Source organism: Acinetobacter baylyi DSM 14961 = CIP 107474 (assembly GCF_000368685.1).
Taxonomy (GTDB): domain Bacteria; phylum Pseudomonadota; class Gammaproteobacteria; order Pseudomonadales; family Moraxellaceae; genus Acinetobacter; species Acinetobacter baylyi.
The window spans coordinates 1,035,250-1,149,757 of sequence record NZ_KB849628.1 but is presented as its reverse complement, the minus strand read 5'-3'; the positions used below and the strand labels follow the sequence as shown (position 1 = coordinate 1,149,757).

Sequence of the window (114,508 nt, the reverse complement as noted above, 5' to 3'; positions counted from 1 at the left end):
CATGACCTGAGCGTCACAGCGACTGATCCAGTAGGGAATGAGAGTGGCAAGAGCGATCCATTCACCCTGACTGTTGATCTGACTGCACCGACTGCACCATCGGGTACATTCAATGGTGGTGGTTCTGAGATTACTGGATCTGCTGAAGCTGGATCTGTTGTCAAAGTCAAAGATGCAAATGGTAATGTATTAGGCTCAGCGACTGCAGATTCAAGTGGCAAATATACAGTTACTCTTGCCGATCCATTAAATGATGCTGAAACAGTGAAAATTACAGCAACAGATAAGGCAGGTAATGAGTCACAAGCCACAGATCTAACAGCACCGAATGTTATCATTGATGCTGAAGACAATATCGTTGAGGCTAAGGTCGACTTTACTTACCCAGTTACAGTAAATCCAAGTGAAACTATCATTAATGAGACATCGCTTATTAATATAGGAACTTCTACTTACCCTGGCTATTTTACTGTAGGCCAAGATCAGATAGCGGATGCTGTTATTTCAGTTTCTACTGGCTCTTTGATTAACCTGTTTGATAACGCTGAAATGAAATTGTATAAGCAGCAAGATGATGGTAGCTGGGAGTTGATTGCAGATAATCAATCCCCTGGCTTGCTAGATTTGCTGGGTATTTTTGGTCAAACGACTAAAGTAACTGCCGAAGGATTAACACCTGGTAATTATCGATTTGATTTTACTGGTGGTTCGTTAATCGGCTTAGGCACCTCGATTAAAGCAGATTTGCAGTTAACAACCCAAAATACAGCTGCAAATCCAGTGGTGGGTGATATCACTTCCAAAGAAGGTAATGTAATTACGGATGCTGATGCAACCAATGGTCAGGACCAAGTAACATCACAGACCAAAGTTACAGCAGTCAATGGACAAACAGTTGCTGCTGATGGCACAACTACGATTGTGGGTGAACATGGTACTTTAACAATTAAAGCTGACGGAAGTTACAAATACACGCCTAATAGCGATGTGACTGTAATTGGTAAAACAGACACCTTTAATTATACGATTACCGATGCATCTACAGGTAAGAGTGATACAGCCAAATTGATTATTCAAATTGGAACCAATAGTGATCTTGATTTAACTTGGAATCCAAATAATCCAGAGGCTGATGCAACAAGTGTCGTTGCAACCAATGATGAAGATACCGTTGGTATTGGCGCAACAAATACGGAAACAACCACAGCAGGTCCATCAATCAATGAATCTTGGCTTATTGGTTTAGGTGGTAGTCAAACTGTCACAAGTCAGACAATTACAATTGCTCAAGGTAACTTAGGAGCTGTTGAAATTGGTTTATCGACAAGTTCACTTCTCGGTTTAGGTGGAGCAGCATCGGTACAATTCCAAAAACTTGTAAACAATACATGGACAACGGTAGATACCATTTCAGCAAGTAGTCTTGCTGATCTTATTGGGCTGTTCCCGAATGGTACTGGTAAGGTCTATGATGATTTAGAAGCAGGACAGTATCGCTATATTTTAAACTATAATCGAGGCTTAGGTGTTGCAGGGAACGTATCTGTTTCTAGCGAAGTGACTTCAACAGATCTAGACAGTTACACCATAACCTCTCGTGAAACTGTCCAAGGAAATGTTTTAACTGATGATACGGGTGCAGGTGTAGATAAAGTTGCATCTCATTATACAGATGTTGCCATTTCTCATGATGGATTGACCTATACGACAGTAACCAGTACTGGAATATCTATTCTGGGTACACATGGTACTTTGGTGATTAAGTCGGATGGCAGTTATACCTATACACCAAACAGTACGCTTACTGATGGTGGTGAAGATCAATTTACGTATAAACTAATCGCGCCAAATGGAGATGAATCGACTGCAACACTAACATTCAATGCTGGCTTTGTTTACAACACCAGTGCAGGAGCAGATATTATTACGAGTAGCGCTGGTAATGATACCTATACCACTCATGGTGGTGCAGATACGGTTATTTTCAAATTGTTGAATTCAACTGATGCTACTGGAGGTAATGGTCATGATACATGGACAGACTTTAGTAAAGCTGATGGAGACAAAATTGATATCACTGCATTGCTTAGTGGTCAAAGTGTTAGTAGTTCAACCATCAATAACTATGTAACTGTTACAACGAAAGGTGCAGATACAGTAATCAGTATTGATCGAGATGGCAGTGCTGGTCATACGTATGACTCAACTGAATTGTTAACTCTGAAAAATGTAAATACAACATTGGATGAGTTGCTACAACATAATCAATTATTGTTCTAATTGAAATAATTCAAGCATTAAAAAAAGAGGGCTGTAAAGCCCTCTTTTTTGATTGTTTTAAGAATATTTATAAGATAGTAATTAATCAAATTTATAGATTACATACATGCCAGCACTTAATCTGACATGTAAATTTTAGAAAATAGAAAATTTATTCACCACGGACTACCAATACAGGCAATTTGGTTTCGCCCAATAATTTTTGTGTCACACTTCCCAGTACCAGTTTTCTAACGCCAGTACGCCCATGTGATCCAATCACAATTAGATCTACACGCTGTTCTTCAGCAACCCGTGTAATTTCTTTATGGACTTCCTGACCTTCTATAATTAAGGTATTTACTTCTAATCCGTAACTTAAAAATTTCTTCTGAGCCTCATCCATTATTGTTTTAATAATGTTACGGGTCTGATTAAGTGCATCATCTTGTGTGGAAGTTGGAGAACTGATGTATTCAATATTAATGAAAGGGTCGATAGTAAGTACATATAAAACAGTGACTTCACTATGATAAGTTATTGCCAGATTTGCGGCTTGCTCAATTGCACTGAGTGACGTAGGTGAACCGTCTATGGGTACTAAAATGTGCTGATATCCCATCTTTAACTTGCTCCATTGTTATTTATTAGAAATTTATTATCGATTCACATTAAAGACTACTTACATAGGTTTTAATGTGAATCTTAAAACTATAGCTTTTCTCAAATGAGAAAAAACGGATAGTCATATTTAAAGTAACATAGAACGTTTAAGAAAATAAGTTTCAATACTGAGATTCAAATTTCTGAGAGGGAAGCTCAATCATCCTATAAAATGTGTATGTGATAATCTGTCTATGGATAATCAAATCATGTCAACAGAGCTTTATTCGCAAATCCTTGAAGTAATTGCGCTAGTTCCTTTTGGAAAGGTGGCAACTTATGGACAAATTGCTCGACTTGCAGGTTTACCTAAGCATGCAAGATTGGTTGGTTACACTTTAAAAAATATAGATCAAGCTAGTGATATTCCTTGGCATCGGATTATTAATGCTCAAGGAAAAGTCAGTACATATCATCTCAATCAAATAGGGGAGAACATCCAACTCAATAAATTGAGGGATGAAGGGATTGTTGTTCTAAATGGAAAAATTAATCTAAAAAAATACCAATGGTTAGTCTCACAAAGTTAAAAATCATGGATGAGTAGCACATTATTGCTTGTCGGGAGATTGAGCTTTAACAATGAGAACTGGCTTCAAACTTTCATTTAAAACTTTTTGGGTGACGCTTCCCAAAACCAGTTTTGTGATTCCTGTCCGTCCATGTGATCCCATCATGATTAAATCGACATTCAGGCTCTCAGCTGCTTGAGTAATGACGGATGCAATTGAAAAACCTTCCAAAAGCTGTACGCTTACATCTAGGTCTTCTGAAAGATATTCTGCTCTTATCTTTTCAAGATGATCGAGAATATAACGACGCGCACGTTCAATCATCTCATTGCTTTCACCTGTTTTGACATAGGACTCAGCAATAATGGGATCAAGTTCTAGCACCCCAATAATCGATAATTTACTCTTGAGATCTTGTGCAAGTTGAATAGCGTGCTGGAGTGAAGCAATGGATGGTTCAGAACCATCAACTGCCACTAGAATATGCTTGTAGTGCATGCAGGAGTCCTTATTTTAATGATCAAGTTTGAACTGAATGACTTATCTTTTAGATCAAGTATAAACAGGATAGAATACTTTTTTTATTTTTGTGTTTAAGTTGGTAAGCCCCCAATTTTAGGAGGCTTACTCGATTGATAATTTTAAATATATTCGACACTTACGATTTCATATTCAACTTCACCTTGAGGTGTTGTGATTTTAGCTTCGTCACCTTCACTTTTACCTAACAAGCCTCTGGCAATAGGTGAATTCACTGAAATTTTATTGATTTTAAAATCAGCCTCATCATCACCAACGATTTTATAGGTTTTACGCTCTTCGGTATCCAAATTTTCAATGGTTACCGTTACACCAAAAACCACACGCCCATTCTGTTCTAACTCTTTGACATCAATGATTTGAACGGCACCTAATTTACCTTCGATATCCTGAATACGGCCTTCACAGAATCCTTGTTGCTCGCGTGCAGCATGATATTCGGCATTTTCTTTTAAATCGCCATGTTCACGCGCCTCAGCAATCGCTTGAATGATACGTGGGCGCTCCACACTTTTAAGTTGCTGTAATTCTTTCTCTAGAGCGAGTTTGCCCTCGGGAGTCATTGGATAACGTTGCATTTTAGTCCCTCTGAATGAAATGGGAAAATTACCTTTTCAAAAAATAAAAAGCCCGCCACCGATAAGGTGACGGGCTTATCGGTAACGAATTAACCTACTGTTTGTAAATCTTGCAAGCGATATACATCCATTGGTAATTGAATAGCAAAGGCTTGGCAAACAGCCTCAGCGCCATTGATTGTCGTCGTATAATACACTTTACCCTGTAGGGCTGCACGACGGATCATTGCTGAATCGTACTGAGCTTGTTTACCTTCTGTGGTATTGACAATAAGGTGTATTTCACCATTTTTCAAGCGGTCAACAATATGTGGACGGCCTTCGGTCACTTTATTGACATGTTCACACGCTAAACCAGCAGCTTTAAGTACTTGATAAGTACCGCCCGTTGCAATAAGTTTAAAGCCAAATGCGGTCAATTTTTTGGCAATATCTGCAATGTGCTTTTTATCTGACTCACGTACAGACAAGAATGCATGCTTCACTTCGCCTTCTGTTGGCAAGCCTGGTAAACGTTCATTTGAGCCAAGAACAGCTTTATAGAATGCTTCGCCAAAGGTTTTACCCACGCCCATGACTTCACCTGTAGATTTCATCTCTGGGCCAAGCATTGGGTCTACGCCTTGGAATTTGGCGAATGGGAATACCGCTTCTTTGACTGCAAAGCGAGTCGGAATAATTTCTTTAGTGAAACCCTGAGATGCAAGCGTTTGACCTGCCATACAGCGGGCTGCAACTTTTGCTAAAGAATCACCAATACATTTCGATACGAATGGAACAGTACGCGACGCACGTGGATTCACTTCAAGCACATAAACGTCATCACCTTTTACAGCAAATTGAACGTTCATTAAGCCTACAACACCAAGCTCTTTGGCCATCGCAATAGTTTGGCGACGCATCTCATTCTGAATTGTGTCAGAAAGAGAGTAAGGTGGGATAGAACATGCAGAGTCACCCGAGTGAATGCCTGCTTGTTCGATATGTTGCATGATCCCGCCAATTACGACGTCTTTACCATCAGAAACACAGTCGACATCAACTTCAGTCGCATCATCCAAGAAATGGTCAAGCAGCACAGGTGCTTCATTTGATGCTTGAACTGCATCACGTAGGTAACGCTTTAGTTCATCATCATTGTAGACGATTTCCATAGCACGCCCACCCAACACATAAGATGGACGAACAACCAATGGATAGCCAACTTTAGACGCTTCTGCCATACCTTCTTCAGCAGATTTGACAATGCTGTTGTTCGGTTGACGAAGCTGTAGGCGCTGAATCATTTGCTGGAAGCGTTCACGGTCTTCTGCACGATCAATTGCATCTGGAGATGTACCAATGATAGGCGTACCTGCTTCTTCTAAAGCGCGAGCCAATTTCAAAGGTGTTTGACCACCGTATTGTACGATTACGCCTTTAGGCTTCTCGGTACGTACGATTTCAAGTACATCTTCAAGCGTAACAGGTTCAAAGTACAAACGGTCAGAAGTGTCGTAGTCTGTTGAAACAGTTTCAGGGTTACAGTTGACCATAATGGTTTCATAGCCGTCTTCACGCATCGCAAGAGCCGCGTGTACACAGCAATAGTCAAACTCTATCCCTTGACCAATACGGTTTGGACCGCCACCAATCACCATGATTTTGTCACGGTTTGATGGATTTGCTTCACACTCTTCATCGTAAGTCGAATACATGTAAGCCGTTGAAGATTCAAATTCGGCTGCACAGGTATCAACGCGTTTGTAAACAGGATAGACACCTAAATTCCAGCGTTGCTTACGGAATTGTTTTTGTGAAATACCCATCAAGTTCGCGATACGTAGGTCAGATAAACCTTTACGTTTGAATGCACGAATATTATCAGCATTCAAGTCGCCAAAGCCCAAGGTTTTCACTTGTTCTTCAGTTTTAATGATGTCTTGAATCTGGATCAGGAACCAACGGTCAATCTTGGTTGCATTGAATACTTCATCCAGAGTAAAACCGTGACGGAAAGCATCTGCGACATACCAGATACGCTCTGGTCCAGGAACATTCAGTTCGTGTTGGATTTTTTCACGGGCACCTTCGGTACCAACTTCAATTTTTTCATCGAAGCCACAAACGCCTACTTCCAAGCCACGAAGCGCTTTTTGTACAGACTCTTGGAAGTTACGACCAATAGCCATCACTTCACCCACAGATTTCATCTGTGTAGTTAGTACAGGTTCAGCTTGTGGGAATTTCTCGAAGTTAAAACGAGGAATCTTGGTCACAACATAGTCAATTGATGGTTCAAATGATGCAGGTGTAGTACCACCTGTGATGTCATTTTTTAACTCATCAAGTGTGTAACCCACCGCCAGTTTCGCAGCGATTTTTGCAATTGGGAAACCTGTGGCTTTAGATGCAAGTGCAGATGAGCGAGATACACGTGGGTTCATCTCGATCACGACCATACGGCCATCTTTAGGATTGATACCAAACTGAACGTTTGAACCACCTGTTTCAACACCAATTTCACGAAGAACCGCAATCGATGCATTACGCATGATCTGGTATTCTTTGTCGGTCAATGTTTGTGCAGGAGCAACTGTAATTGAGTCACCCGTGTGGACACCCATTGGGTCAAAGTTTTCAATCGCACAGACAATGATACAGTTGTCGTTTTTATCACGAACAACTTCCATTTCATATTCTTTCCAACCAATCAATGATTCATCAATCAATAACTGGTGAGTTGGAGAGAGGTCGAAACCGCGTTCACAGATTTCAAGAAACTCTTCACGGTTATATGCGATACCACCACCAGAACCACCCATGGTAAATGATGGGCGAATAATGACAGGAAAACCAAATTTTGATTGAATTTCCAAAGCTTCTTGTATGTTTTCAGCAATCGCAGCTTTAGGGCATTCCAAACCAATTTTACGCATAGCTTGGTCAAAAAGTTTACGATCTTCAGCTTTTTCAATGGCATCTTTACTTGCACCGATGAGCTCTACACCGTACTTTTCTAAAACACCATTTTCATCCAGTGCCAGCGCACAGTTTAATGCTGTTTGTCCACCCATGGTTGGAAGCACAGCATCTGGACGCTCTTTTTCGATAATTTGCGCAACAGTTTGCCAAGTAATTGGCTCAATGTAAGTTGCATCCGCCATTGAAGGATCGGTCATGATGGTCGCTGGATTCGAGTTGACCAAAATAACACGATAGCCTTCTTCACGAAGTGCTTTACATGCTTGTGCACCAGAATAGTCAAACTCACAAGCCTGACCAATCACAATAGGACCTGCACCAATAATTAAGATGCTTTTAATATCCGTACGTTTAGGCATTATACGCTCCTTAATTACTTCTTAGCTGCTTCAATAAGTTCGATGAAATGATCGAACAATGGGGCACAGTCATGCGGACCTGGGCTGGCTTCAGGATGACCCTGGAAGCTAAACGCTGGTTTATCTGTACGGTGAATACCCTGGTTTGTACCATCAAACAATGAACGATGTGTTACTTTCAAGTTTGCAGGTAAGGTACTTTCATCAACAGCAAAGCCGTGGTTTTGAGAAGTAATCATCACTGTACCTTGTTCGAGGTTTTGTACAGGATGGTTTGCACCGTGGTGACCATGATTCATTTTCATGGTTTTGGCACCTGATGCGAGCGCTAAAATCTGATGACCTAAACAAATACCAAATACGGGTAGATTTGTTGTTTCGACGATGGTTTTAACTGCTTCAATGGCATAATCACATGCTGCTGGATCGCCAGGGCCATTAGACAGGAACACGCCATCTGGATTAAGGGCAAGTACTTGCTCAGCAGGAGTCTGGGCAGGTACAACAGTGAGTTTACAGCCACGATCTGCAAGCATACGTAAGATGTTGGTTTTGACACCGTAATCATATGCTACGACATGGTATTTGAGTTCAGGTTGAGTAAAACCTTTCCCCAATTCCCATGAACCTTCAGTCCATTCAAAACCATTTGGATCACAGCATTCTTTTGCAAGATCCAGACCGTTTAGACCACCAAAGGCACGTGCTTTAGCTAGAGCTTCTTCTTCTGTAATATTTTCACCAGCCAAAATACAACCGTTTTGTGCACCTTTATCACGCAAGATACGAGTCAATTTACGGGTATCAATATCTGCAATTGCAACAACATTGTGTTGTATTAAGTATTCAGCCAAAGATTGTTCAGAACGGAAATTACTATGAAGTAAAGGAAGATCACGAATGATAAGACCATTTGCCCATACTTTATGGATGCGACCAGATTCGGTGTCTTCTTCGTTACATCCAGTATTTCCGATGTGAGGATAGGTAAGAGTCACAAGTTGTTGTGCATAACTTGGATCGGTCAGAATTTCTTGATAGCCAGTCATGGCGGTATTAAAAACGACTTCACCAGTCGTTGAACCCGTAGCACCGATAGACGTACCTTTAAAGATCGTTCCATCAGCAAGGGCTAAAATGGCGGGGGTGCTCAAACCAAAGCTCCTGAATTAAAACCACAAAAATTAGGGCTGTAAAAAAGCGAGTAGACATAAAAAAAGGTAGGCTGTCTTCAAAAAACACGCCCCTCCCTTCAGTCTGCTCGCTTATAACTTAACAGCGCATTATACGCATGGATAGGGTTAAAGTCCATGTTTTTATTTGGAAATATTGAATTAAAACAATTTATTGTTTTTACTCAATTTTACTTTTTAGCACTGATTAAATTCAGTGAAATATTTGATTGTCCAACAATATTTGCCGATTGATATTTAGAACAGCTTACTATAATCAGCAGGCAGCCAGCATGCCAAATATCATTACGATTCAGGGGAACTGACATGACAACAAAAAAGCCATTAAAAGAAGCAGTACAAGTCCATCAACAGCAAGTTGAGCAGCTTTATACCGAAACGACAGCTCAGGTACAGGATATTTTATCTGATACACAAGAGAAAATTGAAGCTGAAGCAAAAGAATTAAATCAAACTATTCAGACCCAATTGGTTCAAATTAAGTCTGATATTGTCAAACGTCTTGAAGTCATTAAATCTCAATTTAATCACTCTCAGGGTGATTTATCAGAACTTGTTACGGTGCTTAAAAATGAGCTAGTAAATTTATCTGATGATTTAGGTAAAATTGGAAAAGAAGTTAAACAAGATATCAATCAGGTCACACTAAAGCATAAAGATACACTGTCTGGTGTTTTGAAACGCTCGAAGGAACATGCACTTGAAGCATGGAGCAAGGCTCGCGAACGTATTTAAAAAAAGAAAAAAGCGAGATAAAAAATCTCGCTTTTTTTAAAACTGATGTAGCCAGTCACGCTTATTATGAAAATCTGCCTGAGGGCTACTATGCTGCATCGCGTAATATTGAATTCCCTGACTGGTTTCCAGTACAGCGGATAATCCGATATAAATATCCGACCACTTTAAATTAAACTTTTGTATAAACAAGCTTAAATCAAGCCCAATACTCATACCATAATGTGTACGTTCTAGCTTGATCAGTTCAATATCATATGCGGGAACAGGTGGCATATTTTCAGGGTAACGATATTCTTCAAACTGATACACCTGCCATGCCTGAGAAGGGGAGAGATTTACTTCTCGGTAAAAGTCCTCACCTTTGACTCCAATGAAAACCTCAAAACAGGTGCTGTTCCATAAAAAGTCTTGACGAGGATGCGCAACAACCTTTTTTGGCCATGTGATGAATTGATTCGGATCTCTTAACCAAAATCCGATATTAAGTAGATGGGGCGATTGTTGTTCAATCGCACCCACCACAGAAATCGTATCAAAACGATCAAATGCATTTAGTTCATAGCTCGCCATAGATTCAGTCGACTATTTGTTAGCTATATGCGCATGACGAACAAGATTTGAAAGATTTGGATTTTGCTTGGCTGCTTTTTTATAAAGCAAAACAATTTTACCAATTTTCTGAACAGCTTCTGCACCGGTCACTTGAACTAATTCATCAATGACTTGAGCACGAGTTTCACGATCTTCGCCTGCGATTTTGATTTTGATTAATTCGTGATCAGTGAGAGCGCGATTTGCTTCTTCGATAACACCTTCAGTCAATCCCTGACCACCGATCATGACTACTGGATTGAGCGCATGCCCGATTTGACGTAAACGTTTACGTTCTTGGATAGATAAAGCTGCCATTGAAACTACCTAGGATTAAAAGCGCTTTAGTATAACAAACTACGTGATCAAACGCGCTAGGCTTTGTTGAAATAATCGATTAACACCATAGAAAAAAATCACATAAAAGCATATTGATTAGATACATATCCATACTGCAAGCATATTGATTTTCACGTACAATATAAGATCGGAAGTTTTTTAATATTTAGTAAGTTATGGCGACACGCATCACCAACCAGAAGTTATCTAAAAGTAGTCGTGCGTGGATGAGAGAGCATCTGGATGATCCCTTTGTTAAAAAGGCTCAAAAAGAGGGCTATCGAGCACGTGCTGCGTATAAACTTCTTGAAATTCAAGAAAAATATCGGCTGATCAAACCTGGTATGACCGTAGTAGATTTGGGAGCAGCTCCAGGAAGCTGGTCTCAAATTGCTGGTAAACTTGTCGGTAGTAAGGGATTGGTCATCGCGTCTGATATTTTGGCAATGGATACTCTGCCTGATGTGACATTCCTGCAAGGTGACTTTCGGGAAGAAGAAGTATTCGAAAAATTGTTAAATATTTTAAATGGGCGTACTGTAGACATTGTAATTTCAGATATGGCCCCCAATACATCAGGTAATAGGGCAGTAGATCAGCCACGTCAGATTTATTTATGTGAATTGGCTTTAGATTTTGCTCAAAAAGTACTTGGTCCAGATGGTCAGTTTGTCGTTAAAGTTTTCCAGGGATCAGGTTTTGATGAATTTCGTAAGCAGGTTGTCGATAGTTTTGATGTCCTAAAAACTGTAAAACCTGCTGCCTCTCGTGCACGATCAAAAGAAGTTTTCTTGATCGGTCAGGGCCGTAAAAAAGCCTTGCAATAAAGTTTACTTGCCAATCTGCTAAAAATTGTGCATTTTGTACTTTTTGAAATTGCAAGCACGAGACTTGCTGTGTACTACGGTCAACCCATGTATGTGGGCATGATCAAATTCGATTGATAATGGGAATAAAGCTTTGAGCGATCTCTTCAAGAATGCCGTATTGTGGCTAATAATACTTGGTGTTCTGATCTTGATTTTCAGTAACATCAGTGACCGTAATAAGCCTGCTGCAATGAATTATTCGGAATTTGTTGCGTCGGTAAATGCTGGTCAAATTAAGCAAGTCACTATTGATGGTTTGAATATTAGTGGTGAGAAAACCAATGGCTCTCACTTTGAGACAGTACGTCCACAAGTTGAAGACACTGAGCTTTTACCTAGCCTAAACAAAAATAAAGTTGTGGTTGAAGGTACTGCACCTCAACGTCAAGGCTTGTTGATGCAACTTCTCATTGCTAGTTTCCCTGTGCTTTTAATCATTTTGTTATTCATGTTCTTTATGCGAAACATGGGTGGCGGTGCAGGCGGTAAGAACGGTCCAATGAGTTTTGGTAAATCAAAAGCAAAAATGCTTTCTGAAGACCAGATCAAGGTAACATTTAAAGATGTTGCTGGCTGTGACGAAGCAAAACAAGAAGTTGTAGAGATCGTAGATTTTTTAAAGGATCCTGCTAAATTTAAACGTCTTGGTGCGACTATTCCGCGCGGCGTATTAATGGTAGGACCTCCAGGAACAGGTAAAACGCTATTGGCGAAAGCCATTGCAGGTGAAGCAAAAGTACCATTTTTTAGCATTTCAGGTTCTGATTTTGTCGAAATGTTTGTGGGTGTAGGTGCTTCTCGTGTACGTGATATGTTTGAGCAAGCTAAACGTCATGCGCCATGCATTATCTTTATCGATGAGATTGATGCGGTTGGTCGCCATCGTGGTTCGGGTACTGGTGGTGGACATGATGAGCGTGAGCAGACCTTAAACCAGATGCTGGTTGAAATGGATGGTTTTGAAGGTAATGAAGGTGTAATTGTTATTGCTGCAACCAACCGTGTTGATGTACTTGATAAAGCGTTACTTCGTCCAGGTCGTTTTGACCGTCAAGTGATGGTTGGTTTGCCAGACATTAATGGACGTGAGCAAATTTTAAATGTGCATTTAACCAAGCTTCCGTCTGTGACTGGTGTGGATGTAAAAGTGTTGGCACGTGGTACACCAGGATTTTCTGGTGCGCAACTTGCAAATCTTGTGAATGAAGCTGCATTGTTTGCTGCCCGTCGTAATAAAAATACGGTGGATATGCATGACTTTGAAGATGCTAAAGACAAGATTTATATGGGACCAGAGCGTAAATCAATGATTCTTCGTGAAGAAGAACGTCGTGCTACGGCTTACCATGAATCTGGACATGCGATTGTTGCAGAGGTGCTACCAGGCACAGATCCTGTGCACAAGGTGACGATTATGCCACGTGGTTGGGCATTGGGTGTAACTTGGCAATTGCCTGAACAAGACCAGATTAGTCATTATAAAGACAAAATGCTAAATGAAATTTCCATTTTGTTTGGTGGACGTATTGCTGAAGAAATCTTCATTAATCAGCAATCTACTGGTGCATCCAATGACTTTGAACGTGCAACTAAAATGGCGCGTGCAATGGTCACCAAATATGGCATGTCAGATCGACTAGGTGTAATGGTCTACGAAGATGACAATACTCAAGGTTTCTTTGGTAATGTCGGTAGTCGTACCATTTCTGAGGCAACTCAGCAGCAGGTCGATCAGGAAGTTCGTCGTATTTTGGATGAGCAATATAAAGTTGCCTGGGATATTCTTGAACAGAACAAGGATAAAGCACATGTGATGGTTAAAGCGCTGATGGAGTGGGAAACTATTGATCGTGAGCAAGTACGTGACATTATGGAAGGTCGTGAACCACGTCCACCAAAAGTATATGTAGCGGAAAACCCAGTAATTGATGTTGAACCGCCAAGTAATGGTCCATCTACACCACCACCTCTACCTTCAATGGGTTAAATCTTTTAGTTTGAAAGAGCTGCTTAGGCAGCTCTTTTTTATTTGGATGTTATTTGACTGGGTGTCAAATGAAATCATTTTTTTAAAACGTATATACTCAAGCTATTTATCAATAAATGGAGTAAAAAATGCATTTAAGCCCTTTGCCTCAAAAACAATTGAAATGTGGATCATATTTACTTGATTTATCTGAGCCACAGGTCATGGGGATTTTAAATGTAACACCAGACTCGTTTAGCGATGGTGGACAGCATCATCAAAAAGAGAAAGCATATGCACATGCCATGCAAATGATTGGTGATGGTGCATCTATTATTGATATTGGTGGAGAATCGACACGTCCAGGCGCATCCTCTGTTGAGATTGAGGAAGAAATACGACGTGTAGTACCAGTGGTGGAGATGCTATCTAAAGAGAAAATCATCTTGTCAATTGATACCAGCCAGCCAGAAGTGATTAAAGCTGCCATAGAAGCAGGTGCGCATATTTGGAATGATGTAAGGGCATTAACCCGCCCTCAGGCGATTGAAACAGCAGCACAACTTGATATTCCTGTCATCATCATGCATATGCGTGGCGAACCCACTACCATGAATCAATTAGATCAGTATGGCGATGTTGTTGCAGAGGTGATGCATGAGTTAAGTCAGCGTATTCAAGACGCACTTGATCATGGAATACGAGTTGAAAATATTGTGGTTGATCCTGGTTTTGGTTTTGCAAAGAATGCTGGGCAGAATTTAAAACTTTTAAACGAGTTATGGAAGTTTAATGCAATGGGGTATCCGATACTCTCTGGTTTATCCCGAAAACGTTTTATTGGTGAAGCCTTACAAGGAGCGACCGCCGATCAGCGTGCTATTGGTAGCGTAGCAGGGCATCTGATAAGCCTACAACAAGGTGCTTCAATCGTCAGGGTTCATGATGTCAAGGCTATGGTAGATGCAATACGCGTTTGGCAAGCAGCACTCAATGCCTGAGTTGAAACTGCTGTATTAAAAACAGTCGCCTTTTGATAAAACTTATGATATAAGCAGCACGTTTTTATTAAAAAGATGTGCTGATGTTTAACGATCTTCTTCTCCCGATGTTTGATGATGGCTATTATCCTGAGGTTTTAGTGGCTGAAGTCAAACAGCATATTCTAGATTTTTTTAAAAAAATTCAAAAAAATCATAAGTCTGAATCTGATATTTACCAATTGGCAGCTTTAACTTTAGTCAGAATTAATGAGATGAAGCCTTTGTTTGAAGATTTAGACTCGGGTTTGGATGAAACTGCGACTGATTATATTGCTGAGGCCATGATGATGGTCGTGCAAGAAGCGGGTTATCTCGATATTGATTTAGAAGAACTGGTCGCAAATCGGGAATGGTAATCACCATTCTCCACAAGGCTGATTATTTTACGCCTCATCTAAATAGATAAATTGAATAATCTATGGCGTAAAATCAAAACGAGGTTAAAGCATAAATGTTATTTATCAATATGTGATGATTAAAAACTATTCTAAATAGAATCTAAATAAACTATCAAATATCTCAATAAAAGAGCCAAAAAAGCTAATTTTGATATCGACTGCATTACTGAATAACAGTTATTCACATTAAATGTTTTATATATTTTGATTGTGTACTAGATGCAAATGAATCATGTGTATCAATATGGGTAGTTATTCAGATGGTGATGAAATGCGATAATAGCATTTGAGTTTATAATTTTCTCTAAACTTCAGATATAAAAAAAACCAGCTATTGCTGGATTCTTTATCGTGACCATTTTCATTAATTGAAATGGTGCCCGGGGCCGGACTCGAACCGGCACGCTTTGAGGGCGGGGGATTTTAAATCCCCTGTGTCTACCTATTTCACCACCCGGGCATGTGGGCAATCATAGTTCAAGAGTTTACGATTGGCAAGAATAACTCAAATTATTTGTAGTTTTTTCAAGCAACTACTCTGAGGGTGTCTTAAATTGATCTACTTGGGCAATGAGGCGGCCAATATTTTCGCTTGTTCTTGCGAGATTCTCCTTGCCATTTTTGCAAGCACTATCAATATCTGTAGTTTTATCTAAAATTCCAAAAATTGCTGTCATTCCATGTTCATAAAGTTCATTAATCCCAGATCCGATATATCCAGCGCATGCAATCACAGGTTTACCTAAGGACTGTGCAAGATGAGCTACACCGATTGGTGTTTTACCAAATTTGGTTTGAAAATCTATTCCACCTTCGCCTGTAAATACATAATCAGCTTGCTGAATCGCCTCATGTAAGTGTGTATTTTGAATCACTGTTTCTACACCAGATTGAATTTTGGCTGCAGTAAACGCCATAAGTCCAAATGCCAGTCCACCCGCTGCGCCTGCACCTGCAATCGCTTTAAATTCTCTTTTGAGTTGCTGTTCGACTATATGAGCAAAGTGAGTAATATTAGCTTCAAGTTGCTTAATCATTTCTGCTGTAGCCCCCTTTTGAGGGCCGAAAATATAACTTGCTCCTTGAACACCTAACAGAGGATTGTTTACATCACTGGCAATAATAATTTCAACATCTTTGAGACGTGGATCAAGCTGTGACAGATCCATTGTGCAAATCTGCACTAAATTACCACCACCCAAGGGTACGGTTAATCCATAATGATCAAGAAACCGTACACCCAGTGCCATCGCCATTCCCATACCTGCATCATTGGTCACGCTACCGCCCAATCCGATAATAATTTTTGAAACTTTAAGATCAAGCGCGGCACGAATCATTTCACCCGTTCCAAAAGTAGAGGTATGTAATGGATTACGCTGCGCTGGTGAGAGTAGATGAATGCCATTGGCTTTGGCCATTTCAATGACGGCTGTTTTTCCTTCATCAATTAACCCAAAATAAGTATTAATTATTTGGGTGGGTAAGGGACCCATGACATTGATATTAATTCGTTTGCCTTGAGCAGCATTAATCAATGCATCGACTGTTCCTTCACCGCCGTCAGCCATAGGGCATAGAATAAAATGAGCATCGGGAAATACGTTTTGTAATCCCGCTTGCATCGCCTCGCAAGCTTCAATGGCGCTCATACTTTCTTTAAATGAGTCGGGTGCAAGTACAAAAGTTTTTGGCATTATAGATATACAACTTATTTTTAAATAAATGTGAAGGGGAATCAGTTTTAATCTTCAAGATAGCATCAAACGTCATAAAAATATTTAAGAGAAATTTGAATGAAAAAAAATATAGATTCTTGGACAATAAAAGATCGATTTATATTTGGAGGATTATATGCACTCACAGGGGGTATTTTAGGATGGGCAATCGCATTGTTCGTGGCAAAATATATAAGTTCTGAATGGAAGCCTGAAATAATAATTGTTCTAACAGTCTTGTTTTTATTTGGTTTGGGATTTCTTTTTCCACAATTATCTCGAAAAACATTCTCTGTGATTAGACGGTTATTTCTATTTCTTTCTTAGTGTTCATGGATTGTTTATACTTATTAGATAATTGACTGGTAATTTTTAGACATAAAAAAACCAGCTTTCGCTGGATTCTTTAAGATCACCATTTTCACTGGTTGAAAATGGTGCCCGGGGCCGGACTCGAACCGGCACGCTTTGAGGGCGGGGGATTTTAAATCCCCTGTGTCTACCTATTTCACCACCCGGGCTTTATTTACCAAATTTGGAGGCGGAGGTCGGAATCGAACCGGCGTACACGGAGTTGCAGTCCGCTGCATGACCACTCTGCCACCCCGCCATCATTTGGTGATGCACATATTAGCAAGCTTCAGAAAAAAAACAATAGTGAATTTTGCGAATATGCACAGAAAAACAACATCTAAAATAAAATTGACCCAATTATCATGTATCATTTGCAAAAATTGATTCATATCTACTTTGGAGATGTGCTGTGGCATTGGTTTTAGATGGTCGTGCATTAGCGAAAAAAATTGAAGCTGATTTATTGGTGCGTGTAGAAGCACTTAAAGCAAAGTCAGGTCGTACCCCAATTTTAGCCACAATTTTAGTTGGAGATGATGGTGCATCTGCAACTTATGTGCGTATGAAAGGTAATGCCTGCCGTCGAGTGGGAATGGATTCATTAAAAATCGAACTCTCTCAGGAAACCACGACAGAGCAGTTACTTGCAGAAATCGAGAAGCTCAATGCCAATCCAGATGTTCATGGTATTTTGCTTCAACATCCTGTTCCAGCTCAAATTGATGAGCGTGCGTGCTTTGATGCGATTTCTTTAGCCAAAGATGTCGATGGTGTGACTTGTTTAGGTTATGGTCGTATGGCAATGGGAGAAGCAGCGTACGGTTCTGCGACGCCTGCGGGAATCATGACTATTCTAAAAGAAAACAACATTGAGATTGCTGGTAAGCATGCTGTAGTGGTAGGCCGTTCTGCAATTTTAGGTAAGCCAATGGCCGCCATGTTGCTTGAGGCCAATGCAACTGTAACCATTTGCCATTCACGTACTCAAAATCTAGCCGAATTTGTTAAACAAGCAGATATTATCGTGGGTGCTGTTGGTAAGGCAGAGTTGATTCAAAAAGACTGGATTAAACCAGGTGCTGTGGTGGTCGATGCGGGCTTCCACCCTCGTGATGGCGGTGGGGTTGGTGATATCCAGTTACAGGGGATTGAAGACGTTGCCTCTGCTTATACACCTGTACCAGGTGGTGTCGGACCAATGACCATTACGACATTGATCCGTCAAACGGTTGAGGCTGCAGAAAAAGCGCTGGCTTAATTTTTGATTGAAATGCTCAGAAGACGTAGTAGGGTTTTGTTACTAGGATCTGTGATCTAAGAAGTTGGTTGCTTTTGTTTTGGCAAAAGTAACCAAAATTATTTTATCTCTCAAAAATTTAAAAATTGTGAATGCTTTCGTATGAAAATTTGCAGCAGTTATTGTAAATATAGATGTATTTCGCACAATTGCGCATGCCTGGATTAAGTATGAGATTGATATCATCTGAACAAGACTTTGTATGAAGGTTGAAGCATGAATCACACTTTGCAGTTTCCTAAAGCTCCAGAACATTTGCTGCAGGCATTAAATGAAGTCATTCCTAAATGTAAATTGATGGCGCAGCAATTACCTGAAACAGCTATTTCGCTTTGGTTGATTCCACCTGTTTTTCCTACAGAACGTTTGGATGATGACATTATTCGACGAATATGGAGTGATACGCCTTACTGGATCTTTTGTTGGGCATCTGGGTTGGCCATGGCACAGTGGCTGCTTGCAGAACCTCATCATGTTAAAGATAAAGTGGTGCTTGATTTTGGTGCTGGATCTGGGGTTGTAGCCATCGCAGCCAAAATGGCAGGTGCAAAACGAGTGATCTGTTGTGATATTGATGAAACTAGTCTGAATGCATGTCGTGAAAATGCATTGTTAAATAACGTAGAACTTGAATATCTGAATGACTTATATCTGTCCGAATCAGTCGATATTTTGTTGGCCGCTGATGTTTTGTACGATCAAAGTAATCGCTTCTTTCTAGATGAGTTTTTAAAATTTGCCCCAGAAGTATGGGTGGCAGATAGCCGGGTAAAAAACTTTAGCCATCCAGGATATATTAAAATTGATGAACGCAGCGCGACCACATGGCCTGATTTAGACGAAGCGAAAGAATTTCGTAATGTGAGTTTCTACAAGACATTGTAGCATTACAATGCCTTGCGATTTCATCAATTAAGAACAGGTATAACGAACAACTTTAAGTGTGCTTGGTTTGGTATTTAAAGCATCGCGAGTTGCATAACCCTCACTATTGTTTAGACTGGGTGAATCGGACAAACCAATCGACATACGGGAATTTCTTAATGTGATGCCTCGATCTGAATGGCTATCAAAAGATGGATTTGGAATTTCGTTAATACTTAAAACTGATAAAGTATAAGTCTTACCTGCACCTAAAACATTCTGACAAGCGCGTTGTAATTTTTTCTCATCGATATCCTGATTTACACGCGCGGCAAGTGTATAAGAAATCGTAGCTGAATTTGCGCTTTGATTTTCAACCTGATAACCCGTATTACCATTGTATTGTCTTGGGGTGGTTTGACATGCACTTAGACCAATAGCTGTGATCAATACAAAAACCAAATTATGTTTTTTCATGAAAATATCCTTCTCTTATTGTCTTAGTATCGCATAATTTTGGTAAATCATCGTTGATGATTTATTATTGGTCTGATTTAAAACTGAACAATATAACAATTATGTAATTTTAAATGGATTCTTGAAATAGATCACTTTCATATTTAATTTTATAAAAAAGTTTGCTAGTTTGAGAACATAATAATCATAAAAAAGGGGGATGGTGATGACAACTTCTGCTTCACTCCCACTATACGATATTGTGGTCGTCGGTGGTGGCATTAATGGTATTGGTATTGCCAATGATGCTGCTGGAAGGGGCCTATCGGTTTTTTTGTGTGAAAAAGATGATTTTGCTAGCCACACATCTTCTGCCAGCAGTAAATTAATTCATGGTGGATTGCGATATCTGGAGCATTATGAATTTCGTTTGGTACGAGAGGCTTTAGCAGAGCGTGAAGTTTTGATGGCAAAAGCACCTCACCTTGTGCGCCCCCTGCGTTTTATTTTGCCTTATCAAGCACATTTACGTTCTGAATGGCTGATCCGTTCTGGACTATTCCTTTATGATCATTTAGGTAAACGAAAGAAATTAACGGCTTCTAAAAAGATCACTTTCGATTCGGCAAGTCCGCTAAAATCTGAAATTTCTAAAGGCTTTGAATATGCCGACTGTACGGTAGATGATGCGCGTTTGGTTATTATCAATGCGATTCAAGCGAGAGAAAAAGGTGCAGAACTTGTAACGCATACCGAGTGTTTGTCTGCAGAAATAGTAGATGATGTTTGGTTGATTACCTTACAGCATCGGCAAGTACCTTATCAAATTCGTGCCAAAGTGCTCATTAATGCAACTGGTCCTTGGGTAGAATCTTTTCTCAAGTCTCAACTTAAACAGCATTCACCTTATAAAATTCGGCATATTCAAGGTAGTCATCTTATTGTGGCGAAACTTTATGAGGATAACCATGCCTATATATTGCAAAATGAAGATGGACGAATTGTATTTGTCATTCCCTATCTGAATGACTTTAGTTTGATTGGCACGACAGATCAGGTTTATTTAGATGATTTGAATCTGGTGAATATCACGCAACAGGAAATAAGTTATCTCTTGGATGTAGTGAATCGGCACTTTAAAACAGTTCTGACTCGTGCAGATATTATACAGACTTATTCTGGAGTCAGGCCTTTATGTGATGATGAATCTGATCAGCCGTCTGCTATAACGCGTGATTATACATTGGCGCTCACTATGGTTTCAGAGGTTGCTCCATTACTTTCGGTATTTGGTGGAAAATTAACAACATATCGCAAACTAGCTGGTTCTGCACTTGAACAGTTGAAGTTATTTTTTCCAGATATGACCCCCTCATGGACAGAATACGAGCCTTTACCTGGAGGAGAATACTTTAAGGGGCAAGATAAATTGGTGAATGCGATTCAGCTACGTATAAAGGGGATTGCTTCTGAACTTGCAAAGCGCTGGGCGACGAGTTACGGAACCCGTGTCTGGAAATTATTACAGGGTGTTTATTCGGAAGAAGATTTTGGGATCTACTTTGGACATGGGCTATATCAGCTTGAAGTAGATTATCTCGTCAAAGTAGAATGGGTCGAGTCAGCAGATGATGTGTTATGGCGTCGCACCAAGTTGGGTTTTAGATTTAATCAGAATGAGATTTTGGTGTTACAAGACTATTTGATCAGTCTCGTCGTTGGCGAACAAGGTAAGATTGCATAAATTAGAATAATTTGTACATTCAAACGGCTTGATTTAGAAAGCTTAAGCCGCTTGAATATGAGAGATTTTTAGATTTCTACACCACCCAAGCTTGTACAATTAACCTGTGTAGATGTCCATTTTACCGCGGTGCCAGTCGCTACTGGACGCACAATTCGCCAAGGCCAGAAACCAAAACGTTGGCTGGCGTTATAATTTACAATTGCATCTGCATTTAGCTGTTGCGCTACTTTGCCAAGTTTAGGATAAAGATCTTGAACACTGCCATAGTTGCCTTTTGCAACTTTAACATGCTTGATAACCACGTACTGTTGAGAGGGAATATCGTTAACTAAACATACTCCAAAATGTGGTGTGGTTTTTTCAGTGGATATCGTGCTCTGATCTGCTTCGGTGGCAAATGCTAGATTAGAAAAGATAATGGTTGAAAATATAGAAAGAATAAGCTTTTTCACTGTTTATTTCTCTTGGTTATAAAAGATATTAAAAGTTATATTTTTTGAAAATAAGTATGTTTTTAAAAAGAATCTAAAAAATAAAGAGGCCATACATGGCCTCTTTATTTTATTCAAATTAAATTAGATTTTTTGAACAGCTTGTAAAAGCTGATCTTGACGCTCTTTCAACGCTTTTGGAAGACGCTCACCTAACTTGTTGAAAAGTTCGGTATGGCTTTCAATTTCTGTGATCCATTGATCTTTGCTTTGAGAGGTGATCAGATCAAATTCTTCTTTAGAAAAATCTGTGCCTGTCCAGTTAAGATCTTCGTAAGTTGGGACATAACCAATAGGTGTTTCTACGGCATTGGCACGACCTTCAACACGATCAATCATCCACTCAAGCACACGCATGTTTTGACCAAAACCAGGCCAAACAAAGTTGCCTTCAGCATCACGACGGAACCAGTTTACATTGAAGATTTTTGGTAATTTGTTACCCGCAGCTTCAGCTTTCTCGCCTACTTGTTGACCCAATTGTAACCAGTGGTCAAAGTAATCTGCCATGTTGTAACCCGCGAAAGGTAACATTGCAAATGGGTCACGGCGTACAATACCTTGTTGACCAACAGCTGCGGCAGTAGTTTCAGAACCCATAGTCGCTGCTTTGTAAACGCCATCTACCCAGTCAAATGCTTCAGAAACCAAAGGAACGGTATCTGCACGACGACCACCAAAGATGAAAGCAGAAATTGGAACGCCTGCTGGATTTTCCCAGTCTGCATCGATAGATGGGCATTGACCTGCCGCTACAGTGAAACGTGCATTTGGATGTGCAGCTTTTTCACCCGCAACGTGTGGCTGACCTTTCCAGTTCGTTAAGTTAGCTGGAACTTCTTTAGAAAGACCTTCCCACCATACTTGACCATCTTCAGTCACAGCAACGTTGGTATAAATCACATCTTTGTGAAGCGTTGCCATGCAGTTCGGGTTGGTTTTGGTATTTGTACCAGGCGCAACACCGAAGAAACCAGCTTCTGGATTAATTGCATATAAGCGACCATCTTCGCCAGGTTTAATCCATGCGATATCGTCACCTACAGTTTCGATTTTCCAACCTTCGTAACCTGCTGGTGGAATGAGCATGGCAAAATTGGTTTTACCACAAGCTGATGGGAATGCTGCAGCGATGTAGTGTTTTTCACCTTTTGGATTGGTTACGCCCAGAATCAGCATGTGTTCAGCTAACCAGCCTTGCTCGCGACCCATTGCAGATGCGATACGTAATGCCAAGCATTTTTTACCAAGTAATGCGTTACCGCCGTAACCAGAACCGTAAGACCAGATTTCACGAGTCTCAGGATAATGAACGATATATTTTTCTGGGTTGCATGGCCATGCAACATCTTTTTGACCTTCTGCAAGAGGTGCAGCAACAGTATGTACACATGGTACAAATTCACCATCAGTGCCTAACACATCATAAACCGCTTTGCCCATACGTGCCATTTTACGCATGCTCACAGCCACATATGGAGAGTCAGTCAATTCGATACCAATTTGAGCGATGTGACTGCCCAAAGGACCCATAGAGAATGGAACCACATACATGGTACGACCTTGCATACAGCCATCAAACAAACCGTTTAACTTGGCACGCATGACTTCTGGAGCTTCCCAGTTGTTGGTTGCACCAGCATCTTCTTGTTTTTCAGAACAGATAAATGTACGGTCTTCAACACGTGCAACGTCAGAAGGGTCAGAATTTGCAAGATAAGAACCTGGGTGTTTTTCTTGGTTGAGGGCTTGCATTGTGCCGTTTGCGATCATCAAGTCGATCAGACGTTGATATTCTTCGTCGCTGCCGTCACACCACTCGATTTTTGCAGGTTTGGTCAATTTTGCAATTTCTTCAACCCATGCAATAAGCTTAGGATGACGAACGAATTCAGGTGCGTTCACTTGGGTCATGGTGAGGCCTATTTTAAAAGATGTACAATGTACAAATCCCTTTGTTGGGGTACAACAAAAGAGATAAAGTCAAAAAAGTGGCGCTATTAAAGCATAAATTGGTAAAAAAAATAAGACTAAAGACTATACAGCCTAGAGGGGGCTTGACTTTGTATAAATCTATTCAAATCAGGTTCTTAGATACATATTTCCGTTGTTTATATTTGCATTTTTTAAATAAATAAAGACTATTTATTTAAAAAATGAATTTGTATATCAAATTTTTATATGGCTAAAATTCTTGATGATTATTATTGATAAAATAAATGGTAGTCATTTAAAAATTACATAAAAGACCTTTTAATTGGGTGTTTATTATTCAAAAATAAGACATAACCGATTAATTTAATCAAAAAGCACGACTATGCTCAAACCATTATCTATCATTTATAACGGAAAATCAGGGTTTCATGCAAGCGATAAAGAAGGCGTGTATGAACAAATTATGACGCTGTTTACACGTTATGATTTTGAGATACAAGTTTTTGAATTAAATGAAAAAATTACTTTTGATGAGTTGATGGAGCAAGTGCTTTTAAGGCATCTAAATCTGAACACAAGTGAATATAAAGGTGTTATTGTCGCAGCGGGAGGGGATGGTACACTCAATGCAGTCGCATCCCGATTAGTTGATACACCTATTCCTATGGGAATTTTACCCTTGGGCACATTTAATTATGTAGCACGTGTTCTGAATATTCCTTTGGATTTGTTAGCGGCTGCGGAGGTTATTGCTGATGGGACAATTCGTTCTGTACATGTTGCCACTATAAATGATCGAATCTATTTAAATAATGCCAGTTTGGGTTTGTATCCTTTATTTATTCAAAAACGTGAATACTATAATAAACGTTTCGGGCGTTTTCCTTTGAATGCCTATACTTCAGGATTAGATGTGCTGATTCGTGATCATAAAGAGTTGAAATTATCGATTTCTGTAGATGATCATGTTTATCCAGTAAAAACACCTCTGATTTTTTTTGGTAATAATCAATTACAGTTAAAAGAATTAAATTTACATATTGCTGAATGTGCTGCTCAGGGGCGAGTTGCTGGTGTGGTGGTCGCAAAAAGTGATAAGTTAAGTTTATTTAAAATGTTATTTGAATTGATTAAAGGGAGGCTTGAGAAAGCCAAAGATGTTTATAGTTTTAGTGCGGATCAAGTGGTTGTTGATTGTAAAAGAAAAAAATTGACTGTTGCCATTGATGGAGAAATTGAGGAGTTGCAAACGCCGCTCACTTTTGCAGTCAAAAAAAATGCTTTAAATATTATGGTACCTGCTCATGTTGCTGCATCTATCTGATTTGCATTTTGGTACAGAAAAACCAGAGTGCTTAACTGCGATTGAAGATTTTTGTCGTCAGCATCGTCCTGAAGTGATTGTGGTGAGTGGTGATCTGACACAGCGCGCCCGATTCATTCAGTTTTATAACTGTAAGCAGTTTCTAGAGTCATTAAATGTTCCATATCTGGTGGTACCAGGAAATCATGATATTCCGCTGTATCATCTGTGGAACCGTTTTTTTTCGCCGTTTGTGCGTTATCAGTTTTTCTTTGGTGAGCTTGAACCAACGCTTGAAACAGAGCATTTTTTTATTGTGGGCGTGAATAGTATTCGAAGACGCTATCATACACGGGGCTACATTTCACTAGAGCAAATTCAAAAGACCAATGAAATCTTGAAACAGGCACCATCGCATAAACTGAAACTGGTGGTATTACATCAACCCTTTTATACGCCACCCGATCAACCGCATGGAATCAAGGACTGCCCTGTGCTGGGAAGAATGGCACTCGACAATTGGAGTAAGAGTGGTCTATTCGGGGTATTACATGGGCATCTTCATAAAACAGCCGTATATGATCTGACGCAAATTTATCAGTTAAGGGTAGATGAGTCTGTGTATGATATTCACGCAGGAACAGCAACGTCTTATCGTTTATACAAGAACCTGCCAAATAGTTTTAATGTCATACTGAACGATGGGCGTGTTGAGCATTATTGGTTTGACCCAGCTTCAAAAGCTTTTGTTTTAAAGACAGATTTGTATGAAAAATAGAAAATTATTGATGATTGATTAAAAAAAATACAAAAAAGATCATTTTTTTTCATGGTACCCCTTGAAGCGTTTTTTTCCATCCCCAAAACAGTGTCATCAAATTCATTTTGATGGTTGCTAAAGGAATAATGACGGCAAGCATCATTCATTAAATATAGACTTAGTCTGATGGAGTTATTTATGAGCAACATTCGTCCATTACATGACCGTGTAGTAATTCGTCGTGTTGAAGAAGAAACAAAAACGGCTGGCGGTATCTTATTGCCAGGTTCTGCTGCTGAAAAACCTGCCCAAGGTGAAGTGATTGCAGTAGGTAATGGTCAAATCACTGAGAATGGCGTACGTGCACTTGATGTTAAAGCAGGTGACAAAGTGTTATTTGGTACTTATGCAGGTACAACTGTAAAAGTAAACGGTGAAGAATTCCTCATCATGAAAGAATCTGACATTTTAGCTGTTCTTGAAGGCTAAATTTCACTTAACTCATTGATAAATCAGATCAAGCATTGATAGAAAAATTTGGAGTATAGAATGTCAGCTAAAGACGTAAAATTTGGTGATTCAGCGCGTTCAAAAATGATCGCAGGTGTAAACGTTCTTGCAGATGCAGTGAAAGTAACACTGGGCCCTAAAGGCCGTAACGTGGTCATCGACCGTTCTTTTGGTGCACCGCACATTACAAAAGATGGTGTAACGGTTGCGAAAGAAATCACGCTTAAAGATAAATTTGAGAACATGGGTGCGCAATTGGTACGTGAAGTATCAAGCAAAACCAACGACATCGCGGGTGATGGTACAACAACTGCAACTGTACTTGCTCAAGCGATCTTGAACGAAGGGATCAAATCAGTGACTGCTGGTATGAACCCGATGGATCTTAAACGCGGAATCGACATTGCAGTAAGAGCTGTGGTTGAAAACATTCGCGCAACAGCTAAACCTGCTGACGATTTCAAAGCAATTGAGCAAGTGGGTTCGATTTCTGCAAACTCTGACGAGACTGTAGGTAAATTGATTGCTCAAGCGATGGAAAAAGTGGGCAAAGAAGGCGTGATCACTGTTGAAGAAGGTTCAGGCTTTGAAGACGCACTTGATGTTGTAGAAGGTATGCAGTTTGACCGCGGTTATATCTCGCCATACTTTGCAAACAAGCAAGATACGCTAACTGCTGAGCTTGAAAACCCGTTCATTCTTCTTGTTGATAAAAAAATCAGCAACATTCGTGAACTAATCACGACTTTAGAAGCAGTTGCAAAAACGGGTAAACCACTTTTGATTATTGCTGAAGATGTTGAAGGCGAAGCGCTTGCAACACTTGTTGTCAACAACATGCGCGGTATTATCAAAGTATGTGCGGTAAAAGCACCTGGCTTTGGTGACCGTCGTAAAGCAATGCTACAAGACATCGCGATCTTGACTGGTGCTACTGTAATTTCTGAAGAAGTGGGCATGTCACTTGAGCAAGCATCACTGCAAGATTTGGGTACTGCGCATAAAATCACGGTATCGAAAGAAAACACAGTGATTGTTGATGGTGCTGGTGATGCCAATGCGATTGCAGAACGTGTTCAGCAGATTCGTGCGCAAATTGAAGAATCAACTTCTGAATACGACAAAGAAAAACTTCAAGAACGCGTAGCAAAACTTGCTGGCGGTGTTGCAGTGATCAAAATCGGTGCTGCGACTGAAGTTGAAATGAAAGAGAAGAAAGACCGTGTAGACGATGCGCTTCATGCGACACGTGCTGCGGTTGAAGAGGGTGTAGTTGCAGGTGGTGGTGTTGCACTGGTTCGTGCAGTCAACTCACTTGACGGCTTAACTGGCGCAAATGATGACCAAACTGTTGGTATCAACATTTTACGCCGTGCGATTGAAGCACCACTTCGTCAAATCGTATCGAATGCAGGCGATGAGCCATCTGTTGTCATCAATGCAGTGAAAGCAGGTGAAGGTAACTATGGTTACAACGCTGCAACAGGTGTGTATGGCGATATGCTTGAAATGGGTATCCTTGATCCAGCGAAAGTAACGCGTTCTGCACTTGAGCATGCTGCATCTGTTGCAGGCTTGATGTTGACCACTGAGGCGATGATCACTGATATTCCAGAAGATAAACCAGCTATGCCTGATATGGGCGGCATGGGTGGTATGGGCGGTATGATGTAATACCGACTATATCGTCCCGATTTCATATAGGATCGGGATCGAATATTTAAAAAGACCGTGAGCCTGCTCACGGTCTTTTTTTATAATGATTTTGGCTTTGAAATGAAGAATCCACTAAAAAACAATTTAATGATTAATTTTTTAAAAAAACCAATTTTTAGCCGTGTATTAATTTAATTTTAAGTTTCAATACTTATTCTTAATTCAGGAACAAAGGCTGTAGTTTCTAGTTTTCACCATGTTTATTCCTGGATAAGCATGGTTTTTTTATGCCCAAAATAAAATAATAGTCCACGTCAACGCAATCATAATCAGCGCAACACATTGTGCAGCACTTCCCATGTCTTTTGCATTTTTAGACAGTTCATGTCGATCCAGAGATATCCGATCAATCGCTGCCTCAATTGCAGAGTTAAACAGCTCTACAATGACAGCAATCAGACCCACAGCAAACAAGATTGCATGTTCAGATGGACGAAGTGATAAACTCAAATTGATCGGCAATAAGATCAAGTTTAGAAAAATAATTTGGCGAAAGGCTGCTTCTTGCTTAAATGCGATTTTAAATCCTGAAATAGAATAACCTGTGGCATTGATAATACGTTTTAAGCCTTGTTTACCTTTGTATGGAGAAGATTGGTTCATTACAATTTCGCAGAACAATGAGTGCCTACAAGCTTACAAATATGTCATTAAGAAATGATTAAGATGGTCATGTTGATTAGGTGAGTTTATCCTTGAAGCTTGATACTGAAATATCTGATTTAATACCATATCTTCATGATTTATCCGTATTGTTGGAATTCTCCCCTATTATGTAAATTGTGCTTGTGTTTATAACGTAGGTCATTGATGATCAAATTAATATTATATACATGCAGCCGTATGTGATTTTCTTACCTGCTCTTTGAGCTTGGATATGAATGGACCATGTTATCCAAATTTTTTATTGATCGACCTATTTTTGCAATTGTTTTAGCCATAATTGTTATGGCATTGGGTATTTTCTCGCTTTTGAATTTACCTGTAGAACGCTATCCAGATATTGCACCGCCTCGTATCGTCGTTTCAACCAGTTATAGTGGTGCAGATGCACAGGCAGTTGAAGATAGTGTGACTCAGGTGCTAGAACAACAAATTAAAGGCATTGACCATCTGCTTTACTTTAGTTCAAGCAGTGATGCGAATGGTAGCAGCCAGATCAGTCTATATTTTCAGCAGGGTACCAATCCTGATCAAGCACAGGTTCAGGTTCAAAATGCGATTAATGGTGCATTAAACCGCTTGCCAGATGATGTACAACGACAAGGTGTGATTGTTCGTAAGTCGTTAAGCGACTCATTTCTGGTAGTAGGGCTCGCAGACCGTTCTGGTAAATCTACGAATATTGATATTTCAGACTATCTTTCCAATAACTTTGAATTAAATCTTAGCCGCATAGAAGGGGTAGGTGAGATCAATGTTTTTGGCTCACCTTATGCTATGCGAATCTGGTTAGATCCAGTCAAGCTGCAACATTATCAGCTTATGGTGAGCGATATTCGTTCTGCACTTGAAAATCAGAATACGCAGGTTGCAGCAGGAGCAATTGGCGCTTTGCCTGCACCGAAGGATCAATATTTAAATGCTAAAGTCACTTCAGGTTCGCTTTTAAAAACACCAGAGCAGTTTGAAAATATCATAGTAAAAGCCAATGCAAATGGCAGTTTTGTTTATTTAAAAGATGTCGCGCGTGTGGAGATTGGCGCGCAGAATTATCAGGTGTTTAACCGAATCAATGGTTATCCTGGATCAGGCTTATCCGTATCGTTGGCTGCTGGTGCAAATCTTGTCAAGACTGCAGATTTGGTTTATCAGGAAATTTCCCGTTTAGAGAAAAACCTGCCTGAAGGTTATTTCATTATCTATCCACGTGACGACACACTCTTTGTGAAAGAATCGATTAAACAAGTCATCAGTACCTTACTAGAAGCCATTATATTGGTTGTACTGGTGATGTTTATCTTTTTGCAAAACTGGCGTGCCACGCTGATCCCGACCATCACTGTTCCTGTCGTGATTTTAGGAACCTTTGCAGTTTTGTCTATATTAGGGATGAGTATCAATACTTTAACCTTATTTGCTATGGTATTGGCGATTGGTTTATTAGTCGATGATGCGATTGTCGTGGTCGAAAATGTCGAGCGTCTGATGCATGAACAGCAGCTTGATGCCAGGCAGGCCAGTATTTTATCTATGCAGGAGATCAGTGGTGCACTGGTTGGCATTACGCTGGTGTTAACAGCCGTGTTTATTCCGATGTCATTTTTTAGTGGCGCAACGGGAATTATTTATCGACAGTTTTCGATTACGCTAGTGGCTGCGATGGTGCTGTCGCTTATGGTTGCATTGATTCTAACCCCAGCATTGTGTGCGATTCTGTTAAAGCCACAAAATAAATCCTTTAAATGGGCAGATGGGTTTAATCGTAAATTAGATCAACTGAGAGATTACTATCTCAGACTGACTCATCGAAGTGTTCAATTTAAAACCATTAGCTTGATTATTTTCGTGGTATTGATTGCTGCATTTATCTGGATTTATCGAAGTTTGCCCACCAGCTTTTTACCTCAGGAAGATCAAGGTGCATTAAGTGTACAGTTCACTTTGCCAGAGGGTACGCCTTTATCCAAAACTGAAGACGTGGGTAAACAGATTTCAGACTATTTTATGTCACATGAAAAAACCAATCTAAACGGCATCATGGTCATTCATGGACGTAACAACTCTGGTACTGGACAAAATCTTGGACAGGCTTATGTATCGCTTAAACACTGGGATGAGCGTACAGGTGCTGCAAATAGCGCACAGCAAATTCGTACTAGAGCAATGCAATATTTTGCTCAAAATAATCAGGCCAGAATTTTTGTATTAATGCCGTCGGTGATTCGTGGGCTGGGTAACTCCGACAAAATTTCGTTCTGGTTACAGGATGTCAAAGGATTAGGGCGAGAGAGCCTACTTCAATCTTTTCATGCTTTGCAAAACCAAGAGCAAAAGTTTGATGAACTTAAAAATATTGATAAGCGCAGTAATGATGACCAATCTGTTTTAAATATTCAGATCGATCATAAAATGGCAATGGCACTGGGACTGAACATTGCGCAGATCAATCAAACGCTCTCTACTGCATGGAGTGGTAGTTATATCAACGACTTTATTGATCGTGGTCGAATCAAGCGTGTCTACCTACAAGGTGATATGCAGTATCGCACTAAGCCTGAAGATCTTGCATATTGGTATATCAAAAATGCTCAAGGTCAGATGACGCCGTTTTCACAGTTTAGTCGTGTGGAATGGCAAGGTGCACCGCCGCTATTAGAGCGGTTTATGGGATACCCAGCTTTAGAGATGGAAGCAGATGCGGCCAATGGCTTTAGTACAGGGCAGGCCATGCAAAAACTTAGCAATCTGGTCGATGCTATGCCTGATGCAGGATTGGCATGGAGTGGCATGTCGTTTCAAGAGCGAGAATCAAGTCATCAGGCAATTTGGCTCTATGTCATCTCGATTGCCTTCATTTTTTTATGTTTAGCGGCACTATACGAAAGCTGGTCAATTCCAACTGTCGTGATGGCAGCAATTCCGTTGGGAATTGGAGGAACAATTTTGTTTAGTGAGTGGTTTAATTTTGCAAATGATATTTACTTTCAGATTGCATTATTAACCACCATCGGGCTGTCCTGTAAAAATGCAATTCTGATGGTGGAATATGCAGCAAATCTACAAGAAAATGGTGAAACAGTACTTCATGCTGCACTTAAAGCGGCTGGGTTACGTTTAAGACCCATTTTAATGACCTCAATTGCGTTTGGTGCTGGTGTCGTACCTCTGATGTTTTCATCTGGTGCAGGTGCATTAAGCCGTCAGGCAATCGGTTATAGTGTATTTGGTGGTGTTTTATTTGGCACCATTCTGGTTCTTATCTTTATCCCGTTCATGTATGTGCTGATCCGTTCGGTGTTTAAACATAAACCAAAGCCCATTTAAATCGATTGATTTTATTTTGGGCAGATCGGTGTCGATTTAACTATCTATAAAAAGTCGGCATCTTTTTTAAGTATGGTCTTTACGTATTGTAATCAAAAGAATTTTTGGTAGCGTGATACACTTTCTCCAATATAGTTATACCTGAATTAAATTTATTAAAAGGTATGTAGATTTTTGCTTAAAATTCAGTTTGGAGAGAGATCAATGCCTACACCTCCAATCGATGTTTTATTGATTGAAGCCATGGATGCAGTAGATATCCAGTCTGCTTTGGCGATACTAAAAGAAATGCAGTCGATTGATATTGCCGAAGCTTTAGAACAAATTCCTGTGGCCTATGCAAGTCAGTTATTATTGCATTTGCCCAAACGTGCCAAAGTGTATACGGCCATGAGCTCAGTTCGACAAGCCGAACTCGCACAACATTTAGCACGCTCCGATTTGGCAGATATTATCTCTGAAATGCCAGCAGATAAGCGAGCGGATCTATTTAAATCTTTAGATCCTGCACAGCAATCGGCTCTTCTTCCTGCACTGGCACAAGCTAAACGTGAAGATTTACGACGGCTATCTCATTATGAAGAGGGCACAGCTGGGGCAATCATGACCTCAGAATATGCCACTTTGGGCGCAGAGATGACAATTACTGAGGCAATTGAAACCTTGCGCCGTGAAGCACCAGATGCCGAAACCATTTATGAGTCTTATATTGTAGATACTCAGCGTCGTTTAATGGGTGAGATATCATTGCATGAGTTGATCTTGGCGCCTTTAGATCATAAAGTTGGCGACTTGATGACTCGAGACATCATTTATGCTCAAGTTGATGATGATCAGGATGAGATTGCGAAAAAGATTGCACGTTATGATTTGTTGGCACTTCCAATTATAGATGCCCAAGGTGTGCTAGTCGGGATCGTGACCTATGATGATGCTATGGATGTGGTGAGTGCTGAGGCAAATGAGGATTTTCTAAAAGCTGCGGGTGTGGAGGCATCTACACCAGATATGAATATCAAAAAAATTCCATTGTTGCAGCTTTATAAAAAAAGAGTGTTCTGGCTGGTCATTTTGGTATTTGGAAGTTTACTTTCAGGTCTGGGAATAGCGCATTTTGAATCGATTATTGAGTCAAATATTGTATTGGTATTTTTCTTACCACTTTTGGTGGGGAGTGGGGGAAATGCAGGATCACAATCTGCCACATTGATGGTTCGTGCGCTTGCCACGGGTGATGTGGTTTTAAAAGACTGGTTCCGACTGCTTGGTCGTGAATGTCTGGTGGCCTTGGCATTAGGTATCACGATGGCCATCGCCGTGGCAATACTGGGTTATATTCGTGGTGATGCTATGGTCGCATTGGTCCTTATTTTAAGTATGATCGGAATTGTCATGATCGGAAGCGTAATTGGAATGAGCTTACCTTTTATTCTCAATCGTTTAAAATTGGACCCTGCGAGTGCTTCAGCGCCATTGGTCACTTCAATTTGTGATGCGACAGGCGTGGTGATTTATCTATTTATTGCAGCACAATTATTGGGGCAGATCTAAACCTGATTTTTGGATTTTCCCGTTATTTATTCACTTGAGACGAGTAAAATAATCATGACTCAAGACCAGAAAAAATCACGACAAGAAGTCATTCGACTCGAACGTGATTTGGCCAAGTTTGCCAACATGATGGATAGTTTAGTTCGCATTCCTTTTACACGGCAAGGCGTGGGTGCAGATGCAGCATTAAGCACTATTCCGTTTGCAGGAGATATCGCAGGGTTTGTACTGACGTTTTATGCAATATATCAGGCCAAGCAAATTGGCGTACCACAACATAAACTCAACCCTGTAATTCGGCTTGCTGCAATTGATGCGGTTGTGGGCATTATTCCTGTTGCTGGAACCATTTTTGATATTTTTATACGCCCTAGCCGTAAGGCACTCGACATTGTGCATCAGCATATTCGTGAAGAGTATCAAATTCAGAACGATGACCATGTGGTTCATCCATACTTACATGAAAAGTTGGAGCAAAAACAGCAATATTCCGCATTCTGGCGAAATCCTGTGGTGAGCTGGTTGTGGCTACATTTACCTGATCTCATTGGTCTGATCTTTATGATTTTCTTTATTGCTGCTATTTGGCTCGGGACCAGCTATCTCTGGAACTGGTATCAAGGCCAATAAAAAAAGCCTCCATCTGGAGGCTTTTTTGAAGCGGAAATTATGGACAATTTAATTGCTGTAGCGCAGCAACACGTTGCTCGATACTTGGGTGGGTTTGGAATAAGGCAGCAAGACTAAAACCTTGTTCTTTACCTTCCGCAATTGCAAAGGCTTTCATTTCTTTTGGCATTTGATCTGGCATTTCTGACTCTGCCTGTAAGCGTAATAGGGCAGAAATCATCGCTTGTTTACCTGCTAAACGAGCACCAGCTTCATCGGCACGATATTCACGATGGCGGGAGAACCACATCACAATCGCTGAGGCAAGAATACCAAATACAATATCAAGGACAATCGTAATCGCGAAGTAACCCATGCCAGGTGCTTCACCATCTTGGCGACCAAACACGTTTCGATCAATAAAATCACCGACTACACGGGCAAAGAACATCACAAACGCGTTGACGACACCTTGAATCAGCGCAAGTGTCACCATGTCACCATTGGCAACGTGACCAATTTCATGCGCCAATACAGCACGCAATTCATCTTTATTCATGCGTTCCATTAATCCTGTTGAAACCGAAACGAGGGCATCGTTTTTGTTCCAGCCTGTTGCAAAGGCATTAGATTGATAGGATGGGAAAATTCCAACTTCTGGCATTTGGATGCCAGCACGTTGTGAAAGTTCTGCAACAGTTTGTAATAGCCAAGCTTCAGCCTGGTTACGGGGTGCATTCGGATCAATAATTTCTGTACCGGTGGTTTTTTTAGCCATCCATTTGGACATCAAAAGGGAGATCAGCGAGCCAACCATACCAAACACGAAACAGATAACCAAAAGGTTGCCTAGATTTAAGCCACCCGCGCCATGGTAACTACCGACACCGAACAGTGACAAGATAATGCCAGCCACAACCAGTACCGCGAGGTTGGTTAGCAAAAACAAACCAATCCGCATCATTGAGAAAATCCTCTTATAAATAAAATCTGATCTGATTTATGAAATGTTAAATCATTGCGTTAAATATGGGGGGATTCTTGCCAAAATTCAAGACAAATTAATTGATTTAAGCTTTTTTTAAGTTAAATCATGTAGGGGTTTTTAATCGGTATTAATTTGAAATATGAATTCTGGCAGATGCTGTTGCATTACGTGTGACATAGGTATTTGGTGCATCGGTATAAGTTCCTTCACTTAAACTGATAATTTGCCGTTGTGAGGAATACTTGGTAGTCTCGGGTACATGATTATTCGCTGGAGCATAATTGGCAGATTGAGCAATGACCTGTGGTGTAGCTAGATTTTCACTTACAGTGTTACCACTGGCGTAAAGATTTTGATAGCGACTGGTGACTCGGCGTACATAATCCTGTGTTTCCCGAAAAGGCGGGATACCACCATATTTATCGACATTGCCTTCGCCTGCGTTATAGGCGGCTAAGGCAAGCTGCGTATTACCATTAAAACGTTTGAGTAACCAGCTTAAGTATTGTGCGCCTCCAAAAATATTTTCCTGTGGATCATAGGCATTTGAGACATTAAAACGTCTGGCTGTGGCAGGCATAAGCTGCATGAGGCCTTGTGCACCTACAGGCGAGCGCGCATAAACATTAAAGCCAGATTCGGTATGCATGACTGCCTTAATCAGACCTTCTGAAATGCCATGCCGCTGTGAAGCTTGATGAATAATCTGGTCAAACGCATTACGATTTTTGCTATAGCTTGGCAAAACCGATGCTTCGGAAGCACCCCAGTTATTATAACTGTGGATGTTGCTATCTGGATAATAAGTCGCTTTGACCTTGGTCATTGATGGGTCACTACTTTTACGATTGGTCAGTAAAGTTCCCCCAGATTTATCTTTATAGACAAAAATTTGCCCAGCAAAAACATGGCTCATGGCGGTACAGGACAGTGTTGAAGCCAAAATAAAATGTAAAGAAAGGTGTTTGCGTTTTTTCATTTTATGTTATTCGCTGGTAAGGGGGTGACATCTTGTTCAGCAGTTTAGCAAAAAAACGTTAAAAGGGGAGTTTTATGCCTAAAAAATTTAAAACTTGTTTGACAGAAAAAATCAAGCAGTTTTGTCTGGAACTTAATCAAAAAAAAATTAAAATTATTTTTAAAAAAGCGAGCTTGACATATTTAAGTTGTTGATTTTGATTTATAAAAATAATTGATCAAAAAATGATCAATTTAAACAAAACCCTTAATTTAACGTTAAAACACTTTGTCAAGCCTATAGAAATCCACAAATTTATCCACAGGTTTTGTGGAAAACTGTGGAAAAGTCCAAAATATAAGCACTTTGGATAAAAAATAGACGTTGATGCCCAAGAAATAGCATTAACAAAAAAGTATGATACATAAATATGACAATCATAAGAATTGCATAATCTTTAGGTGCGATTCACGTGTGAATCATATAAAATCGTGCGGTATTTTTATTTATGGGTCAGGTTTATCTATGTACTCGCCAGTTGAGTCCGAACAGGGATTTAATTTTAAGCCAGAGCTTCCTACAAGCTCAGCCTATTATCGCTTATTGAAAAAGCTTCGTCGTCAAGTGGGTCACGCAATTCGTGATTTCAAAATGATTGAAGACGGAGACAAGGTAATGGTCTGCGTCTCTGGTGGTAAGGACAGCTACACCTTGCTCGATATTTTGTTGCAGTTTAAACGCATTGCACCGATCAATTTCGATATTGTTGCGGTTAACCTTGACCAGAAACAACCTGGTTTTCCAGAAGATGTTTTACCACGTTATATGGAAGAGAATAATATTCCTTACTATATCCTGGAAAAAGACACCTATACCATTACCAAGCGTTTAACACCTGAAGGCAAAACCTATTGTGCGGTGTGTTCTCGTTTGCGTCGTGGCTCGCTTTATGGTTTTGCACAAGAGATTGGTGCAACCAAAGTAGCATTGGGTCATCATCGTGATGATATTATTGCCACGTTCTTCCTGAATTTGTTCCATGGTGGTAGTTTAAAGGCAATGCCGCCAAAATTATTATCTTCGGATAAAAAGAATATATTGATTCGTCCTTTGGCATATGTCGAAGAAAAAGACATTATCAAGTATGCAGATTTACGTAAATTCCCAATCATTCCTTGTAACTTATGTGGTTCACAGGAAAATCTGCAACGTGCCATGCTCAATGAGATGCTGCGTGAATGGGATAAACAGTATCCAAAGCGTTTGCATAGCATATTCGGTGCCTTGCAAAATGTTTCGCCGTCTCAACTGGCAGATCGTGATCTATTCGATTTTGAAATACTTGATTCCCAGCGTGAACTTGATTTTAAAGATCCCGAAGAAATGAAAAAACGCCTAGACATCGTAAACTTAAGCTTTGCTGCTGACTAATCAGTCAAAGCGCTAACTTATTTATAAGTTGGCGCTTTTTTTATACGAGTGATATTAAAAAAAAACAAAAAATGAATGACAGGTACAAAAAACGTTAACTTTAATTTTGAAGATCATGCTATAAAAGGGCAAAAGCGTCATCGCTTGAACCATGATGCTGTCTGGACAATCAGCACAAATAATTGAATAAATTGACTTGAGGAATAACCATGCCTGCATTTTTAACTGATGATTGGTTTGAAACTGTTGAAAAATTAAGTGCGGACGCAGGTGATCTTAACTTACCACCAGCACTTGCAAATCTAGCCATTAATCTTGTTGTTGCAAATGCAGACAACACCACAGAAGTTTCTCTCGAGGGTGGAAAAATTCACAAGGGGCTTTCTCCAAATGCAAAAACTACACTCAATATGGATGCCGAAACTTTACGTAAGGTATTTTTAGAGTTTGATATGGCTGCTGCAATGCAAGCCTTCATGACAGGTAAAATTAAAGTGCAAGGCGACATGTCTCAATTGATGGCATTGCAGACTGCAAAACCGAGCCAGGAACAAAAAGATCTATTCAAACGTGTACTCGAGCATACCGCTTAATTCACGATAGATTGACGTAAAGAAAGCTTACGCATGTGCAGTAAGCTTTTTTTATATCTGTATTGCCTGATTGGTTTTAAACATCAACCCAGCGTGGAGAAGTCTTGATATGCTCAAGATAAGCTCGGATACGCGTTACATACTGCACAGCTTGCTTATAACGACCATTACGACTCTGGTAGCGGTTTAAGTGGTCGTAAAGATTGATCCATTGATTTGGATTTTTACCTTCAGACTGAATTCGCTTTTGAATCTGTGCAACAGCACCTGGTCCCATATTATAAGCAACCAAGGCGTACCAGTTCCGATCTGGATAGGGAATATCTTCGTACTGTTTAAGCATTAAATCATAATACTTGGCCCCACCTTGAATACTTTGAGTGGGGTCATTACGATTACTGACACCCATCGCCTGTGCAGTGTTGTTAGTCAGCATCATCAAGCCACGTACGCCTGTAGGTGAAACCGAATCTGGCTTGAGATAAGATTCCTGATAGCCAATTGCAGCAAGCAAATGCCAGTCAAGATTATATTGCTCGGCACTTCGTTTAAAACTTGCCTTGTATACCGGTAAACGTTTACCTAAATCACGCTGGATAATATCCCATGATTCTGGTTTAACCACATTTCGGTTGTAAAACGATGCCAACTGTTGTGTGGCTCCATTCTGCTTACTCTGACAGACAAAGCTACTTGCCGTTTGTGTTAATGGATCATCGGCATATTTAAACACCCAATTTAATGCAGTATTTAAACCATTTTGTTGGAGCGTCGTGTCCGCACCACAACTTGCCGAAAATGAAATTAATTGCTTATTTTCAACACTATGAAAATCGGCAGTTGTCATCGCAAAATTTGCTCGTCCTTCATTAATCCATTTTAATGCAGTTGCATTATCTTTAACCGTTTTAAACTTTAACTTAACGTTTAAAGTTTGCGCATAATTTCTGGCAAGATCATAGCCAAAACCATGAATAAACTCACCATCTTTAAAAACTGTCGTTGGAGATTCAACTGCAACGACAGTCAGGGTATTGCTGTTGACCACCGAGTTATACTGATGGGCTTTGCTCGCATTAATACTGTGAAACGGAAACACAACAGTACTCAATACAAGTGCTTTCAATGGGAGAGAAGTAAAAAAATTGTCTAGGCCAAGCCTCGACCCAGAAGTTGAACTACTGTGCATGTTGTCTCCGCTACAGATAATTTACGCCCAAAAAAATTCCGACTAAGAGCAGTCAAAATTCTTTTCAAGTTGGTAAATCCAAAGAGGATGGGCAGTCATGACGTCATTCATGATGACATGGAACTAAAAAAAACTATGTAGAAAAACTACAAAGTATAAAAAATAACCAAAATAAAAGAAGGGCGAATAATAATTCCCTAAAAACCGAATGTCAAATTTTTAGGTCAAAAAATACACCCTATACTGCTTAACTCAATGATTTAAAAAGAGAAGAAAATTTATACACTTTACATGTGTTAAAAAATAGAATAGCGTGATACAGCTTGTAACTGAATTGTTGTACTTGAGTGTGGATTTATCGTGAATTTTTGCTTAAATACACGTCTAAAAAAGATAAAAATAAAGCTAGATTGTGCAACTTTTGAACCTCATAAAAATGAGTTCAAGGTAGCCATGCTATAAAGTGATTGTGCTAATTAATATTAAATTTTACTGTTTGTTTTTTATTCTAAATATAACGTTACATAGTGTTCACAATATAATGGAAAAAGCCTATTCATTATTTCTAATAAGGCAAAGAATAGCAAAAATCTTGGGAGTAAAAATGAGCAATTTTGAATCTAAAAAGTCAATAAAACGCTGGTGATAAAAATATTAATGAATCAAAAACTAGTTTTATGATTGTAGATAATAAAAGCTTAGTACGAGTTTTATAGCTTTGAATATATTCCATTGAATTGATATACCAGATTTTTCGACCTGTTGGTGTTTGAACGTGTACTTCATCATTCACCGATTTGCTAAACAGGTTTTTGCCATAGGGGGGCAAGGAAATATAATCTTTACCCCATAAATCTCTTCATTACCTACAGTACGAAATTTAATTTTTTCGTCATCATCGTTTTATAGTTCAACCTATACGCCAAAATAAGCTTTTTCATCTTGCTCAGGACTAGACTTAACCTTATGTGCAACTTCGAATAATTTAGTTAAATATCTAATTTTACAGTCAATTTCGCGTAGTTTTTTATTATAGTGATCTTGTAACCCTATCATAAAACATACTATTGATTCAGTATTTCTGTTCAAAATCTATCAGTGAAGAGTTTTTAAATTTGAAAACAATACGTAATTCATATTAAATAGTACATTCATCATGTATAGCTATGCTGGCCTTACTTCAAAACCAGCATGCTATTTAAATTTTATATGATTAAAAACTATACTTCACCATAGTACTTAAACGACTATCTTTACCTTTCTCACCCGTATAAGTCTCTCTTTCACCATAAATATATTCAATACCAAATGTCAAAGGTGTTATTGGCGAATACATAAAATTTATCCATCCTTGTTGTAACGCTTTATTCTGGGCAGTGTCCGCCTTATTCTTTGCTATCTTTGCAAACTCATTACTATCATTGGAAAACATAGCTCCATAAGCAATTGTACTCTGGAGTTTAGGATTAATTTGATAACTAAGACCTATAGAAAATGCATCAAATTCATTCAAATTAATGTCATTTTGATTTTGCTCTGAGTTGTATGCTGAGTTAGTGTATAGAAGGAGGGTGGAATCTCCTTTAACATGTGAATAATCTACATTTATTTCTAAATCATTAGTGATTTTATAATTGGTACCTACGCCAATGCCCCAACTGAATTCAGTCGCATTATCGAGTTCACGTGATCTAACTTCTTGAGCCGTACCTCTAATCGAAGCAGAACCCTTATCATCTAAAAAATGATATTTTAATTTTGTAATAAAGGACGGTAGTCGGTTGTCAGTTTGACCTTGCTCTAATCCAAGAAATAATTTAGTTTGAGCATTTAAGTTATCTGAATAACGAAGCATCGGTGTACGTTTAGTGCCTATACCGAGTGGTGATCCAAAATCAAGCATGGCTGGATTGTTATCGGTATCCAAGAAGGTAGACGTTGTTTGACCTATCAAAAGATTTTTATAATTTAAATAGGCATGACGAATTCTGACCGTATCGTTATTTGATCCTCCTCGAAAGTCAAACTCTAACTTACCAGAAATGGGTTGATCCTCTTGTTCACTCTTAAAATCTAACCCCAGTCTGCTCGTTGTGACGGTACTATAAAAGCGATCTTCATTATTATGAGTTCCATCTAGTTCAACTTTGTTTATTCGGTTGAACATACCATTTCCACCTTTAAATTGATAAGATGCATCACCACGAATAAATCCATAAAGTTTTACACGAGCGCCTGATTTATTAACAAATACTGGTACAGAATTTAATTTCTGTGGTTGTGTAGAACGGGTAGGTAATTCATCTGTTTGGGAAAAAATTCTTTCTATATTTTTCTCTGAATCAATATCCTTCTGTTGCACGATTTTTTTTAACTCTAAAATTTCCGCTCTGAGCGCTTTAACTTCATCATCGATATGTCCTGCATGTACCATTACAGGAGAAAACACCAATACACTTAAAAATACTTTTGTTAAATCATTCATAGATTGTTTGAGTGTGATTTTCATCATTCACTTTTCCTTGATTTTTTAGTCATCCTGACCAATTTTTAGACGAATCAGTACAATCCTATTAATCAATAGAAAAATACTTTTTATATTAAAAAAGCCGCCTCTAGCTGAGAATGAGGATTAAAGGCGGTAAGGTAAGAGATTGAAAATAATCTGAAATTACGTTGATTCTTTTTTCATACAGAAATTTAATACTAAAGTCATGAATACTGCGAAGAACAAAATACTGCACATAATCATGAAACCACTATTGAATGAGTTGGTGGCAGTCTTTAAATAGCCCATTAAGAATGGTCCAACAAACCCACCGAAAGCTCCAATTGAGTTAATTAAAGCAATGCCGCCTGCTGCGGCTTGTCCTGATAAAAACTTTCCAGGTAGTGTATAAAATATGGTTTTTGCAGAAATAGTACCTACAAGTGCAATGGTAATACCAATCAAGGCAGGGACTAAACCTGACAAATTAATAGCGACCAATAATGCTATACCAGCCATTAAAAGTGCGATAACAAGGTTTTTAATTGGTTTACCTGTTTTATCAACATGTTTTGCCCAAAAAAGTAATCCAATTGTAGAAAAGAAGTATGGAATAGCCGCAATCCAACCAATCAAGCTCAATTCAACACCCTGAGCCTTAAGCATTTGAGGCAACCAAATGCCAATCCCATAAGTACCTAAAGTAAAGCTAAAAGTAATTGATCCTAAAATCCAAACTCTTACATCTTTTAATACTTCTTTAAAGTTATGCTTACTTGCACCAGTTTTCATTTCATTTGACAATGATGTCATCAATGCATGACGTTCTTCATCTGTTAGCCATTTTGCTTCTTTAGGACTATTTACTAACACTTTATAAGTAATTACCCCAAGAATACATGCTGGTAAACCTTCAATCAAAAACATCCATTGCCAACCCTCAAGCCCTAAATGACCATGAAAACCTAAAAGCCAAATAGATAATGGACCACCTACCAAAAATGATATTGGTGTAGCAATCGTAAACAATGCAAGAATGTGCGTTCTATACTGTAGTGGGAACCAAATTGTCAAAAAGAAAATTACACCAGGGAAAAAGCCTGCTTCAGCAACACCTAACAGGAAACGCACAATATAAAAAGAATGAGGGCCAACAACAAAAGCCGTAGCCGCCGCTGCGATTCCCCATGTAATCATAATTCGGGCCATCCAAACTCTAGCCCCAAATTTATACATTGCCAAATTACTAGGAATCTCGCATAAGCAATAACCAATAAACATGATTCCAGCCCCTAGACCAAACTGAGCGGCAGTTAATCCAAGGGAGTCAGTCATTTGTAGTGCAGCATAACCCACACTAGTACGATCGAGATAATTGAAAAAATATGCTAAAGCCAACAATGGAATAAAGCGCAAAGTCGCTTTCTTAATAGCACGATCACAAGCCTCTTGATGAGACAAATTACAATTATCTGGGAGTTTATTTAAAGTATTCATATATGCAGTCCTTGCATAATACACAAATTAAATAGCCAATCATTAGCTACATTTAATAATCTCAGTTTCAGTTAAAAGCTGTACTTCAGCAGCGCCATAGCCTAATGATGTAAGCACTTCTACAGTATTCTCACCAACTTGAGGCACATTCTCACGTACACCAAATCGATGACCATTCATTGTAAAAGGTAATAAGGGCACTTTGACTTGCTTACCATTTTCTAGTTTGAGCTCACCCATACCACCTGACTGATTTAGGTGATTATCATGGAATAAGTCTTCTGGACGTTGAATTGGTGAGAACGGTAACCCAGCTTGTTCGCATAGTTCCATCACTTTTGACTTTTCAAGCGCACTTAATGCATCTCGAATAATTGGCAAAATTACATCTCTTGCTTTAACTCTTTGATTATTTAGAGCATAATCTGGGTTATTTTTAAGACTATTCAAATCGAAGGCTTCACAGAAAGCTAACCATTGAGAATCGGTAACAACTCCAATAAATACTTGCTCATTGCCTTGCGTATTAAATACATCATATACAGCCCAAGCTGAAACACGATTTGGCATTGGTGCAACAGGTTTTTCAGTTACAGCTCGCTGCATCATATGCTGCGCTACTAAAAATGCAGAGTTTTCAAATAATCCTGTTTCGACAAATTGTCCTTCGCCTGTCAATTGTCTTTGATATAGGGCTGCAAGAATTGAATAAGCACAGAACATTCCACCCATAACATCATTAACAGAAGCACCAGCCCTTAAAGGTCGACCCACAGGACCCGTCATATAAGCTAGACCTGTCATCATTTGAACAACTTCATCAAGTGCAGTTCGATGTTCATAAGGGCCAGGTAAGAAGCCTTTCATAGAACCATAAATAATGTCAGGCTTAATGGCTTTGACACCTTCATAATCTAAGCCTAGTTTTTTCATTGCACCTGGACGAAAATTCTCAATCACAATATCGGCAGTAGCAATCAGCTCTTTGACAAGATTCATTCCTTTTTCAGTTTTAATATCAACTGAAAGGCTCTTTTTATTTCGATTATAGGTCATCCAATAACCAGCACCCGATCCCATTAATCGACGTGTATTATCGCCCTGAGGTATTGGTTCAATTTTAATAACCTCGGCTCCAAGGTCAGCCAACATTAATCCACATGCTGGTCCCATAACCATATGAACAAATTCAAGTACACGAATACCTGATAGCGGAAGATTATTTGGTTTTTCAATACTCATTTCACATATCCTTTGCATATTTAAAAGCTTTACCTACACCCGCATCAGGGATGAATCCATATAGCGGTTCATTTGGTAATGCTTTTTTTAACCACTCTCTAGCGGCAACTAACTTTTCAATATCAATACCTGTACGGAGGCCCATACTTTCGAGTAAAAAAACAAGGTCCTCAGTCACAATGTTTCCTGATGCACCAGGAGCGTAGGGACATCCTCCTATTCCGCCCTGAGAGGCATCAAAAGTTGTCACTCCTACCTCATAGGCTGCAAGCACATTCGCTAAGCCTTGTCCGCGTGTATTATGAAAATGTGCACTACCTGCAATATTTCCTAATTCAATTTTCAGTTGTTTAAATAGACTCTTGACCTGTAACGGTGTGGCATATCCAACAGTGTCTGCTAAACCCACCTCATCAATACCTAAGGCAGCCATTTTATTGGCCATGAATAAGCTTTCTTTTTCAGTCACAATCCCTTGGATCGTGCATCCAAATACTGTCGATAATCCAGCTTCAATCAAAACATTCGGATATTGCTCATTCCGCAATGCAACGATTGATGCAACCTCTGAGTACATCTGTTCGTGAGTTTTTCTTACATTGGATAAAGAATGAGGTTCACTTACTGAAACAGGAATTGTGATTTTTTGAACACCTGATTTAAATGCTGACTCTGCACCACGTAAGTTCGGTACTAACGCAGTAACAAATACATTTTCTAAAGTTAATGCATGCTGAACCAAGTCAGCACAATCGGCCATCTGCGGTAATAATTTTGGTGGTACGAATGATCCCACCTCAATTTCTCGCACTCCTGCTTCAGATAAAGCTGAAATCCACATTTTCTTCATATCAGTTGGCATAGTCTGCTTAATACTTTGCAAACCATCGCGAGGGCCTACCTCACTCACCAGAATATCGATGTCCTTTTGATTGCTCATACCTTTACCTACCCAGCAAAAACAGTGGAAACCTAGAAACAGATTTCGTCTAGTTCTATCTAGTAGAACACTATTCTATTTTAAATGCAAATAAATAATATCTACAAATATGCTTAGACTTTGATCTAATAATTTGATGGAGAAAAAACTTGACTTTGATCAATCAATCATCAAACATAAATAAACAGAACATTGTTCTATACAATAGAACGTTAAGTTCAAGGAAGTATTGTTATGAGCCTATTTAATCCTCCAATGGAAATCTCAACGAGAGTTTTCACACAAATTCCTGAAAAATATTGGAAAGATGGAAATTCAGATTGGGTGAGAGCAAATAAACCTGGTCAAAAGGTTACTTCTTTTCTAGAAGGTCCATCTTTTGATCTTGAAGGAAATTTATACATAACTGACATTCCCTATGGTCGTATTTTTAAAATCACACCATCAGGAGAATGGCTGCTTATCGCAGAGTATGATGGCTGGCCAAATGGGCTAAAAATTCATTCCGATGGCATGATTTATATAGCTGATTATAAAAATGGAATAATGAAACTTGATCCTAAATCTGGAATGATTTCTCCATTTCTAACCCATCGTAAAAGTGAAGGCTTTAAAGGCGTTAATGACCTGTTTTTTGCGAAAAATGGAAAACTTTACTTTACAGATCAAGGTCAAACTGGAATGCATGATCCTACAGGACGTGTCTTTTGCTATGACTTCGAGTCAGACCAATTGGATTGCCTTATTAATAATGCACCGAGTCCAAATGGTCTGGTTATGGATATGGAGGAAAAAGCATTATTTGTTGCCATGACAAGAGGTAATGCCATTTGGCGCTTACCACTATTAAAAGATGGTTCAACATCAAAAGTCGGCATATTTACATCTTTAGCTGGTGGTATCAGCGGTGCTGATGGTCTTGCTTTAGATAACCAAAGTAATCTCTATGTTTGTGATGCTGGTCATGCGTGCGTTTGGGTGTTTAACAAATACGCTGAACCTCTCTACCGTATAAAAGCATGCACATCTGGTAGAACAATTACCAATTTGGCTTTTGGCGGAAAGAAAAATAATCAACTATTTATTATTGATTCATCAACTGGATCAATTCTAACAACAGAATTAGAGCATCCTGGTAAACCAATGTTCTTACATTCTTAAGTCTTTCAATGTTTTGATAAATCAAGGACTGATTTATGTTAGTTTTTCTTAGCTATAGCATGATTGCTATATTTATGTATGCAGTAATGTCTAAACGACTTTCTGCACTTACAGCTCTCGTTCTAATTCCTGTTATTTTTGCAATCTTTACTGGTCATAGTGCTGAACTCAGCGACATGATGGTAGATGGTGTTAAAAAGCTTGCACCCACAGGAATCATGATCACATTTGCAATTTTGTATTTCTGTATGATGACAGATGCAGGTCTATTCAATCCTTTGATTAAATTAATCATAAAGATTGTGAAAGGTGATCCCCTCAAAATTGTTGTAGGTACTGGAATTTTAGGGATTTGTGTCGGGCTGGATGGTGATGGAGCAACAACATATATTATCGTTGCTACAGCACTATTACCTTTATACACGAAGATTGGGATCCGACCACAGGTCATGGCTACTGTTCTCCTACTTTCAATCGGAGTCATGAATATCCTGCCTTGGGCTGGACCTTTTTCTCGCGCTGCAAGTGCATTAAAAATAGATCCAACAGAACTCTTTTTACAAATGATTCCAGTGATGGCTGCTGGTTTATTGTGGGTGTTGTTCGTTGCATTTTATCTTGGACTAAAAGAACGTAAACGTTTAGGTATACATCAAATTGAACATAATGAAGAGCTAATCCACGAAGAGCCAAATATTCCAACATGGAAATCTTGGTTTAATTTGGCTTTAACCGCTTTGCTCATTTTTGTGATGATCAAAAGTTATATTTCTTTGGCTCCATTGTTCATCATAGCTTTCTGTATTGGCTTAGTCGTGAATTTCCCTCAACTTTCAGAACAAAAGAAATTAATTGGTAAATATGCTGATAGCGTCCTTGCAGTGTCGACTTTAATTTTCGCTGCGGGTATTTTTGTCGGGATCATGTCTGGAACTGGTATGATTGATGCAATCGCACAACATTTAATATCTATTATTCCTGAATCGTCAGGTAATTTTTTAGCTTCGATTACAGCGTTTATTAGTATGCCTTTTACTTACATTTTAACGAATGATGCATTTTATTTTGGCATATTACCTATTTTGGCTGAAACTGCTTCACATTACGGTGTGGGGGCCAATGAAATGGCTATTGCAAGTTTAATTGGGCAACCCATTCATCTTCTTAGCCCAATGGTAGCTTCAACATACTTACTCTGTTCATTAACGAATGTTGACTATGCTGAAAATCAGAAAAACAGCATTCTTTGGTGTACAGGTACATGTATGATCATGTATGTAGCCGCTATTTTAATCGGTCTAATTTAATAAGCACACTAATGGGATGATATATAAATGTATATCGTTCCTTTATTACTATAAAACTGAAACAAGAATCTATTTGTCTATTTAAATTAAAGTTGATCCTAGACAGTATCGTGGACAACAAATCCCTCTAAATTCTTGAAATATTTCTGTTCAAAGGCTTCTGGGCTTAACCAGCCGTTTGTAGAATGTCGTCTGATTCGATTGTAATAAATCTCAATATAGTCAAACAAGACAGCATTCGCTTCTTTTCGAGTGGCAAACACACTGCCATGGACCATATGACCTTTCAATGTATGAAAGAAGCTTTCGGTCACTGCATTATCCCAACAGTTTCCCCTGCGTGACATACTTTGAACGCAGTTATTCGTCAATAATAGCGCCCTAAAATCACGACTACAGTACTGTGAGCCTTGGTCCGAATGTACCATGACACCCATTGGATACCCCTGACGAGCCATTGCATAATGAAACGCATCACACACCAATTGACGGTCTATTCGATGGCTGGTTTGCCAACCGACAATACGACGGCTGAATAGATCCAGCATCACACATAAATACAGCCAACCTTGCTTAGTACGGATATAGGTAATATCCGTTGTCCAGATCTTATTGGGTTCATTGACCGTAAATTGACGATCCAACAAGTTAGGCGCTGTAGGCAAACGATGGTTTGAATCAGTCGTATGCTTGTATTTACGTGCAATTTTGCTCCGTAAACCAAGTTTTTTAAGCATTCTTCCAACGGTTCGTTCGCTCATGCTGTAACCTAAATCATGCATGTCATGTACCAATGAAGGTGCACCCAATCGTGCATGATGCTGCCAATACACGGCTTTTAAATCATTATATTTCTGCGCTAGATTGGTCTGGCGTTTTCGCCAGGCATAATAGCCTGAAGTGCTGACACCCAGGCATTTACAGGCAGAAGATACAGTGACTTCATTCACATCCAGATCTTGAATTACCGTGTACTTTTCTTGGCATGATCTGTCAGAAAGTACACATGCGCTTTTTTTAAGATGTCATTGGCTTCCCTGAGCTGTTTGACTTCTTTCTCTAATTCCAAGATCCGCTGTTGTTCTGGTGAAAGTTGACGTTTGCTTGAACCCACTGGATTGGCTTCACGAATCCATTTGTCTAAAGTTGAATAACCCACACCTAATTTCTGGGCGATTGTAGCTATAGGCTCGTGTGAGTTTGAAAGTGCATAATCAATTGCTTGCTGTTTAAATTCAGGACTAAAACGTTTGGCCATTTCTTGGATCTCCAAAGTTAACGTTACGTTATCTTTAGAGGGAAGTACTGTCCATTATTTTGGCTAGGATCAAGTTATACTGCTGCTTGTTGATTTTATCGGAAGTTTTTAGGTTTCTTTTCTATGACAAATTTATCAAATGAAGACTTAGGCTCAGATAGCAAGCAGAACTCAGGTGTTGCTGCCGTAGATAGAGCTTTACTCATCTTATCTTCATTCGATATTGAGAATCCAAGCCTATCTCTAGCTGAAATTTCAAGACGTACAAAACTTTATAAAAGTACTATCCTCAGACTTCTTAATTCATTAGAACGACATGGTTATATCCGTAAAAATACTGATGGGCTCTATTCTTTAAGTATTATGCCTCTTAAGCTTGCTAGAATTTATCAAAACTCCTTCAATTTAAAAGATATTATTTATCCTATCCTTGAAAAGATTTCGGAGGAAACAGGAGAAACTTCATCTTTCTACATATTAGACAATGAGAGCCGTGTTGTCTTATTCCGTATAGAGCCAGTTCGATCTGTCAAGGTTTCTATCTCTGAAGGTGATGTTTTCCCTGTGAACGTGGGCGCTTCAGGGAAAATACTATCTGCATTTTCAAAACAGCAAATAGAAGCTAGATTGGAACCAATAAAAGAGAATTATTGGGCAAGTTCTTTTGGAGAACGTGATCCTGAAACGTCATCTCTTTCCGTACCTGTTCTAGATGGGAGCCAATATTTACAAGGTGCCTTAACCATTTCAGGGCCTTCTGAACGACTCACTAGCGAAACTATTAACGGATATATTCCGCATTTAATGAAGTACGGCATTACAATTTCAAAGCAATTAGGTGCTAATACGATGCTCTATGAAGCAGCATACGCAAATCAACTATAGTCTGTAAAATAAAATTTCGAAGATTTTATAAAAGGCTTGTCAAAGTAAGGGACTATATTTAACTTTTTAAGCCATTCTAAAATGCAGAAGGTCTGCGTCGCCACACCGCCAGAAGGAGAGCATTGAGTACGATCTCCTTAGCACATCGTTAGGTCCACAATCTTCACCTAATTTTTTTAAGATCTAGCGTAATGCGACGATAACCGTAGATGCCATAACTCGCATCATAAGAAGAACGGATAAACTGCAATAACCGCTTATCTTCAATAGTTGTGAATTCTGAAGAGTTATTAAATTAAAATATGGTTCATCTCTAAAAATTCAGCAGTCACTCGATGCAGTTTATGAGGTATGTATGGAGCAACAGCCACGTGGAATTCAGGATTTTTCTGTGAGTACGATTGCTAATTTAGGATTTAATCGAGATGTTCCTAAAGCGCAAAGCATCAGAAAGACAGGTGAAAAATATAGAGCGTTAATTCAATGCTTTGCAGATACTTCATTACATAAGTCTAACTTGCTTAAACCATCACAAATAGATAATGCGTGGATGGAGGAAATGCAAAATCCCAAACATTATTTGCTTATACGAATTATGGCATCTGAGTTAAAAGAAGCTCAACAAATGATCCATGAAATCATTCCCCAAAAACAAAGGATTGATATTTATGATCATAAGAATATGATACCTGATGGGTCTTTTAAGTTTTCTGATCAAGTAGTACGAGCATTAAAGTATTTATTGTCTACAGACTTTCAAAAAATGGAATCTAAAACCAACTCATTTTGGCGAGCTCGTAGATGAGTCTAGTAAGCCTGTTTTTAAAGTTTCAACATTGGATGCCTTACGCAAAGTTTTGGAGTATTTGTCTTGAATCGTAAATTATTAACGGCTGAAGGTTATCAACGCTTACAAGATGAGTTAAATGATTTAGTTCGAAAAGAACGACCTGAAATTACAAAAATTGTGTCTTGGGCTGCTAGTCTCGGCGATCGGTCTGAGAACGCTGATTACATCTACAATAAAAGAAAGCTGCGTGAAATTGACCGTAGAATTAGATATTTAACCAAACTTTTTGAAGTTGCACATAAAGTTGAGTATAGCCCTGAACAAGATGGGAAAGCTTATTTTGGAGCATGGGTCGAATTGGAAAATGATGAGGGTGAAATCATTAAATTTCGTATTGTAGGCGATGAAGAAATTTATGGTCGAAAAGACTATATTTCTCTCCAGTCACCCATAGCGAAGGCTTGTCTAGGCAAGTCTGTAGATGATGAAATTCAAGTGCAGACACCTACGGGTAAGAAAATCTGGTATATCTGCCAAATTAACTATAACCAATAAAGGGTGATAGTTAACCGCGAATCGCGGATAAGCAATTGACTTGAAAAAGAGAAAGATTAGATCCATCAATTGAGTGACCAAACCAAACTTACAGCCCTAGTTCTTATGTTCGATAGTACCCATTTATTCTGTATCATTGATGATTTCTTTCTAAAATTCGAATCAATTTATTGGAAATTTCTAAAACAGAACTTTCAACGCCTAAGACATTGACCTGCTCAGCTTAGTATTTATGAAATTATATTTATTGCCGCTTGATACAAGTGCTTTTATTTCAATAACTTCAAAGCCTTCTTTACCTCATTAAAACTGGACAAAAACCATTTGTTTAAACAGCTTCCTTGTTATCAACGCATGATTCATCTGATCAATATGCATCAACTGGCTTTACATGTCTTGCATTTTGCTTTGATGAAAGATCAACAGAGTTCTTATTTGTGGATTAATTCAACGATATGAGTTGTCTGTAAAAATCGACGAATACAACGGCATAAATCGTTAATAGCCATTGCAACACGAGGAAAAAGCTCCATGAGTTGGTTCTTTGGCTATTTTAAGCGGTTTGCTGTGGATGTGAAGATCATGAGCGCTAGTATAAACATAGGTATAAAGGAAAAAATAGACAATCAGTAAGCTGAATCTTTTTAATATTGAATATTTTGATTTTATTTTGAACACTTAATACTTTTTTTGATAAAAATATTTGCCAATCTAGCATTTTATTTATATGATAGCCGCCATTGGAAGCGTGGCAGAGCGGTTTAATGCACCGGTCTTGAAAACCGACGAGGGTGTGAGTCCTCCGTGAGTTCGAATCTCACCGCTTCCGCCAAATATTTAAATAAGCCCTTGTTTTTACAAGGGCTTATTTTTTACCTATGGTTTTAACCCTCAACTTACCCCACATTAAATTTTTGAGAACAGTCAGTTATCTGGTCAATCCTGAAAAGCAAGATCAGTACTTAAGAGTAAAGTGTAGTAAAAGAATGCGCAGCTTTGGATAATATAAAAAATCTCAGATCTACATTATTGAAGTGAGAACGCCTCTGTTCTTACATTCAATTTAAGAGGTCAAGTTATGCAAATCAATTATCCATATTGTCATTCTGAACACGTACATCGCATCATTCACAATTCATCTTCATCTCATCAGGACACGATGAATAGTTTAGGGTCCTCAGCTACATTTGCCAGTATTGGTGCATCCTTAACCAAGCATTTACCGACTCACTTACCATTGTCACCTTGGATGGGCGGTATAGCAAGTGCATTGATTGGTAGATTATTTAATTCAGTGTTTAATGATCCTTCACCACGTCCGAGTATCACGATGAGTTATTTCTACTGTGAGAGCTGTCATCAGAACTTTCAGTAATACAAAAAAAGTGATCAATCATGATCACTTTTTTTTGTTTGATTCTGATTATCTTATAATTCTGATCAACGTTCAGAGATTGCCTTTAACAACAACCAAGCAATCAAAGGAGAAATCAGGCAGGACAAAATAAACCAAATTAAAAAACTACGACCTCGTCGCTTGGCTGAGCTGGCGACAACAAGTGCAAAAATAATCTACAATAGAATAATCGGCATTTGAATGCTCCAGAATTACTTTGAGGCAGGTCCATAGCTGTTGGTTGTTTGATCTCCCTCTTTGATCATAAAGAAGAACGTCACAATCAGTACACCGACTATCGTTACTAGATTGAGCAGTACCAGCCATCCACTTCGGTTGATATCATGTAGACGATGCGCACTGACTGCAATTGCTGGTAGGGCCACCAGTAACGTTGCAATGAGAAAAAGATTGTCACCCCAATGAAAGGCATCGCCTAAAACAAGCATGACGAAACTTAAAATCGCATACCAAAGTTGAAAGAACCAATATTCTTTGCGGCGAGCACGTCCAGTGAAATTAATATAATTTCTTAGACATTTCATCACCCAGTCCATCATCGAATATTTGGACTCATTCGCTAAGAGATTCTGATGTTGATCATCAGTCGAAGAGGAATACTGTGAATGGGTGTGAGACAGAGAGGCAGAAGATAAAGGATCAGAAGACGTAGAAAGATTATCCGCGTGAGTTTCTTTAGACACCGTATCTGATATCACTGCTGTCGGAGAGGGTTGAATAGCTGGTTCCAGATCAGAAGCATCAATAAAAATATCGATGACCTGATCCTGTGCATCAATTTCAAAATCAACATGCATGCCCCGCATCGGTGCTTGTTGTTCTTTCCATGCAGATCCTGAAAAAGAATAGCGCTGTTGATTTTCGGCGCGAATAATCCCCGTACTGGTTTGAATGGAATAATCTAATATTTTACCTTTCATCTCTATTGTTATCCTGATGTTCTAGGAATGGCTCATATTTTTCTATCGTGCTTAGTTGTTATGAAAACGACAGAAAATTTAAAGCATTCCGAATGCTAAAAATTAAACGTAAACATTCCTTGATCCGTATTCACTGTAATTTCGCGAATATCGAGTTCCTCACATGCAACAACGGCAGATATTTTCTGGCCGTAATGCAATTCAGCATGAGGGATACGTGAATGAATCAGGGGGCAGTGTCCACGATTGACCTGAAGTGAATAAATTTTGATGGTTTCTAATGCTTGAATGCTGATTTGTGTTTTATGTGTGGATGACGAGAAGAAGTTATTGGGCTGTAGTTCTTCAAAGTCGACAAATACAGGTGGCTGAGAATCACAGCCACACAACCATACGCACATCATCACCATACTGATGAATCGTTTCATGTTGAGACCCTCTTGATGAACAGAGGTCATGAACTAATCAGGCAATAACGTCAGTAAGGCTGGATAAGATAATTCAGAGAATGGAATGGACAACCGATAAATATCAGCCATGTGTATGACTCCTTAGGTATTAAGAAGTTCTACCAGATCACTGCTAAATGATGGTGGCAGAACGAAAGGGGGTTAGCAGACTGAACCTAAGAATCAGCACACCCGAAGGTGTCCCCCTCCCGTTCTACCGCAGAGGGAGCACGAGGATACACACCAAAAAATTGAGATTTTTTAGTGCTCTTAGGAAACGGTCTGCTAAAACCGACTGGCAATGTAGGCCAGCAGCGAAATGATAATCTGTAGGGCAGGGAGAGTCAATTTAAGCGAGAAATCTTTGTCCAATAAGTTTTTTATATGGTTTATTATGTAGATGGAATTACAAGTTCTAAATATAAAAATCTAATATTAAGGGGAAATTTATAATGCGCCTAGAAGATTTTATAGCTGAGCTTCAACAATCAGTAATCAATGAAAATAGCAAAATTTACAAGGAGTTTTTTAATAATACAACTGTTGAACAAGCCACGGATCCATACTGGAAAAATGCACTAAAGTGGTTTAATGCCTTGCCAGATAATCAACATGATGTATTTTTTGCGATCATTCAACAGATCATGGTAGACACAATATCTAATGTGCTGGGAATTCTGGATGATATGAGTGAATGTGCAGATACAGATAGTGAGTTACTTTTAAGTGGTGATTTACAAAATTTGTTCTTATGCGAACAAGAACAACTGCAAAATTTAGTTAACCCACCAATGTCTAATTTGTAAAGAAAAATCAATTTAAGTGGCTAAGTTTTCAAATGGATATGCTAAGTCAATTTACACAATGGGTGAACAAGCAATCAGCTATTGCTAAGCAGCAAGGTTTTATGATTGAGATAAACATACATGAAAGTTATTTCACTCAAATTTTTCTGGATAATGATGAATTTATAGCTGAAATTACGTTTTGGAAAAATTACAACCTATTTCATGTTGAAATATTAAGTACATGCTCAGAAGAGCATTTATATATCAATTCAGGGGAATACGATCCTAATATTAAATTTTCTGATTTCTTTTCAGATTTTCTGGAAAGATTACAGTTAAAGAATGAATATGACTTTAATTGAGGCCCTAGTAAGTAGAGATCAATTTTCACACGAAGATATTTTCTTTGTAGAAGAACCATGGACACTCCATTCTAAAATACAAGTCGTTATAATGGATGTGGATGGTCGAACAAAAATTGAGGTGGATGGTAGGACGTATTTATATTTTTTAGAGATTTTTCTAATTAATGAGCTTTTTGAGGATCTTGAGGATCAAAATATCAATTTTGAAGAAAAATGTCAGAGAGTTATTAGTTATGCTATTAATGATGCTTAAAGCTATGTGTTAAATTTTTTCTGATTTTCGACTATGGGAGTTAAGTTTTAAAATAGATAAAAAAGGTGATTAATTATTTGTGTAATTAATCACTATAAGTTGTATAAAATATTAAAAAACAGATCTTAAAATTATTAAATATAAAAGAAATTTATATACCTGTAATTATCTATAAATTTAAATAGTAAGGAGAAAAATTAGATGGAAATATTAGATCAATTTAATTTGTGGGTTCGTAATATATCTTGTATCGCTACAAAATATGGATTTTTTGTTGAAGTAGAAATTCAAGAGAGCTACTTTACTAAAATAATCTTAGATTCTGATTTATGTATTTCTGAAATAACTTTATGGGGAAATAATAACTTATTTGTAGCAGAAATATTAGATATGCGATCTAGTACTACGATATATATCGATTCGGGAAAGTATGATTCAAGTATTAATTTCTCCACTTTTTTCAATAAATTTTTACAAATTTTAGAACTTGATGTTGATTAGGTAACTAAAATTTTCATAGCTAAAGTTAAAATTAGATATTATGGTACTACTGCTAATGGTGTAGGTCGATACATGCCACATAATTTAGAAAACTTATATTCAAAAGAAATAACGTTATATCGAGGTACTACATATCATTCGTTAGAACAAGAAAAAATGCTACTAATTCAGTATGGTCAGATAGATGGAGTTCTTCCTCCTGGTAGCAAATTCTATAAATAGGGTATCTCAATGTTAATTGGTTCTAGCTCTAATACGGGTGATGCAGTTTTTTTTCAAAAACTATTTGCAATCAATTCTGAGTTTGAGGAAAGAAATCGAAAAAAGTTAGAGAGAATAGATTATGGCGGAAATGTGACTAGTGTTATAATTTTTCCCATAAGTATATATGATGAATATGAGGAAAATTTAAGGACTTATAATAGATATAAGTTTTTAGATAGATTTAAGAATTTTGATAATAAAATTGAGTATTGTCTTAATGTAAATATTCTTATTAGTCCTTTGGATGTTAAAAGGCTTTCAGTTGAGGAGTTAAAACAATTGTATTGCGACTTAATTGTTAAAACTATAGAAAATTTTGATTTTAAAATGCCAAAAAATTTTGATTTTCTTTCATTTAAAAGAGATTTTTTTAATATAGTAGATGATTTTAGAAAAATTAAAGTTGAAAATACTCTTTAAGAATAAAGTGGGGAGTAAGCCTTCCCTAACAAGGTAGTAAGTCAAATTTAATTTGTGGTTATAGTTATTGAATTCAAATAATTCAAGAAAGTACTATTTCAGTGGACTGGGTGTTAGGTCAATTTAAAAAAATCTCAGATATATAACATTTAAGTGAATCCACTGCAGATTCAACCTCACGATCCAATCTACATAAATCCTTATTCTGCCGTTTGAAGAACAACGGGTACTGTATCGATCAGATACCCATGCACCATTATCCGCGGTCAGTCAGCGCTTTCACGAAGTTCAGCCGCTTCAGATTCTGGAATTCTATCGGGATTTAACCGAACAATCGGGCTTTGAACTGGAAACCGCAGGTGTTCTTAAAGGCGGTAAAAAATTCTGGGCACTGGCTAAAACAGGGCAGAGTACTGCCTTAAAAGGTAAAGACCTAAGCCATGGTTATATCTTATTGGCAACGGCCTGTGATGGTACCTTGGCGACCACAGCACAATTTACCTCCATTCGGGTGGTATGTAACAACACCTTAGCCATTGCACTGCAATCCAAATATGCTAGCGAAGCTTCAGGCATGACTGGCGTCGTCAAAGTGCCACACAGTACCCGTTTCGATGCAGAAAAAGTTAAACAACAATTGGGTATTTCCGTACGGGGCTGGGAGGAACACATGTATCAAATGAAACTACTCAGTCAGCGTAAAGTGACTCAAGCTGAAGCGGCAGCCTATTTTGATGCCGTATTTAATAATACGAATCTGAGCATTGCCGAACAGGATGAAAGTATCATTCAGTTCTATCGTGATGTTGGCAAAGCACAGCCTAAACACTCCTCCCGAACAGATTCTAAGACCGAGCCGAATGCACGTGCCATGTCTAAAGTCATGCAGATGTTTAATGGACAGGGGCGTGGAGCTGAGCTTAGTTCAGCAAAAAACACTGCTTATGGCTTACTTTGCAGTATTACTGAGTTCGCCGATCACGAACGACGATCCATGAGTCAGGATCATCGACTGGACTCCGCCTGGTTCGGCATGGGTGCTGCCATCAAACAACGTGGTCTGCATCAAGCCTTAACAATGATTGCCTAAATTATTTAGCCTAAGCCACTGCTGCATCAGATCGATGCGGTTTTTTATGCCCTATAAAACTTCATCCACATCTATTCACATCATTTTAAAATGAAACAGGAAGACTTCTATGAATCCACATCCAGAGCATTTATCCACATCAAACAGCCACTTTATTTCTTCACATCATCACTCAAGTGATATAGCTTCACCCATCTCGTCCAGACAGGTTGGAACACGTACCAGACGTCATATACCCCAGACAAAAAACAGAACGAGTAAATTACCTGTAGCTCGACGTCTGGCAAATACCCGAAAGCTGAGCTATCAACAATGGCTAGAGATTCGCAAATAAGGCATTGGTAGTAGTGATGCTGCTACGGCTTGTGGACTAAATCCCTACATGTCGATGCTGGAACTATGGATGATCAAGACAGGCCGGATGCAACAAAGTATTGAAGATAAAAGTACAAGTTATGCACCTTTATATTGGGGTAAACAGCTTGAACCTTTAATTGCTGAATACTACAGCCTGCACACCAATAGCAAAGTTAGACGAGTCAATGCAGTCCTGCAACATCCAGATCCAGACAACCACTTTATGCTGGCTAATCTGGATTACGCTGTGGTCGGCAGTGATGAGGTACAGATTCTGGAATGCAAAAGCGTGGGAGAACATGGTGCCAGACGCTGGCGTGATGGTATTCCACTGTATGTGCTCTGTCAGGTACAGCAGGATTTTATCAGGAGGCTCTGGATCATGTGGCACGTCAAGGTTATGCCAATGGCAGATTTGAGGTGGATGGTGAAGAGGGTTTGGATATTGTTGAGGAGTTTTATTCGGATGAATCAATAATAGAGCAATATCAATAAACCCATGATTTCACTCATGTTCAGGATATTCAGAAAGGATTGCAGCAGTTGGTGCAGGCTTTGAATTGAATAATAAAGGGAATTTATTAGTTCCCTTTATCTTGTATATTATTAAATTCCTAATGACTTATTTGGAAGCTTGATTGGTTCTCTGCCATTTTTCAGATTGTTGAGACACAATATTGATTAGATTACCTAAGGCCACATCAATATCGACCATATGTAATCCTCAATCATTCAAAACTTTACTATCTTTGATAATATCACCAATCAGTAAGTCGTTTGCACGTCGACTATTAGGAGTATTATTTACATGTATAGCTAAATATTTAAATTTTCCTGTCGACACACATTGAGCTGAAAGCAAACTTGGTACACTCAAAAAAGGAGTTTTAATATTATCCAACACTTATTTTTTCTTATTTGGTGAGAGAACTTTTTTCAAAAAAACTAATTGGTCATTTAATAGCTTCTCTTGCCAAGAACCACCATATACATCAAAGTGGTCAATTGGATATTCAAGTAGCTCAGTTTGTCCATTCGCTAAACTTGCAGTTTTACGTGCCGCATCTGGTGGAGCAACCTGATCTTTCGAACCTACTTGTACGAGTAGGGGACAAGTTATTTTGCTAGCAAAAGTAATAGGGCGATTCCGAGCAATTTCTAAAGATGTTCTTGCACATACTTCATTGCGCCATGTAGGTCCCGCCATAGCTTTATACCCTGCTTCTGCACCAGGCGTACTGATTATGGCTGTCGAGCCTGGTTGACCCACGATAGGTATTAGGTAGGGTTCGCGTCGTGTAATTACTCTGCCTAAATCTCTTAATCCATGTCCAACAGCTGCCACTAACTGTCCGATACCTGCATAACGGCGAATTTGTGAGAGCGCAGCAAGACCATCTGTTGCTGGTGTCATGGAAATGACAGCAGCAATTTTTTTGTCTTGAGCTGCAACAACAACGACATGCCCACCAGAGTATGATGTACCCCAAATCGCAACACGAGTTTCATCAACATCAGGCAAGGAGCGTGCAGCAGAGATAGCAGCATGGTAATCTTCTCTTTGACGAAGATAAGAAACATCTTGTCTGGGAAAACCGCCTGAATCTCCAAATCCTCGATAATCAAAAACAAAAGTATCAATACCTGCTTCACTGAATGGTTTTGCGAATTCTATTAAACCTGTGTCTCGTGTGCCCCCAAAACCATGGGCCATAACAATGCATGGTCTGCCACTTGAATTAGCTAATTTGTTGGAAGTTGCAGGAATATGCCAAGCAGCACAGGTAATACCTTGGCTGATAAATTTAATGTTTTCCATAACGTTCTTACTCGATTCATCTTTAGTCTCCTCTATAATTAGATAAAGAAATTATAATAGAAGACTAAATTTTTGACTTATATTAGGCTTGGGCTTTCAACGGTTTGGCACAAGTGCCTTTGACTACAGTTAACTTATTTTTCTGAGCAATATTCGTAAATTGCAGCTCTTTATCAAACACAGGACCATTACGAAGTCTTTCAAAATCATGTTCATAAGCATGCTGTAGTGTCCAGGGGCCTTCTGTTCCAGCCATTGGAAATTGTGCTAAACCTCTTTGCACATAACCTGGACTTAAATCAATAAATGGCACTCGCTTCATTGCTGGATTATGCACTACAGGTTTAAATATGCTGTATCCATTTGCATCCATATAGTCTAATAGTCGGCAGAAGTGTTCCCAGGCTAAATCAACTTTTAATGTCCATGCAATATTGGTATAGCCAAATGCAAATGCTAAGTTTGGTACATCAGACAGCATCATTGATTTGAAAATTGTTGTATCTGGATATTGGACTTCTTTTCCGTCAACAGATAATTGAATTCGACTAAAAGCCAGCATGTTAAGTCCAGTTGCAGTCACGATAATGTCTGCATCAAGGTTTTTACCAGATTCAAGCAAAATACCGTCTTGGGTGAATTGCTTGATACGGTCCGTCACAACAGATGCTTTTCCTTCTGAAATAGATTTGAATAAATCCCCATCAGGCACTAAACATAAACGCTCGTCCCAAGGGTTATATCTTGGAGTGAAATGAGTATCGACATCATAGCCTTTAGGTAGTCGACGACGGACATCTGCAAGTAATAGCTTTTTCATAACTTGAGGATAGTTACGACAAGCTTTATATAGTGCGCGATTAAGGGCAATATTCTTTTTGCGGATAATTGGATAAGCTTTTTCATAACCCAAAAGTTTATTCAACATACATGCAATCGGGTCTACAGCTGGAAATGACACCATATATGTAGGAGAACGTTGAAGCATTGTAACGTGCTGCGCTTTTCCAGCCATTGAAGGCAACAGTGTTACAGCAGTTGCCCCACTTCCAATGACAACGACTTTTTTATTGCTATAATCTAAATTTTCAGGCCAGTGCTGAGGGTGAATGATTTGACCCTTGAATTTTTCAGTACCTTCGAATTTAGGTGAAAAACCTTCTTGATAGTCGTAATAGCCAGTATTTAAAAGTAAAAAACGAGCTTTAAAGGAAACAATCGATTTGTCCTCAAGCTTTACTGCCGTAATGGTCCAAAGTTGTTCTTCTGATGAAAACTCAGCTTGATTTACATGATATCCAAAGCAGATATGCTTAGAGATATCATTTTCTTGGATTGTTTCTTGCAAATAGTCACAAATGACACTCGCTTGAGCAATCGCTTTTTTATGCGTCCAAGGCTTAAAACCAAAACCAAAAGAGGGCATATCTGAATCTGATCGAATACCTGGATATTTGAATTGGCTCCATGTCCCACCAATTGCATTTCGTCCTTCTAGGATAGCAAAAGTATCATTCGGACGGTTTTTCTTTAGGTGATAAGCTGCGCTGATGCCTGAAATCCCTGCACCAATGATTAGCACATCGAAGCTAGCAATTTGATCTGATGTACTCATATCATTCTCCTCTCTTTGAAATCTTAGTAAATTGAGCAACAGCCGGATTTGCTAAGACAATGATGATTCTTTTGTTATTCATAATTCCGTAATCCATGGAACTGATGAAGATCTGAACTTACTTAAAAGTACTTTCTCTTAAGTTTTTTTAGGTTCTCAATGAGCCTTTGGCACATCAATATTATTAATTCAATAATTACAATGTGTCAATGACGCTGTGTAATTATTACTAAAATACAGCTATTATTTTTAAATTTTCAAATTAAATTTTTGTTTTTATTCTAAATATATTGAAAATATTTCAATTGGAATTTATTTTTTATTTAATAGTTCGATTTACTTAAATTTGGTTACTTTTTTCATTTTTTAGAGATAGAGCCTGTACTGAATTGGTGCATTTATGCTTGTCTAAGTACTTTTTAGTGCCTACAATGACATTGTGTCAATGAGAATATAGGAAGCCATGACAACTCACCGTCGTAGACCAAAACATGATCCCAAAGAATCTGAGCAAGAAATTTTAAATGCAGCAAAGCAGTTTCTTAATGAGCGACCTTTTCGAGAACTTACTGTAGATGAGGTTATGCGTCGAACTGGATTAAAAAGACCTGCTTTTTATGTACATTTTCGTGATAAGCATGATCTTGCTTTGAGACTTGTACAGGCTATTGGTCAAGAATTATTTGGTATCGCTGATCGATGGCTTGAGGGAGATAATCCTCAAGAAGATTTACGCAGAGCATTGGTTGGTTTAGTTGAAGTTTATATGAAACATAGCCATGTATTACGTGCTTTTGCAGAAGCTGCTAGTGGAGATGAGCGTGTTAATAGTATATATCGAGCTTTTGTACAGGAATTTATTTCTGCCGCTGCTCAACATATTCGAGAAGAGCAAGCGACAGGTCAAATCCAAAAAGATATTGATATTGATGAGACTGCTCGGGCTCTCATCTGGCTTGAAGAAAGATATCTTTCAGATGTCTTTGGAAGAATGCCCCCAGCCGATCCAGAAGTTGTGATTCGTGTGCTTCAAAACATTTGGATATCTACACTTTATGGATCAAATTGAACTATAAAAATTCATGTAAGGGAGTCATGAACACTCCCTTACTATCTAGAAATCAGTTTTTACTAATATATAAAAATAATATTTTTTATCGATTTATCTCTGTTTAAAGAATCTATCTTGATATCTATAAGAAAGGAATAATTTATTTTGAATAATAATTACACAGCGTCATTGACACTGTGTAATTATTATTACAATATGTACCTATTCTGGTTATCTAGCATTCAACTTAGTGAATTGATGCTCACTTTTTCATGGAAGAAATGGTAATGAGATTCTCTAATTAAATCTTGGTTTTCTAGGTATTTAATAAGTTTAGAAAGAGATAACGGAACAGTTAATTTAAATAGCAAAGGAAGTGAAATCCGATGAGTAATATTCCATATGCAAATAAGTCATTCTGGCTGGCTCATTCTGGTGAATACGAATCTTCACCACCATTAAAGGAAAGCATTGATGTCGATATTGTCGTAATCGGTGCAGGATTCACAGGCCTTTCAACTGCATACCATATACGCAAAACCGATTCTTCGGCATCTGTTGTTGTATTGGAAGGTGAATGTGTTGCTTTTGGTGCATCAGGACGAACTTCTGGTTGGGTAGTACCAATTCCCGTACTTGATCCTGCTACAGCACGCACACTTTATGGAAAAGAGCGTCTAACTGAACTACAAAACTTTGCTTGGGATGGACTGGATTATGTCCGTGATTTAATTAGCAGAGAAAACATGGATAGTGACTTTGAAGTGCCAGGTGTAACTTTTACGACACTAAAAGGACATGAGAAAAGGTTAGAAACATTCATTAAATATTGGAAAGACCAACCACGCTCTAGCGATAGCATTATTATGGACAAAGCGACTGTGAGTAATGCACTTAATAGTGATGCATTTTCGGGTGGTTGTAGAATGTTACATTCTGGGCAAGTGAATCCTGTTAAGCATTCGAGGGAATTAAAGCGTATCGCCCAAGAAGCGGGTGCTCAGATATTTGAACAAACGCCCGTATTAGATATTGAAGATCACGGCACGTATTTTATTCTTAAAACGCCTGAAGGACAGGTAAGAACCAAGCATATTGTTTTAGGGACAAATGGTTTTACTCATTTGTTGCCAGCGACTTTAGGACTTCGCCGTGCTCAGTTACCGATGTTCGTCTATCAGTTAATGACAGAACCGTTATCTGAAGCAGATTGGAAAGCTTTAGGTTGGAAACATCGTGCTCAGTTTTATGACAAAACGACCTATTGCCCTCCAACTTGCCGAACCACAGTCGATGGACGTTTGCAATTCAACCTATGTGATGTTTATTTAGGTACAGGACGTTCAATGGATGAAGCGCAGAGAATGCAGTTCTATGATGCCGCAGAACGTATGTACAAAAAGATGTTCCCGGCTTTCAAAAATCTCCGAGTCGCTCAACGTTGGAGTGGTGCTTGCTCAATTTCATTTGATGTAAGGCCTCAAGTCGGAACATTGCATGATGGCCGAATTTCATATGGATATGGATATAGTGGTGCAGGGGTCATGATGTCACAGAATTTTGGACGAATTCTTGCTGACCTTGCTTTGCAACGTAAAACTGAGTTGACAGAACATTGGTTTGTGGCCAATGAAGAAAAGGGACATGCCAAATTTAAACGTTTTCCATTAATACCTGGTCTTATTGCGGCTTTAAGAACTTATTTTGAATATGAGCGAGTTGCTGCTCTTTCTAGGAGAAGACGTCTTGGACTCGATTAAACAATATGACGATGGGCATGTATTTACAGCGTGGATTGCATTAATCGGTACAGTAATGGCGGCCACCTGTTTACTTTGTTTTCTTGCAGTTACAGGTTTTGATTTGCATCAAATATTTAAACCTGAATTTGCATTAACTTTGTCCGTAAAAGACCAAGTGCTTTTCAGAACTTCCATGATTTCAGATTGCTTTGGTTTTTATCTACCTTTTCTGGTGGTAGGTGTATATCTATGGCGAAAGTTACGTCCATCAGGAGGGTTATTATCCGATATTGCCTTGGTATTTATTGTCATTTCTACCATGTTGGGGATAACAGGTGCTGTTCTACAGGCTTCTGTTTTAGGACCACTCGCTGAAACATATATGTCAGGAGATCACGCTGCTCAACAGGCTGCGGGAGTCGTTTGGGCTACGATTTCACAAGGATCTCAGAATGGATTATGGCCTATGGAAGGTCCAACAATAGGTTTGTGGGCAATAGTCAATGGACTACTTCTGAGAAAAAACCGATCTTCGTTGGGATTACCTCTGAGTGTTGTTGGATTCGGGTATGTTGCCTTTGCTGCACTCCTTTTCGGTGGATTTCCACAAGTGGCTTTATTACTTGAACTCATTTTATTACCAGTCCAAGTCATTTGGTTAGGACTGTATGGAATTAGTTTGCTAAGAAAGTAACAAAAGATTAGCCAATTAAAGTCTTATCAAAGAATAGGGCTTTAAAAATAAAAATATCAATTTTACTAAAACAGGGGATAATAATGGATAAAGTTTTATGCAGGGATATAGCATCATCACAATCAATCTTGTCTAGTGATGCTATATCAACTCAAAGATTCAAATTGATGCTTTTTGCTAATCATTCAATAAAATTAAATCCGATTGCGCTCAGCTTGCTTGGCTTGTTTGTGTGTAATGGTAGTCATGCTTCGGCATTAGAACAGTCAGGGCAATCGATACTTCCATTTTTAGAAAATGGAAATTATGCGGAAATGAATTTATTTGCAGTTGACTCATCTGTTTCAGGTGTTATTAGAGATCGGCCAGACATCGTGCGTGAAAACCAAAATCGTGATACAGGAGATATTGGAAAAAATACCCAATTCTATACGGCAGCATTGAAGTTACAACTGACAGATCAACTGAATTTTGGTGTACTATTTGATCAGCCATTTGGTGCAGAAATAGCTTATCCACTTCGTCCAAATAATACCTATTCGGATAATGATACGAGTAAGGAAGGTACTTCAGTCAAGGTTGAAACCCAAAATATAAGTATGCTGTTGGGATATGCACCTTTTAAAAATTTTCAAATCTATGGTGGGCCTGTTTATCAAGAAGTTAAAGGCAAAGTCTCATTTAGAGGTGCAGCATATACAGAAGCTTATAATGGTTATAATGCTAACTTTAAAAAAGATGCAGAATTAGGTTGGCTTGCAGGGGCTAGCTATCAAATTCCTGATATGGCTTTAAAAGCAGCGATCACGTACCGTTCAAAAATTAAATATGATTTTCAAGTGGATGAGGATATTTTTGGTCAGCCGATAGAACTAGTCGCACCTGCAAAAACAAGATTAGAAACACCGCAATCAATTAATATTGATTTCCAGACGGGGATTGCTGAAAAAACACTTGTTTATACAAGCCTAAGATGGGTGAACTGGAAAAAATTTGAAACACGACCAAATCAATTTGGTGCTATTTCTGAAATCTTGACATCAGAAGCGACTGGTGGCGAATATACTAAAGGCTTTAAATTAGATACTTATCAGAAGGATCAATACAGTGCGACTATTGGATTGGGACAACAATTCACTGATAAATGGAGTGCTTCAACGGACATTAGCTGGGACTCAGGAACAGGTCATCCTGCATCCACTCTAGGACCAATGAAAGGGTCATGGTCACTTGGGCTAGGGGCTCAGTTCAATCCTGCACCAAACTATTTTATTGCGGGTGGTGTTAAATATTTTTGGTTGGGTGATGTTACTTCTGAAGATGGTACTTATTATTTGCCAATCGAAGGGATAAAGACAGTCGCGGAACAAGCCGAATTCAGAAATAATCATGCACTTGCTTATGTTTTGAAATTTGGATATCGATTCTAGTCTAAATTAAAAGTGGCTGAATTCAGCGACTTTTACCTTGTTCGTATGCATATACTCTTTATATCTCGCATTTAGTGGCTTACTTTCATCCCTGCCATTGTATACTTGAGCTTAATAATTAAGAGCCGGATACAAAGCTACTGAACTCCAATCTACTATGTTGACTTAACTTTACGAGAGGGGATTAATTTAAAACAAGCCATCATATCCGCCAAAGACATCGATCAACAAAGCAAGGCAGCAGGGTTTTATCAGGAGGCCCTAGATCATGTGGCACGTCAAGGTTATGCCAATGGCAGATTGGAGGTGAAGAGGGTTTGGAAATTATTGAGGAGTTTTATATGGAGGAGAATATCGAGAAAGAAAGCATTCAGCATGCTTCACAAATAGAGCAGATTCAGAGGGGGGTGCAGCAGAGTGTGAGGGTGGTGGGATAACTTAAATATTTATTGCTTAATTAGTTTAGCAAATCCATTAGTGAATTGAAGTTAAGCTAGTGAGCCAAAAGTAAATTGGGAGCTTTGGCTCCCTTATTTTTTTTGTTTTAAATTGAATAGACGACATTTATACAAAATGAAAGTACCGAAAATCATTGATACTGAAAATAGAATAGCTAATTGACCTTATCAAAATTAATAAAATATTATTGATCATATTTGAAAGGTTTTTAGAGATAAATACAAACCTGTATGTATATATTTAATCTTAATGATAACAATGCATTATTATTTTTTTTTGTTTAAAATTCAAGCAATAAGTGGTAATCATTATTGATTAATTTATCTTAATTATGTATTTTCTGTGAAATTTTGTAATTTTAATAATAATTTTTATGAAAAAAATATTGTCATTTTTAGGTTTTTTTCTAACATGTGGAGGCGCTGTTGCAGCAGAACCTCTGGTGAAACCATCTGTCGGTGACGACTTTGCTCTCCCCGAAAAGATTCGTCAGGCACAGCGTCTAGATGAATTAAAAAAACAACTGGATGAACAGGATTTCATTGCAAGACCTACAAAACAAACCAGTGAACTTCAACTTAAACACCTCGTTGTACAAGAATCTCCATGTGTTCAGATTCAACAAGTCCAGCTGGATTTAACGGCTTCCCCCGAACCAAAGCAGGATCAGCAACGCTTTCAGTTTATCCTCAACAAGTTAACGCACCCTAAGAAGTACAGCATCGTCGGACAATGTATCGGCACCCAAAGCCTGCAAAATATTTTACGTTACGCGCAAAATGAGTTAATCAAGGCAGGCTATATCACCACACAGATTACAGCCGTACCTCAGGATCTGAATCAAGGCACTTTGCTTCTTAAAATTTATCCAGGACGTTTGGCCAAAATTATAGAACCCAGTCAGATTCTAAGTTCAAGACAGCTTTACACTGCATTTCCAATACATTCAGGGGATGTCCTGAATATCAAGGCACTGGATCAAGGACTGGAAAACCTGCGCCGTGTCAGTAATCTGGTGATTGATATGCAGATTATTCCTGCTCAAGAGAGTGGACAGCAACAAGCAGGATATAGTGATTTGCAAATCAATGTTCAGCCTTATCGAAAATGGGGAGCTTCATTGAATGTTGATAACTCAGGTAGTAAAAGTACAGGCGAATATATCGGTGCCTTAGGACTCAGTCTCAATAATCCACTTAAACTGAATGACAGTCTCAATCTAAACTTGAGTCATTCTTTAGATGACTGGGAAAAGGATCGTAATCAAAGTTATTACATCAGTTATCAAATGCCCTTTGGATACTACGATTTTGGTCTAAGTTATAACTGGTATCGCTATGATCAGTATGTTGCGGGCTTTAATGCACCGATTCATTATCAGGGTGAAAGCGAACAAACCAACTTAAATTTTTCTCGCGTAATTAGCCGTGATGGCCAACACAAAACCAGCCTATATGCTAAGGCTTACCATAAACAGAATAAAAACTTTATTGAAGATATCGAAATTGAAGTCCAGCGCAGAATCACTACAGGCTGGAATTTAGGGATACAGCATCGCCAATATCTGGGGAATGCCGTACTCGACGCAAGTCTGGACTATCGACGCGGTACAGGTGCATTGAATGCTCAGCCTGCACCAGAAGAACAAATCAAAGATGCCAACCAAAATCCATTACCTTCAGAAGGCTATGCACGTGCACCGATCTGGAGTGCAGACCTTCGCTATACGCAGCCTTTTTCCATTCTGGAACAACCTGTTCAGTACCGTCTAAGCTGGCGTGGACAATATGCGCCTAAAATCCTGGTTCCACAGGATCGCTTCTATATCGGCGGACGTTATAGCGTACGTGGATTTGACGGTGAACTGATGCTTTCAGGGGACAATGGTCACTACTTACAACAAGAGATCAGTTTTAACTCACCTTTACCAAATACCCAGTTCTACACAGCAATCGATCAAGGCTGGGTCAATGGACGTAATAGCATTCCAGGTAAACGCTACCTCATGGGCAGTGTATTTGGTGCACGCTATTACTACCAGCGTTTCTATCTGGATGCATTTACAGGACATGGTTTGGTGGCACCGCAACATATCAAAAAAGAATGGGTTGGAGGGTTTAGCTTGAACTACAGCTATTAAGCCACTTTTAATCCAGTGTTCTACAGTAAAAAATCTAACTGAATCAATAACACAAACACAATTTAAAATTTTAAATTACAGGAAATATCTTCATGAATAAAAATCGTTACCGCGTGGTCTATAACCAAGCACGCCAAATGTTTATGGCTGTTGCGGAAAATGTCAAAAGCCAAACTAAAACATCAGGTCAAAGTACAGCTTCTTCAGTAACAGTAGAACAATCACAGCCTTTTCATCAGCTCTGGCAAGTCAAATGTCTAGTCGCAAGTATGAGTTTATGGATGCCACTGGCACCCGTGTATGCACAAATTCAGGCCGATAACTCAGCCAATGCTGGCAATCGACCTGTGATTGGGGTAGGTCAAAATAGTCAGGGACAAAACGTACCCGTCGTCAACATTCAGACTCCAACCAATGGCGTATCACACAATATTTATAAACAGATGGATGTACTGCCAGAAGGTGTAGTCCTTAACAATAGCCGTACAGGTGCCAATAGCAGTCTAGTCGGGACAGTAGGAGCCAATCCATTCCTGGCCAAAGGCGAAGCTCGTATCATTTTAAATGAAGTCAACTCCAGTGTCGCCTCGCGCTTCGAAGGAAATCTGGAAGTTGCAGGTCAACGCGCAGATGTGATCATCGCCAACCCCGCAGGGATTAATATCAAGGGTGGCGGTTTTATCAATGCCAACAAAGCCATTCTGACAACAGGTAAGCCCCAGCTGAATGCTGATGGAAGTATCCAGCAGTTCGTTGTAGACCAAGGCAAAATTACCATATCTGCCAATTCTGGTTCAAGTCTGGGTTTGGGGGGAAATAAGAATAATGCAGATTATGTTGATCTCTATGCACGTGCACTGGAATTAAATGCACAGCTCTATGCCAATAAAGATATTCAGGCGATTACAGGCGCCAACAATATTAGTGCCGACTTACAGCAAATTAGCACTAGAACAGGGACGGGCACCACACCAACACTGGCGATTGATGTTAAAAATCTGGGGGGGATGTATGCCAATAATATTTACTTGCTAGGCAATGAAAAAGGCTTGGGCGTAAGTAATGCAGGGACGATTCGTGCAGTCAATAACCTTGTAGTGACCAGTGCAGGGAAAATTGAACACAAAGGCTCGTTGGAGTCGACCAGTAATACCCAAGGTTTAGTCAGTATTCAAACCACACAAACAGGTGACAACGGAAATATTAACAGTAGTGGTAGTATTACCAGTAAATCCATGTTGAGTATTGATGCTGCAAATCATTTGAATATTACTGGCAATCAGGTGATTGTAAATCAGGGTGTGGTATCACCATTACTGTTATCTGCCCAAGGCGATATTAATGTGAGTAATGGCGCGATCATCAAAAATGTACAAACAGGCGGAGATATCTACCTAGATGCTCAAAATATTAATGTTGGTGAAAATACTCAAATTGCCAATGTAGGTCTGGTTAATTTGAATGCAGCAGCGGCGATTGATATCAAAAAATCAGCACGAGTTAAAGCTGTTAATGATCTAAATATTATTGCAAAACAGGGCTTAAGTGTAGCGGATGCAAACTTGGTTGCTGAAAAAGGCAATATGAATTTGCAAAGTAATAGCAATATTACTTTACAAGGCACAACCCTGGATCTCACCAAAGATTTAAATATTAACGGTACAGGTAATGTCAATCTCAGTAGCCTGAATTTTAGCTTACTCAATGGCAGTAGCACATTACAGAACATCAATGCCTATAGTGGTCTGAATCTGGTTTGGGATCAAACTGCTAAAGCCTTACCACAAATCAGTGGTAATGTGACACTTGAAGCAGCCAATCTGATTGATCTGAAAGGATCAAATCTTTCAGGTAAGGGCGATCTTAAATTACAGGGTAAGGCTTTAAATGTGGGTGCTGATTTAACCGCAGGCAAAAGCTTAAATCTGACTGCGACCCAAAGTGATTTAATCCTTAACAAGACTTTGAATGCTCAGGGTAATATTGATATTGCTTCATTAGACGGGAAACTTAACGCAACAGGTCTGAATGCGACTTCTTCTCAGGGTAAGCTCTCAATTTTTGGTGCCAAAGACACGGTTTTAACTAATTCTGGAACCGTAAAAACAACATTAAAAGGCAATCAGGGCGTGAATGTTGGTACGATAAGTACGGGTAATCTCACATTACAAAATACGGTCCTGGAAAGTCAGAACGGTGCAATTGTTGTGACCAGTGAAGGGCAAAATACGCTCACGGATAGTATAATCACGGCAAAAGGCAATATTGAACTATTCGCTAAAGATAATTTAACTTTGGATGGAATTAAATCAAGCTCTCAGCAACACACCGCACTGAACTCAAAGAAAAATATTTATATCAATAGTCAGGCTGGAACTGGGGATAGCGTCAATTTCAGTTCTACAAAAATCACTGAGTTAAACTCAACGGGGACATTGTCGCTGATCAGTGATAAAAATCAGAATCTTCAAAATACCAGACTGACTGGTGGAGCCATCCTGCTCGAAGCAGGAGGTACACTCAATACACCTAAAGTAATCGAATTTAATGCGACAGGTAGTAATTTACTCAAAAATGATAGCAAGCTAAATAGTTTAAATGGTGATCTTAGTATTCAAACTAAAGAATCACTGACCATAGATCCTAACATTCACACTCTTAAAGCTATTGGTGATATAGAATTAGCCTCTAAACAAGGTACCTTGATCTTGGCAGGTTATGGTGGTCAAGCGGGAAATGGCTCAGAAAAAGTACTTAACCTAACCACAACAGGTGGCGGCATTAGTTTAGAAGGTGCTTCTGTAGAGCTACAGGGAGCACAGTTAAATGCAGAGAAAAATATTAAAATTTTAGCAAATAACGAGAATATTCAGATAATTTCAATTAAAAATAAACTCAACAATAGTAAGTTGTCAGATAGCAATAAATTGTTGGTTGATTTGGTAGAAATAGATAATAAACTTAAAAAAATAAGTATTAATAATCAATATACAGAACTTTTTCTTGCGGACGTCAAAATTCTTGAAAATGCATATGATATAGCTTTTAATTTTAATCCTTCTGCTTATAAGGAGGATGCTTCTTATCGAAAAGGGAGTGATAAAGACATACAGTTTTTTAATGAGGTTTATGATGGTTTTGTGAAAAAATATAGTGATATCATTGAGCCTAATATATATTCTCAGCAACTAAATGGAACAAAATATTCTACTCAAATTTCAATAGCTGTTCCATTTGGTGATGGGGATTATGCTCGTAAAGAAGATATTCTAAGCCCTAATGGTTATTTTAAATATAAATATGATCAAAATAAAATTAGAAGTGAAATTAACTATTTATCACAATTAAATGGATATGAGCATTTTAGTTCAAAATTAGTTAGTAACTCAGGGAGTATTGATATTACTTCATCAAAAGGTATCTCTATTTCTGGTTCTGAATTAATATCTAAAAAAGGATTGGTGAATATCGAAGCACTTGGAGCATTGTCTCAAAATTATACAAGTACAATACATGGGAAGGATAACAAACCTAAGACTCTTGGAGCAAGTATCATTATTGATGGTTCACAGGATTTTTATGATAAAGGTAATGAAAATGATCAAAAGTATCGTTTTAGAACTATACTTAAGCCAACTCTTATAAATGGCGATAAGGGCGTTACAATTCGTGCGACAGGTAATTCTAATCAGGATAATCTGGTTTTACAGGCAACTGGTATTACTGCTGCCAATGGCGATGTAAGAATAGAGGCTAATAAGAATATTCTGTTTGATGCTGCAATTGAACAAAGTTATGATCGTTCGACGACTACAGAAAAGAAAAGCTCATGGGGTGGCCTAAAGAAAAAATACATCACGACTGTATCAGAAAATAATCAGGCGAATGCAGCATCTGTTGATATTTCTGGCAAGAATATTTTCATTGAAAGTAAAGAAAAGAACCCGGCAAATAATATTGATATTTACTCGGGTAAATTTATAGCGAATGGTGGTCAGGTTTCTATTTTATCTGGCGGTAATATCAATCTATATACAGTGCAGGAGTCATCTAGTAGTAATGAGGATATTACTAAAAAATCATCATTTTCAGGTATCAAATACAATACATCGAAGACCAATGCGACTCGTAATCAGATCAGTGAACTTCCTGGTATTTTAAAAGCAGATTATATTGGGATTAAAGCTGATAATGATGTTCGCTTAGTGGGGACAGAGTTTGAGTATTTACAAGCTGCGAAGATACAAGCTGGTAGAAATTTATCATTATTAACAGCATCAACAACTGTGACGGAAACGTTAAAGAAAGATAAAAATTCGGTTGTCTGGCAATCCATGCAAGACAAAGGATCGGTCACTGAAACAGCGCAACTCCCACGCTTTAATGGTCCGACTCCACCAGAATTTAAGGCTGCAGGTGGTTTAATTGTTCAGATTCCAATAGGAGAAAAAGATCAAAATAAAATTGAGATTCGAGATCAGATTTTAATTTTGGCAAATCAACCAGGCAATGAATATCTTAAACAGCTTGTCAATCGTAATGATGTGGATTGGCAAAAAGTAATCTTAGCTCAAAAGGATTGGGATTATAAATCACAAGGTTTGACAGGTGCGGGCGCTGCAATAATAGCCATTATTGTTGTCATGGTGACTGCAGGAGCTGGTTCTGCTGTTGTCGGTGCATTAGGAGGATCTGCTACCACCTTGGGTGGGTCAGCTGTTGTAATGACTCAGGCAGCTGTAACCTCATTAGCTACTCAGGCGAGTGTCAGTCTAATTAATAACGGTGGAGATTTAGGAAAAACACTCAAAGATTTGGGAAGTAAGGATTCTGTAAAGAATTTAGCGGCGAGCGTAGTGACCGCTGGTCTTCTCAGTCAGGTAGGTTCAGCACTTAACCTTAAACCAGACACATCAGGTTTTTCTGCTCGATTACTCAATAATTTTACTACAGCAGTGGGATCAACTTTAGTACAAACAGCAATTAAAGGTGGTGATCTAGAAGATAATCTCAAAGTCGCTTTATTAGCTGGTTTGGCTGGAGCTATGCAAGGTGAACTAGCAAGTCAAATAGGAACACATCTTGATAAAGTTGATCCGAATGTATTTGAGTATGCCATTCATAAAATTGCCCATGCTGCGGTTGGCTGTGCAGTAGCAGCAGCAACAAAATCTAGTTGTGAAGCTGGAGCGATCGGTGCTGGGGTAGGAGAAATTGTCGCTAGTCTAATGCCAGATCCAGTGAATGGAATCGAGTATAATGAAGATGAAAAAACGAAAATCAGAAATACGGGGAAAATTGTTGCTGGTGTCGTTTCTGCCTATGCTGGTTATGACGTAAATACTGCGGCCAACTCTGCTGATATTGCAATTCAGAATAACTCTTTAGTTAAATTAGCGACTTCAACTGGCAAAATTTTAGTAAAAACATTAGATGAATTTAATGCATTAAGAAAAGCAGGAAAGCAAGTTACTAAAGATGATCTTGTAACATCATTCAAAAAACAAGGTGCTGATGAACTTATAGGTATTGCAGATGATTTACTGACGGTATTTGGTAGAAGTTCTTCGTCATTTGATAGAGCACTAGCTGCTATAGATTTGATTGTAGGAACAGATTTGAAACCTGGTAAAGGAGAATCTCTAAAAATTGCAAAAAATGAATTAGAAAAATTGAAGACAGATCGTTCATATGTTCAGACTGTTTATCAGAATAAAATTGATGTTATTACGCGTAATAGATTAAATGGAAAAGAATTTGAAACCAGTGCTGCGAGTAAGTTAGGCATACAGCGTAATACCGATCGACAAATGATTACAGTGAAAACTGAGAGAGATGGTCAAATCAATATTATTCCTGATGCATTTGGCAACGGAGGTACGTTGGTTGAGTTCAAAAATTTAAAATATATTACAGATACAAAGCAATTTAGGGGTTATGCGGCAACTAAAAAGCCTGTGACTTTAGTGATTAATCCCGATACTAAATATTCTAGTACGATTGAAAATACTATCAGAGATTCTAAGGGAATTATTTATACATTTGATCAGACAACACAAAAGCTTAAAGTATTGAAAGATTTTAGAAAATCATAGGATTATTGTGATATGAAAATAAGCACACCCATTCGTACAAATATTTATACTTGTCAAAATTTTTCGAATCCCGAGAATTTTTTTAAGCGTATAAAGTTTAGATGTGAGAATTATCCTGAATTAGTCCCTGAAAAATGTGGATTTTGGGAGCCGCTTAAAGTTAAATTCTCTTCAGATATAATTGAGACATTAATACCAGATGATCGTGAAGGGAGGGCAGATAGTCTGTATTGGAGTCGTAACAAGAAAACTAAGGCCTGGGGAGTATTTAGTGTTCCAAAATACAGTGATATGCATGCTGAGGAAATAATTCATAGTGAATTAGAACAAACTGATCAAAATAGACTTATTGAATATGTCAAAAAAAATTGTCTTGAATTCAATGCTGATTTAGCAATCATTGATCTAGAAATCAATGATAGTTGGAATGTTGCTAATCCACATATAGGAATAGTTGAACCGACTACAGATCAACTACGTAATTGGTTACCAGATATGTACTGGGGTGTTGTATTTGGTAAACCTTACATAGATTTGTGGGGTATAGAAAAATTAATGAAAGTTCCAGCCTTTAAAGTTGAAAAATTATCGGATTCATTAATATTTATACAATTAACAGAAAAGATTGAGGATATATTAGATAATCCTGAAGAAATGAGATCTAAGCGCGAAGAGATTAAAGAATTTTTAAATAATTATGTTTTTTATTCAAATGATAAAGGATATAAATTTAGTGATAGCATTTGGTTTTTTTTAGGAATATCAGAAAATAATTTTATAGAAATTCCTAAACTTGGGTATGTACCGAAAGTATTTAATACGCCAATTTTTTGTATTGAAAATTCAGATGATATTTTTCAAGAAAATGAAGATAAACTTTCTGAATTAAATCAGTTCAGATTAATTCAAACTAATTTTTGGGAAATGAGTTTATCAAGTGATTGGCTTGTACAGGCTTATCCAGAGGAAAATCCAGATTTATCTACAGGATCAGTTGAACAAATTAGATTTTTCCATTTACCAGAGTATTATGATTTACCTGTACAGAGAGAGTTGTTTCTAGGTGTTTGGGACAGACCTGGTCAAAATATTAAAAATATTCGTCAGTATGCAGAAGATAGTCTAAAATTTTTAGAGCAAAGTTATCCATTAGCATATTCAAAATGGTCGATAATAGAAAGCAGAATTGAACATTTTGACGGGTATTCTGAGGTCTATCTAGATCAAGTTGATCAACAAGAACACAATTTATTTCGTATCGCAGTTAAATTAATTATTTTTGATGATTTCTTTGTTAAAGTCACTTATATGGATTATTGGTGTAATGATATTAATGAATCCAAGACTATTTCAGATCCAATTTTTTTATCTTTAACTGCTAAATAGTTTAATCATTAAGTGATAAATAAGCCTAACTAATATTTAAAATTATTGAGTTAGGCTCATATTTTGTAAGCATCCAGTAAACCCCACTTGAACTGGTCCTAGACAAAATAATGGACACATGGTCCCTCTAAAGATAACGTAACGTTAACTTTGGAGATGTAGGGAAAGGCTATCTTGCGCAGCAGTGCTGCTCAAGTCCAGAATTTAAATAGCAAGCAATTGATTATGCACTTTCAAACTCACACGAGTCTGTAGCTGCAATCGCCCAGAAGTTAGGTGTGGGTTATTCAACATTAGATAAATCGATTCGTGAGGCTAATCCCACGGGTTCAAGCAAACGCCAACTCTCGCCAGAACAACAGCGTATTCTCGATTTAGAAAAAGAAGTCAAACAACTCAGGGAAGCCAATGATATTTTAAAAAAGGCGCATGTGTACTTCCTAACAGATCATGCCAAGAAAAGTACACGGTAATTCAAGGTCTAGCTATGACTGAAATTAAGGTTTCTTCTGCCTGTAAATGCCTAGGTGTCAGCACTTCAGGCTATTATGCCTGGCGAAAACGCCAAGCCAATACAGCGCAGAAATACAATGATTGAAAATTTGTATATTGGCAGCATCATCATGCGCGCTTGGGTGTACCGTCTTTGGTACATGACATGCGGGATTTAGGTTATCGCATGAGTGAACGAACGGTTGGAAGAAAGTTAAAAAAGCTCGGTTTACGCAGCAAGATTGCACGTAAATATAAGTATACGACTGATTCGAATCATCGTTTGCCGACGGCACCAAATTTATTAGATCGCCAGTTTACAGTCACTCGGCCTAACAAGGTTTGGACAACCGACATAACGTATATCCGAACTAAAGAAGACTGGCTTTAATTATGTGTGATGCTAGATTTATTTAGTCGTCGTATTGTAGGTTGGCAAACTAGCCATCGAATAGACCGTGAATTGGTGTGTGATGCATTTAATTATGCAATAGCTCGTCAAGGGTATCCAACGGGTATTATGGTGCATTCTGATCAAGGTCGTGAGTACTGTAGTCGTGACTTTAGAGTGCTATTGTTGACGAATAACTGCCTTCCAAGCATGTCTAGACGAGGCCTTGCGCAGTATACTGCTCATGGGATAATGCGGTGACGGAAAACTTCTTTCATACATTGAAAGGTCATGTGGTACACGGGAGTGTTTTTACTACCCGAAAAGAAGCAAATGCTATCTTGTTTGAATATATTGAAGTTTACTACAATCGAATTAGACGACATTCTGCAAATGATTGGTTAAGTCCTGAGGCTTTTGAACTGAAATATTTTTATAATTTAGAGGGATCGGTTGTCCTCGATACTGTCTAGGATCACTACTCAGTTAGTCGAAAGTATCATCCTCAACAGATATTAAATGGTGAGGTAATCTGATCAAATAGTGCGATAACTATGACAGTAAAATGATCGATGATGATTTTAATGTAGCGCATCAAATAACAATTAAGATTAAATAATTTGTGCATAAGGTGGTGGTTGTATATGAGTATGATTCACGATGTGATCCTCTTAGTTTCCCAACAGAGTAATTGATTGTTGAGTTACCAGAAAACAAGCACGAAGCAGTTGACTTTTACCGCATATTTTGTCTGATGGTTCATATTTGAGTTGGCATGGAACAGCACAGGTTTTGATTATAATAGGTTTATCATGATAGGGAGCGTTGGCCTCTGCCAGACTGCGGTGTCTGCCAACGGTAATATGTATATAATTAGCCCAGCCCTAATAACTAAGGATAGACATGATATTGGTTATTTGAGAAATATCATTTGGTAATGTTCTCTCCTACGAAAAGACATAGATAGTATTTGTTTAGAGATGTGATAGCAGTCCGAAAAAATTCATTTATTTATGCAATAATTTTGTTTAATAACGCTTTTTAAACGAAAAAAATTGTCCAAAGCCTATCGTAAAATTGTCATTTGTAAAAGGCTACAGTTTACTATCCGTTATAAAGGGTTTACTTGATATTATTTCGATGTAAATTCACTATTTCTTACGTATTTTACCATTGACAATTATAATATATGAAATGAAAATAATTATCATTAACATTTGTGAGCGGAGCTTTTAAAATGTCTATTTATATTGATTCTCATAAGGTCGTATTGAAACAAGTGGGCGATATATTTTTAGACTCATGTTCTCCCTTACCCAACCATCATTTGAATCATTTCAATCCGTCTGATGGAAATGGCTATAGTGAAATTTATGATTTTGGTAAATTGTGCGTAGGTAAAGGAAAATATTGGATAGATCATCCACTTCAGATGAGTGCTGAGACACCAGCTCATTCCTTTGGGATCACGATACTCCTTTCTGGAACACATCACATTCAAAATCATAAAAGTAATCATAAATATGAAATTCGTTCCCCTATGATTATTTTACGAAAAGGAAGTTTAGGCTTACAAACAATTCACCTTCAAGAGCATAAAGAAATGTCTCTAATTTCTTTAGATTTTAATCAAAGTTTCCTTGAAATTATGGAAAGTAATTCTCTAAATTCTGATTTCGCAAATTTCTTTTTAAGTGAACCAAGTACAGCATTAAAAACGATCAATATTCCTAATAAGAATGTATTACATCAAGCCCACTATTTACTCAATATTCCATCAGCTCAGTCATCAATTGATCTTCTTCACTTGGAGGGGGCAGCACTAGAGTTAATGAGTCTATTGCTAGGTAACAATCAAAAATCTAACGAAATACCTTCATCAGTTCAAAGAACGATCTTTATTTTAGAAAATGAATTTGAAAAAAAGATCACAATTCGCACTCTGGCTAAACAAGTCGGGATTAATGAGTGTGATTTAAAAAAAATATTTAAGGAATATACGGGCAAAACTATTGGACACTATTTATTAGAAAATCGAATGAGATGTGCTCAAATTTTGCTCAAAGAGGGTGTTTCAATTGAAAAAGTTGCCAATCAAATTGGATACAGTAGTACTCAGTATTTTAAAAAAATTTATGAACGTTATTTCAGCTACAGTTGTTAGCAATGTATGTTGAAATTATACGCTAATTTCATTCGATGGATTTTAGGCAGCCAATTTTTATGCAGAACATTTTTATAAAATCCAGTACCATTGATGATTGACTCACACCACAATTTGTAAAGTTTTTGTAATTCGCATAATTAGAATAGTTTTTATATGCCAATAAATTCAATCCCTTCGTACTACATGACTGATAAATCTACTTATGATTCTAGTTATAACCCTATCAAAAAATACGACCCAAACACTTCCAGAAAAGCAGACTGAGAAGATTGTTTGAGCATATGATTCTATGAATCGACTACAAGAGCATTGTGTTTAACGGAAGGGAAGTAGGCACTCCCTCATAGATATCATCAACATTTAAGTTAAAGTTTGACATGAGAATCTAAATAATTTTTTTAATCAGTGAGCATTACAGTCCTAGGTTGTATGAGGCGTAAATTAATAACAATTCTAGCTTTTACTCTTATTAAAAAAATTTCACGAGTTTTTTAATATTTCTTATATTTTTCATAAGTTTAGATTTATTATTTGTAGACTAATCAATCTTTTAATCACACTGAGTTTCTTCTTAAAAGAAATTTAATCTTATAAATCAGTCATTTTCCTAGAAGTTTAAAAAATACATCGGATATTTTCTATTAAATGTTAATGATTATCAATATTATTATTGTTAATGCAATTGCATGCACTAGAAATTTTAGTTGTTTATTGACTGGGAATTAACACGTGTATTACAAGGGGAATGGCTTCATGAATGATATGAATCTCTCAATTGATCATGCAATTGAACTGAATATTAACCTAGAATCTTCTTGTTTTTTAACTAAAGATTATCGTTTATTAGCATCAGATTTAGCTGAAGTAGTAAAATTAGCTGCTTGCGATTATGAAAAATTAAGTCAAACCATTACAGATAGTTTTCAGAAATTAAAAAAAGATCCAAATGCAAATCCAATTTTGGTTGGTGCAATTCCATTCGATACAACACAAGCATCGTCTCTCAATATTTATCGGAATCATCGTAAACAAAGACAATTGGTGATTTCATCTAAAATAACTCATTCGCCATTATCTATTTCAAATCAAAAACCTTTGATTAAACAAAAAGATTTTGCGCATGCCATTGATATTGCAATTGATCAGTTTAGGTGTGATCAATTGGAAAAAGTGGTTTTGTCACAGGCTGTGGATTTTGAACTTTCACAGTCACAAAATCCTTTTGATTTGGTTGATACATTAGCTAAAGAAAATCCACATGCATTTAGTTTTGCTATTCCAGTTGAAGACAATGCTTACCTTCTGGGTGCAAGTCCAGAGTTACTGATTTCAAAAAATGATCTGACTGTTCGTAGTAATCCTTTAGCAGGCTCTCGTCCTTTAAGTGAGGATGAAAATATAAATCAGTCACGTATTCATGAATTGTATGCATCAGAAAAAGATCTTAATGAGCATCAAATTGTGGTGGACAGTGTCTTAGAAAATTTAAAGCCATTTTGCCAAAAATTAAAGGTTTTAGAGAAACCTGAAATTTTAAAAACGGCCACGATGCTTCATCTTTCGACCGTATTTGATGGTCAGTTGAAAAAGCAGTCTGACAATGCGTTGCAGTTGGCATTGGCTTTACATCCTACACCTGCAATCTGTGGTTCACCTACCGAGCCTGCAAAACAGTTTATTTTAGAACATGAGGGTTACGACCGTCATTATTTTGCTGGTTTGGTGGGATGGATGGATGCCCAAGGTAATGGCGAATGGGCTGTCACTATTCGTTGCGGTTTACTCAATGATAAAAAAATTCGTTTATATGCTGGTGCTGGAATTGTGATGGGATCACAAGCTGAACTTGAATGGAGTGAAACTGAAGTCAAAATGCAAACTCTACTAAAAACCCTAAGCGCAACTTTTCATTCCTGATGAAAACAAATTCTATATTTGGCGCCAATAGAGCATGAAAACCAAATCAAAGACATATTTTTGAAAACAGATTAACGATATATAGGCAACACTATGACCATTCCAAAAATTCCAAGTTATCCACTTCCATTTAAACAAGATTATCCCGCTGCAAAAGTGAATTGGAAAATTGAGAAAAATCGTGCTGCTTTATTGATTCATGACATGCAAGATTATTTTGTCAATTTCTACGGTGAAGATTCAGAATTGATTCAACAGGTGGTTGATAACATCGCACAAATAAAAGCGTGGTGTGTAGCTAATGATGTACCAGTGTTTTATACCGCACAACCTGCTGAACAAAAAGATCAAGATCGTGCTTTGTTGAATGATATGTGGGGGCCTGGTCTAACGGCTTATCCTGAGCAGGCCGCAATTGTCAAAAAACTAATGCCAAATGAGCAAGATCAAGTGCTTACTAAATGGCGATATAGCGCTTTTTATAATTCAGACTTAGAAAAAATGCTTAAAGACACTCAAAAAGATCAACTTATTATTTGTGGTGTTTATGCGCATATTGGTGTGCTTCAAACTGCTGCAGAAGCCTTTATGAATGGTATTCAACCTTTTGTGGTCGGTGATTCAGTTGCTGACTTTAGTTTAAAAGATCATTTGTTCGCTTTGCAATATGTTCAGAATAACTTGGGTGTTGTCGAAGATGTTGAATGTGTCATTGCTTCATAAGGCTAAGAATTAACAGCTAACTCGAGGATGACCATGACACAGATCAATTCAGAAGTTTTAGATATAAATCTAGTAAAGAAAATTGCGTGGGTAACTGGTGTTAATCAGGGCATAGGTGCACAGATCATGCAACAACTGATTGCTCAAAATATTTATGTCGTCGGTTTCGATTTATCTATTCGCAATTTTATGACAAGTGACCATTACGAAGTTCACCAATGTAATGTCGGTGATTCATCACAGGTTTTTGATCTTTGCCAAAAATTATTAAATACGTCACCACCAGATTATTTCATCAATACAGCAGGGGTATTGCATTTAGATGGGCACGATGCATTGCCGATTGAGGCTTGGAGACAAACTTTTGAAGTGAATACCTTTGCTCCATTTTATTTTTTAAAGAATTTAAGTCCACATTTTCGTAACAAACGTGAAGGTAGCATTGTCATGGTGTCTTCCAATTCTGCACGTGTACCACGCATTGAGATGGCGGCTTACGGTGCATCCAAAGCGGCATTAACTAGTTTTAGTAAAACTGTAGCTTTGGAACTTGCTGAATATGGCGTACGGGTGAATATTGTATCGCCAGGTTCTACAGTGACTCCAATGCTTCGTCAACTTTGGAATGATGCGTCTGGGGAGCAAAAAACGATTCATGGAAATTTGGCGCAATACAAAGTGGGTATTCCATTGCAGAAAATTGCACTAACACAAGACATTGCCAATGCTGTGATGTTCTTAATTAGTGACCAAGCCTCGCACATCACTATGCATGATTTAGTGGTTGATGGTGGTGCAACTTTAGGTCAATAAGAAAAGGATAAAATAATGCAATTACAGCAAGAAATTACTGCGAAAATTCATCAAGTGCTTCAAGTTGAAGATGTTCATATTCAACCCCAAGATAATTTAATTGAACATGGTTTACACTCCTTAGCGATCATGCAATTGGTCGATCATTTTGAGAAAAGATATAGCAAAGCTTTGTCTTATGCAGATTTTGCTATGTCACCTACCGTTCAGGATTGGCATGACCTGATTCAAGCCAATGAAAATAGAAATATAGCTGATTTAAATATATCTGAATCCACGGCGCAGTTGTCATTAGACGTACCCACATGGTTAGAGCAGTTACCCACTGATCTTGTTCCACTATCAGATATGCAATATGCCTATTGGGCAGGAAAAGAGACGGAAGGCGTATCTGCACATTTATATATGGAGTTTGAAGGAGTCAATTTAGACACTGTTCGCTTACAAAAAGCATTTCATACTTTAGTGCAACGCCATCCAATGTTGAATGTCAGAATTATTAATGGACAGCAAAGTATTGTGTCATTAGAGCATCAAGATATTCATCTTGAGGATTTAACGCATCTGAGTGCATCAGCCATTCAAGCACATTTGTATGCTAAACGACAGCGTTTAACTCACCAGCTTTTAAATGGTGCAGAAGGCCATGTTTTGGATGTGCAGTTAACATTGTTACCTGAGCATCGTCATGTGCTTCATATTGACTCAGATATGTCAGCGATTGATCCACAAAGTTTCTTGATCGTTGTTGAAGACCTAACCGCTTTATATCAAGGTAAGGCTTTGCCAAAGTTAGCTGTAGATCAGATTGAATATTTTAATTATCTCGAACAACGTCGACAAAATGTAGAGTATCAAACCCGATTAGGACAAGATCAAGCATGGTGGCAACAACAACTTGATAATATTGCGCCAGCACCTCAGTTACCACAAATTGCGGAGGGTCTCAGATCTGATGAACATCACTTTGAACGTTTAATTCATATTTTTAGTGAAAAAGAGCGTGCCTGTTTACAAAGCCTGGCACAAACCCATGGGGTTTCGGTACGAAGTCTTTGTCTTACTTTATTTTCGTACACAATTGCTTCTTGGTCATCCAGGTCTGACTTTAGACTTAATTTACCAACATTTATTCGTGAACCATATGGTGATGATATCCGCCATATTGTGGGTGATTTTACCCAAATGAGTTTACTGAGCTTAAAACTGAATAACCATGAAACTTTGCTAGAAACTACAAAACGTATTGAGCGAGATGTAGATCAGATTATTGAACATTATCGTTATGGCGGTATTCATGTATTACGTGATTTATCCAGACATCATCAAAAATTGGAAATTTCACCTATTGTTTTTACCTCAGCCTTAGATGAAGGTGAAATTTTTTCTAAGCCACTACAAGACACTCTTGGGCAACCAATCTGGTGTATTTCACAAGGCCCAAAAGTTGATTTAGATGTGCAAATTGCATATTTCAATCATGGCCTGGCTGTGAACTGGGATATTCGAACTCATGCTTTTCAACCTGATGTGATTGAGGCAATGTTCCAGCATTACATTAAGATGATTCATGGCCTAATCTCTAAAGGCAGTTCGGCATTTGATGAGAAATTTAAATTTGAGTTACCTCAAGTACAATCTGATGTACGTAAAAAACAAAATTCAAGATTACCTGCAAAGATTTTGTCTCAATTTCCAAAAGCAAATGAAGAAACACAATTTCGTGTATTGAATGAATTGGGTGCAGATTGTCCAGATTGGGTTTTAGGTCGTTTGATCCTCAATATAAATCAACAATCTAATCCCAATTTAGAGCAATGGATAGATACACGGTTTCCAGCATATTTTGATCACCAAGGGCAATTGTATGTCATTGAGCAGTCACATCAGTTGTTTTTCAAGAATGGCTATTGTGTTGCTGTACAAGATTTAGAAAATCGGATTCAAAATATTTCGCATGTGCAAAATGTAAAAATATACGCGATGAATGATCAGCAAAAATCATATTGCATTGCTTTACTTGAGTTAAATCAAAAGTTGTCATCTACCGAATTACAGACTGCATATCATCAGATTCTTCCTGTGTACTTGATTCCTGAACAAACTTATATCGTTGATCAATTGCAGGCATTTACTTCAAATACGCCTATTCAGGATATCCAGAATTTTGTCCAACCCCATTTGTCTATAGAGCAGATGGCATCACAGCAACCATTGCAATCCACTGCACTGGAGCGCGTGGTGTGTTTCATTATGGCTAAAATTATTGGGTTACCACAGCAACAGGCAATCGTTGATATAGATTTCTTTGATGAAGGTGGTGACTCTTTATTAGCTACACATTTAGTCACTGCACTGAATCAATATTTCAAGAAAAGTGATGTCTCTGTCGTCGATATCTTTACTCAGCGTAATGCAAAAAATATTGCATTATTGATTGAACAAAAAATACCTGATACCGCACAGCGCATTGCCACTGTGTTTCTACAAGTGATTGAGGGGAAATAAAAATGATAAACCAAATGCCATTAACCCCCATGCAAAAAGCATATTTACTGGGTAAAAGTAAAATGTTCCCACTGAGTCAATCCTCTATGCATGACTTTCGTGAGTTGCATGGAAAAATTGATGCTGAAATTTTTTCACAGCGTTTAACGATACTGGTGAAGCATTATTCTGCGTTACGTACCATGATTGATGAAACGCGATTGGTACAATATGTTGTACCCAAAATTGAATTGACGAATCAACTCAAAATTTATGATTTTCGTCAGTTAAATATTTCAGAGGCCGTTAGACGATTAGACCTATTACGTGAAGAATATCGCTATTTTTTACATGATTTAGCCATATCACCTTGGCAAATCGCATTAATTCAATTACCAGAAAAAGCTGAAGTATCATCCGTAGTGTTGACCAGTTTTGATGGTTTAATTATTGATGGTTATTCGATCTCTGTTCTTTTAGACCAATTATTTGACTTTACTCGTGATTTAAACAATTTACTGAGTAGTGAAGAAAAAAAGTCGAATACGGATGATATTGATTTTTTTAACGCAACAGAAAAAGATCGTCAATTTTGGCATGAAAAATTATCACAAGTAGATGAAGTTAGCCAATTACCTTGGGCTAATACACTTGAAACCATTACTCATCCACATTATGGGCGTCGCAGTGTAGTGCTTGCAAAGTCGCAATTTGATCAATTATCAAAGTTGGCTGCCCAGTATAAAGTTTTTCCAAATGCCTTATTAACTACATTGATTTTAGATGTGCTTTCTCGTTGGACAGAAGAGCAAAAATTGTTGATTTCTATGCCTGTATCTCATTCGGCATTGCATAAAACAGTGGGCAACAGTTCTTCTTTCATTGTATTGGATTATCAATATTCTCCAGAAATGAGTCTTGTCGATCAAATCAAATCGACCCAAAAACAAATTTTGGAATGTATGGGCCATACCTCATATTCTGGCATTGAACTATCTAAATATTTGATGAGAACTTTAAAAGAATCAATTGTTTTACCTGTGGCATTAACCAATGGTTTGTCATGGGTTAAACCACCACAACATGATCATATTCGTTATGCTGTTGGGCAAACACAAACACCGCAATTGGCTTTAGATATTCGTTTGTCTTTATCTGCACAATCTGAATTAGTTATTGATCTTGATTTTGTTGAAGAGGCATTAAGTGAAACAATGATTCAAGATTTAGCAGATGCATTGTTGGCCCGACTCAATGATTTAACTAAGCTGAATGGTGAATTACAACAGCCAAAGCACATCTGCAATATAGCAGTTTTATCCGATGATGCAGATATTTCGGATGATTATCAACATGTTGAAGTGGTTGATTATTTAGCCAATATTCAGTGTCATTTATTTGAAAAAATTCCAAATAAAACCGCTTTAATTTACGACGGAAAGAAGGTTACTTATGCTGAGCTAGGTGCTCATGTTGCGAAAGTTCGCCGTGCACTTGATTTGGCACAAATTGGTCAAAACCAAGTGGTGGCTATCTGTTTACGTAAAAGTCCTGAACATATTTATACGATTTTAGCGTGTGCTTTATCGGGGATTGTTTGGTTACCTGTCGATATGGACTCACCAAAATTACGTCAGCAGTACATTCTTAAAAACAGTCGTGCAGATTTAGCCATTTCGACTTCACCTATTGAAGGTTTACTCACACTGAATATTGATGAAATTTTAAAGGTTTCATCCAATTCAAATTTATATTCTGGTAGTGCTGAATCTAAGTTTGAATCTGAACTAAGTTGGCACCACCATTATGATGCATCACCTGCCTATTATTTATATACCTCAGGTAGTACGGGTACACCAAAATGCGTGGTACTGAATAACCGTGCTACAGCGCATGTACTACAGGAAACCATTGATTTCTGGGGAATTAATGATAAGGATATTCATTTAGCGGCAACGCCATTCCATCACGATATGTCAATTTTTGATTTGATGGCTCCTTTGTCTGTTGGAGGCACTTTGGTGGTTCCAACTCTGGAAGAAGCGAAAAGTGCTGTGGCATGGGCTGAACTCATTGAACGATACCAGGTTTCAATCTGGTGTACTGTTCCAGCAATGGTCGATATGTTGCTCACTTCAGCCGAACCGAGTCAATTACAAAGTATTCGTCTGATTAATCAAGGCGGTGATTATGTCAAACCTTCTGTCGTGCAAAAACTTCGTGAAATTTTACCGAATACTCGTTTGATTTCGATTGGTGGTCCAACTGAAACTACAATTTGGAGTATTTGGCATGAGATTACATCTGAAGATATCGACGTCATTCCTTATGGTAAGGAAATGGTGCATAACCGTTATTACATCTTAAATAAATTTGGTGAGTTTTGTCCGCCAGGTGTGGTAGGGCAGTTGTACATGTCTGGTATTAATCTTGCCAATGGTTATTTACTGGATGGCAAGTTGACACAAAAGGATTTTGTGTTGTTAACCTTACCAAATGGTGAAATCCATCGTGTGTTTCGCATGAGTGATAAAGGTTACTTAAGAGAAGATGGCAATATTATTTTTGCAGGTCGTGATGAGGGATATTTAAAAGTACGTGGTGTGCGTATTGCGGCATCAGAAATTGAAAATGCCTTATTGAAACATGCAAAGATTACCGACTGCGTGGTCATAACCTGTACCAATCCAGTGTATGAAGGCAATGAGTTGGTGGCGATTTACAAGACCGATCATGCAGATTTAAATAGTATGCGTCCATCTGAGTTACGTCAATTTCTACAAGACTATGTACCGAACTCACATATTCCATCACGTTGGGTACCTTTAGCAGAATTTCCAATTACCCGTAATGGAAAAATTGACCGTAAAACGTTAAAGCAAGTGGCTCATGATTTTCTCTATCAAACTTATGCCAAAGCAACCAATGATCATCCAAATTTTCGTGCAGTAAAAGAAGTACAAGATACAGCCCATGGCACTCAACAAACGAGTAAAGCAACAGGTTTTACGCAAACAGCGCAGCAACCTTCTATTGCGAAAGACGTGATTCATCATCTGCAAATGTCTTTGGCAAATCATACAGGTCAAGCCGATTTATTTTTGGATACAGAAATTTTAGCGCTAGGTATTAGTTCAGGTCATTTAAATCGTTTAGCGAAGCATTTTTCTCAACAGCTCAATACTTCGATCCAATTTTCTGATTTAGCCAAGTGTAAAACTATTGGTGACATCGTCATGAATATTGAATCACAACTACATCAGAAATAAAAAAAGGAGTCGAACATGAGTAACCAACCATCCATCATGAGTGATGACTTATTGAGTTTATTTGAAAGTAAGTTGCAGGATATTGGATTATCAGAGCGTATCTCAACTGAAGCGGTTGAACATTACACAGAAAATCAGATCATAAACATTGAAAAAAATGGTGTGCAACTTTCTTTTACTGAAGAACGTGCATGGATGCTGCATCAACAAGATCCATTGGCATCTTCAGGACCATTTATATTAGCGTTTCGGTTAAGTGGCGAGATTGAGATTTCTCGATTATCCAATGCCATTCAAAAACTTTATGAGGGTGATTCAAATCTAAATTTACGTTATGACTTGGATGATGAAGGCATATTAAATAAATACCATGATGAACACACACCTTTTGAGATGAATATTCATGTGGTCAAGTCTGAACAAGAAGCGGTTCAGTATCTGTTGTCTTGGATTCAGAAACCGATCAATTTGGCGAAAGCTCCAGCGATTCAGTTTACGCTACTGCCGCAAAGTCATCATGAGGTCATTTTAGGTATTTTAGGACATCATATCTTGTTAGATGATTCTGCTTGGCAACCCATTTTTGCGCAGCTTAGCCAGAATTATGCACAGCTTGACGGTGTGTTAACAGCATCGAATTCACACATTGAATTATCATCTAAAATACCAGCAAAAGTTTTGGTGAATTCCCAAAATGCATTGCAATATTGGAAAACTATATTTCCTACGGGATTAAACCAGTTAGATTGGCCAAAATTTTGCCGAGCACCGAATGTTCAAGCATCAATAATTCAGTATGGTCAAAATACAATCTTTGATTATGAGCAAAAAGCTGTACGTTGCTCTAGCAGCATACCATTGAAGGGCTTAAAACAATTAAGCGAGCGGGCGCAAGCATCGATTTTTCATACCGTGGTTGCCCAGTTTGGAGGGTACTTAAATCATTTATTTGGTACACAGTCAATTGATCTTTTTGTACCGATTGTCGAACAGTATGAAGCATCTAGCCTTAGCCAAATTCGGTCAAGTTCAAATATTTTACCTATCCGAATTTTACGGCCTGAATACTCTGAACAAGAATCGAATATTGAAAATAAAGAAAAAGAATCGATTGTAAATGTACGCAATCAAATATTGCAGGGCATGGTTCATAATATTTCGATTGAACAGATTTTGTCTGCTACCAAAACGAAAAGAAACACGATTCCAAATGTTTTAGTGACGCAATTTATCGATGGCAGTCAATTCTTAAAATTGGAGCAAGTTGAAACATCAACATTGATCATTCCGCCCATTCATTCAGATTATGACTTGACCTTGGCCTTTCAGATTAAAGCTGATGAGATTCATTTTGAACTCACCACAGGTGAAAAATTATCTAAGAAAATTGGTTTATTACTACTAGAGCAATGGATTGAATTTTTACATCTGGATGCACAGCAGCGGCTTGAAGAAGCAGCAATTTTTGCATTTGGCCATCAGGCTTCTCCATATGGTTCTGATCAAGAACATTGGGCTCAACCAACTTCATCGGTTCAACCACAAGTAGATGCATCAATTACACAATTGATTCTGGATGAGTTTAAACAAGTCCTGATGAATCCAAATTTACAAGCCGATGATAATTTTTTTGATTTTGGTGGCCATTCAATTTTAGCTACGCGTGTCATTGGCAAATTGCAAACCCAGCATGGATTGCTCATTAAAATTGCAGATTTCTTCAATGCACCGACTGCATTGGAATTATCGCAATGTGTGGAATATTTGAGTGATCGAGTTAAGGACAGCTCAGTAGCAGATGATAATCGTGAAATTGTGGCACCACTGACTTTATTGCAAAAAGCGTTTATGGGCTTTTCAAATCAAGGCCGGGATGCGATGTACAATATTCCATTTGCCTTCCGTTTTAGTGAAACGGTAAATGAACAGGCTTTTTACGATGCATTTTTAGACATTCTAAAACGGCATCATGTAATGCGCAGTATTTTTGTTCAGGCAGATCAAGGTGAGATTTTTCAAACGGTCATTCCGATGGATCGGTTAAATCAGCATCCATGGTTCTGGGGTTCTGAACATCAGGTTGGACAAAGTGCCCAGCAGATTTTACGTGCTGAAGCGAATCATTCTTTTGATTTGATGCAAGAGTTCCCAATTCGTGTTCGTTTTATGAAAGATGAACAGGGACAGCATATTCTGTCGATGTTGCTCTATCACATTGCGATGGATGAATGGTCGTCGGGTATTTTGATGCGTGAGTTGATTCAAGCTTATACAAGCCGTGTCGACGGAAAAGCACCAATTTGGGAGAAAACACCACGCCAATTTCACGAATATGCAATGGCGCAAGATGATTCTGCACTACAAGCACATATTCAATATTGGATGAACACGATTGGGAAAATAAAAAAACAACAGCCGTTATTGCCAGCCTACAGGAACGATGTAGATATGCCACCTCCTGAAAATAATCTAGATGATGTTTCAGGCGCTGCTGTTGAATTTAATTTTACGGCAATACAAGTTGAGCAACTGTATGCTTTAGCACGTCAGTATCGCTCTTCTTTATTTTATGTAGTCTATGCCGGATTACTACTCACCACCTATTACTTGGGTGCAGGTAAAAAAGTTTTGTCTGGGACATCAGTGGCGTGTCGCCAAGATCCAAATTATCAAGATACGCTGGGTTATTTCACCAATGTAGTCATGCATTACATACAGTTCAATGAAAGCTTAAGCATTAAAGACTTAGTTAATCAAGTTCAGAACAATATCTTTAAAGCACAAGAATATGCAGATATTCCATTTGCCATTGTAGAAGACAATATTCGCGCTGAAGGTGAAGAATGGACAGAAAGCCCATATGAAGTTTATGTGCAACTACATGCTCAAAATGCCTTAACGGGTGTATTCCAACTTAATTCTGGTGACGAAATAGGCTTTGAATTGATTGAACCAGAGCGAGATACAGCTAAATTTGGTTTGCATTTTGAAGTTTATGAAGAGCCGAGTTCTGAAAAAGAACGCCTGCGTGTGGTGATTAACTATCGTGTAAATCGTTATAACGAGATACAAATTCAATTGATTCGTCAGGTGGCGCAACAGGTTTTAGAAAGTTTTATCCACATCGATACGCAGTCAGAAGAATGCACGCAGATTGATGTCATGGAAATCCGTCATCAGCTGTCAACCATTCAACTTCCAGAATTGGCAATTTAAAGGATTCAGTTCATGTTTTTAGAACAAGATATTCAACAAGGCTATGTTCCATTTCCTGAATCGAGAGCCAAACAGTATCGTGCAGAAGGTTGTTGGAAATCGAATACCCATTTTCAAATGCTAGCAGATTCAGTTAGTCGTTTTGGTGACTGTATTGCGGCTATTCAAGACCAAAAACAACTGACCTATAAACAATTGTATGACTATGCCATTCGCTACGGCGCATACTTAAAACATAAAGGTATTCGAGAAACAGACTTTGTTTTATTGCAATCACCCAATGTGATTGAAGTGTTTATTGTTATTTTTGGTTTATATGCCATTGGTGCAAGACCAGTCTTTTGTTTGCATGGTCATGGCGCTTATGAAATTGAAAATATTGCACGGCAAAGTCGTGCAGTAGGGTTTATCAAATTATGTGGTACGGCTAATGAAATCACTGCAGTCGATGTTTGTGAAGAATTTTCTGTGCCGAACTTTCAGCTTTGGTTTAGAGAAACGATATTGAGTCAAGAGACTATTGCAGGCTCGTTACCTCAGTTAAAACATCTCAACTTAGATACCAATATTCAAGCTTTAAGTTCTTCAGAAGACATTGCATTTTTACAACTGTCAGGGGGGACAACGGGTTTACCAAAACTGATTCCACGCACTCATGCTGATTATATTTATTCGATTGAAAAAAGTGTCGAGGTTGCAGGTTTAAATCCACAGACCAAGCAACTGGTGGTGTTACCTGTAATGCACAACTTTTGTATGAGTTCACCTGGTTTTCTTGGTGTGTTCTATGCAGGTGGAACGGTGGTGCTGAGTCAATTAACACAACCCCGAGTTTGTTTTGAGCTGATCCAAAAATACAAGATTGAACAGGTGTCTTTGGTGCCTGCAATTGCTACTTTATGGCTCAATGCCGAAAGTCTAAAAGACTACGATCTCTCTAGTTTAAAGGTGATTCAAGTAGGTGGAGCGAAGCTTTTACCATCACTTGCTGAGCAAATTATTGATCAGTTCCAAGTCAAATTACAACAAGTGTATGGCATGGCTGAAGGTTTAGTAAATTTCACTCATTTAGATGATACCAATGCGGTGACTATTCAAACCCAGGGTAAGAAGCTGTCACATTTAGATGAAATACGCATTACTGATCATCATGGACAAGCTTTGCCAATCAATGCGATTGGTCATATTCAAACCCGTGGTCCGTACACTATTAATGGCTATTATAACTTGCATGAAATTAATCGCCGTTCATTTACTGATGATGGTTTTTATAAAACAGGAGATATCGGCTATTTAGATGATGACCTCAATATTGTCGTGACTGGACGTGAGAAAGAGCAGATTAATCGTTCTGGAGAAAAAGTCACACCCAGCGAAATTGAAGAATTCATTTTGCAATATCCAACTGTTAAAGATGTCTGCGTGATTGGTGTCAGCGATGAACATTTGGGTGAACGGATTAAAGCCATCATCATTCCTAAACATGAAGATCATGAAATTAGTTTAAAAAATATTCGTAAGTTTTTAACAGGTAAAAATATTGCGCATTTTAAAATTCCAGATGAAATAGACGTTGTAGCGGATTTTAAATATACCCATGTTGGTAAAGTAAATAGACAAAAACTGGGATAAGAAGGAATTAAAAATGAGTACACAACAGATTTATGACATTGTAGGTGTCGGTGTAGGGCCATTTAATTTAGGGTTAGCTTGTCTCACAGCTCCATTATCAGAATTAAAAACTATTTTTTTTGATCCTAAAGAGGAGTTTGATTGGCATTCTGGCATTATGCCTGAAGGCAGTACATTACAAATTCCATTTATAGCTGACCTTGTCAGTTTTGCAGATCCGAAGAGTCACTACTCTTTTTTGAACTATTTAAAGCTTAACAATAAACTATATCAGTTCTTTATTCGTGAAAATTTTTTCATTTTACGTGCTGAATATAATCTTTACTGCAAATGGGTCACATCACAACTTGAGAATGTTCATTTTAAAAGTTTTGTCGATGAAATAGATTATGATGAAGTCGGTGAGCTTTATACAGTCACAGTAAAACAACCTCAAGGTGAGATAACTGTCATCACCAAAAATTTAGTATTGGGTACAGGAACTACTCCTGTTATGCCAAAATTCTGTCAAGGCTACTCAGATAATGTTCATTCTAGCGCAGATTATTTAAAATATAAAAAAGATTATCTCAATAAAAAATCCATCACCATTGTGGGCGGTGGGCAAAGTGGTGCAGAAATTTATTATGACTTACTTAGTGAGATAGATCAGCATGAATATCAATTGAATTGGCTGACAAAAGCTCCGCATTTCTTTTCAATGGATTTGGGTAAGTTAACACTAGAATATACTTCACCAGATTATACTTCACATTTTCATTCGCTTGAGCAAAATAAGCGTGATCAAGTGATTGGTTCTCAAAGTGCATTATATAAAGGTATTGAGTTAAGTTTTGTCAACCGAATCTATGATCTTTTATATCAAAAATCACTTTATGCTCCGATAGCGACACGTATGATGCCAAATTGTGCTTTAGAAATGGTGACTCAACAAGACTCACATTTAGATCTGATCTTTAAAAACTCAGATATTAATAAAAGTTTCAAATTACACAGTGAGGTTTTGATTCTTGCGCTTGGATATGAATACAACATTCCAGAATGTTTGACACCAATTCGTTCGCAAATCAACTGGGACAATAAAAACCGTATTCAAGTTAATTGGAATTATAGCATTAACGATAAAAACACTATTTTTGCACAAAACATTGGCATTTATTCACATGGATTCACAGTTCCAGATTTAGGTATGGGCTGTTATCGCAATGCCATCATTATCAATAGCATTTTAGGGCGTGAAGTTTATCCTGTTGAAAAACGAATTGCTTACCAAGAGTTTGCACCTTTGGAAGATGAAATTGTGACAACACTAAAAACAAAGCCTAAACCACAGCACACAAAATTATATTTTTAGGATATTAAAATGAAGTTACCCCTGTATTTCCAAAGCAATATGAAAGATCATTTGGAAGATTTGGTAAGAACTAAAGATACACCATTTTTAGTTTTAGATCTGAGTGTGATTGAAAAGCACTATTTAGAATTAAAACAAGGTTTTCCAAATACAGATATTTATTATGCATTGAAAGCTAATCCTGCAAATGAAGTGATTGATCGTTTAAACTCATTGGGCTCAAATTTTGATTTAGCTTCCGTTAATGAGTTAAAAAAAGTTCAAGCATTTGGTGTTGATGCATCACGTTTAGCTTTTGGAAATACCATCAAAAAACGTATCGATATTCAATATTTTTATGATCAAGGCGTACGACTTTATGTCACAGATTCGGATATCGATTTAAATAACATTGCACACTATGCTCCAGGTTCTAAGGTATTTTTTAGGTTATCAATTGATGGTTCAGAAACAGCAGATTGGCCACTTTCAGGTAAGTTTGGATGTAATGCTGAATGTGTTATCAGATTAGCAATAAAAGCCAAGGAATTGGGTCTCATTCCATATGGTATTTCTTTCCATGTCGGCTCTCAACAACGAAAAATTGACTTGTGGGACAGTGCTTTACAGGAAACTAAAGCAATTTTTGATGTATTAGCCACTGAACATAATATTCGTCTAAAAATGCTAAATTTAGGTGGAGGATTACCTGCACAATATGTTCAGGAAACGGAAGCATTTGATAACTATTCTAAGCAAATTAATGCGGCACTTGAGATATTCAAGTCTTACCATCTAGAACAGATTATTTTAGAGCCAGGACGTTCATTAGTAGGCAATGCAGGTATTTTGGTTTCTGAAATTGTTCTGATTTCACAGCGACCACAGTCGGGTACAAAGCGTTGGGTTTATACCGATGTTGGTGTGTTTAATGGTCTAATTGAAACATTAGGTGAATCAATCCAGTATCCAATTATGTGTAAAAAAACTGGAAACAGTGATGACATCATATTGGCAGGTCCAACATGTGACAGTATGGATATCATGTATCAGAACAAAAAATATGAACTCCCATTATCTCTCGAAATTGGCGATCATTTGTACTGGTTGTCGACGGGTGCATATACCACAAGTTATAGCTCGATTGAGTTTAACGGTTTTCCACCACTGCAATATTATGCTTTGAATTAGTTAGTTACTTGGGATGCTTTTCATTAAAAAGTATCCTTTTAATTCTTAAAATTTTGCTGTTATTTTCAAAGAGAATACTCGTCATGAAGACAATATCAAAAGCATTGCCTGGTTTTTTTGATTATGCAGAACATCAAGTTTCATATACTTTACGTGATGTCGTACTCCCACAAGATTTACCGTTACTAGTCAAATGGATGCATCAACCGCATATTATTCCGCAGTGGCAGCTCAATAAATCTGAACTTGAACTGGCTGTTTATTTTGAAAGAATGCTTTGTGATGATCATCAACATTTATATATCATTCAAATTGATCGGAAAGACGTTGGCTATTTAGAAATTTATGAGGCAAAACGTGATCGCTTGGCATTATATTATGATGCAGAAGAAAATGATTTAGGTTGGCATGTTTTATTGAGTGAAGATGCAGTTGGTAAAGGGCATTTTCGTGCTGTCATGCGTATGCTAAGTTTCTTAATTTTTGAGCATTCTAAAGCAGGAAAAGTAGTTGGTGAACCTGATGAGACAATGTTGGTCTATGAAAAAATTAAACAGGATATTGCTTTAAATGAACAGGGTAAAATTAAGCTACAGGAAAAAACGGCTGTTTTATATCACTGCTTTAGAGAACAGTTTTATCGACAGTGTGGGCATTATTATGAGGAATTTAAACGTAAAAAAGCCAGTTAATCTTGATTTAAAAATAACAGAAGTTAATTAATGTGGAATAAAAAGATCAAAATAGTATTTTCAATATTTTGATTTTTTTGTTGGAATAATGTAGTTTGTAGGTAAAATGACTGATATAATAAGTGCTAAATGGGGAAACTATAATGAATATAGTTAGCAGAGTGTTTTTAGGATTTTTAGCCTATCATTTGATATATTTTATTTAGCTTTTTAGACAGCAATAAGTTAAAATTTGATAGTCTAGTTCAATATAATTAACTAAAAATTTTTCATTATTTGAAATTTGTGGAATATAAAACATAAAAGTTTGGGTTTGCTCACAAATATTAATACAATGCATGGTGTCGAAAGAAATGATTTTTTTATACTTATTGTAAACTACTTTTATTAAACTTTCTTTTGCAGAAAATATTATTAAGTGTAATACAGGTCGTTGCTTTAAAAAAGGACTGATTAACTTAATTTCTTGAGAGCTGAATATATTGGTTAAAATACTTGGATTTCGATCAAATATTTCTGAATTTTTTTTAATTTCAATGTCAATTCCTAAAAATTGTCCAGATAATGAGGCTGTTTGATTATAGATTTTTGATAATTCTTTTAAATCATTCATATTTTTGCTTAGCCTTGATGTTGCTGCAATTGCTATTCCTTGGGTGCAGTCCAGCATGCTATGGCTAATACTTCCTGTAATTTGATCTGGCCATAGAGGTTCGCCTTGTTTACCTCTTTCTATGATAAAAGAGGAATAATTACCTAAATCATTTAATGCGTATTTTGCAGCTAAACGCCCTAAGAAAAACTCACATTTTCGTTTTATACTCGCTTTGGTAACGTGTTTAGGGAGGAAAATATTATATTTATTATATAAATTATAAATTTTTTGTGCATCTATATCGAGCAAATTAATTTGATGGATAATTATTTTTGGGGTTTTTAGAATAGAATGTTCGAAATCAATATTAGAAAATTTTAGTTCTAAATATTGTTCTGAATTCAGAGGTGTCTGTTTATATTCTTGATTAAACATAATATGAATGTGTAATTTAAAAAATTAAACCAGTGTTGTTTTCATTAAAAGGTAAATTTTTTCCTGAATAAGATGAAGCATTTTTTGTAAAATTGTTGTATCTAAAAAGTAGAAGTGATCTCCAGAAAATTGATGAGCTCCTAACCATTTATTGGTATAAGTACTCCAGCTTTCCATAATATTATGATTTTTGATATACGGATCTGCTTCTCCATAAACACTCATAAGAGGAACTGAACTTTTAAAAATAGGTTTTTTCAGCATGTTGTCACTTAGAATGAAGTCATTTTTAATAATAGGAAGAAAAAAATTTAAAGCACTTGCATTGTTTAATATTTCATCAGGAAAATTATTATAAAGTCTGAGTTCTTTGATCATTTGCTCATCGGTAAGATGACTATAGTTATGAATTAAATTTTGGAAAAGAGGAGAAGGGCGGGCACTGACAATTTTTAGAATCAGGTTATGATCAGCATGTAAAAGTTTGAGTTTTTCTTCAATTTTCCATATCAATGAGGCACCGACACTATGCCCGAAAAGTACATATGGCGTATTACCATAAGCTAAAATTTCTAAGCTAAATTGATGAGCTAAAAAGTCAGGATCATGACTCAGGGACTGCTGAATTTTTCGTCCATGACCAGGGTATTCAAGCGCAATAACTTTTAAATTTTCAGCACTTGTTTTATCCCAAGCACTAAAAATTGATGCACTGCTTCCTGCAGAAGGAACACAAAATAAATTAATTTTTGAATTGTTGTTCATAAGAGTGACTGATAAATTTCGAGCCTAAAATATGCAGTTATAAATGCAAATGAGAATTACTTTAAAATACTATTTATCTGCTAGATGTCAAATCTAATCTAACTTAAAAAAAATTAAATTCATAAAATATTTAATTAATTCAAATGCTTTCCCTGTTTTATTGAATTATTTCTGATCGTTTTTTTTGTTGAGAATGATTCTTGGTATTATGCGTAACATAATTTAAACATTACTATTCCTAGGATAAGAAATGAATACCAGTATCCATTTCAAAAAAGCAATTTTATCGATCAGTATCACATTGCTGCTAACTCAGAATATATTTGCTGGGGAGAATACACAGTCGGCTCAACAGCTTCCTACGATTATCGTTAAAGCAGAGGCGACTGATAATACGACTTTGTCGAATGGCCAAGTGACTAAAAAGAGTCAAGTCGGTATGCTGGGTGACAAAGATACAATGGATATTCCTTTTAATGTTACCAGCTACACTGCTCAATATATTCAAGATCAACAAGTAACCTCTATCGCAAAGGCATTGAAAAATGAACCTTCTGTACGTAGCGTATTTTCAGGAAATGGGCTTGGTGAATACTTTAATATTCGTGGTTTCTATACTCAAAGCCATGAAATGGCTTGGAATGGACTATTCGGCTTAGTACCACATAATCGTATTCCAACAGAATTTTTAGAACGTGTTGAAGTATTTCGTGGAACCAGTGCATTGCTTAATGGTATGTCTTTGGGGGGGGCTGTTGGAGGTGTCATTAATGTTGTACCTAAACGGGCTGGTGAACAAGATCTTACAAGAGTAACGGCAACATATACTTCGGACAGTAATTTAGGTTTACATCTTGATGTAGGTCGTCGTTTTGGTGATGAAAAACAATTTGGCATTCGTGTTAATGCTCTAAAGTCTGGTGGTGATACTGTTTTAGATGGTCAAGAGGAAGACAGGGCTTTAGGCTCTATTGCTTTAGACTATAAAGGAGATAGACTTCGAGCAAGCCTTGATTTATACGATATCAATGAAAAAGTTGATGGCGGTATGCCATTGATGGTGAGTTTTGCCTCTGCAGATATTCCAAAAGCACCAGATTCAAAAATTAATACTCAACCAGGCAGTTATGCACACACCAAAGCCAAAGGACTTATTGCGAATGTACAGTATGATTTTTTAAATGATTGGACCGCATATGCCACTGTTGGAACAAAAAAACAAAAAAGTCATGGTGTTATTGCGAATAACGCTCTAGGTATGGCTGCACAGCCTAATGGTGATTACACCGCTATTTCTCGTATGAATGCCAATGACACCGATGTCAATGCAGTAGAAACAGGTGTCCGTGGAACATTTACAACTGGACAAATCAAACATCAATTAGTTTTAAGTGGCAATACAATTGATCAAAATACCTATATGGGATTAAGTGTTGGCTCACCTTGGCAATCCAATATTTATAATCCTAAGCCTGGAACAAATGCGGTAAGACCAGCCAATGTACCCAAGATTTCTGAAACAAAACTATCCAGTGTTGCATTAGCAGATACTTTGTCTGTTTTACAAGATAAATATCAGCTTATTTTAGGCCTTCGTGAGCAACGAGTAGAATCCCAAAGTTTTAGTATTAATCCTGCCACGAATGCCTTGAATCCAGCATATAAAGAAAGTGCTTTGACACCAGCGGTTGGGGTTGTATTAAAGCCATGGGGTAATCATTTATCACTCTATGCAAATTATATAGAAGGTTTATCACAAGGTGATACCGTTTCGGACACTACAGCGGCTAATGTGAATACAGTATTTAAACCATATAAATCAAAGCAATTTGAAATTGGTACAAAATGGGATTTGGGTAATTTCAGAAATACCTTGAGTTTTTACCAGATCACTAAGCCCAGCCTAATTAAAAATACCACTACAAATATCTATAGTGATGATGGTGAGCAACGTAACCGTGGGGTGGAATGGACAACAGTTGGGGATTTAGTTGACCATCTGCGTTTATTGGGTGGAGTTTCTTATCTAGATGCCAAATATACAAAAACCGCAGGTGGGGTATATCAAGGTAATGATGTGATGGGGATTCCACACTGGCAGTCTAATCTTGGTGTGGAATGGGATCTGCCTGTGCAACCAAATTTAACATTGACTGCAAATAGCGTTTATACCGGCAGCATGTATGCAGATAATGCCAATACACAAAAACTGCCAGATTGGATCATATTTGATTTAGGTGCACGTTATGCCACTGTTATTGCACAACGTAATGTTGTGTTTAGAGGGGGCATCGATAATGTCTTTGATAAAAAACATTGGGCAGGTGTATGGAATGGCTATGTCGGTGTAGGCGGAGATCCTCGCACATATAAGTTATCTATGCAGATCGATTTTTAATTCTATTTAAATATTCATGCATTGGAAGACCTATCATGTCTCATCATTCTAAACCTTGGCTGCTATTAATCAGTACCTATACTACACAATATATCGGTATTGCTTTTATGATGTCTGCTACCTTTGCCATTTTGAGGCAACACGGTATTGCACTTGATAAATTAGCATTATTGAATCTGATTGCGCTTCCAATGCTGGGTAAAATTCTATATGCGCCATTTGTTGACAGTTTTAGATTATTCACCCAAGGGCAGTATCGAAGTTGGCTTCTGTTTGCACAATTGTGTATGACGGGGCTACTGCTGGTATGTGGTTATTTAGAGGTAAACAAACAATTTCCAATCATGCTGGTACTCTTTATTGTTTATAGCTTGTTTATGAGTATCCAAGATGTTGCTATAGATGGTTTAGCCACAAAGATTTTTGAGGCCTCTGAACGACAATTTGCGAATAGTATTCAATATGCCAGTAACTTGTTGGGCAATATCATTGGCGGCGGTTTGCTCCTGATTTTATATCCTTGGTTACAATGGAAAGGCGCATTTATTATATTGGCCCTTTTAACTGCTATAACCTGGATTCAGTTATTGTTTTATCGTGAACCTGAAAATGAGTTTTCGAATCCGCATCATAATCTTTCTTCTCAGTTCAAAAGTTTAGCTCAGCAACTTAAATTATTTATCACCAAGCATAAGTCTTGGTTTGTGTTGTTATTTATTTATCCAATTGGTTTCACTGCTGTATTTGGAATCCTAAATCCATTATTGGTCGATGCAAAGTGGTCATTGGTTGATATTGGTTTTGCCACTAAAGTCTTTGGTTCGATTATTGGCATCTTATCGGCATTCCTTGCCACGCTTTTGATCAATCAATTACAACGTAAAAAAGCACTGATTACGCTGACGGTCATGCAAGGCCTGACGTTGTTACTTTTTATTCCTTTGACCTTGGGATACACCTCAAAACTCATAGTGTATTTGGCAATTTTTGGTTATTTCATTGCCAATCCAGGGCTAATTGCGACGCTTTCTACACTTATTATGGATCGTGCTGCAAGTATGCCAGCAAAAGCAACGTTCTTTAGTTTACAACTTAGCCTGGTCGTTTTCATGGGCTTTGTATATTCAGCACTCGGTTTAACGCTGGCCCAACATATTGGGTATACCGCTGTCGTGATTTTAACCTTTATATGTGCTTTAGGTGTGGCTGCTTTGTCATGGAAATTATTGTCACCTGATGATCCCAATGTACCAACTTAACCTTTTGTATATTTATTCTCTTTCATTTGTTTTATCTAAGAAATTTAGGCGGCTTTATGAAACACTTCACCACGATTAAAGATCAAGATCGTAAGCTTGATATCATGGATCATGTGAATCAGGATCATCATAAAGAGTTACTGATCATTGCTCAAACTTATGGTAAAAATAATGCGATTGATGATGCTGTAATTGTCGATATTTATGAAGAAGGTATTTTGTTACATACGCAAGACCCTTTTTCAGTAGCAAAACAAGATTTATTTATTCAATTTGAATTAAAAGGTGATCTTGAAGAGCAAATTCTTTATTTGGCCTATAATTCATTTGCCAAACAAAAAATAGAATTTAGTAATAATGCCAAACAGTTTTTTGAGGTCATTGAGAAATCTCAAGTAAGCCAAAATATTACGCGATTAACCATTAAAAGTCAGATTGCATTACCTCAATATTATGCTGGATATGCATATGGCTTTATTTTAAAGGTATTAGAAAAAGCACCCGAAATCAATATAAGCAGTTCAAATAAAAGCAGTGTTTTAAAGAATATTGTTGATCGTGGTTTTCTATGGGTAATGAAACATTTATCTGCTCAGAAAAGACAAAAATTGATGGAAAATATGAACAAGGATATTCGCTTATATACGTTAAGACAATCTTTTGGTCATGAGGGTCAAGACGCTTTAAATTATGGTTATGTAGACATCTTTACTCACGGAAACAGTCTTGGTAGTCAATGGGTACAACAACTCAATGTAGGTTCACTTATTTCAAGCCGTACAGAAACAGACGACAAACATGATCATCTCCAGAATGGCGCAGCAGTATTAATAGCAGATGAAACAGCTTATCCAGCTTTAGCTGGAATTTTAGATTTTTGGAGTAACCCACACCCTCCATTAGTTATTTTGCTTTGTGCAAATGAAAGCGATCTTGATTATTTTAAAAATTATGATTTCCCAGAAAATTCTATCATCAAAAATATTGTGGGTTCTTTAGAAAATCAGAGTATAGAAATCATTGAGATTCTAAATGAGTTTGAACACTTGGATAATGTTTGGGGTGCATTAGAAAATAATGTAGCTAAAAAAATCCGTCATTATTTTCGTAATGAAAGAAAGTTACAGGGTAAAAACAATCATATCAAGGGATATTGGCGACTTCAAAAAGCCCATTAATCCACAGGAACCTAAAGACTAAATACTTGTAGATCTACGATGAATATTTTAAAAGACATCTTATTCCCAATTTTGAAATTGGCACTTCCATTGATTCTGATTCAAATTTGTCAGGCATCTCTAGGGGTGATTAATACTATGGTGGCAGGTCGGTATTATTATATTGATTTAGCTGGAATTGGATTAGGAAGTAATATGTGGACGCCTGTATTCATTTTATTTACAGGAATTTTATATGTATTGGTACCTAAAATTTCTGCCATGCAACAACACAGTTCTCAGGAGATTGGAGTACTTATTCAACAAGGAAAAAGAGTTGCTTTTTTACTTTCGATTTTTGGATTTATATTAATTCAATTATTAGCATTTTTGTGTCCTTGGCTCATTGGCGATCAGCAAGTGGCACAGATTGCCAAACAGTATCTGCACTTTGTTGCTTTTGGTGTACCAGGTTTAGTTTATATGACACTATTTCGCTTCGTTAGCGAAGGTCATAGTTTACTAAAACCAATTATCCTGACATATGCGATTTTACTTGTTTGCGATGCATCATTGTGTTTGGTGTTGGTTAATGGAATTGGATTTATTCCAGAAATGGGGGGAGCGGGAACAGGTTTAGCCACAGCTATGAGTGCTTATATTGCTTGTTTTTGTATGTATCAGTTTGTTTCAAAAGCAATTCCTGAACTTAAAATTAAACGCATTCAAGTTGGTTTTAAAGAAAGTTTAGGTTTGTTAAAGCAAGGCTTACCTATAGGAATTACTTTAATTCTGCAAATTTTAGCATTGGCAACACTGGCATTTTTTGCTTCACAGCTTGGTGCAAAAGCAATTGCAGCGCATCAAATTGTAATTAATATTGCTATGCTGATCATCATGATTCCGATTGCAATAAGTAGTGCAACAACAATTAGAATTGCTTATTTTTCTGCGACCAATCATCACCAAGGAAAAATATCTACAAGTTTATGTGTAGTTGTGTTGACCCTGATCTATAGTTTTTTGATGGCAGGAATTTTGATAGGTTTTGCACAACACATTGTAAGCTTATTTACTCAAGATGCTGAAGTCTTAAATGTTGCTGTTGGTCTAATGTCATATGTGGCGATATTTTTAATTTTTGATGCAATACAAACGGTAGCTTCTGGTGTCTTACGTGGTTTACATCAATTTATGCAACCCTTGTTTATTATTTTATTTTGCTATTGGTTTGTAATTATTCCATTAAGTTATTTAATGGGGGTACAAGGGTGGTTGCAAGTGCGTGCCAATGTGGATGTCATCTGGATTGTATTGACTTGTGGCATTAGCTTAGCTGCTGTTTTATTAACTATTCAAAGTTATTGTCATGTAACGGGAATAATGAATAAACGGAGTTGAAAAGCATTCACAGGAGTACATTAAGACTGAGTTTTACCAATAGCTTTTAACAATTTAGTGATTAACCCATTAAACCCTCATTAAATTTGGGGTTTTTTCTAGGTGGAATTGCAGTATGAAGCCATCTAACTAACCGAAAATTTGTTAGCAGTATTTTGTGATATTAGTGCCAGTGATATAAATGGTATTAATCCGCGCATTTTGCCTAATTTGTTTAACTAAATTACCACGTACCCATGAGTTGCATATATCATTTGTGATGATAGCTTTATACAACAAAAACAATTTAAATTAAGAACATATCTTTGATTCAGTTACAGCTGGAAAAATTTCTGTGTTATACGATATTGTCAACAATTATGCCTATTCAACTTATATCTAGCCTTAAAAATTTTATACTTGTTTTTATATAATTTTTATATATTTCAATGTTGTAAAAAATAAAGGCCATTTTTTTTGAACTAACTGGTTTTTATATTGTCGACAATGTGGTTGCAATTTTCGATATCTGTGCGTATTTTAACAACAGCATCCTCGTAATTGTTGACATCATCATGACCGAACTTCTTGAGCCAGCCGCGCGCGCAAGTACACAAGAAACCCTGACCGATCAGATTTTTAAAAAAATTCAATCGGCGATTGTCAGTGGTGAAATCGCAGCGGGCAGTAAAATTTCGGAGCCAGAATTGGCACGTGTTTATGGCATCAGCCGTGGGCCGTTGCGAGAAGCCATTCATCGGCTAGAAGGACAAAAACTGGTCGAGCGCACCGCACATGTGGGCGCGCGGGTGGTATCGCTATCACATCAGCAATTGCGAGAGCTGTATCAAATTCGTGAAAACCTAGAAGGTCTGGCTTGCCGACTAGCTGCGCAAAGCATCGACAAACAGCAAATCTTAAATTTGCGTGACGTATTGCATCTGCACGCGCAAGATCCCGATTTTAAAGAAGGTAAGGGCTACTATTTACAAGAGGGCCAAGACGATTTTCATTACTGCATTATTAAAAATTGTGGCAACAAAACCTTGGAAAAAATGCTCTGCGATGAACTGTATCATTTAATTCGAATGTATCGGGTGCAGTATTCCAAAACCCCGAATCGTCCGCACAGGGCACTGTCTGAACATCTACATATTTTAAACGCGATTGCCGAAGGAGATACTGAACTGGCAGAACTTCTGATGCGCAGGCATATCGCAGCATCGTATCGCAACATCGAACAACATTTTATTTAATTGACAGGGAGAGAAACCAGCACATGTCTACAGTATCAGCAGGACAGAAATTTAGAGACGCGGTCGCCAGTGAACGCCCATTACAGGTGGTGGGTGCCATCAATGCCAACCATGCCTTATTGGCCAAACGTGCAGGCTATAAAGCCATTTATTTGTCGGGTGGTGGGGTTGCGGCGGGTTCGCTTGGTTTACCCGATTTAGGCATTAGCAATTTAGATGATGTATTGATCGATGTGCGCCGTATTACGGATGTATGCGATTTGCCTTTGCTGGTCGATGCCGATACAGGCTTTGGCGCTTCAGCATTTAATATTGCCCGTACTACTAAATCGCTGATTAAATTTGGTGCTGCTGCCATGCACATTGAAGATCAGGTCGGTGCCAAGCGTTGTGGTCATCGTCCAAACAAAGCCATTGTGAGCCAAGAAGAAATGGTCGATCGGATTAAAGCGGCGGTTGATGCGCGTACCGATGAAAATTTTGTGATTATGGCACGTACCGATGCATTGGCTGTCGATGGTTTGCAAGCTGCAATTGACCGTGCAGGCGCGTATATCGAAGCTGGTGCAGACATGCTATTTCCAGAAGCCATTACCGAGCTTGCAATGTATAAGCAATTTGCACAGGCGACTGGCGCACCCATTTTGGCCAATATTACCGAGTTTGGTTCTACGCCACTATTTACCACCGATGAACTGGCCTCTGCCGATGTAAGCCTTGCTTTGTATCCACTCTCAGCATTTCGTGCCATGAACAAGGCAGCCGAAACAGTCTATGAAACCTTACGTAAAGAAGGCACACAAAAGAATGTGGTCGACATCATGCAAACGCGTAAAGAGCTATATGAGCGCATTAATTACTATGCGTTTGAAGACTATTTAGACAATGCATTTGCGAAAAAGAAATAAATAAGCCCTCTTTGAAAATAAGCGGAAACGATGGTCTTGGCCATCGTGAGGGCGGCATGGATGCAGCTACATTGGACGGCCTTGCATTGCTATCAAAGAGATTAAAGCTCTGACGAGGCGCAAGGCGAAGTGGTTAATCTCGAAATAAGAAGTGAAAATGGTACGACTCCATCGTACCTAATAAATAAATTCAGATCGATAGGAAAGGACAATCTTATGAGCTCAAATGAAACAACAACAGGCTTTAAACCAAAAAAATCAGTTGCACTTAGCGGACAAGTGGCAGGCAACACCGCACTCTGTACCGTTGGCCGTAGCGGTAACGACTTGCATTATCGTGGCTATGACATTTTAGATCTCGCTGTAGGCAGCCAGTTTGAAGAAGTGGCACACTTGCTGGTACATGGCAAATTACCAAATCAAGCTGAGCTTAAAGCGTATAAAGCCAAATTAAAGGCACTTCGTGGCTTACCGGCAGCACTCAAAACAGCACTTGAACAACTTCCGCCGTCTGCTCACCCCATGGATGTGATGCGTACGGGCGTGTCGGTATTGGGCTGTTTAACCCCAGAACATGAAGACCATAACGAAGCTGGCGCAAAAGACATTGCCGATAAACTTATGGCCAGCCTCGGTTCGATGCTGCTGTACTGGTATCACTTTAGCAACAATGGGCGCCGTATTGAGGTCGAAACCGACGACGACTCAATCGCAGCGCATTTCCTGCACTTGTTGCATGGCGAAAAACCATCTGAAGAATGGATTCAGGCTATGCACACCTCACTCATTTTGTATGCAGAGCACGAGTTTAATGCATCTACCTTTACCTCACGCGTAGTCGCCGGTACAGGTTCAGATATGTACTCGGCCATTACCGGTGGAATTGGCGCACTGCGTGGCCCTAAACACGGCGGTGCCAATGAAGTGGCCTTTGTGATTCAGCAACGTTATGACAATGCAGACGAAGCTGAGGCAGACATTCGAAGCCGTGTAGAGAAGAAAGAAGTGGTGATCGGATTTGGTCATCCGGTTTATACCGTATCCGACCCGCGTAATGAAGTGATTAAAAAAGTGGCCTACGATTTGGCGCAGTCCCAGCAAAACACCAAGATGTATTTGATCGCGGAGCGTTTGGAAGCCGTGATGAAAGAAGTAAAAAACATGTTTCCAAACCTCGACTGGTTTAGTGCGGTAAGTTACCACCTGATGGGTGTGCCAACAGCCATGTTTACACCATTGTTCGTGATTGCACGTACCGCAGGGTGGTCGGCGCACGTGATTGAGCAGCGTCAAGACGGCAAGATTATTCGTCCAAGTGCGAACTATACCGGCCCAGAAAATCTCGAATTTAAACCGTTGGCGGAGCGTGGCTAATGTCAAATCCATATCGTAAAACGTTGCCGAATGCTGCACTTGGCGATACCCCGCTGGACTATTACGACGTGCGTCAAGCCGTTGAAGATATTCTGCCTGGCGCTTACCAGACATTGCCTTATACCTCAAAAGTGCTGGCCGAGCAGTTGGTTCGTAAAGCAGATCCTGCGCATCTGACTGATTATTTAAAGCAGTTGATCGAACGTCGTCAGGATCTAGATTTTCCTTGGTATCCGGCGCGTGTGGTCTGTCATGATATTTTAGGTCAAACCGCGCTGGTTGATCTTGCGGGCCTACGGGATGCCATTGCAGATAAAGGTGGCGATCCGTCTAAAGTGAATCCAGTGGTGCCGACACAACTGATTGTCGACCATTCGCTTGCGGTCGAATATGGCGGATTCGATCCCGATGCCTTTGAGAAAAACCGCGCGATTGAAGACCGTCGTAACGAAGACCGTTTTCATTTTATCGAATGGACCAAAACGGCATTTAAAAATGTCGATGTCATTCCTGCCGGAAACGGCATCATGCACCAGATCAATCTGGAAAAAATGTCGCCAGTAGTTCAGGCACGTGATGGTGTAGCTTATCCAGATACCTGTGTCGGCACCGATTCACATACTCCGCATACCGATGCATTGGGTGTTATTTCGATAGGTGTCGGTGGCTTAGAAGCAGAGAACGTGATGCTGGGCCGTGCTTCTTGGATGCGTTTGCCCGATATCATTGGCGTCGAGCTGGTCGGGCAGCGTCAGGCCGGCATTACCGCGACCGATATCGTACTGGCTTTAACTGAATTTTTACGAAAAGAACGCGTGGTCGGGGCATATCTGGAGTTTTTTGGCGAGGGAGCCGACAGCATGTCGGTGGGTGACCGTGCCACCATTTCAAACATGACACCAGAATATGGCGCCACCGCAGCCATGTTTTATATCGACCAGAACACCATCGACTATTTGCGCCTGACAGGCCGTGAAGATGCTCAAGTGGTATTGGTTGAGCAATATGCAAAAGAAATCGGTCTTTGGGCATCTGAAATGACTCAAGCCGAGTACCCGCGCGTACTGCGTTTTGATTTATCCACTGTTACACGCAACATTGCAGGCCCATCTAATCCGCATGCCCGTGTTTCAACCGCCGACTTGGCAGCAAAAGGCATTGCTGGCAACTTAGATGCAGCCAAAGCACAAGAAGCAGAAGGCTTGATGCCAGATGGCGCCGTCATCATTGCGGCGATTACCTCTTGTACCAATACCTCAAACCCACGTAATACCGTGGCCGCAGGGCTACTCGCACGTAAGGCCAACGAGTTAGGTTTAGTTCGTAAGCCTTGGGTAAAATCTTCTTTTGCACCGGGGTCAAAGGCGGCAGCGCTTTACCTAGAAGAAGCGGGCGTACTTAAAGACTTAGAACAACTCGGTTTTGGTATTGTGGCCTATGCCTGTACCACGTGTAATGGGATGTCTGGCGCGCTTGATCCTGCCATTCAGCAAGAAATTATCGACCGTGATTTGTATGCAACGGCTGTACTTTCGGGCAACCGTAACTTCGACGGGCGTATTCATCCATATGCAAAGCAGGCCTTTTTGGCATCTCCACCACTTGTTGTGGCATATGCAATTGCCGGCACTATTCGTTTTGACATCGAAAAAGATGCACTCGGCACCGATCAAAACGGCAAAGCCATTTACCTCAAAGACATCTGGCCATCCGATGCCGAAATAGATGCACTGGTCAAAGAAGCGGTGAAGCCTGAACAGTTCCGTAAAGTGTATATTCCCATGTTTGATCTGGGTGAGGTTGAACAGGCCGAAAGCCCACTATACAACTGGCGCCCACAAAGTACCTATATTCGCCGTCCGCCATATTGGGAAGGCGCGCTGGCTGCACCACGCACTTTGACCAATATGCGTCCACTGGCGATTTTAGGAGATAACATCACCACTGACCATTTATCACCTTCAAATGCGATTATGATGGATTCGGCAGCAGGTGAATACTTGCATAAAATGGGCGTACCAGAAGAAGACTTCAACTCTTATGCAACCCACCGCGGTGACCACTTAACCGCACAACGTGCCACTTTCGCCAACCCGAAATTGTTTAATGAAATGGTGGTACGCTCCGACGGTACCATTAAGCAAGGTTCAAAAGCGCGCGTCGAGCCAGAAGGCGAAGTGATGCGGATGTGGGAAGCCATTGAAACCTACATGAACCGTAAGCAACCGTTGATCATTGTTGCGGGTGCAGATTATGGTCAGGGGTCTAGTCGTGACTGGGCTGCAAAAGGTGTACGCCTTGCCGGTGTAGAAGCCATTGTAGCCGAAGGCTTTGAGCGTATTCACCGTACTAACCTTGTAGGTATGGGCGTGTTACCGCTTGAGTTTAAAGCAGGTGTCAACCGTAAAACCTTAAAACTCGATGGTACTGAGCTATATAGCGTGATTGGGAATATTGCACCGCGTTCGACGTTAACTTTGGTGATTGAGCGTGCTACAGCGGATGGTAAAGACGAGATTCTGGAAGTGCCTGTGACTTGCCGTTTAGATACCGAAGAAGAAGTGTCTGTATATGAGGCGGGTGGGGTGTTACAGCGTTTTGCACAGGACTTTTTAGAAGGCCAAGTGGCTTGATATTTAGTCTATAATTGATTGAAAATTATTCAAAATAGCCCTATCTTGATGATGGGGTCTTTTTTATTGAGAATAATAGTGGAAAGATATTTAGATTTAGATGGTGATTCTGGCGTTTTTTCATATGAAATTGGTGATACATATATAAGGGTAAAGTTTGATAAAACCATTAAAATTTATCAGTACAGCTATTATAAAGCAGGTCAGCTTCATGTCGAAAAAATGAAAATATTAGCTAAGAGTGGTAATGGACTAAATTCTTATATTATGAGAAATGTAAAAAACTTATACGATTAAGGATATAAAAATAATCTGGGGTAAAAAGAATGTTATTTTCGAAAAGAAAAGGTCTTAGTCCAATAAGAATCGAAATCCAGAGAGAATCTATAGATGATGATTTAAAAAATGGTTTATGGAATGCCTTACATTTAACGATTTGGGCAGAATATGATGGTTATCATTACAGTAAAACATTTAGAACATCGAATTTATTTACTCTACTTGTAAGTTATTGGCATAATTTTTTTAAACTTCCTCTAGATGATATGCCTCTAGATTTTGATATTGCTAAAGAAGCAATTAGAAAAAGATTTTTCGCTTACTCATGGTTTGAATTGTATGATTTTATAGAGTTTACTGCCCAAAATTGTCCAATTCATCTTCAGGATAATTTTATTAAATTTGTGAATAATATTCTTGAAAAAGAACTGTCAGCATATAGATTTGTTGATGAGCAATTAACAGACATAACAGATGAACAAGAGATTGAGTCAATTGAAACAGCAATTAACTCTTCTAATAAATTTTCAGGTACAAAAATACATTTAAAGGCCGCATTGAGCTTATTAACAGATAGAAAAAAGCCTGACTATAGAAATTCGGTTAAAGAATCTATTAGCGCAGTAGAAGCTTTGTGTGTAGTTTTATCAGACGATCCTAAAGCTACATTAGGAGCATCGTTAAATAGTATTGAAAAAAGTCATTCTTTGCATCCCGCTTTTAAGAAAGCACTGGCAAATCTATATGGATATACAAGTGATTCAGAAGGCATTAGACATGCACTTTTGGATGAACCTACAATTAGCTATAGTGATGCTAAATACATGCTTGTTTCTTGTAGCGCATTTATAAATTATGTAATTGGAAAGATGAGTGAAAAATAAGAATATAAAGAAAAGCCCAACATTAAGTCGGGCTTTTTTCTTATTGGCTTGCTAGATATGACTCCTGTCGTATCTCACGTTCCTGATGCATGAACCTATTATTGTTGTTTTGTGTTCTGGAACATCCTGTTCCTGTATGAGTTCATAATAGGAAAAAAGAGGTGTGTCGCCAATCCGCTAAATCCCTAAATCTGTGTAAGATAAATCGTAAAAAATGAAATTTTGGAAGTGCCTGTAACTTGCCATTTAGATAGAGAAGAAGTCTCGGTATATGAAGCGTGCGGTGTATTATAGCGTTTTGCGTAAGAATTTTAGATGATCAAGTGGCTTGTTTATTGAAAAATTAATCTCAATATAATATAACTAATATTTATACTTAAGACTTAATAATTACGATGGATGATATTAATAAGTTAAAAGGATTGGGTGGGTGGCTGACATTAGTTGGATTTGGTTTAATTGTTTCTCCTATTAGGCTGATCGTAACGGGTTACCAGACTTACTATCCTATGTTTTCAGAGGGGATATTTAATTCATTAACTTCAGTTGACTCTGTATATTATCATCCACTTTGGATATATTATATTTTAGGGGAGATTACAGTTAATACAATTTTTGTCTTAACTTCCTTTGTTTTATTATACTTATTCTTTAAGAAACATTATCTTTTTCCTAAAGTCTTTATATCAGTTTGTATTGCAATGATAATTTTTATTCTTATAGATGCATCATTAATAAAATTAATTTTACCGAATGAAGAGATTTTTGATAGCGATACTGCTAGTGAGCTTATGAGAAGTATTTTTTATGGAATGATTTGGATTCCATATATGATGTTTTCAAAAAGAGTAAAAGTAAATTTTGTAGAAAAATAAAGATTTTATAAAATCTACTGTAATTAATATAAAAAAAACCCCAACATCCTGTTGGGCTTTTTTCGTATTTCGTTACTAGGTATAACTCCTGTCGTGCCTCACGTCCTGATGCTTAAACTTATTGTTGTTGTTTTATGTTTCGGAACATCCTGTTCCTGTATGACTTTAGAATAGACCTAGAGCAGCAAGCTACCAATCCGCAAAATCCCTAAAACAATGTACGTCAAAACGTACAAAGCTGCACTTCGCTATTAAATCATGACCGTTTGTCAGAAAGGTCAATATATAATCAAAAGTATCACGCTATAGTATATATACCATTTCTAAAATCTATGGAGAACAAAAATGGTTACTGCTGGCGAAAAACCTGGAACAGGCTTCTATTTTTGTGTCCAATGCGGACATCGCGTTTACTTAGAAATTGGTACAGATCGTTTACCTCCGTGTACCAAATGCCTTGGCAAGCAATTTAACAGTAAGCTTGCCTAAGCCGCACACGACAAAACAGCTATCCGCTGGTTTGAAAATTCCTGTCATCCGACGGGATTTTTTATGCCTAAAAATTTAAATAACAAATAAAGTTACTCATCAAGCATAAAAAAAGCCCAACATCCTGTTGGGCTTTTTTCGTATTTCATTGCTAGGTATAACTCCTGTCGTACCTCACATCCTGATGCTTAAACTTATGATTTTTGTTTTATGTTTTGGAACGTCCTGTTCCTGTATGAGTTCATCATAAGAAAAAACGTGATCAGCGCCAAGCCGCAAAATCCTTAAAACAATGTACGTCAAAACGTACAACAAGCCATCTCATGAATCTTCTAACGTGTACATTTTAAGAGTATGACTACAAATAAGATTCATATGATTTTTTAAATCAGGATAAAATTAAAACTTACTTTGATGAGAAATTTAGCGTATTCATGAGAAATCACTTTAAGCAAGCAAAGTTTGTTTCGCAAATTACTTGGACTGTAGAAATGGATGCTATTCTTATTGAAAACAGTGGACTAGACATCCAAGCATTAGAACAACTCCTGAATGTCGAAGAAATTGAAATTCAGGAGCGCAAACGAATTTTAGGATTAATCAAACGTAACCGACAGCTTAGGAAAATCTTTTAGGCGATTCTACATGAGT

Annotated in this window: 86 protein-coding genes, 4 tRNA genes and 11 pseudogenes (1 of these 101 cut by a window edge); 69 read left to right on the top strand and 32 right to left on the bottom strand. The window is 38.1% G+C overall.

Going from position 1 to position 114,508, the window contains the following annotated elements; translation table 11 throughout:
• A partial coding sequence (locus tag F952_RS14695) for a BapA/Bap/LapF family large adhesin (RefSeq protein ID WP_004929357.1) occupies nt 1–2,280 on the top strand: 2,280 nt, incomplete at its 5' end.
• Between the two features lie 151 nt (nt 2,281–2,431).
• Here the strand turns inward: F952_RS14695 and F952_RS14690 are convergent.
• On the bottom strand, nt 2,432–2,881 hold the full coding sequence (locus tag F952_RS14690) for a universal stress protein (protein WP_004929355.1): 450 nt from the start codon (nt 2,879–2,881) through the stop codon (nt 2,432–2,434).
• Between the two features lie 250 nt (nt 2,882–3,131).
• Here F952_RS14690 and F952_RS14685 point away from each other — a divergent pair, with 250 nt between their 5' ends.
• The gene (locus F952_RS14685; protein ID WP_004929353.1) at nt 3,132–3,452 is read left to right on the top strand and encodes an MGMT family protein; all 321 of its coding nucleotides are present in this window, start codon (nt 3,132–3,134) and stop codon (nt 3,450–3,452) included.
• A gap of 21 nt (nt 3,453–3,473) precedes the next feature.
• On the opposite strand, the gene F952_RS14680 is transcribed toward F952_RS14685, so the two are convergent.
• The 4 genes from F952_RS14680 to carA all read right to left on the bottom strand — a co-directional run bounded on the left by F952_RS14680 (nt 3,474) and on the right by carA (nt 9,029).
• The gene (locus F952_RS14680) at nt 3,474–3,932 is read right to left on the bottom strand and encodes a universal stress protein (RefSeq protein WP_004929351.1); all 459 of its coding nucleotides are present in this window, start codon (nt 3,930–3,932) and stop codon (nt 3,474–3,476) included.
• A 143-nt stretch (nt 3,933–4,075) separates the two neighbouring features.
• Nucleotides 4,076–4,552 (bottom strand): transcription elongation factor GreA, encoded by a 477-nt coding sequence (gene greA / locus F952_RS14675; protein WP_004929349.1) that lies wholly within the window; start codon nt 4,550–4,552, stop codon nt 4,076–4,078.
• 89 nt (nt 4,553–4,641) lie between these two features.
• Nucleotides 4,642–7,875: a carbamoyl-phosphate synthase large subunit gene (gene carB / locus F952_RS14670; RefSeq protein ID WP_004929344.1), complete on the bottom strand. Its 3,234-nt coding sequence runs from the start codon at nt 7,873–7,875 to the stop codon at nt 4,642–4,644.
• A 14-nt stretch (nt 7,876–7,889) separates the two neighbouring features.
• Nucleotides 7,890–9,029 carry a glutamine-hydrolyzing carbamoyl-phosphate synthase small subunit gene (gene carA, locus F952_RS14665; RefSeq protein ID WP_004929341.1) on the bottom strand — a complete coding sequence of 380 codons (1,140 nt, stop codon included), beginning with the start codon at nt 9,027–9,029 and terminating at the stop codon, nt 7,890–7,892.
• A 345-nt stretch (nt 9,030–9,374) separates the two neighbouring features.
• On the opposite strand from carA, the gene F952_RS14660 reads away from it, so the two are divergent.
• Nucleotides 9,375–9,803 carry a hypothetical protein gene (locus F952_RS14660; protein ID WP_004929337.1) on the top strand — a complete coding sequence of 143 codons (429 nt, stop codon included), beginning with the start codon at nt 9,375–9,377 and terminating at the stop codon, nt 9,801–9,803.
• A gap of 36 nt (nt 9,804–9,839) precedes the next feature.
• On the opposite strand, the gene F952_RS14655 is transcribed toward F952_RS14660, so the two are convergent.
• Both F952_RS14655 and yhbY read right to left on the bottom strand, forming a co-directional pair.
• A complete protein-coding gene (locus F952_RS14655; protein ID WP_004929335.1) occupies nt 9,840–10,376 on the bottom strand; it encodes a DOMON-like domain-containing protein in 537 nt (178 codons plus the stop codon).
• Between the two features lie 12 nt (nt 10,377–10,388).
• Nucleotides 10,389–10,715: a ribosome assembly RNA-binding protein YhbY gene (gene yhbY, locus F952_RS14650; protein ID WP_004929332.1), complete on the bottom strand. Its 327-nt coding sequence runs from the start codon at nt 10,713–10,715 to the stop codon at nt 10,389–10,391.
• A gap of 197 nt (nt 10,716–10,912) precedes the next feature.
• On the opposite strand from yhbY, the gene rlmE reads away from it, so the two are divergent.
• The 4 genes from rlmE to F952_RS14630 all read left to right on the top strand — a co-directional run bounded on the left by rlmE (nt 10,913) and on the right by F952_RS14630 (nt 14,970).
• Nucleotides 10,913–11,563 carry a 23S rRNA (uridine(2552)-2'-O)-methyltransferase RlmE gene (gene rlmE / locus F952_RS14645; protein WP_004929330.1) on the top strand — a complete coding sequence of 217 codons (651 nt, stop codon included), beginning with the start codon at nt 10,913–10,915 and terminating at the stop codon, nt 11,561–11,563.
• 133 nt (nt 11,564–11,696) lie between these two features.
• Nucleotides 11,697–13,592, top strand: a complete 1,896-nt coding sequence (gene ftsH, locus F952_RS14640; protein WP_004929328.1) for an ATP-dependent zinc metalloprotease FtsH — start codon at nt 11,697–11,699, stop codon at nt 13,590–13,592.
• Between the two features lie 128 nt (nt 13,593–13,720).
• Nucleotides 13,721–14,572 (top strand): dihydropteroate synthase, encoded by an 852-nt coding sequence (gene folP, locus F952_RS14635; protein WP_004929326.1) that lies wholly within the window; start codon nt 13,721–13,723, stop codon nt 14,570–14,572.
• Between the two features lie 83 nt (nt 14,573–14,655).
• A complete protein-coding gene (locus tag F952_RS14630; protein WP_004929323.1) occupies nt 14,656–14,970 on the top strand; it encodes a DUF5713 family protein in 315 nt (104 codons plus the stop codon).
• 416 nt (nt 14,971–15,386) lie between these two features.
• Here the strand turns inward: F952_RS14630 and F952_RS14625 are convergent.
• From F952_RS14625 to F952_RS14605, 4 genes are all read right to left on the bottom strand, one after another.
• Nucleotides 15,387–15,472, bottom strand: a tRNA-Leu gene (locus F952_RS14625).
• A gap of 73 nt (nt 15,473–15,545) precedes the next feature.
• Nucleotides 15,546–16,709 (bottom strand): glycerate kinase family protein, encoded by a 1,164-nt coding sequence (locus tag F952_RS14620; RefSeq protein WP_004929321.1) that lies wholly within the window; start codon nt 16,707–16,709, stop codon nt 15,546–15,548.
• 456 nt (nt 16,710–17,165) lie between these two features.
• Nucleotides 17,166–17,251 (bottom strand) — tRNA-Leu (locus tag F952_RS14610).
• Nucleotides 17,252–17,266: 15 nt separating this feature from the next.
• Nucleotides 17,267–17,340 (bottom strand) — tRNA-Cys (locus tag F952_RS14605).
• A 153-nt stretch (nt 17,341–17,493) separates the two neighbouring features.
• Here F952_RS14605 and folD point away from each other — a divergent pair.
• On the top strand, nt 17,494–18,342 hold the full coding sequence (gene folD / locus F952_RS14600; RefSeq protein WP_004929317.1) for a bifunctional methylenetetrahydrofolate dehydrogenase/methenyltetrahydrofolate cyclohydrolase FolD: 849 nt from the start codon (nt 17,494–17,496) through the stop codon (nt 18,340–18,342).
• 255 nt (nt 18,343–18,597) lie between these two features.
• Entirely contained in the window at nt 18,598–19,266 is a 669-nt protein-coding gene (locus F952_RS14595; RefSeq protein WP_004929316.1) for a class I SAM-dependent methyltransferase, read from the top strand.
• Nucleotides 19,267–19,293: 27 nt separating this feature from the next.
• On the opposite strand, the gene F952_RS14590 is transcribed toward F952_RS14595, so the two are convergent.
• Nucleotides 19,294–19,722, bottom strand: a complete 429-nt coding sequence (locus F952_RS14590) for a hypothetical protein (protein WP_004929313.1) — start codon at nt 19,720–19,722, stop codon at nt 19,294–19,296.
• A 199-nt stretch (nt 19,723–19,921) separates the two neighbouring features.
• Here F952_RS14590 and glpD point away from each other — a divergent pair, with 199 nt between their 5' ends.
• A complete protein-coding gene (glpD, locus tag F952_RS14585) occupies nt 19,922–21,445 on the top strand; it encodes a glycerol-3-phosphate dehydrogenase (RefSeq protein WP_011182634.1) in 1,524 nt (507 codons plus the stop codon).
• 68 nt (nt 21,446–21,513) lie between these two features.
• Here glpD and F952_RS14580 read toward each other — a convergent pair whose 3' ends face one another.
• The gene (locus tag F952_RS14580) at nt 21,514–21,900 is read right to left on the bottom strand and encodes a hypothetical protein (protein WP_004929307.1); all 387 of its coding nucleotides are present in this window, start codon (nt 21,898–21,900) and stop codon (nt 21,514–21,516) included.
• Between the two features lie 123 nt (nt 21,901–22,023).
• Nucleotides 22,024–23,853 (bottom strand): phosphoenolpyruvate carboxykinase (GTP), encoded by a 1,830-nt coding sequence (locus F952_RS14575; RefSeq protein ID WP_004929305.1) that lies wholly within the window; start codon nt 23,851–23,853, stop codon nt 22,024–22,026.
• Nucleotides 23,854–24,256: 403 nt separating this feature from the next.
• On the opposite strand from F952_RS14575, the gene F952_RS14570 reads away from it, so the two are divergent.
• From F952_RS14570 to groL, 4 genes are all read left to right on the top strand, one after another.
• On the top strand, nt 24,257–25,198 hold the full coding sequence (locus tag F952_RS14570) for a diacylglycerol/lipid kinase family protein (RefSeq protein ID WP_004929304.1): 942 nt from the start codon (nt 24,257–24,259) through the stop codon (nt 25,196–25,198).
• Entirely contained in the window at nt 25,179–25,955 is a 777-nt protein-coding gene (locus F952_RS14565) for a metallophosphoesterase family protein (protein ID WP_004929302.1), read from the top strand. Before F952_RS14570 ends, F952_RS14565 begins: the two co-directional genes overlap by 20 nt.
• Before the next feature lie 180 nt (nt 25,956–26,135).
• Nucleotides 26,136–26,426 (top strand): co-chaperone GroES, encoded by a 291-nt coding sequence (gene groES / locus F952_RS14560; RefSeq protein ID WP_004929299.1) that lies wholly within the window; start codon nt 26,136–26,138, stop codon nt 26,424–26,426.
• 60 nt (nt 26,427–26,486) lie between these two features.
• Nucleotides 26,487–28,121 (top strand): chaperonin GroEL, encoded by a 1,635-nt coding sequence (groL, locus tag F952_RS14555; protein ID WP_004929298.1) that lies wholly within the window; start codon nt 26,487–26,489, stop codon nt 28,119–28,121.
• A 267-nt stretch (nt 28,122–28,388) separates the two neighbouring features.
• Here the strand turns inward: groL and F952_RS14550 are convergent, their stop codons facing one another.
• Entirely contained in the window at nt 28,389–28,766 is a 378-nt protein-coding gene (locus F952_RS14550; protein WP_004929296.1) for a diacylglycerol kinase, read from the bottom strand.
• 285 nt (nt 28,767–29,051) lie between these two features.
• Here F952_RS14550 and F952_RS14545 point away from each other — a divergent pair, with 285 nt between their 5' ends.
• From F952_RS14545 to F952_RS14535, 3 genes are all read left to right on the top strand, one after another.
• A complete protein-coding gene (locus tag F952_RS14545) occupies nt 29,052–32,150 on the top strand; it encodes an efflux RND transporter permease subunit (protein ID WP_004929294.1) in 3,099 nt (1,032 codons plus the stop codon).
• A gap of 204 nt (nt 32,151–32,354) precedes the next feature.
• Nucleotides 32,355–33,701, top strand: coding sequence for a magnesium transporter (gene mgtE / locus F952_RS14540; protein ID WP_004929293.1), 1,347 nt, complete (start codon nt 32,355–32,357; stop codon nt 33,699–33,701).
• Nucleotides 33,702–33,755: 54 nt separating this feature from the next.
• Entirely contained in the window at nt 33,756–34,331 is a 576-nt protein-coding gene (locus F952_RS14535; RefSeq protein WP_004929290.1) for a DUF4112 domain-containing protein, read from the top strand.
• A 37-nt stretch (nt 34,332–34,368) separates the two neighbouring features.
• Here the strand turns inward: F952_RS14535 and htpX are convergent, their stop codons facing one another.
• Together htpX and F952_RS14525 are read right to left on the bottom strand one after the other, a co-directional pair.
• On the bottom strand, nt 34,369–35,274 hold the full coding sequence (htpX, locus tag F952_RS14530; protein ID WP_004929289.1) for a protease HtpX: 906 nt from the start codon (nt 35,272–35,274) through the stop codon (nt 34,369–34,371).
• Between the two features lie 151 nt (nt 35,275–35,425).
• A pseudogene (locus F952_RS14525) lies at nt 35,426–36,202 on the bottom strand (lytic transglycosylase domain-containing protein); the annotation flags it as partial.
• Between the two features lie 579 nt (nt 36,203–36,781).
• Here F952_RS14525 and ttcA point away from each other — a divergent pair.
• Nucleotides 36,782–37,687, top strand: a complete 906-nt coding sequence (gene ttcA / locus F952_RS14520) for a tRNA 2-thiocytidine(32) synthetase TtcA (protein WP_004929282.1) — start codon at nt 36,782–36,784, stop codon at nt 37,685–37,687.
• 209 nt (nt 37,688–37,896) lie between these two features.
• Complete coding sequence (locus tag F952_RS14515; protein WP_004929280.1) at nt 37,897–38,280, top strand: SCP2 sterol-binding domain-containing protein; 384 nt, start codon at nt 37,897–37,899, stop codon at nt 38,278–38,280.
• Between the two features lie 76 nt (nt 38,281–38,356).
• On the opposite strand, the gene F952_RS14510 is transcribed toward F952_RS14515, so the two are convergent.
• From F952_RS14510 to F952_RS14485, 6 genes and pseudogenes are all read right to left on the bottom strand, one after another.
• Entirely contained in the window at nt 38,357–39,469 is a 1,113-nt protein-coding gene (locus F952_RS14510; protein ID WP_004929278.1) for an MltF family protein, read from the bottom strand.
• 721 nt (nt 39,470–40,190) lie between these two features.
• Nucleotides 40,191–40,504: pseudogene (locus tag F952_RS17110) on the bottom strand (GreA/GreB family elongation factor); the annotation flags it as partial.
• A gap of 178 nt (nt 40,505–40,682) precedes the next feature.
• Nucleotides 40,683–41,978, bottom strand: a complete 1,296-nt coding sequence (locus tag F952_RS14500) for a DcaP family trimeric outer membrane transporter (RefSeq protein ID WP_370458613.1) — start codon at nt 41,976–41,978, stop codon at nt 40,683–40,685.
• A gap of 162 nt (nt 41,979–42,140) precedes the next feature.
• Nucleotides 42,141–43,454, bottom strand: a complete 1,314-nt coding sequence (locus tag F952_RS14495) for an MFS transporter (RefSeq protein WP_004929273.1) — start codon at nt 43,452–43,454, stop codon at nt 42,141–42,143.
• A gap of 42 nt (nt 43,455–43,496) precedes the next feature.
• Entirely contained in the window at nt 43,497–44,696 is a 1,200-nt protein-coding gene (locus F952_RS14490) for a CaiB/BaiF CoA transferase family protein (RefSeq protein WP_004929270.1), read from the bottom strand.
• A 1-nt stretch (nt 44,697) separates the two neighbouring features.
• A complete protein-coding gene (locus F952_RS14485) occupies nt 44,698–45,636 on the bottom strand; it encodes a hydroxymethylglutaryl-CoA lyase (RefSeq protein WP_004929268.1) in 939 nt (312 codons plus the stop codon).
• A 234-nt stretch (nt 45,637–45,870) separates the two neighbouring features.
• On the opposite strand from F952_RS14485, the gene F952_RS14480 reads away from it, so the two are divergent.
• Both F952_RS14480 and F952_RS14475 read left to right on the top strand, forming a co-directional pair.
• Nucleotides 45,871–46,797, top strand: coding sequence for an SMP-30/gluconolactonase/LRE family protein (locus F952_RS14480; RefSeq protein WP_004929266.1), 927 nt, complete (start codon nt 45,871–45,873; stop codon nt 46,795–46,797).
• A gap of 35 nt (nt 46,798–46,832) precedes the next feature.
• On the top strand, nt 46,833–48,104 hold the full coding sequence (locus F952_RS14475; RefSeq protein ID WP_004929265.1) for a CitMHS family transporter: 1,272 nt from the start codon (nt 46,833–46,835) through the stop codon (nt 48,102–48,104).
• A gap of 98 nt (nt 48,105–48,202) precedes the next feature.
• Here F952_RS14475 and F952_RS14470 read toward each other — a convergent pair.
• Nucleotides 48,203–49,362 (bottom strand): IS3-like element IS1236 family transposase gene (locus F952_RS14470; protein ID WP_099046170.1). Its coding sequence is split into 2 segments (ribosomal slippage): nt 48,203–49,128 and nt 49,128–49,362, totalling 1,161 coding nucleotides; the frame shifts between segments, so codons are not numbered across the junction.
• Nucleotides 49,363–49,485: 123 nt separating this feature from the next.
• Between F952_RS14470 and F952_RS14460 the strand changes: the two genes are divergently transcribed.
• Complete coding sequence (locus tag F952_RS14460; protein ID WP_004929259.1) at nt 49,486–50,247, top strand: IclR family transcriptional regulator; 762 nt, start codon at nt 49,486–49,488, stop codon at nt 50,245–50,247.
• A gap of 135 nt (nt 50,248–50,382) precedes the next feature.
• Here the strand turns inward: F952_RS14460 and F952_RS17265 are convergent.
• Nucleotides 50,383–50,518, bottom strand: a pseudogene (locus F952_RS17265) (IS3 family transposase); the annotation flags it as partial.
• Between the two features lie 18 nt (nt 50,519–50,536).
• Between F952_RS17265 and gmtX the strand changes: the two are divergent.
• The 5 genes and pseudogenes from gmtX to F952_RS14435 all read left to right on the top strand — a co-directional run bounded on the left by gmtX (nt 50,537) and on the right by F952_RS14435 (nt 52,967).
• Nucleotides 50,537–51,122, top strand: a pseudogene (gmtX, locus tag F952_RS14455) (gamma-mobile-trio protein GmtX).
• Complete coding sequence (greB, locus tag F952_RS14450) at nt 51,119–51,592, top strand: transcription elongation factor GreB (RefSeq protein ID WP_004929254.1); 474 nt, start codon at nt 51,119–51,121, stop codon at nt 51,590–51,592. The pseudogene gmtX and the gene greB overlap by 4 nt, the downstream one beginning before the upstream one ends.
• 105 nt (nt 51,593–51,697) lie before the next feature.
• Nucleotides 51,698–52,141: pseudogene (locus tag F952_RS14445) on the top strand (transposase); the annotation flags it as partial.
• Between the two features lie 193 nt (nt 52,142–52,334).
• Nucleotides 52,335–52,424: transfer RNA gene (locus F952_RS14440), tRNA-Ser, on the top strand.
• A gap of 246 nt (nt 52,425–52,670) precedes the next feature.
• Nucleotides 52,671–52,967, top strand: a complete 297-nt coding sequence (locus F952_RS14435; protein ID WP_004929253.1) for a hypothetical protein — start codon at nt 52,671–52,673, stop codon at nt 52,965–52,967.
• Nucleotides 52,968–53,200: 233 nt separating this feature from the next.
• On the opposite strand, the gene F952_RS14430 is transcribed toward F952_RS14435, so the two are convergent.
• Nucleotides 53,201–53,929, bottom strand: a complete 729-nt coding sequence (locus F952_RS14430) for a DUF805 domain-containing protein (RefSeq protein WP_004929249.1) — start codon at nt 53,927–53,929, stop codon at nt 53,201–53,203.
• Between the two features lie 95 nt (nt 53,930–54,024).
• Nucleotides 54,025–54,357 (bottom strand): hypothetical protein, encoded by a 333-nt coding sequence (locus F952_RS14425; RefSeq protein ID WP_004929247.1) that lies wholly within the window; start codon nt 54,355–54,357, stop codon nt 54,025–54,027.
• A 473-nt stretch (nt 54,358–54,830) separates the two neighbouring features.
• Here F952_RS14425 and F952_RS14420 point away from each other — a divergent pair, with 473 nt between their 5' ends.
• The 8 genes and pseudogenes from F952_RS14420 to F952_RS17100 all read left to right on the top strand — a co-directional run.
• Nucleotides 54,831–55,184, top strand: coding sequence for a hypothetical protein (locus tag F952_RS14420; RefSeq protein ID WP_004929245.1), 354 nt, complete (start codon nt 54,831–54,833; stop codon nt 55,182–55,184).
• A gap of 32 nt (nt 55,185–55,216) precedes the next feature.
• Nucleotides 55,217–55,528 carry an immunity protein TriTu family protein gene (locus tag F952_RS14415; RefSeq protein ID WP_004929244.1) on the top strand — a complete coding sequence of 104 codons (312 nt, stop codon included), beginning with the start codon at nt 55,217–55,219 and terminating at the stop codon, nt 55,526–55,528.
• Entirely contained in the window at nt 55,515–55,784 is a 270-nt protein-coding gene (locus F952_RS14410; protein ID WP_004929242.1) for a hypothetical protein, read from the top strand. The genes F952_RS14415 and F952_RS14410 overlap by 14 nt, the downstream gene beginning before the upstream one ends.
• Before the next feature lie 201 nt (nt 55,785–55,985).
• Complete coding sequence (locus F952_RS14405) at nt 55,986–56,285, top strand: immunity protein TriTu family protein (RefSeq protein WP_004929240.1); 300 nt, start codon at nt 55,986–55,988, stop codon at nt 56,283–56,285.
• A 231-nt stretch (nt 56,286–56,516) separates the two neighbouring features.
• Entirely contained in the window at nt 56,517–56,969 is a 453-nt protein-coding gene (locus F952_RS14400; protein ID WP_004929236.1) for a hypothetical protein, read from the top strand.
• A gap of 199 nt (nt 56,970–57,168) precedes the next feature.
• Nucleotides 57,169–58,059: pseudogene (locus F952_RS14395) on the top strand (DUF932 domain-containing protein); the annotation flags it as partial.
• Nucleotides 58,060–58,168: 109 nt separating this feature from the next.
• Nucleotides 58,169–58,771, top strand: a pseudogene (locus F952_RS17105) (YqaJ viral recombinase family nuclease); the annotation flags it as partial.
• Nucleotides 58,762–58,980: pseudogene (locus tag F952_RS17100) on the top strand (hypothetical protein); the annotation flags it as partial. The pseudogenes F952_RS17105 and F952_RS17100, both read left to right, overlap by 10 nt.
• Nucleotides 58,981–59,320: 340 nt before the next feature.
• Here the strand turns inward: F952_RS17100 and F952_RS14380 are convergent.
• Together F952_RS14380 and F952_RS14375 are read right to left on the bottom strand one after the other, a co-directional pair.
• Entirely contained in the window at nt 59,321–60,184 is an 864-nt protein-coding gene (locus F952_RS14380) for an alpha/beta hydrolase (RefSeq protein ID WP_227499442.1), read from the bottom strand.
• A 133-nt stretch (nt 60,185–60,317) separates the two neighbouring features.
• A complete protein-coding gene (locus tag F952_RS14375; protein WP_004929221.1) occupies nt 60,318–61,850 on the bottom strand; it encodes a flavin-containing monooxygenase in 1,533 nt (510 codons plus the stop codon).
• A 463-nt stretch (nt 61,851–62,313) separates the two neighbouring features.
• On the opposite strand from F952_RS14375, the gene F952_RS14370 reads away from it, so the two are divergent.
• From F952_RS14370 to F952_RS14280, 20 genes and pseudogenes are all read left to right on the top strand, one after another.
• Complete coding sequence (locus tag F952_RS14370) at nt 62,314–62,919, top strand: TetR/AcrR family transcriptional regulator (protein ID WP_004929220.1); 606 nt, start codon at nt 62,314–62,316, stop codon at nt 62,917–62,919.
• Between the two features lie 368 nt (nt 62,920–63,287).
• Complete coding sequence (locus F952_RS14365) at nt 63,288–64,661, top strand: NAD(P)/FAD-dependent oxidoreductase (protein ID WP_004929218.1); 1,374 nt, start codon at nt 63,288–63,290, stop codon at nt 64,659–64,661.
• Nucleotides 64,648–65,337: a DUF4386 family protein gene (locus F952_RS14360; RefSeq protein ID WP_017385242.1), complete on the top strand. Its 690-nt coding sequence runs from the start codon at nt 64,648–64,650 to the stop codon at nt 65,335–65,337. The genes F952_RS14365 and F952_RS14360 overlap by 14 nt, the downstream gene beginning before the upstream one ends.
• Before the next feature lie 167 nt (nt 65,338–65,504).
• Nucleotides 65,505–66,767 (top strand): OmpP1/FadL family transporter, encoded by a 1,263-nt coding sequence (locus F952_RS14355; RefSeq protein ID WP_011182618.1) that lies wholly within the window; start codon nt 65,505–65,507, stop codon nt 66,765–66,767.
• A 61-nt stretch (nt 66,768–66,828) separates the two neighbouring features.
• Nucleotides 66,829–67,204: pseudogene (locus F952_RS17095) on the top strand (hydrolase or metal-binding protein); the annotation flags it as partial.
• A gap of 395 nt (nt 67,205–67,599) precedes the next feature.
• Entirely contained in the window at nt 67,600–69,366 is a 1,767-nt protein-coding gene (locus F952_RS14350; protein WP_004929210.1) for a ShlB/FhaC/HecB family hemolysin secretion/activation protein, read from the top strand.
• Nucleotides 69,367–69,458: 92 nt separating this feature from the next.
• Nucleotides 69,459–75,461: a two-partner secretion domain-containing protein gene (locus F952_RS14345; RefSeq protein WP_004929208.1), complete on the top strand. Its 6,003-nt coding sequence runs from the start codon at nt 69,459–69,461 to the stop codon at nt 75,459–75,461.
• A gap of 12 nt (nt 75,462–75,473) precedes the next feature.
• A complete protein-coding gene (locus F952_RS14340; RefSeq protein ID WP_004929206.1) occupies nt 75,474–76,847 on the top strand; it encodes a hypothetical protein in 1,374 nt (457 codons plus the stop codon).
• 218 nt (nt 76,848–77,065) lie between these two features.
• Nucleotides 77,066–78,203, top strand: a pseudogene (locus F952_RS16785) (IS3 family transposase).
• Between the two features lie 764 nt (nt 78,204–78,967).
• Nucleotides 78,968–79,894: a helix-turn-helix transcriptional regulator gene (locus F952_RS14330; protein WP_004929200.1), complete on the top strand. Its 927-nt coding sequence runs from the start codon at nt 78,968–78,970 to the stop codon at nt 79,892–79,894.
• Between the two features lie 756 nt (nt 79,895–80,650).
• Nucleotides 80,651–81,814: an isochorismate synthase gene (locus F952_RS14325; RefSeq protein ID WP_004929199.1), complete on the top strand. Its 1,164-nt coding sequence runs from the start codon at nt 80,651–80,653 to the stop codon at nt 81,812–81,814.
• Between the two features lie 93 nt (nt 81,815–81,907).
• Nucleotides 81,908–82,537 (top strand): isochorismatase family protein, encoded by a 630-nt coding sequence (locus tag F952_RS14320; RefSeq protein ID WP_004929198.1) that lies wholly within the window; start codon nt 81,908–81,910, stop codon nt 82,535–82,537.
• A gap of 27 nt (nt 82,538–82,564) precedes the next feature.
• Entirely contained in the window at nt 82,565–83,350 is a 786-nt protein-coding gene (gene dhbA / locus F952_RS14315) for a 2,3-dihydro-2,3-dihydroxybenzoate dehydrogenase (protein WP_011182612.1), read from the top strand.
• Nucleotides 83,351–83,365: 15 nt separating this feature from the next.
• Nucleotides 83,366–85,858, top strand: coding sequence for a condensation domain-containing protein (locus F952_RS14310; protein WP_004929196.1), 2,493 nt, complete (start codon nt 83,366–83,368; stop codon nt 85,856–85,858).
• Nucleotides 85,859–85,860: 2 nt separating this feature from the next.
• The gene (locus F952_RS17155; RefSeq protein ID WP_004929195.1) at nt 85,861–89,106 is read left to right on the top strand and encodes an amino acid adenylation domain-containing protein; all 3,246 of its coding nucleotides are present in this window, start codon (nt 85,861–85,863) and stop codon (nt 89,104–89,106) included.
• 15 nt (nt 89,107–89,121) lie between these two features.
• Nucleotides 89,122–92,322 carry a condensation domain-containing protein gene (locus F952_RS14300; protein WP_004929194.1) on the top strand — a complete coding sequence of 1,067 codons (3,201 nt, stop codon included), beginning with the start codon at nt 89,122–89,124 and terminating at the stop codon, nt 92,320–92,322.
• A 12-nt stretch (nt 92,323–92,334) separates the two neighbouring features.
• Nucleotides 92,335–93,954 carry a (2,3-dihydroxybenzoyl)adenylate synthase gene (locus F952_RS14295; RefSeq protein WP_004929193.1) on the top strand — a complete coding sequence of 540 codons (1,620 nt, stop codon included), beginning with the start codon at nt 92,335–92,337 and terminating at the stop codon, nt 93,952–93,954.
• Between the two features lie 13 nt (nt 93,955–93,967).
• Nucleotides 93,968–95,308 (top strand): putrescine N-hydroxylase, encoded by a 1,341-nt coding sequence (locus tag F952_RS14290; RefSeq protein WP_004929189.1) that lies wholly within the window; start codon nt 93,968–93,970, stop codon nt 95,306–95,308.
• Between the two features lie 9 nt (nt 95,309–95,317).
• A complete protein-coding gene (locus F952_RS14285; RefSeq protein ID WP_004929186.1) occupies nt 95,318–96,478 on the top strand; it encodes a type III PLP-dependent enzyme in 1,161 nt (386 codons plus the stop codon).
• An 83-nt stretch (nt 96,479–96,561) separates the two neighbouring features.
• Complete coding sequence (locus F952_RS14280) at nt 96,562–97,170, top strand: N-hydroxyputrescine acetyltransferase (protein WP_004929184.1); 609 nt, start codon at nt 96,562–96,564, stop codon at nt 97,168–97,170.
• Between the two features lie 202 nt (nt 97,171–97,372).
• Here the strand turns inward: F952_RS14280 and F952_RS14275 are convergent, their stop codons facing one another.
• Both F952_RS14275 and F952_RS14270 read right to left on the bottom strand, forming a co-directional pair.
• The gene (locus F952_RS14275; protein WP_004929181.1) at nt 97,373–98,200 is read right to left on the bottom strand and encodes a 4'-phosphopantetheinyl transferase family protein; all 828 of its coding nucleotides are present in this window, start codon (nt 98,198–98,200) and stop codon (nt 97,373–97,375) included.
• A 24-nt stretch (nt 98,201–98,224) separates the two neighbouring features.
• Entirely contained in the window at nt 98,225–98,965 is a 741-nt protein-coding gene (locus tag F952_RS14270) for a thioesterase II family protein (RefSeq protein ID WP_004929179.1), read from the bottom strand.
• A 250-nt stretch (nt 98,966–99,215) separates the two neighbouring features.
• Between F952_RS14270 and F952_RS14265 the strand changes: the two genes are divergently transcribed.
• The 14 genes and pseudogenes from F952_RS14265 (at nt 99,216) to F952_RS14210 (ending at nt 114,492) form a co-directional block, all read left to right on the top strand.
• Nucleotides 99,216–101,363, top strand: coding sequence for a TonB-dependent receptor (locus F952_RS14265; RefSeq protein ID WP_004929177.1), 2,148 nt, complete (start codon nt 99,216–99,218; stop codon nt 101,361–101,363).
• Between the two features lie 35 nt (nt 101,364–101,398).
• Complete coding sequence (locus tag F952_RS14260; protein WP_004929174.1) at nt 101,399–102,622, top strand: MFS transporter; 1,224 nt, start codon at nt 101,399–101,401, stop codon at nt 102,620–102,622.
• Between the two features lie 56 nt (nt 102,623–102,678).
• A complete protein-coding gene (locus F952_RS14255) occupies nt 102,679–103,800 on the top strand; it encodes a siderophore-interacting protein (protein WP_004929172.1) in 1,122 nt (373 codons plus the stop codon).
• Between the two features lie 39 nt (nt 103,801–103,839).
• Entirely contained in the window at nt 103,840–105,180 is a 1,341-nt protein-coding gene (locus tag F952_RS14250; protein ID WP_004929168.1) for an MATE family efflux transporter, read from the top strand.
• 554 nt (nt 105,181–105,734) lie between these two features.
• A complete protein-coding gene (locus F952_RS14245) occupies nt 105,735–106,415 on the top strand; it encodes a GntR family transcriptional regulator (RefSeq protein ID WP_004929164.1) in 681 nt (226 codons plus the stop codon).
• Nucleotides 106,416–106,438: 23 nt separating this feature from the next.
• A complete protein-coding gene (gene prpB, locus F952_RS14240; protein ID WP_004929161.1) occupies nt 106,439–107,323 on the top strand; it encodes a methylisocitrate lyase in 885 nt (294 codons plus the stop codon).
• Between the two features lie 216 nt (nt 107,324–107,539).
• Nucleotides 107,540–108,697, top strand: a complete 1,158-nt coding sequence (gene prpC / locus F952_RS14235; RefSeq protein WP_004929159.1) for a bifunctional 2-methylcitrate synthase/citrate synthase — start codon at nt 107,540–107,542, stop codon at nt 108,695–108,697.
• A complete protein-coding gene (gene acnD, locus F952_RS14230; RefSeq protein ID WP_004929156.1) occupies nt 108,697–111,330 on the top strand; it encodes a Fe/S-dependent 2-methylisocitrate dehydratase AcnD in 2,634 nt (877 codons plus the stop codon). The genes prpC and acnD overlap by 1 nt, the downstream gene beginning before the upstream one ends.
• A gap of 78 nt (nt 111,331–111,408) precedes the next feature.
• Nucleotides 111,409–111,627, top strand: a complete 219-nt coding sequence (locus tag F952_RS14225; protein WP_026056967.1) for a hypothetical protein — start codon at nt 111,409–111,411, stop codon at nt 111,625–111,627.
• 29 nt (nt 111,628–111,656) lie between these two features.
• Nucleotides 111,657–112,493, top strand: coding sequence for an AbiJ-NTD4 domain-containing protein (locus tag F952_RS14220; protein ID WP_004929151.1), 837 nt, complete (start codon nt 111,657–111,659; stop codon nt 112,491–112,493).
• A 210-nt stretch (nt 112,494–112,703) separates the two neighbouring features.
• Nucleotides 112,704–112,787, top strand: a pseudogene (locus tag F952_RS17215) (hypothetical protein); the annotation flags it as partial.
• A gap of 101 nt (nt 112,788–112,888) precedes the next feature.
• Complete coding sequence (locus F952_RS14215; protein ID WP_004929148.1) at nt 112,889–113,368, top strand: DUF2569 domain-containing protein; 480 nt, start codon at nt 112,889–112,891, stop codon at nt 113,366–113,368.
• Nucleotides 113,369–113,713: 345 nt separating this feature from the next.
• Nucleotides 113,714–113,857 (top strand): zinc ribbon-containing protein, encoded by a 144-nt coding sequence (locus F952_RS16780; protein WP_004929145.1) that lies wholly within the window; start codon nt 113,714–113,716, stop codon nt 113,855–113,857.
• A 491-nt stretch (nt 113,858–114,348) separates the two neighbouring features.
• Entirely contained in the window at nt 114,349–114,492 is a 144-nt protein-coding gene (locus tag F952_RS14210) for a hypothetical protein (RefSeq protein WP_004929142.1), read from the top strand.
• Here F952_RS14210 and F952_RS14205 read toward each other — a convergent pair.
• Nucleotides 114,476–114,508, bottom strand: the 3' portion of a protein-coding gene (locus F952_RS14205; RefSeq protein ID WP_227499408.1) for a hypothetical protein. The gene runs 135 nt beyond the window's last position; only the last 33 of its 168 coding nucleotides appear in the window; its start codon lies beyond the right edge, outside the window; the stop codon is at nt 114,476–114,478. The two genes, F952_RS14210 and F952_RS14205, sit on opposite strands and share 17 nt — an antisense overlap.

Excerpts from the sequence above, each read along its gene's own strand:
- F952_RS14690 (WP_004929355.1), bottom strand. The coding sequence starts at position 2,881 with ATGGGATATCAGCACATTTTAGTACCCATAGACGGTTCACCTACGTCA.
- F952_RS14685 (WP_004929353.1), top strand. The coding sequence starts at position 3,132 with ATGTCAACAGAGCTTTATTCGCAAATCCTTGAAGTAATTGCGCTAGTT.
- F952_RS14680 (WP_004929351.1), bottom strand. The coding sequence starts at position 3,932 with ATGCACTACAAGCATATTCTAGTGGCAGTTGATGGTTCTGAACCATCC.
- greA (WP_004929349.1), bottom strand. The coding sequence starts at position 4,552 with ATGCAACGTTATCCAATGACTCCCGAGGGCAAACTCGCTCTAGAGAAA.
- carB (WP_004929344.1), bottom strand. The coding sequence starts at position 7,875 with ATGCCTAAACGTACGGATATTAAAAGCATCTTAATTATTGGTGCAGGT.
- F952_RS14660 (WP_004929337.1), top strand. The coding sequence starts at position 9,375 with ATGACAACAAAAAAGCCATTAAAAGAAGCAGTACAAGTCCATCAACAG.
- F952_RS14655 (WP_004929335.1), bottom strand. The coding sequence starts at position 10,376 with ATGGCGAGCTATGAACTAAATGCATTTGATCGTTTTGATACGATTTCT.
- yhbY (WP_004929332.1), bottom strand. The coding sequence starts at position 10,715 with ATGGCAGCTTTATCTATCCAAGAACGTAAACGTTTACGTCAAATCGGG.
- rlmE (WP_004929330.1), top strand. The coding sequence starts at position 10,913 with ATGGCGACACGCATCACCAACCAGAAGTTATCTAAAAGTAGTCGTGCG.
- folP (WP_004929326.1), top strand. The coding sequence starts at position 13,721 with ATGCATTTAAGCCCTTTGCCTCAAAAACAATTGAAATGTGGATCATAT.
- F952_RS14630 (WP_004929323.1), top strand. The coding sequence starts at position 14,656 with ATGTTTAACGATCTTCTTCTCCCGATGTTTGATGATGGCTATTATCCT.
- F952_RS14620 (WP_004929321.1), bottom strand. The coding sequence starts at position 16,709 with ATGCCAAAAACTTTTGTACTTGCACCCGACTCATTTAAAGAAAGTATG.
- F952_RS14595 (WP_004929316.1), top strand. The coding sequence starts at position 18,598 with ATGAATCACACTTTGCAGTTTCCTAAAGCTCCAGAACATTTGCTGCAG.
- F952_RS14590 (WP_004929313.1), bottom strand. The coding sequence starts at position 19,722 with ATGAAAAAACATAATTTGGTTTTTGTATTGATCACAGCTATTGGTCTA.
- glpD (WP_011182634.1), top strand. The coding sequence starts at position 19,922 with ATGGTGATGACAACTTCTGCTTCACTCCCACTATACGATATTGTGGTC.
- F952_RS14575 (WP_004929305.1), bottom strand. The coding sequence starts at position 23,853 with ATGACCCAAGTGAACGCACCTGAATTCGTTCGTCATCCTAAGCTTATT.
- F952_RS14570 (WP_004929304.1), top strand. The coding sequence starts at position 24,257 with ATGCTCAAACCATTATCTATCATTTATAACGGAAAATCAGGGTTTCAT.
- F952_RS14565 (WP_004929302.1), top strand. The coding sequence starts at position 25,179 with ATGTTGCTGCATCTATCTGATTTGCATTTTGGTACAGAAAAACCAGAG.
- groES (WP_004929299.1), top strand. The coding sequence starts at position 26,136 with ATGAGCAACATTCGTCCATTACATGACCGTGTAGTAATTCGTCGTGTT.
- groL (WP_004929298.1), top strand. The coding sequence starts at position 26,487 with ATGTCAGCTAAAGACGTAAAATTTGGTGATTCAGCGCGTTCAAAAATG.
- F952_RS14550 (WP_004929296.1), bottom strand. The coding sequence starts at position 28,766 with ATGAACCAATCTTCTCCATACAAAGGTAAACAAGGCTTAAAACGTATT.
- F952_RS14545 (WP_004929294.1), top strand. The coding sequence starts at position 29,052 with ATGTTATCCAAATTTTTTATTGATCGACCTATTTTTGCAATTGTTTTA.
- mgtE (WP_004929293.1), top strand. The coding sequence starts at position 32,355 with ATGCCTACACCTCCAATCGATGTTTTATTGATTGAAGCCATGGATGCA.
- F952_RS14535 (WP_004929290.1), top strand. The coding sequence starts at position 33,756 with ATGACTCAAGACCAGAAAAAATCACGACAAGAAGTCATTCGACTCGAA.
- htpX (WP_004929289.1), bottom strand. The coding sequence starts at position 35,274 with ATGATGCGGATTGGTTTGTTTTTGCTAACCAACCTCGCGGTACTGGTT.
- ttcA (WP_004929282.1), top strand. The coding sequence starts at position 36,782 with ATGTACTCGCCAGTTGAGTCCGAACAGGGATTTAATTTTAAGCCAGAG.
- F952_RS14515 (WP_004929280.1), top strand. The coding sequence starts at position 37,897 with ATGCCTGCATTTTTAACTGATGATTGGTTTGAAACTGTTGAAAAATTA.
- F952_RS14510 (WP_004929278.1), bottom strand. The coding sequence starts at position 39,469 with ATGCACAGTAGTTCAACTTCTGGGTCGAGGCTTGGCCTAGACAATTTT.
- F952_RS14500 (WP_370458613.1), bottom strand. The coding sequence starts at position 41,978 with ATGAAAATCACACTCAAACAATCTATGAATGATTTAACAAAAGTATTT.
- F952_RS14495 (WP_004929273.1), bottom strand. The coding sequence starts at position 43,454 with ATGAATACTTTAAATAAACTCCCAGATAATTGTAATTTGTCTCATCAA.
- F952_RS14490 (WP_004929270.1), bottom strand. The coding sequence starts at position 44,696 with ATGAGTATTGAAAAACCAAATAATCTTCCGCTATCAGGTATTCGTGTA.
- F952_RS14485 (WP_004929268.1), bottom strand. The coding sequence starts at position 45,636 with ATGAGCAATCAAAAGGACATCGATATTCTGGTGAGTGAGGTAGGCCCT.
- F952_RS14480 (WP_004929266.1), top strand. The coding sequence starts at position 45,871 with ATGAGCCTATTTAATCCTCCAATGGAAATCTCAACGAGAGTTTTCACA.
- F952_RS14475 (WP_004929265.1), top strand. The coding sequence starts at position 46,833 with ATGTTAGTTTTTCTTAGCTATAGCATGATTGCTATATTTATGTATGCA.
- F952_RS14460 (WP_004929259.1), top strand. The coding sequence starts at position 49,486 with ATGACAAATTTATCAAATGAAGACTTAGGCTCAGATAGCAAGCAGAAC.
- F952_RS14435 (WP_004929253.1), top strand. The coding sequence starts at position 52,671 with ATGCAAATCAATTATCCATATTGTCATTCTGAACACGTACATCGCATC.
- F952_RS14430 (WP_004929249.1), bottom strand. The coding sequence starts at position 53,929 with ATGAAAGGTAAAATATTAGATTATTCCATTCAAACCAGTACGGGGATT.
- F952_RS14425 (WP_004929247.1), bottom strand. The coding sequence starts at position 54,357 with ATGAAACGATTCATCAGTATGGTGATGATGTGCGTATGGTTGTGTGGC.
- F952_RS14420 (WP_004929245.1), top strand. The coding sequence starts at position 54,831 with ATGCGCCTAGAAGATTTTATAGCTGAGCTTCAACAATCAGTAATCAAT.
- F952_RS14415 (WP_004929244.1), top strand. The coding sequence starts at position 55,217 with ATGGATATGCTAAGTCAATTTACACAATGGGTGAACAAGCAATCAGCT.
- F952_RS14410 (WP_004929242.1), top strand. The coding sequence starts at position 55,515 with ATGACTTTAATTGAGGCCCTAGTAAGTAGAGATCAATTTTCACACGAA.
- F952_RS14405 (WP_004929240.1), top strand. The coding sequence starts at position 55,986 with ATGGAAATATTAGATCAATTTAATTTGTGGGTTCGTAATATATCTTGT.
- F952_RS14400 (WP_004929236.1), top strand. The coding sequence starts at position 56,517 with ATGTTAATTGGTTCTAGCTCTAATACGGGTGATGCAGTTTTTTTTCAA.
- F952_RS14375 (WP_004929221.1), bottom strand. The coding sequence starts at position 61,850 with ATGAGTACATCAGATCAAATTGCTAGCTTCGATGTGCTAATCATTGGT.
- F952_RS14370 (WP_004929220.1), top strand. The coding sequence starts at position 62,314 with ATGACAACTCACCGTCGTAGACCAAAACATGATCCCAAAGAATCTGAG.
- F952_RS14365 (WP_004929218.1), top strand. The coding sequence starts at position 63,288 with ATGAGTAATATTCCATATGCAAATAAGTCATTCTGGCTGGCTCATTCT.
- F952_RS14355 (WP_011182618.1), top strand. The coding sequence starts at position 65,505 with ATGCTTTTTGCTAATCATTCAATAAAATTAAATCCGATTGCGCTCAGC.
- F952_RS14350 (WP_004929210.1), top strand. The coding sequence starts at position 67,600 with ATGAAAAAAATATTGTCATTTTTAGGTTTTTTTCTAACATGTGGAGGC.
- F952_RS14345 (WP_004929208.1), top strand. The coding sequence starts at position 69,459 with ATGAATAAAAATCGTTACCGCGTGGTCTATAACCAAGCACGCCAAATG.
- F952_RS14340 (WP_004929206.1), top strand. The coding sequence starts at position 75,474 with ATGAAAATAAGCACACCCATTCGTACAAATATTTATACTTGTCAAAAT.
- F952_RS14330 (WP_004929200.1), top strand. The coding sequence starts at position 78,968 with ATGTCTATTTATATTGATTCTCATAAGGTCGTATTGAAACAAGTGGGC.
- F952_RS14325 (WP_004929199.1), top strand. The coding sequence starts at position 80,651 with ATGAATGATATGAATCTCTCAATTGATCATGCAATTGAACTGAATATT.
- F952_RS14320 (WP_004929198.1), top strand. The coding sequence starts at position 81,908 with ATGACCATTCCAAAAATTCCAAGTTATCCACTTCCATTTAAACAAGAT.
- dhbA (WP_011182612.1), top strand. The coding sequence starts at position 82,565 with ATGACCATGACACAGATCAATTCAGAAGTTTTAGATATAAATCTAGTA.
- F952_RS14310 (WP_004929196.1), top strand. The coding sequence starts at position 83,366 with ATGCAATTACAGCAAGAAATTACTGCGAAAATTCATCAAGTGCTTCAA.
- F952_RS17155 (WP_004929195.1), top strand. The coding sequence starts at position 85,861 with ATGATAAACCAAATGCCATTAACCCCCATGCAAAAAGCATATTTACTG.
- F952_RS14300 (WP_004929194.1), top strand. The coding sequence starts at position 89,122 with ATGAGTAACCAACCATCCATCATGAGTGATGACTTATTGAGTTTATTT.
- F952_RS14295 (WP_004929193.1), top strand. The coding sequence starts at position 92,335 with ATGTTTTTAGAACAAGATATTCAACAAGGCTATGTTCCATTTCCTGAA.
- F952_RS14290 (WP_004929189.1), top strand. The coding sequence starts at position 93,968 with ATGAGTACACAACAGATTTATGACATTGTAGGTGTCGGTGTAGGGCCA.
- F952_RS14285 (WP_004929186.1), top strand. The coding sequence starts at position 95,318 with ATGAAGTTACCCCTGTATTTCCAAAGCAATATGAAAGATCATTTGGAA.
- F952_RS14280 (WP_004929184.1), top strand. The coding sequence starts at position 96,562 with ATGAAGACAATATCAAAAGCATTGCCTGGTTTTTTTGATTATGCAGAA.
- F952_RS14275 (WP_004929181.1), bottom strand. The coding sequence starts at position 98,200 with ATGTTTAATCAAGAATATAAACAGACACCTCTGAATTCAGAACAATAT.
- F952_RS14270 (WP_004929179.1), bottom strand. The coding sequence starts at position 98,965 with ATGAACAACAATTCAAAAATTAATTTATTTTGTGTTCCTTCTGCAGGA.
- F952_RS14265 (WP_004929177.1), top strand. The coding sequence starts at position 99,216 with ATGAATACCAGTATCCATTTCAAAAAAGCAATTTTATCGATCAGTATC.
- F952_RS14260 (WP_004929174.1), top strand. The coding sequence starts at position 101,399 with ATGTCTCATCATTCTAAACCTTGGCTGCTATTAATCAGTACCTATACT.
- F952_RS14255 (WP_004929172.1), top strand. The coding sequence starts at position 102,679 with ATGAAACACTTCACCACGATTAAAGATCAAGATCGTAAGCTTGATATC.
- F952_RS14250 (WP_004929168.1), top strand. The coding sequence starts at position 103,840 with ATGAATATTTTAAAAGACATCTTATTCCCAATTTTGAAATTGGCACTT.
- F952_RS14245 (WP_004929164.1), top strand. The coding sequence starts at position 105,735 with ATGACCGAACTTCTTGAGCCAGCCGCGCGCGCAAGTACACAAGAAACC.
- prpB (WP_004929161.1), top strand. The coding sequence starts at position 106,439 with ATGTCTACAGTATCAGCAGGACAGAAATTTAGAGACGCGGTCGCCAGT.
- prpC (WP_004929159.1), top strand. The coding sequence starts at position 107,540 with ATGAGCTCAAATGAAACAACAACAGGCTTTAAACCAAAAAAATCAGTT.
- acnD (WP_004929156.1), top strand. The coding sequence starts at position 108,697 with ATGTCAAATCCATATCGTAAAACGTTGCCGAATGCTGCACTTGGCGAT.
- F952_RS14220 (WP_004929151.1), top strand. The coding sequence starts at position 111,657 with ATGTTATTTTCGAAAAGAAAAGGTCTTAGTCCAATAAGAATCGAAATC.
- F952_RS14215 (WP_004929148.1), top strand. The coding sequence starts at position 112,889 with ATGGATGATATTAATAAGTTAAAAGGATTGGGTGGGTGGCTGACATTA.
- F952_RS16780 (WP_004929145.1), top strand. The coding sequence starts at position 113,714 with ATGGTTACTGCTGGCGAAAAACCTGGAACAGGCTTCTATTTTTGTGTC.
- F952_RS14210 (WP_004929142.1), top strand. The coding sequence starts at position 114,349 with ATGGATGCTATTCTTATTGAAAACAGTGGACTAGACATCCAAGCATTA.